Here is a 115,343-nt window from a genome sequence, read left to right as displayed (position 1 = left end):
CCTTTTACAATGAATGAACTGTTTAGATTTCGTCTTACGATTCTTACTTGATAGTCGTCAAGTTCTGATTCGTTAATATACCAAGATTCTTTTGCCATATTTTTTCAATTAATTTCTGTTTTTGTCTTTGTGGAGTGTCCTTTTACAATGACCGCCAACGTTTTGCAGCTTGGCGAAGTGGCGGAATTAGAAGTACTTACTTTCAATTTAGCACTAATGTTCATTTGAAAATCGAATGTTCAATTTAGCACTGAACCCGCCATTTTGCCAAACTGCTGTTAGCACCAGTTTTTCTATTGTTTGTTAGAATTCATTATAAGTTTACACAATTCAGCATATTCTTGTCCTCCGTAATTTTCTGGACTGTTTCGTGTTACAAAGTGATACTTACCATCTATCAACACTTCCAATATCCACTCTTCTCCATCAAGTATCATATTTGGGTCGTGTGTTTCGATACTCCAAAAATTTACACTATTAATTTTCTCCAATATCTTCTCCCAAGTTTCTGATTTTATTATTTTCTGTTCGTGTTTAATTCTACGTCCAGCGTCATAACCACCAAGTCCTTTTGTTTTACTGTATGTCAAAGTGATTTGTCCATTACTATTTTCTATTCTATATGAAAAAGGATTTGACCAAGTCCCTATATGTGTAAACCTGATTATTTTTTTGTCGTCATTCTGTAATTTGTAAAGTACTGGTTCTTTCATACTCTTTAAATGTTTGGAATACCATTGGTTTACAAATTCATTTAAAGTGTCATTTGGTTCAGGAAAATTACACGGAAATTGCTTTTTCTCTATACAGTCATTTTGTCGTTTTGTAAATTCTGCACTTAATAATGGAAAATAATATTCATCTGTTGAGTTCGGCTTATATCGTAAATCAGCATTGAACACAGCACAACTTGTCATTGTTAAAATTAGTCCTATGTTGATTATTAGTTGACGTTTCATAAAATTGGTGCTAACATTGGTATTTACGGAAGTCTCTTTACTTTCAGGCAAACTTTCGTAAATATCGGCTATGTCTGGGAGTGCCTTAGCTCTAGATTGATACAGAGCCTTCATAACCTGACTACGGGTTGCCGTACCAAACATAGCATTTCTGACTAAATGTCCAAATCATCTAACGGACTTTTTATCTGATCGAACCCTTTGGTAGTCAGGTGGGTATAAATCTCGGTAGTCTTGCTGCTTTCGTGTCCTAGCAGGAGTTGGATGTATCGCAGGTCGGTTCCGTTTTCGAGTAGATGTGTGGCAAATGAGTGGCGCAGCGTATGCACGGTTACGTGCTTTTTGATGCATGCCTGCTCACAGGCCCGTTTTAGCACTAGTTGAATGCTTTTAGTGGAATAAGTGGGGCTGTCCTGACCCTCAAACAGGTAATTTACGGGTTTGTATTGACGATAATACTCACGGAGTAGTATCAGCATTTTTTGAGAGAGAAGCGTATATCGGTCTTTTTTGCCTTTTGATTGCTCAATCCGTATCTGCATCCGACTTGAGTCTATGTCCTTGATTTGTAGATTTATGGCTTCGCTAATACGCAAGCCAGACGAGTAAATGAGCATCAATACGGCACTTAAGGTTTTTGACCTGAGCAAAGATGCGGGTAATTTCGTCGCTACTAAGCACTGTGGGTAGCTGACGCTCTTTGGGAGGACGTTGTAGGGTGTAGAGCTTTCGTTTGCCACCCAGTACTTTCTCATAATAAAACTTAATGGCATTGATGGCCTGGTTTTGGTGCGAGGCCGATACCTTACGGTCAATGACCAGATACTGACAAAAAGCGATAATCTTACGGTCGTCTATCTGGTCAATATCGTCGGTGGGGTAGTAGTTGATGAACTCCTCAAACAAGCTGACATAGTTTTTTAGCGTCTGCTGACTATATCTTAATTCCTTCATTTTCAGTAGATAGCTTTCTGGGCATGGCCTATAGTTGGCTATTGACGAAGCCGACGGGCGGGGTACTCGGTCAACGATGTCGGTGTTTTCCTGATAGCGAACAGACAGATTATGCTGGGCGGCTGCTTCCCGGATTTGACTAACAATCCTGTCGGAATAGGGCAAGGTCCACCATTTGTTTTTAGCATCCCACTTGCAGAATGGTAAGGATTTGATAACCTTAACAAGAGCGGAGTGGTAGCCAAAAATAAGACGCAATCGGGTAGCATTATGGCGATAAATTAGTACTTCGCCAGCAGATACGCCAGCGAGTTGTGGAGACTGATTAGGTTGTATTACTGATTGATGTTCAATGATTTGTGAAATTCGACTACCGAAATAGGTCTGAATTTGCAGAAAGTTGTCTTTGTAGTCGGGCACCGTCCAGAAGCGGCCTTGTTTATCCCAGCGAACAAACTGAAAACCGAGTATAAACCGAACGTCAATGTCGTTTTTAGGCATTCTGATGAGGATTTTGTTGCCTAATTTCTCAATAATTACTCCCATTGTGCTGGGCAACAATGTAGGCTCAGGTTTTATGCCCGTCGGTTTGGTTTCAGGAGCAGGCGTTGATAAATTCTCAGTGTGTTCGGTCAACGGTTGTTCCTGCTCTACGATAGTAATATCGGGAAATAGGGCCTTTAACTGATTGAATGCCTGCTGATTGTAAGGGATGTGCCAGGCCCTGTGGGTGCGACTCCACCTGGCATCGGGTATTTGCCGAAGTATAGCCGCCATTTCCCGATTGTAAGGAAAATCAACCTTGATTCGGTCTTTATTATGATGATTGATTTTCAGGATATTAGGCATAGTTAGTTTCGTAAATACAACTTGATTTGAGGAATAAACGAAACAAATTAAGGGAGTTCACTGGCCCCTGGATCGGCTTTTCGATCCAGCATAATGAGTTGTTCGGCTACTATTTCGGTTACATATCGGCGGTTGCCGTCTTTGTCGTCATAGTACCGTGTCTTCAATTTACCGTCAATATACACAAGGCTGCCTTTCTGTAGGTATTTGTGGGCGAGGTCGGCCAGGCTGCGCCATAGCACTACCGTGTGCCATTCGGTGTTGTATTGGGATTAACCGTTTCGGTCTTTATAGGCCTCGGTAGTAGCCAACGTTAATTTGGCAACCGCTATGGAGCCATCGAGTTGTTGGTAGTCGGGGTCGGCACCGAGGTTGCCAATGAGAGTTACTTTGTTTAATCCGCGCATCTGACTAATTGGTTACAGGTGGGAAATACAATTCCTAAAGCACAACAAGTTGGTTGGCTAACGAAAGGATGGAAATTCAGTCGGGTTTTTCGGGAACAAGCCCGATATTTGTGCCTCCAAAACTATACTGATGGCGGACAAGCCCACCGTTAGCGGCTTACCATCCGGCATCCACTGTCTAAATGTCTCAGAAAAAAGTAGTTCTTGCCTTCAGCGGAGGCCTTGATACCTCCTTTTGCGTAAAATATTTGTCCGAAGATCGGGGCATGGAAGTGCATTCGGTGCTGGTCGATACGGGCGGTTTCTCCGATGCCGAACTGAAGGCCATTGAAGAGCGGGCATACTCATTGGGTGTTAAATCGCACGCAACCATTTCTAAAACCGACGATTACTACCAGCAATGCCTGAAATTTCTGGTGTTCGGCAATGTGCTGAAAAACAATACCTATCCGCTTAGCGTGAGCGCCGAACGGATTTTTCAGGCCATTGCCGCTGCCGAATATGCCCGGCAAATTGGCGCTTCGGCCATTGCTCACGGATCGACTGGGGCCGGAAACGACCAGGTGCGTTTCGATATGGCGTTCCGCATTATCATTCCCGATGCTGAAATCATTACGCCCATCCGTGATCTACGGCTTTCGCGCGAAGCCGAAATCGAATACCTGAAAGCGAAAGGGGTGGTGCAGGAGTGGCACAAAGCCGCCTATTCGATCAACAAGGGACTGTGGGGAACCTCGGTTGGCGGAAAAGAAACGCTGACTTCCGATCAGTTTCTGCCTGAGTCGGCCTGGCCAACGCAGGTAACGAAAACCGAACCCGAAACACTCACGCTGACCTTTCAGCATGGCGAAATTAAAGGCATTTCGGGTGCGTCGGTAGGGGAGCTAACCTACGACAATCCGGTCGATGCCATTCGCAAACTGACCGAAATTGCCGGTCCGTTTGGCATCGGGCGCGATATTCACGTGGGCGATACCATCATCGGTATCAAAGGCCGGGTTGGTTTCGAAGCACCGGCTCCGCTGATTCTGATCAAAGCGCACCACACCCTCGAAAAGCACGTGCTGGGCAAGTGGCAGATGTACTGGAAAGAGCAACTGGCCAACTGGTACGGTACGATGCTGCACGAAGGTCAGTTTATGGACCCTGTGATGCGGAACATCGAAACGTTCCTGAGCGATACGCAGGCCCACGTTACGGGTAAGGTACACGTGCATCTGGCGCCGTATCGTTTCCAGGTGCTGGGTATCGAATCGGATTACGACCTGATGTCGTCGATATTCGGCAGCTATGGCGAAATGAACAATGCCTGGACCGGCGACGATGTGCGGGGCTTCTCGAAAGTCGCTTCCAATCAGGTTATGATTTACGAGCGTATCCGTGAACATAATTCTTGATGCCAGCCCGTTGGGCATCGGTTTTTATCACCGCCAGGCCCGAACCGGAATCAGCCGCGTGGTAGAACAACTGCTTGTTGGTCTGCAACGCGCTGAGGACGTTCGGCTATGGCTGGCGGCTCCTACGCATCTGGCCGAAACGATACGCTTTGCCGAAACGGAATTTGGTAACACGGCACCTGTGTTCATCAATTCGGCTGGCGAACTGGCGCTGGCGCGGCTGGAGAATGGCTTATTGAGTCCTTTTCCGCCGGGAAGTACCGTTTCCAAGGCCATTCGGGAAGTGGCTTACCGGACTCGACGGGCATTGAACCGGGAGATGGCTCATTTTGAAACGAGTAAATTGCCCGATAACGCCATTTATCATTCCCCCTTTTTTCCCATACCCGCTGCTATTCAGCAAAATCGGCACGTACGGACTGTGCAGACCATTCATGATCTGATTCCGATCCGACACCCTGAGTGGTTTAACGACGGTGAGCAGACCGTAAAACAGGTGCTGGCTACTCTCTCGCCCGATTCGTGGGTTACTACCGTATCGCAGGCTACGAAAGACGATTTTTGTAATTACCTAAGTTCCCATCTAGACCGGATCAATCCAGACCGGGTTGTTCCAATACGGCTGGCGGCTTCGCCAGCACTGTTTCATCGAAACGTTGACAAGGGTCGGCAGCGGGCCGCTCGTGAGCGATTTGGCATTGGCGACAACCCGTATTTGCTGAGTCTGGCCACGCTGGAACCGCGCAAAAATATCGCCCATCTGATTCGGACATTCGGTCAACTGGTCGACAGTAACGAGCTACCTGCCGATATGCAACTGGTGCTGGTGGGAACAAAAGGCTGGAAATTCGACGAACTGCTGGCCGAAGCCAGCCGTAGCCCGGCTTTGAAATCGCGACTGGTTTTTACGGGCTTTGTGCCCGACGAAGAACTGGCGCCGATCTATACGGGGGCAACGGCGTTCGTGTATCCGTCGTTGGACGAAGGGTTTGGGCTACCACCGCTCGAAGCCATGCAGTGCGGTTTGCCCGTAATTACGTCGAACATTCCGTCTATTTCGGAGATCGTCGGGCAGGCCGCCATTCGGGTTTCGCCTACCGATATGGATGATCTTTGTCAGGCAATGATAACGATTGCCAACTCGCCCTCACTACGGACCGAACTGTCGGAAAAGGGACTAAAACAGGCTTCTTTGTTTTCGTGGGACAAATTCACCGCCGAACACGTTGCTCTGTATAAACGCATGATTGAGTAAGCTTGAAACAACAATCGGTCGACAGATTGGCCGGTTCAGAAAAGTATGAAAATAAACGTTGGTATCATTGGCGGAGCAGGCTACACGGGTGGCGAATTGCTTCGTATTCTGATCAATCACCCATTTGTCGACATCGCATTCGTGCATAGCAAAAGCCAGGCGGGCAAACCGGTCTGGAGCACGCATACCGACCTGCTGGGCGATACCGATCTGATTTATTCGGGCGACGAAATCGCGACGCTGTTGACTAAGGAAGGGCTCGATGCCATTTTCCTGTGCTCTGGGCATGGAGCATCGGCGGCATTTATGGCCGAGAACGACGTATCGGACGATATTACGGTCATTGACCTCAGTACTGATTTCCGCGACGAACACGACGATTTCATCTATGGTCTGCCTGAACTTCAGCGCGACCGCATTCGGGAGGCTACACGGGTGGCTAATCCGGGTTGTTTCGCGACGAGTATTCAACTGGCCCTGTTGCCGCTGGCTAAGGCCGGTTTGCTGAACGAGGCCATTCAGATCAGCGCCGTTACGGGCAGTACGGGGGCAGGGCAGGCGCTGGTACCGACCACCGGCTTTACGTGGCGCAACAACAATATCTCGATCTATAAAGCCTTTACGCATCAGCATCTGGCCGAAATTCGGCAGAGTCTGACCGCGCTCGACCCCGATTTTAATCACGCGATTAACTTCATTCCTTACCGTGGCGACTTCACACGGGGAATTATGGCGAATGTGTACACTCCATTTTTGGGAACTCGGGAAGAGGCAAAGGAACTGTACAAAAACTTTTATGCCGATCATCTGTTTACGCACGTCAGCGAGTCGCCGGTGGATGTGAAGCAGGTGGTGAACACTAATAAATGCTTCCTCCATCTCGAACTGCACGAAGGGCAGCTACTGATCACGAGCGTTATCGACAACCTGACCAAAGGGGCGTCGGGGCAGGCGGTGCAGAATATGAATCTGGTATTTGGCCTCCCCGAAGATGCCGGACTGCGGCTGAAACCCGTAGCGTTTTAAGCACTTGTCTTGTTAAGATTATAGCTGGTAAAAATTGTTAATGGGTTGCGCCGATGAGCCAGGAGGCCACTTAACGGCATCGTGTAACCCATTGATCAGGATTTGCCAGGATTGAGGCTAAACGCTCCCCTTACTTTTTCGGTAGCTATTTAAGTACCATAAATTATTCTCCAAAAATAAATTTTTGGCTACATTTGCTGATATGACACCGGATAAACGTCTTGATCAGATAGAGCCTGTATTGGCTGATGTAGCTCAGAAAACGGATCGACTTATTGAGTCGAATGGTCAGATTTTGGCAATTGATATTCGAGCCGATTCAAATGCCGAACTAGCAGCCAGAGGGGTTGCTGATTTAACGGTTCAGGTTCGGCAGAACTTCGTTGAGATTGATAAGCGTTTTGCCCGCGTCGATGAAAATTTCGTTGAGGTTCGGCAAAGTTTGACTGCTACGCAAGACCATATTGCGTCACTCGACACCAAAATTGATTCAAATGTCGATGCGCTACGACAGGAAATGAATCAGCGATTTGATCAGTTGGTAGCCTTGATTCAGGAGCGTTTGAAATAAGTGTACTACTAACATTGATTGCACTCTTCTCAATACTCATACCACTCGCCCCACCATTTCTGCAAATTGCGTCGAATCTCAGCTTCGCGGGTATTATGGCCCGGTTCATACAATTTACGTCCTTTCAGATCGTCGGGCAAGAAATTCTGCTGCACGAAATTGCCTTCATACGAATGCGCATACTGGTACTCTTTCCCATAACCAATCTGTTTCATGAGTTTGGTTGGGGCATTCCGCAGGTGTAGCGGTACCGGCAAATGGGCTGTTTGTTCGGCCAGCGCTATGGCATCGTCGATGGCTACGTAACTGGCGTTGCTTTTGGGTGAGGTGGCCAGATAAACAGCCACCTGCGACAGAATAATCCGCCCTTCGGGCATACCAATTGCCTTAATGGCCTGTACCGCTTCCGATGCCATAATCATAGCCGTTGGATTGGCATTACCAATATCTTCCGACGCCAAAATGAGCATTCGTCGGGCAATGAAAACCGGATCTTCACCCGCAACAATCATACGGGCCATCCAATACAGGGCTGCATTGGGGTCGGAGCCGCGCAGCGACTTGATAAAGGCAGAAATAATGTCATAATGCTGCTCACCCGATTTGTCATAACGAGCAATATTCTGTTGAGCAACCGTTGTTACACCTTCATCGGTGATTATGAGTGGCTCAGCCGAAACATGCGCTGATGCGACCAGCTCAAGTAAATTCAGAAGCTTTCGCCCATCACCGCCCGACAGCCGAAGTAAGGCGTCATACGATTCGACGCTTATTTGTTTCGACTGTAAAAAGGCATCCTGAGCGATAGCCCTGTCAACTACCTGAATCAACTCATCGCGACTGAGTGCTTCCAGTATGTAAACCTGGCAACGGGATAGCAGGGCGCTGTTGACTTCGAATGAGGGATTTTCGGTGGTGGCTCCTATGAGTGTAATCTGTCCCTTTTCAACAGCCCCCAGCAAAGCGTCCTGCTGGCTTTTGTTGAATCGATGAATTTCGTCGATAAATACAACGGGTGGAAACATCCCGGATGGGCGGCTGAGTACATCGCGAATTTCCTTAACTCCTGAATTGATGGCACTCAGTGCAATAAATGGTCTTTTAACCGCTTCGGCTAGCAACAAAGCCATCGTTGTTTTCCCGACTCCCGGCGGTCCCCACAGAATCATAGAGGGTAGTCGCCCGGCATCAACCGCCCGGCGCAGCGCACCGTTGGGTCCCATTAGTTTCTGCTGACCAATAATATCGTTGAGTGTACGCGGTCGAACCCGCTCGGGTAGGGGCGTTGAGTCTGTATTCATTCAGCGAATTTACGCATAAAAAACGGTAGCCACTTGCGCAGCTACCGTCTTCAGAAAAGGTTTAGGAATAATCAGGGTTAAGTATTGATAGGGTTAAAGGGATACATTTTCGGGGGTGATGTACCGCTTAAGGTTGCTCATTGCGCCGAAAATAAGGTTATATACCGATTGTATGTTTATCTGCATGAGGGTCGAAATCTCTTCGTTACTCATATTCTGGAAGTAGCGGAGATGAACAGCTTCGCGCTGACGGCGAGGGAGTTTTTCGAGAGCCTGATGCAGACAATCATTCATATAGGAGTCTTCTTCATAAGAAATGAGTAAGTTTTCGTGAGAAGGATCCGCTCCCGGAAGTGTATCGCCAACCCGCCGGCCGTTCGATACATCGTCCTGGCTAATCAACTTCTGTTCGGCGGTCAGATGGCGGACCAGTTTTCGTTTGATAGACGCCATCAGGTAAAAGCGTACAGAAGTTGTCGGACCAATGGTTGTACGGTGTTTCCAGAGCTCCACGAACAGGTCATGAATGCAATCTTTGATCAAAGCTCGATCTGTGGCGAAATGGGCACAGTAATGGTAGAGCGTTTGTACATAATTTTGGTACAACTGGGCGAAAGCATTTTCATCGCCGTTGCGAAACTGGTTCCAGAGAGTTTCGTCGTCAGGTCCGTTTTGCGTGCGGGAACGAGGCATGAGCAGGTAGGTATAGGTTGAGGAACTCGAAAGAAGTGTGTAAACATATTAATAATAAATTGAATTTAAAATGGTATGGCAAATAAAATTTTTTTGTGCCCTTATTTCACAATTTGAAGAGGGCTAAAAGTAAACGCATTCCCATTAAACAATCCCTTATCGCTCAACTTTAAGGCCGGGATAACCAACAACGCCATAAAGGATAGGGTCATGAAAGGTGCAGACAACGTACTGCCTAATTCCTGTTTGGCAAATAGATCGAGAGTTGCATATTGAGCCGCAACATCGTAACCATCGGTATCGGTCATAAGACCTGCAACCGGCAGGGGGAGTAACTGAGTTTCGGGAGTAGTGGTCAGGTGCAAAAACGCCCGCCGACTCATTATTTCGGTATCGTGTTCATGGGGGGGTGTACCTGCCACCGCCGATAACCCTCCTTTCGCTTCAATAACCAGATTGATTGCCTGACAAATACTTTCATCGTTGCAGCCAACTGCCGTAATGTTGTGCGAATCGTGCCCGACCGATGAGGCTATGGCTCCGTGTTTAAGCCCAACGTTTTTGATAAATGCCACCGCCGGTGGAACATTCTGATAACGATTGACAACCACAAGCTTTAGAATATCCTGCTCCAGATCGGGAATGATCTGACCATTGATGATCTTTGGGGTTAGCTGTAATTCGTTGGTAATCAATTGGCCGTCCAGCGCTTCAATAACCCTGATTTGATCTGAACCAGCCTCTGCCACCACCGCAAATTCATCTGCTGTCTTTGGCTCACAGTTAAATTGATTAACGTGTTGACTGCGCAAATCCGGAATGTTGGATTGACCATCTTCGGCTACAATCTGACCATCAATCACTGTTTGCCGGATCTGGAAGTTTTGTAGATTATCAACGATAATATAATCGGCCGTATCACCTTCGCGGAGTAGACCAACCGGTAGTCGATAGTGCAAAACCGGATTCAGGCACGCGGCCCGCAACACGTTCCAGAGTGAGTGTCCTTTAGCTAATGCCCGCAGCACAAGCTGATTAATGTGGCCTATGGCCAGTGTGTCGGGGTGTTTGTCGTCGGAACAGAACATGATTTGCTCTGGAAATTCGGCCAGGAGCGGAATCAGGGCCTCGAAATTACGGGCAGCACTTCCTTCCCGAATCAGAATGTTCATGCCCCGTCTGGCTTTGTCGAGACCTTCTTCGTAGGTAAAACATTCGTGATCGGTAGTGATACCCGCATCGATATAGCGCTGAGCATCAGCGCCAGTCAGGCCGGGAGCATGCCCATCGATGGGTTTATTAAATGCATTGGCGAGGGCAATTTTGGCCATCACTTCCGGATCTTCGTGGAGAACACCCGGAAAATTCATCATCTCGGCCAGATAGCCAATCTCTTTCAAACCCAGCAGGTAACGTACGTCGCGTACGCCGATGGTTGCTCCAGCGGTTTCGAAGGTGGTAGCTGGAACGCACGAAGGAGCACCAAACATAAATTTGAAAGGCACACGTTCGGCCTCTCGAAGCATGTATTCGACACCAGCCACGCCCAGCACATTACCGATCTCATGCGGATCGGAAACCGTAGCCACGGTGCCATGAACAACCGCCAGCCGGGCAAATTGGGGCGGGGTTAGTAATGAGCTTTCGACGTGAACGTGTGCATCAACAAAACCGGGTAGAATATACGGTTCGTCTGGTCGTTCGGGACCCAGTCGTTCAACACGAGCAATACGGCCGTTCTCGACGGTCAGGGTGCCGTAGTAAACGGTTTGATCGAATAGGTTCAGAATGTTGGCCGTCGGCATAAGTCAAATTCGGATAAAGAGTTTTCGGCGGTACATCCACCAAAGAATCAGGTAAAACACGGCAAGGGTAGCAGCCCCAATTAGCAGTTGTTCATAAGCTGGTCCAAAAATCAGGAAAGGACCATGACCGAGATGGGTATAAAAAGAATTAATAATGAAACGGTCAATTAAATGAACCAGGCAATAGATAGCAATAGAGTTCATACCCACCACCACGAACGGAAAAGCCCAGCCCCGTCGGCCAGCTACGTCGATTACGTAATAAAACAAGGTCAATAGCCAGAAACACCAGCCACCGCTGAACAAAACCCAGGCTGGTGTCCAGATTCGTTTCACAATGGGGCAAATACCGGCTACGTGCAGCAGCACTCCACCAGCAATACCAATGGCTCCGGCAATCAGAAAATGCCGGATGATGTCGCCTTGCGATAACCCCGACCGTAGCCACCGTCCGGCCTGTAGCCCTAACAGCATTGTGCCAAGTGTGGGAATAAAACTCAGCGTAGCATAGCCCCCACCGTTGAACAGAAATGGGCTTTTTCGCGGGAACAAATTAAGAAACCATTTGTCAAAAGCCCAGGCCAGATTGCTGTTCTTATTAAAATGCGCCATCAGTCCCGTGTAATGTTCAGTCCAGTCGGGCGAAACGCCTACCTGATCGTAATCGAAGGCGGAACCGGGCGTCGGATAAAGAATAAACGCCAGCCAGTAACCAAATAGAATCAGGCCAAAGGCAATCCAGGTTGTTCGGGACGAGGTTCGGCCAAGTAGAAACAAAAACGGATAGCCGAGGCCAATTTGGGTTAGCGTATCTTCAAAGGTGAAGTAGGTTTGTTCGGCGTGGGTAGAGCGCAGAAAAATGCCCAGCAGAATAAGAATCAATGATCGCCGTAGCGCGTGGCCGAACTGCACAGTGAAGGATTGCCCCAACCTGGCGCGACTTGCGATGGAATAAGGCAGGGCGACGCCAACCAGAAACGAAAATGACGGCTGAATAAGGTCGTGTAAGGAACAGCCAGCCCATTCGACATGGCTTTGATGATGAGCCAGAAAAGCCCAGAACGAACTATTGGGGAAGGCCTCGTGTAGCCGATGAAAACTCAGTAGTTCGGCTGCCATTAACGTCATAACGAAGCCACGATAGGCATCCATGGACATCAGGCGACCTGCCGGAAAGGCGGTTTGACTTGCTGTAGAAGGAAGGGACATTGGAAAGGAATAAATCAGAGGCCAAAACTTGGGATTGATGCGCACATTCGCAATAGAAGAGTACAAAGTTTTTTAGGAAAGGGTGGTATATTTCGGAGTCTTGCGTCTCTTACAGTTAAAAAATAACTTTTCTGATGTCTGCCCGTGTGCTTAAAGTTCACCCTGCCGATAATGTTATTGTTGCGCTTCGCAATCTGTCGGCTGGTGAACAAATTGAGTTTGAGAATACCGTCTATGAGCTTCCTTATGCCGTTGGAGCCAAACACAAATTTGTAACGGAAGACCGGCAGATCGGCGATCCGATAATTATGTATGGTGTTTTGGTCGGAAAGGCAACCCAACCTATCCGTCGGGGTGAGCCCATCACTACCTTTAATCTGAAACATGATGCCGATCGTTATGGGCTCGATAAAAAACAACCGTATTCGTGGCAACCACCCAATGTTTCGATGTGGCAGGGACGTACGTTTATGGGTTATCACCGGGCCGATGGCAGTGTAGGTACACGAAATTACTGGCTGGTGGTGCCGCTGGTGTTTTGCGAGAACCGGAATGTGCTGATTCTGAAAGACGCTTTCGAACGGGAACTGGGCTATGCGCAGCCCGAAACCTATCGCGAGCAGGTACACGAGCTGTTGAGCCTGTATCGGGCTGGCGACTTGAGCACCATCAAAAAGATGGAACCGTTTGTCGACGAATCGCAGAACAAAACGCTGAACCATACGCGCCAGCAGTCCAGTCGGCCTTTCAGAAACATTGATGGCATCAAGTTCCTGACCCATGAAATGGGGTGTGGCGGTACTCGGCAGGATTCTGCTTACCTGTGCTCGCTGCTGGCGGGGTTTATTAACAACCCTAATGTGGCCGGTGCTACGGTGCTGAGCCTGGGCTGTCAGCATTTGCAGGTCGATATGATTTCGGCAGAAATAAAACGTCAGAATCCAAAGTTCGACAAGCCATTGTTGTTATTCGAACAGCAGGCTGGAACCGAGTATGCACTGATGTCGCAGGCCGTAAAGGAAACCTTTTTGGGCCTTGTCGAAGTCAATAAACTAGAGCGGCAGCCCGCTCCCCTGAGCGCTCTGACGGTTGGCCTTAAATGTGGTGGCTCCGATGGCTTTTCGGGCATTTCGGCGAATCCGGCTATTGGGCACCTGTCGGATATTATCGTTGAATTGGGCGGTAAAACCGTACTGGCCGAATTTCCGGAACTGAACGGGGTAGAGCAGGAACTGATCAACCGCACCCTCGAAGAGGCAAAAGCGCAGAAGTTTATCGATCTGATGGGCACCTATTCGGCACAGGCCGAAGCCGTTGGGTCGGGTTTCGATATGAACCCGTCGCCCGGAAATATCAAAGACGGCTTAATTACCGATGCCATTAAATCGGCTGGAGCGGCTAAAAAAGGCGGAACAGCACCCGTTGCCGATGTGCTGGATTATGCCGAACCCGTAACCACGCCCGGCCTGAACCTGCTCTGTACTCCCGGCAATGATGTTGAAGCTACTACAGGTATGGCTGGTTCGGGAACGAACGTTATTTTGTTTACTACAGGGCTTGGCACACCAACCGGTAATCCGGTTAGCCCAGTCGTTAAAATCTCGACCAATACGGCCCTCAAAAACCGGATGCCTGATGTGATCGATTTCGACAGTGGCCCGATTGTCGATGGACAGCAAACGATCGAACAAAATGCCAATGCACTACTGGAGTATATTATCCACCTGGCTTCTGGCGACGAAATTACCCAGGCCGAACGGCTCGGACAAGACGATTTTATCCCCTGGAAACGGGGTGTTTCTTTATAAGTTGTGAATGGTTGAGTGAATAACGCTATCGCTCAATCACTCATTCGCTCAATCACAAATTGAAAATGTTCTCACTCGACAATAAAACAGCCCTTGTAACGGGCGGAGCCAGTGGCATTGGGCTGGCCATTACTCAAACGTTTGCCGATGCAGGGGCAACCGTTCACATTCTGGAAATTAATCAGGAACTGGCACAACAGGTTGTTAGCGATATTACGGAGTCGGGAGGTAAGGTACAAGCCCATACCGTCGATGTATCGGATCAGGCTCAGGTAGTGGCGTTGATTAATCAGATTGCAGAACAGGGACCGATTCATATTCTGGTGAATAATGCGGGAGTGGCTCATGTTGGGCAGGCCGACACAACGTCGGAAGCTGATTTTGATCGAATTTTTCGTATAAATGTAAAGGGTGTCTATAACTGCCTCTACGCTACCATTCCGCACTTTAAGGCCAATGGGGGTGGGGTTATACTCAATATGGCATCGGTGGCCGCATCGGTAGGGATTCCCGATCGTTTTGCCTATTCAATGAGCAAAGGTGCCGTACTGACCATGACGTTATCGGTTGCAAAAGATTATCTGAAAGATAACATCCGTTGCAACTGCATTTCGCCGGGGCGGGTGCATACGCCTTTTGTAGATGGTTTTCTGGCTAAAAATTATCCGGGTCGGGAGGCCGAAATGTTTGAAAAACTGTCGAAAACGCAACCAATTGGCCGCATGGCGCAGCCTAAAGAAGTTGGTGCGCTGGCACTATATCTTTGCTCCGACGAAGGCAGTTTTATTACCGGTACCGACTACCCAATCGACGGTGGTTTTATTCGGTTGAATACCTGATATTGCTGCTGTTGTGTTTCTAAACGTAGTCCTGATGCTTATAGGCATCAGGACTATTTTTTTTGGGGCCTGTTACCGTTCGTTGCCTGCCTAATAAATGAATGGAATAAACTTGCTGGTTTGCCGGGCATACTGGTCAAACTGGTTTCCGTATTTCTGCCGAAGATAGCTATCGAGTTTTGGGATATTGTAGAACACAAAAAAGCAGAACAGAAAAAGAGGAATTGACATCGAATACCAGTTTCGGGTGATAATGGCATAAGCACTTACCCAAACCAGATCGCCAAAATAATTGATGTGCATGGCATAGCGAAAAAGACCCTGCGTATAAAGCTGGCCTTTATTGACCGGGTTCTTTTTCCATTTGTCTCGTAATAATTCTCCCAGCGTATTTATGGCACTCCCAAGCAGAAACAGAGCTATTGCTCCATAGTCTAACCAATCAACAGGACGATCGGTAGGTAAAACAAATAACGAATAGCCGACGAAATAGAGCGCGAAGGCAAAGGGTACGCTCAGGCTTTCTTCCCAGGGGATTTTTCGTTTCAGGAAAACAAACATTGTGAAGGCGATCCTGAGAAATACGATCAGGTTAAACGCAAAAAGAATTGTTCGCCTGTCAATCGCAACGCGCGCGTTTTGAATACCCCATGTCTGTTGGACATACTCTCCTCCCTGCTGGAATAAGAGCCAGTAAGAAGTGTATATGGCTACCAGTTCCAGAATATGGATAACTAGTTTCTGAGGAATGCTTTTGCTTTTTTGGCTATATAAATCCATATGCTTTCGGGATCTAAAATATCGATCAATACTATACCTTCAAAAAACAAACAACAAGTGCAGACTGAAGCATAACCGATCGGTATAACGCCCAACTGGTAGATTAACTGTTTTTGCAGACAAGTTTCTTTTCCTGAAAAAACATACTTGACGAACAAAGTGGGTTTGCGGCAGAATGGTTAAACTTGCGGCCTAGTCTGCTTTTCCTGTCAACGTATCTTTTTTTTACATGAAACTATTTCGCTTCGGCCAGCCCGATCATGAGCATCCTGGCGTGGTGTTACCCTCGGGGCAGCACATCGATGTAACACATTTTGGTGAAGATTTTGACGAATCGTTTTTTGCCAGCAATGGCCCCGAACGCCTGAAACACTGGCTCGATTCGCACGCTCAGACTTGCCCCGAAGTTTCGGCCGATGAGCGTTTCGGCCCATGCGTGAAACGTCCTTCCAAAATTTTGTGTGTAGGATTGAATTACGCAAAACACGCAGCCGAAACCAATGCTCCTGTGCCGGCAGAACCTATCCTTTTCTACAAAGCTACCACCGCCCTTTGCGGTCCTAACGATAATGTGGTGATTCCGAAGCGGTCTGAAAAAACCGACTGGGAGGTCGAACTGGCCATTGTTATCGGTAAAAAAGCCAGCTATGTCGAGCTAGACAACGCTATGGAATATGTGGCGGGCTATGCCCTGCACAACGATTATAGCGAACGCGCCTGGCAACTCGAACGGGGTGGACAGTGGGTGAAAGGGAAAAGTGCCGATACGTTTGCCCCACTGGGTCCGTATCTGGTAACGAAAGACGAAATAGCTGATCCCAATGCCCTGCATCTCTGGCTCGATCTGAATGGCGAACGTTTGCAGGATTCCAATACCGACGATATGATTTTCAATGTGCCAACGCTTGTGAGCTACATCAGCCAGTTTATGACCCTGCTGCCCGGCGATGTGATCTCGACCGGAACACCCGCTGGTGTTGGCATGGGCCTGAAACCACAGCGTTACCTCAAACCCGGCGATGTTGTTGAACTGGGTATCGAGGGACTGGGTGTGCAAAAACAGACAGCGGTTAGTTATCAGTGAAGAGTGTAACGTGTAGAGTATAGAATACAACAGATTTTTTCACTCTTCACTTTTTAGCTATGATTATTGACGCTCACCAGCATTTCTGGCATTTTGACCCCGTTCGTGATAGCTGGATTACGGATGATATGGCCGTAATTCAGCGCGATTTTTTGCCGGCCGATCTGGAGCCGGTGCTAACCGAAAACGGAGTCGACGGCTGCGTGGCCGTTCAGGCATCGCAGTCGGAAGACGAAACCATGTTTTTGGTTAGCATGGCTCAGAACTACGACTTCGTTAAAGGCGTCGTTGGCTGGGTTGACCTGCAATCGCCAACGCTCTATAACCGACTCGAAATATTTTCTGCATTTGAAGAAATTAAAGGCTTGCGGCATGTGGCACAGGCCGAACCCGACGATTTTCTGATGCGGCCGTCGGTCATTAAAGGTATCCGGCAACTGGCGGCTTTTGACCTGACCTACGATATTCTGATCTATCCGACGCAGCTGAAAGCCGCTTTGCATCTGGTACGCGAAGTGCCGGAAGTTAACTTCGTAATCGACCATCTGGCCAAGCCCTATATCAAAAGGCAGGAAATCAGCCGCTGGTCGAACTTTATGACCGAAATCGCCAAACAGCCGAATGTGTCGTGTAAGGTGTCGGGCATGGTTACCGAAGCCAACTGGCATAACTGGGGCAAAAAAGATTTCTTTCCGTATCTGGATGTCGTATTCGAACAGTTTGGACCTGATCGGCTCCTGTTTGGTTCCGACTGGCCGGTTTGTCTGGTTGCGGCCAATTATACGCAGGTCAAAAACCTGATTGACGAATACGTAGCTCCCTGGGGCGACGAAGTTCGATCAAAAGTTATGGGCGCTAATGCCGTTGAGTTTTATAATCTAACCTAACGTTGGATAGCTAACATCCAGTTTCAACGAAATGAATTTAAACCTACACGATAAAATTATCCTTGTTACGGGCGGGGCAAAGGGCATTGGCGAAGGGATCTCAACGGTATTGGCAGCCGAAGGCGCTATTCCAGTCATCATTGGGCGTAATGAAGCCGACAACCTGAAAACTGTTGACGCCATTCGGGCCAATGGTGGACAGGCCCATCAGTTTGCGGCCGAGCTAACTCAACCGGAAGCGTGCCAGCGCGCTGTTGAACAAACGCTGGCTCAGTTCGGACGCATCGACGGACTGGTGAATAATGCGGGTGTGAACGATGGCGTTGGGCTCGAAAAGGGGAGTTATGAGGGGTTTATTGCATCGTTGCATAAAAACCTGGTGCATTACTACCTGATGGCTCATTATGCCTTACCTGCGCTGAAAGAATCGAAAGGGCCAATTGTGAATATTGGCTCGAAAGTAGCCGAGACCGGCCAGGGAAATACATCGGCCTATGCAGCCGCCAATGGCGGACGTAATGCACTTACGCGCGAATGGGCCGTTGAATTGTTGCCATACGGCATTCGGGTCAACTGCGTTATTGTGGCCGAAAGCTGGACACCACTCTATGCTAACTGGATTAAAACGTTGCCGAACCCGGAAGAAAAACTGAAGCAGATTGTTTCGAAAATTCCGTTCGAACACCGAATGACAACTACTGAAGAGCTGGCCAATATGGTTGCGTTTTTGCTGTCGGATAAGTCAAGTCATACCACTGGGCAGTTAATCCACGTCGATGGTGGGTATACGCATCTCGACCGCGCCATTACTGATTGATTACCAATAAGTAAGCAACGTTTATTGGCCACGTCGGCTGTTCGATGTGGCCAATAAAATAATCTCATTCTTATAGACCCTAAACAACATATCAATGCCTCTCGGACCCGCTCCCGATAACGTAAAACTAAAATCTGATCAGGCAACCGGTAGCTACGGAGTTGCATTTGCGCTTGTTACGAGCCTGTTTTTCCTGTGGGGGTTAGCCAATAGTCTCAACGGATCGCTCATTAAACAGTTTCAGATAGCGCTGGATCTGAACCGATTTCAGGCTGGTATCGTCGATTTTGCTTTTTATCTGGGCTATTTTTTCATGGCCTTGCCTGCTGGCTATGTGATGCGTCGGTTCGGTTACAAACGGGGTATTCTGTTTGGCTTGTTGCTCTATGGGGGCGGTGCTTTTCTGTTTTATCCGGCTGCCGAAGTGCGGGTCTATGGCTTTTTCCTACTGGCTCTGTTTACAATGGCCTGCGGTATTGCTTTTCTGGAAACGGCCGCCAATCTCTACGTAACCGTATTGGGCGATCCGTCCAAATCGGAGTGGCGATTGAATTTTTCGCAGTCCTTCAACGGCATCAGCATCATTCTGGGACCGATCATTGGCGCATTGTTCATCTTCTCTAAAACCGAATACACACCCGAAATGCTACAGGCAATGGCTCCTGCCCAGGCCGAAGCCATCCGGGTTGAAGAAGCCCTCTCCGTACAGGGCCCCTATCTGGTTATTGGGTCGATTATTGCTTTCGTGACCATTCTGTTTGCCATCACGAAAATGCCCGAAGTTGGAGCCGAAGAGGAGCAGGCTGCGGGTAAAACGTCGATCTGGGGGGTGATGCGCCATCGGCATTTGGCATTGGGCGTTATTGCCCAGTTTGCGAATGTGGGTGCTCAGGCGACACTCTGGGGCTATTTTGTGGATCTGAAACTCGATTTCTCCCGCGATGGGCACTGGGCGTTGGCCCAGGCCTATATGAACGCCATCAATTCGCTGACTGGCTCACCTACCGATTTGTCGGCTACGCAGATTGCCGGTTTTCATGCCTCGTTCGCGCTGGTGTTGTTCATGCTCGGCCGGTTTGTGGGTACCTCGCTCATGACGCGGATTCGCCCGAATGTCGTACTGGCGATCTACGCGGGTGGTGCCGTTCTGATGGTAATAATTGCGATGTTGGCCGGTGGTCTGACCGCCGTAATTGCCCTGAGCTTTACGTACTTCTTTCAGTCGATTCAATTCCCGACGATTTTTGCGCTGGCGACCAAAGGGCTGGGCGCTGAGTCGAAAATTGGGTCGTCGCTGGTGATAATGAGTATTGTGGGCGGTGCGCTGATGCCGCTGGTGGCTGGTGCATTGTTTGCCAATGGTGCTGTTTATGCGCTTCTGGTTCCGCTGGTTTGTTTTGCCTACATCGTGTTTTATGCCATGCAGGGGTATCGGATCAATTCCAGTGATTTACATAACCCTAACATCGCTCCCGAAGTGGCACCCTGATTATGCGATACTGTTTTGCTCTCGACCTTAAAGACGATCCGAAGCTGATTGCCGAGTACGAGCAATACCATAAAAAGCTCCGGCCCGAAATTGAAGCCAGCATCCGTGAGTCGGGCATTACCGAAATGGAGATTTACCGGATCGGTAAGCGTCTGTTCATGATCATGGAAACCGACGAAACATTTTCGTTCGAGGCAAAGGCTGCTGCCGATGCGGCAAATCCGAAGGTGCAGGAGTGGGAAGCGCTGATGTGGACGTATCAGCAGGCGCTGCCCATGGCCAAACCCGGCGAAAAATGGGTGCTTATGGATCAGATTTTTAAGATGTAGCCATACTTGACTACGTATAGATTGCCGGTCTTACACAAGACCGGCAATTTTTTTTCTTAATTTTTGTAAAGTAAACTTTACAATATGGAAACTTTACTTTACGTTTGATCTGTAAAAAACAAACAGAGATCATGAAAACAAAATGGTTATTTCCGCATCGCTTCCGGCTGATTGGCTGGCTGATTTTTGTGCCCTCGGTAGTATTGGGGCTGGCAAATCTCTATGCAGATTTTAAGATTAGCTGGTTAGATATCAGTTGGTTAAGTAAGCCTATGACGATAACGTCAGGTAACTCAATAATGCACTTGCTGGAAAATCAGGATATGACGGATGAAGTAGCCGCCATTGGAGTCATTCTGGGACTTCTGTTCATTGCGTTCTCGCGGGAGAAAGTAGAAGATGAGATGATAAGCCAGCTACGGCTCGAAGCCCTGCAATGGAGCGTATATGCTAACTATCTGATTTTAGTGATTGCCATTCTTACTGTTTATGATGGCGCTTTTTTTAGCGTGATGATCTATAACATGTTCACTGTATTATTGGTCTTCATCATACGCTTCCGCTGGCTTATTTTTGGAACATCCATCCATCATGCACGTTATGAAAAACCGACTGAAAGTTGAACGAGCCGAACAAAACCTATCGCAAAACGACCTGGCCGAACGGATTGGGGTCAGTCGCCAAACGATCAACTCCATTGAAACGGGCCGTTATGTTCCATCGACGATTCTGGCTCTCAAGCTGGCGCAGGTGTTTGACAAACCCGTAGAGCACATCTTTACGCTCGACGAAACTGATTAATCCTCCATTGTTGAGGAGGTATGAAGCTATTGCTTTTCTGAAGAGTCTGTAGTGAGAAAACGGCGCATTATCTTTGCAGCAGTTTACACCCTCTTAACTCCATCAGCTCCATGAAAAACTGGCTATATGGCTTGCTTGCGCTTGCTCTTATTCAATCGGCCATTGCTCAGACAGCCCCCGCGCCCAGCTACGTTCGCGATAATTACCAGAAGTTCGAGTATAAAATTCCGATGCGCGACGGCACCAAACTACACACGGCCGTTTATGTTCCCAAAGATGCCTCGCCGGCGAAAAAATACCCATTTCTGATGCAGCGTACCTGCTACAGCGTGGCTCCCTATGGCCCTGATGCCTATCCGGGGCAGATAGGCCCGTCGGGAACGTTGATGCGCGATAAATTTATTTTCGTCTATCAGGATGTGCGCGGGCGCTGGATGTCGGAAGGCACCTGGACCAATATGACGCCAACCGTAACCGATCAGCAAGAAAAAGCCGCAGCACGGGCCGATGCCAAAAAGAAAGGCAAAGCCCCCGCCCGACAGTCGGCGCTGGCGGTCGATGAGAGTTCCGATACGTACGACACCATTGAATGGCTGCTCAAAAACGTTCCGAACAACAATGGTCGCGTTGGCCAGTGGGGAATCAGTTATCCCGGTTTTTATACCATTGCCGGAGCTGTTGCGGCTCACCCTGCCCTGAAAGCGTCGTCGCCACAGGCACCCGTGTCGGATTTCTTCTTCGACGATTTTCACCACAACGGAGCCTTTATTCAGGCGTATATTTTCACGTTTCCCGTTTTTGGGGTTCAGCACCCGCACCCAACTACCGAAGCCTGGTATAACGACCAGTTTATTCATACCGGCACCAAAGATGGTTTCCAGTGGCAGTATGATCTGGGACCGCTGAAAAATGCCGACAAATATTACAGCAATAACTTCTACTGGCAGGAAACGGTCGATCATCCGAACTATGACGAATTCTGGCAGAAACGCAGCATTATTCCGCATCTCAAAAACATCAACCATGCGCTTATGACCGTAGGGGGCTGGTTCGATGCCGAAGATCTGTACGGACCGCTGAACATCTATAAAACAGTCGAAAAAAATAATCCAGGCACCTACAATACAATCGTTATGGGCCCGTTTGGGCATGGTCGGTGGTCGCGTGAAACGGGTCATACATTGCATAGCAATATTTATTTTGGCGATAGCATTGCTACATTTTACCAGCGGAATATCGAAGCAAAATTCTTCGATCATTTTCTGAAAGGCCCCGGCGATGGCAAAACAGGTTTGCCCGAAGCTTATCTGTTCAATACCGGACGCAACGAATGGCGCACGTTCGATAAATGGCCTGCCGCCAATGCGCAGACCGTGCCGTTTTATCTGGCCAGCAATGGGCAGTTGAAAACCGATAACTCAGGTGCAGGGAAGGGCTTTTCGGAGTTTATCAGTGATCCCATGAAACCGGTTCCGTATACCGAAGACATTACGACGACGCAGGGTTTTACGCCGTTCAACTACATGTCGGAAGATCAGCGGTTTGCTGGCCGACGGCCCGATGTGCTGACATTTCAGACCGATGTGCTGACCGAAGACCTGACGCTGGGGGGCGAAATAACGGCTAAACTGAAAGTAAGTACAACAGGTACCGATGCCGACTGGGTTGTGAAGCTAATCGATGTGTATCCGCCCGACGAACCGAATCATCCGTATATGCCCAATAAAAATATTACACTGGGCAACTACCAGCAAATGGTTCGATCGGAGGCTATGCGCGGACGATTCCGTAATTCGTTTGAGAAGCCCGAACCGTTTAAGCCAGGTGAAATAACCGACGTTACGTTCCGGCTACAGGATGTGTTGCATACCTTCAAAAAAGGGCACCGGGTTATGATTCAGGTACAGAGCACCTGGTTCCCACTGATTGACCGGAATCCGCAAAAATACGTCGATAATATTTTTAAGGCCAATGCCGACGATTTTCAGAAAGCCACCCACCGCGTATACGACAACTCGGTGATTGAAGTACAGGTATTGAAATAAGAAACGTCATTGGTTGCTGGTCGTAGACGCGGACCTCAGTCATCCGCGATACAATCGCGGACGAGCATAAGAGTACAACTAATTGTCCACAGAGGCACGAGGGCACAAAGAATCGTCAATAGCAATTCTTTGTGCCCTCTGTGCCTCTGTGGACAATACATTTAAAAACCATCAGCCAATGTGACTAATGACAAATGACCGCCTATTCGACCTTCAGCACTTTGCGCATAACGCGGTCGCTGTCCTGTTTTACTTCCAGAATATAGGTGCCAACGGGTAGGTGAGTCAGGTCCATTTTGGTCGAGAATTGCCCTCCTGTTTTCGATACACTCAGTTGACGGTGTAGCCGCCCCGAACCCGCATCGAACAGGTTTACGTTGAGCGGACTGCTGCTGGACCGTTCGAGCTGAATTGTAACAAAATCGGCCGTTGGATTCGGATAAATCTGAATGACTTCATCCAGAGATTTCGCTTCAGTAACAGATGTAGCAACACGGGCATTGGGTGCGGTTGTGCCTGCTACCACGAACATTGGCGTTTCGGTAACCGTAAGCTGAAGTTGTCCCTGATTGGTACTGACTACTTCCAGCGTCATGTCGTTGCTACCTACCGTTGGCCGATAAATCTGTGCCTGGGTAGCCGTTCCCAGATCAAGCGTGTAGGTTGCCGTTCGACCCACTTCATCCGGTACAACCAGCACATACGCCGATTTGCCGTCTAGTTCGTACCGGTCTACAATTGGGTCGCTGTTGATTGTTTGTTTATACGAGTAGTTGCCAAAGAGCTTATTGGTCTGATACAGATAATCGGCCGCTGGACGACGGGTCAGGTTATCGCCATTGGCCAAACCCGAAGTGCCAAACATCCCCCCCGACGAATTGTCGTCGTAGAGTTGATAGAAGAACAGTTTTTCGATACCCTGGCGGGCATAGAAAAGGGCCGTCCGCAAAATCCAGTCGCCCTGGGTTTCGAGTGCCGATTTAGTACCGATGGGAATGGCGCGCAGGGGGCTTTGCTGGTTTACATCATAACCGGCTTCAGTAATCCAGACCGGCATATCATAAGACTGAAGGTGAGCTGTTTTCCGGAAATCGGCGGCAATCTGATTAACGGTGGTCACTTCGGGAGCGGCTCCCCGCGTTGAACCACCACTTTGCGACGATGAGGTATTATCGGTATACATATGGTAGTTGATCACATCCCAGCACAGGTCAACGCTACCGTCGGCTTTGTAGCCCCGGTACTGTTTGCACCAGTCGATCATCCCTTTTATATAATCGGACCCCATCGAGGCTGAAGCCAGACCTCCAATTACTACTTTCACGGTAGGGTCGGCATTTTTTACACCAACTCCGGCCCCCATTGTGTTTTTATGGCCATCATAAAATGCCGATAGGTTAGCGGCATATTCGCGGGCAGTCTGATAGGCTTTGCGGCCTTTCCACCATTTGTCGCGCTCGTTGTCGCACTCGATGTATTTGATGAGTCCCAGCCCAATTTTAATTGAATTAGGCGTATCGCCAGTCCAGCGAGGGGTTGTGTTAACACTAAGAAGAGCCGGATCGATATTGGTATTGCTACCATAGCGGGCAATGTACTGGAAAGCGGCTTTCGCCTGTTCGATATACGACGTTGGATCAGCAAAATCTTTACCATAGCGAACGGGTACGTTTTCGGCATCGCGCTGGTCGGTAGGGTAGGTGTTTACCATCCAGTCGGGCAGGGTTTTCAGGCAGGCCAATACCTCGATGCCTTCGGCTTGGCAGCGTTCGTAGATGGCGTCGTAGTTCCAGCCACCGCTCAGGGTCGGATTGTAGGAGTAATCGCCTTCGTTGGCTTCCAGCTTGTTCCAGTCCATGTAGTGCCGAACACCCGAGAAGCTTTTCACGATGTTCATCTTCGCTTCGTTGATCTGCCAGGGCGAGTTGCCATCTTCGAAGTTCCATTCGTAGGCATTCACACCCAGCATGTCTTTCAGCCTGACCGATTTGGCCGGTGCCGGAGTCTGCGCTATGGTCGATGGTGTGTAGGAGCCATACAACTCCATTTCGGTTGGGAAAGCGCCACCCGTATTAATCACCAGATAGCGGGCATTGCTGATCGGCTGATCGAGTTTGAACTGTAAATTACCCGTTGTCGACCGGTTGGGGTAGGGACCAACCCAGGCCGCATATTGTTCGCCCGTGAATGTGGCTATCGGAATCCGCTGCCACTGATCGGTAATGATCGAGAGCGTCATCGGATTGTCGGTGAAAATGCCCGTAAAATCGTAGAACCGAATGCTTTCAATGCTCATCGACTCGCCGGTCAGTAGCGGATAGTAGGCGTCGTAATTGGGTAGCACTTTACCCCATCCTGTTTCAACATTCACGTCCGTAACGCCATCAAACAGCCCCTGAAGCCCATTGCTCGCATTCGTAAGCTGATACCAGCGGCCAGCCTCAATCGGAATTTTTTTATCGGGCGAGATGATGGATGACGGATTCACGACCTGCTGACGAGACACATCGTCGGCTGCCAGAAATGATGTCGAAGCCGCCTGCGAAGCCGTGATAGTGGCTGTGCCCGAGCTAACAACCGTTGCTTTCCAGATTCCGGATGCGTTGGATACCGAAACGACCGATGGATTCGACGATGCAAACGTAATCGGTGTTTCGGCATTGGTACTGGTCGCTACCAGGTTGTATTCACCATCGTCGGTTGTTTTGTCGGGCAGGGCGTCGAACGTAATAACGGCCGGACTCAGCACAACACCGCCCTGCGAAACGTTGAACCAGTTGAAATTCCAGGCTCCCCGAACGGCATAAAAACGCAATACCTGGCTACCAGCAGGCAGGGTAGCTGTTGTGGAAACAGTAGTCCAGTTTTGCCAGCCGTAAGTGCGGGGGACATCCACACTGCCCAATACAGAACCCGACTCTGAGCGAATTTCGATCAGGCCATTGCCATAGCTATTGGCCACCCGAAACTGAAACGTATACACCCCGGCCGATGGAGCACTAACATTGAAATCCATCCAGTCATTATCATCGATGTAGCCAATATCCTGGCCACCGCCATCGTCGGAAGTGGTTTCGGGCCGGACATCGGTGCTGACATCGAAGGTCTCGGCTTCAATTTTTCCTAAAATAGAACGGCTTTCGGCTGCTTCGAACCAGTTTAAGTTCCAGGCCCCCGTTACAACGTAGATACGAAGCGTTTGTGTACCGGCTGTCAGATGGGCCGTAGCGCCAATTGTTTGCCAGCTCTGAATGCCACCTGTGCGGGGCACATTGACTGTGGTGATAACACTACCATCTGCGTTTCGGAGCTGAAACTGGGCACCATCGCTCCAGCCATTGGCAACTCTGAATCGAAGGGTATACACCCCGTTGGCCGGAACCGTTACCGAATAATCCATCCAGTCGCCGTCGTCGATATTACCAACATTTTGGCCACCCCCATCGTCAGCCGTCGTTTCGGTCTGAATACCCTGCATAGCAGTATAATTTTCAGCTTCGACGCGGCCAGGCAGCGAAATTGTTGTGGTTTGAAGCAGCGATGTGAATAGGCTATAGTCGGATGGGTTTAGATTTTTTCCAGAAGTGAACAACGCCCCCCCGACTACTATAGCACCGATATAAAAATACAGTAAACGTTTTTTCATTTTTAGGACTTTACAAAGGATAAATTTGAATGTTACTTATATGTCACTAAAATTAAATAATTTTTTTTGAATATGCTTTTTAGTTGAAAAAATTTAATCTAAAATAACTATTTCATTTTATTGATAATGTATATAAAATAAAATTTAATATATGTATATATATTAGTGGCTTATATAGTGTATTAAAAAGCGAGAAATACATAATTTATATGATTGTCAGTTTGTTATAAATAGAATTTTTCTTAGATTGGCTAACGGAGCCGCCGGTTAATAAATGCTCGCTCGCTGGCTCTATACCACAGAGTGCAGGAAGGTTAAGTCAGTTTTACTTACTTGTTTGCACGAACGTTTGCTGGTTGGCCAGTTTTAAGTAGGCATAATGGACCGATCCGTTGCTTTGCAGCAGCAATCGGCTTTACCGTTAACTTGAGAATCGTATTTAATCAACAGTATGAAGAGGTTGGCTTTAAGTGTCCTGATCGGTCTGATGGGATTGGGTATAGTATCGGTTTGTGCCGCGCAGCCTGTGCCGGTTAATGCCGGTCGGCAGGCAAAACCCTGGACATACTGGTGGTGGATGGGCAATGCTGTAAACGAAAAAGATATTACTAATCTGCTGGAGCAGTTTTCGATGGCAGGCCTGGGTGGCGTACACATTATTCCGATTTATGGGGCAAAAGGAGCCGAGCAACAATTTATTCCGTTCCTGAGTGAGCGATGGCTGGCCGTATTTTCGCATACGGTCCGGGAAGGAAAACGACTAGGCCTGGGAGTCGATCTGACAACCGGCACGGGCTGGCCTTTTGGTGGGCCCGGCGTAACGCCCGAAATGGCTGCCAAACGCTGGAAAGTTGAAAACAGCAAGCTAGTTGCTGAACTAACAAAGCAGCAAGTGAAACGACCTGCACCCGGAGGACAAGGTCTGGTGATTGACTATTTTAGTAAAAATGCCATTGAACAATACCTCAAACGGTTCGATTCGACGCTTGTCCGTTTGTCCGATACGCAGCCTCGTGCAGTGTATAACGATTCCTATGAGGTTTTTGGGGCCAACTGGTCGACCGATTTTCTGACCGAATTCAAAAAGCGCCGGGGCTATGATCTGAATGGCCAGCTACATGCATTTCTGGACACAACGCAGTCGCCTGTGAGTATTCTGGTTCATCAGGATTATCACCAAACCTTAGCCGAACTGCTTCAGGATGGGTTTACGCAGTCGTGGGCGGGTTGGGCCCGTACGCATAGGTATCTGACGCGTAATCAGGCGCATGGTTCGCCGGGAAACCTGATTGATTTATATGCCGAGGTCGATATTCCCGAAACCGAATCCTTTGGGTCGAGCCGGTTTCCGATACCGGGTTTGCGCGTCGATCCAGATTATGAGATCGATCGATTTGGAACGCCCCATCCGCTGGCCATGAAATTTGCGTCGTCGGCGGCTAACCTGGCTGGCAAGCCGTTGGTTAGTTCAGAAACCGGAACCTGGCTGGCCAATCATTTTCAGGTCTCGCTGTCGCAGATAAAACCGCAGGTCGATGAGCTGTTTACGGCCGGAGTCAATCATATTTTTTACCACGGTATTCCGTATTCGCCACCGGCCGAACCCTGGCCGGGCTGGTTGTTTTATGCGTCGACCAACTATGGCCCTACGTCGCATTTCTGGCCGCATCTGCCATTGCTAAACCAGTATATTCAGCGTTGTCAGATCCGATTGCAGGCCAGCAAACCCGACAACAATGTTTTGCTCTATTTTCCCATTCACGATTTATGGGCCACCCCCGCAAAGTCGGCAGGAGGGATTCATCAGCTAGAAGTTCACCATGTCGAACGGTGGCTGTTGCCGCAACCAGTCGGGCAACTCGGTGAAGCGTTATTGCACCGGGGCTACTCGTTCGATTATGTTTCCGACGCATTGCTGAAAAGCCTGACCGTAACGAAACGGGGAATTCAAACTACGAGCGGGGCAACCTATCAGGTGCTGCTGATTCCGAAAACTACGTATATGCCCGAATCGTCGCTCCAGCAACTGGAGCGGCTGGCCCGGTTGGGTGCCCGAATTGTTTTTGATGGCGCACTTCCGCAACAGGCACCGGGATTTCACCAGCACGATACCCGCTCAAATGAGGTTATCCAACGGGGGAAACGGCTTCGTCAACAAAAAAACGTAACGGTTGCTCAGGATTTGTTTGGGTCGTTGAGTCAGTTAGGAACCCGCGTTGAGCCCTGGGCGGCAGAAGGACTATCGTTCATTCGGAAACGGAATGGCGATACAACTCAGTATTTTGTCGCTAACCTCAATAATCGCTTTCGCCAGAACTGGATCAGTCTGTCGGTATCGGGGCGGGTCAGCCGTTACGATCCGCTGACGAATCAGACGATTCAGGTGCCGGTTCGAACCGGAAAAACCGGGGGCAATGAAGTCTTGCTGACACTGCAACCAGGCCAGGCCTGTTTCCTTACTGTGCTACCGGGACAACCTGAGTTGATGGAGCAGCAGGTTGCCGACACAAGCAAGTCGGCGATGGTTGTTTTTGAGAAACCCTGGCAGGTGCAATTTTTGAGTGGGCGCCCGACTATTGCGTTATCGGCAGCCATGCCCAGGCTTGTGTCGTGGACATCCCTGTCCGACTCGGCAGGTTATTTCTGGGGAAAGGCTCGGTATACAACGACATTCGATGGGCCGTCTTCAGTAGCAAAGGTGCAGGACTATGTGCTGGATTTGGGCGATGTGCGCGAAGTTGCCGATGTACGCTTAAATGGTGAACCCCTTGGAACAGCCTGGTGCATTCCGTTTCAACTGACCATACCAGCGAAGCGGTTAAAACCAACGGGAAATTTATTGGAAATTGATGTATCTAATCTGTCGGCGAATTATATGCGGTTATTTGACCGTCAACATCCGGGCTGGAAAAAGTTTTACGATATCAACATGGTTGATATTCGCTACCAGCCATTTGATGCCAGTCGTTGGCAGGCACGAGAATCGGGTTTGTTAGGGCCGGTGGTGATCAGGCCTGCCAGTTTTTAGCGTCGACGTTGTTTAAAGCGATTCGCGTCGGATCATATAAAATGGATTTTTGACTTTAATTTGCTGACGATCCAGCAGGAGCGAAGCCGCCGTAATACCCATTGCTTCAAAATCGGTCGTAACGACCGTGATGTTCAGTAATTCCTTGAGAGTCGTTTCATTGAAGGAGATAATGCCAATTTCCCGGCCCAGTGTATAGGTCGACTGCCTGACTTTCTTGATCAGTTCCGACAGGTCGGTTTCTTCCACAACCAGATAGGCCGTAGCTGCTTCGAGCAGTTCGTTGGTAGCATGTTCTTTGATGGCGAACTCTTTATTGAAATTAATGCAAAAGGATCGGAAACCGTGTGCAATTTCGATCGGATAGTTACCGTCGCTGGGCAGAATGAGCACCATTCGGCGGTATTTGTTTAATAAATCCCGTGCGTTTTCCAGTGCTTCGCAAATGTCTTTGTCGAAGCTTTGGTGAACACATAAACGAGGAGTTGGCAGGCCCAGCACATCCTTATCCAGCAGCACAAGTTCGCTGGCCGGAATACGTTCGAGAACCTGCCGGTAGTCGGCTTTGTCGAGATCCTGCGTGAAATGCGGCATCACAACGTAGTAGTTGTATTTGCCCAGGGTTTTTTCGACAATCTCCTGAAAATGATAGGCGCTGTAGTGATGAATCTGCAAATCGACGGTTGCCTTATCGCCCAGCGCTTTCAGAAACGCATAGTAAACAATCTTTTTGTAGGAACTAAGCTTATTGAAAATCAGCAGAATTTTGAGTTTCGACGCCGTCTGCGTCTGTACATAATACCCTTTCCCCTGTACGGATGTGATATAGCCTTTCTCGCGCAGTTCCCGGTAGGCTTTTTCGACCGTATCGCGAGCCAGATAGTATTCAGTACTCAACTCACTGATAGACGGCAATTGCTCCTTGTTTTTCAGAACGCCCCGCTCAATATCGGTTATAACCGACTGCACAATCTGCTTATACTTGGGTGTTTTGTCTTTCGGATCGAACTGAAGCCGGTAAAGAGGAGTTGACGAGCTAGTGTAAACATCAGGAAATCCATAGCTATGACGCCGATGGTAGGTGTCAGAAGGATAGTTCGCCAGCATAACCGTTGATGTTTTGGGTAAATGGTTTGAGTTTAGGTGCTGCTAATAAACGCATTAAATTCTAGATAATACTGAATATAAAGCCGGAATTGTCCTATTTTTTTATGCAAACGTTACCGGCATCGTTTGCAGACCTACTGTCCTGATCGCTAATTTGCCTGCCGCAACCAATTTAGGACAGAATCCGGGGCGCATAGTATTGATTTTTGGGCCATTCGTTTTCGTTGAAAGGCATCCCAATAAAGTATTTTATTTGTTTCAGATTAAAATTGAACGATAAGGGCTTTATTGCTAACGAAGTATATATTTTGGGCTCTGGCCAATGTCGTTAAGCAATTGCCCAAATCTAGTATCTGGTACATTCTGACAGGTACTCGATTATGGTTGAAGGTTACCTTTTCATGATTTAGGCATTAGTGAAAACTACAAACCAGCAACGCATTTACTCACTGGCTATGTCGAAACACCGACGCTATCGTTCGGCCGAGAAAACATTTGGAACCTCGCCCGGTACGCTTACCTACGTAGGGGAGGAAATAGAACACGCTACCCAGATAAAATTCATCGAGTATAACGAGCGGGAATATCACGTGAACGATAAAGCCCGGTTGAGTACTTGCCAGTTGCCTGCTTCGGGTACTCCCTTTGTCAATTGGGTCGATGTCGATGGAATTCATGAGCCGAAAGTGGTATCGGCCATTGGGCAGCAATATCATCTGCATCCGTTGCTGCTCGAAGATGTCATGAACACCGAGCAGAAACCCAAGATTGAGTTATATGACGACACTATCGTGTATGTAACGCTCAAAATGCTGCATCATAGCCGCCAGCGGCAGGAAATTGATGTGGAGCACGTAAGTCTGGTGCTGGGGCAGCATTTTCTGATTTCGTTTCAGGAAGAGCGAACCAAAGACATTTTTGAGCCGGTTATTGAGCGCATCAAAGCATCGGCCGGAAAAACCCGGCGCAACGGAGCCGACTATCTGCTCTATGCGCTGATGGATGTGATTGTTGACCATTATTTTTTGATTACGGAACGAATTGGCGAAAAAATGGACGAGCTCGAAGAGCACATCGTTAATGAGCGGGCCAACCAGCAAACACTGGCATCACTGTATACTTTGAAGCGCGAACTAGCCTTTATCCGCCGAACGGTTTATCCACTTCGCGATGTGATTGGGGTGCTGCTTCGCGAAGAATCGGTTATTATTCAGCATAGTACATTGCCCTATCTGCGCGACCTGGCCGATCACGTGAACCAGATTGTGGAAACGCTCGATTCCTACCGCGAACTTATTTCGGGACTGATGGATGTGTATTATTCCATCGTCAGCAATCGCATGAACTCGGTCATGAAAACCCTCACCATTGTTTCGGCCATTTTTATCCCGCTAACGTTTATTGCCGGAATTTATGGAATGAACTTCGATAACATGCCTGAACTTCACACGAAAACCGGGTACTTTTGGGTCATGTTTACGATGCTTCTCATTGCCATTGGCGAGGTAATTTATTTTAAGCGTCGGGGCTGGATGTAGCGCTGGTTTGGCTGAGGCCAGAATGAGCAAAAAGCGATAACGTGTTCGGTGAGTGCTAGGGCCAGTTGGGCTGGTTTTTGAATCAATTATGACAACGGAGCAACTTCAATTAACTAATTTTCAGTGGATTACCGATTCGAGGCTGGTGGGCGACAACGCCACTGGTGCCCAAACGGGTAATTCGGTGTTTTTTGCGATTCAGGGCGAACATCACGATGGCCATGAATTTATTGGCGAGTTATATCGCAAAGGCATCCGGTATTTTGTGGTAGAACGGTCGGCACTAACGCCCGACCGTCGGGCCGAATTTCTGGATTATCCCGATGCGCATTTTGTGGAGGTCGAAAGCAGTTTACAAACCATACAACTGTTGGCGGCCGATCATCGCAGGCAGTTTCGCATACCTGTTGTTGGCATTACGGGCAGCAATGGTAAAACCATTGTGAAAGAATGGCTGGCGCAATTACTGACCGACGATTTTGTGATTGCCAAAAGCCCCAAAAGTTATAACTCCCAGTTAGGAGTACCGTTGTCGGTTCATGAACTTAATGAGAGCCATACACTGGGAATCTTCGAGGCAGGCATCTCCCGTTTGCATGAGATGCAGGCATTGGAAACCATCGTTCGCCCTACCATTGGTATTTTTACCACCATCGGTACGGCTCATGATGAGGGCTTTCGGACCCGAAAACAAAAGATTGCCGAAAAATTACGGCTTTTTATTCATGCCGACACACTCGTGTACTGCAGCGACCACACCGAAATTGATGAAGAAGTTAACCTGTTGCTCAAAGCGGTCAATACCGATATGCGGTTTGTGAACTGGTCGCTAACCGGGCGCAAAGCAGTTTATCAGGCCGAACTACAGCAGGATCAGCTTACGTTGACAGGACCAGCCGGTACGCTCACAGTGCAGTTGCCATTCGCCGATCCGGCTTCGGTCGAAGATCTTATTCATTGTATTGTTACCATGCTGACGCTTCGGGCTTATGACGCCGAAACGCTACAGACACGCTTGAACCGGTTGCGACCTGTTTCGATGCGGCTGGAACTGAAGGAAGGTATCAACAACTCGGTGCTGATTGATGATTCGTATAACAACGATGTAGCGGGTTTACAACTGGCACTCAGTTTTTTAAGCCAGCAAAGCACCCGCGATCATCGAATGGTCATTCTGTCGGATGTGTTGCAGTCGGGTCAGCCGGAAGGTGAACTCTATGAGCAGGTTGCCGGTATGATGCGCGCCAATAGTATCGACCAGTTTATTGGGATTGGCCCTGTCATCAGCCGGAATAGGCATTTTTTTGCCGATACTAGTTTGTTTTTCGAGACTACAGATGAGTTTTTAACGACATTCTCAGCCAGTCGTGTGCATAGTAGCGATATACTGGTAAAAGGTGCCCGTCCTTTTTCGTTTGAGCGAATCGTAAACCGGCTGCAACGAAAAGTGCATGGTACTGTTCTTGAAATCAATCTTGATGCGCTGACGCATAATTTGAACTATTACCGGGAAAAAGTTGGGTCTGAAATCAAACTGATGGTCATGGTGAAAGCCTTTGCCTACGGTAGTGGGAGTGCCGAGGTAGCTCAGTTGCTGCAATTTCACCGGGTCGATTATCTGGCTGTGGCCTATGCCGATGAGGGCGTTTCGCTTCGGCAGCAGGGTATCGATTTGCCCATTATGGTCATGAACCCGTCTCCCGAAACGTTTCCTACTCTGCTCGACTATCAGCTTGAGCCCGAAATCTATAGTATGAGGCTTCTGCGCGAGTGGGGGCACTTTGTGGCGGGGATTAATGCGGGGATGGCGGGGAACGGGGATGGCCGGGTTTTGTCCATTGCTCTCCCTGCCATCCCCGCTACGAAGTGCCACCTCAAAATCGATACGGGTATGCATCGGCTGGGTTTTCTGGAACATGAGATTCCTGCTGTTGTAGACTATCTGAGAAGCCAGCCTGAGCTTCAGGTAGCAACGGTATTTACCCATTTGGTGGGAGCCGATGAAGCTCAGTTCAATGCGTTTTCGAAACAGCAATATGAAACCTTTCTGCGGGCAACGGCAACACTGGAGGCTGGCCTGGGCTACCAGCCTTTGCGCCATGTGCTGAACTCGGCGGGTATTGTTCGCTTTCCTGAATTTCGACTCGATATGGTGCGTTTAGGGATTGGTCTTTATGGAGTTGAGTCGAGCCAGATTGATAAAAATGCCGTTCGGCCCGTGGGTACGCTCCATACGGTTATCAGCCAGATCAAAACCGTTCCGGCAGGAGAATCAATTGGGTACAGCCGTCGGGGGGTGCTCAACCATGAAGCCCGCATAGCAACATTGGCCATTGGTTATGCCGATGGATACGACCGTCGGCTCGGAAATGGGGTTGGCCATGTATGGGTAAACGGAACCCGTTGCCCAACAGTGGGGAATATTTGCATGGATATGACCATGATCGATGTGACACAGGCAACGGCCGCCGAAGGGGATGATGTCATTATTTTCGGTAATGACATCCCAATTACTGAACTGGCGCAGCAGATCGGTAGTATTCCGTATGAGATTTTGACCGGGGTTAGCGAGCGCGTAAAGCGGGTGTTTTTTAAGGAAGGGAACTAATAGCCAAGCTAAGAGCTGGTTGCGTTAGCAATTTTGATGGCGGGTGCAATAGGGCAGATTTGATTCATTTTATCCGTGAAAATCTGTCCAATCCGTACTATCCGTGTTCCAAAAAATGCTTCCCGGGCCTACTGCTGCTCCGTTTGTAACACGGGCGATCGCCGAACTTTTCCAGCGCGAATAGCATATATGATCAGAATCAGCACACCTACACCGGCATAAATTGCCAGCACTGAAAGCGGTTTTGTGCCAACAATTAAATCAGTGCTGGCATCATTGCCAAGAAACAGTGACAAACCCGATAAGCCTAATCCGCCCCCAAAAAAATAAGCGGTTGTGGCTACACCCGATGCCAGCCCGTGATACGCTTCGTCGATCTGTTGCATGGAGAGCACCGTCAGACCCGAGTAGGCTAAAGCAATGCCTATTCCGTTAGCGCAGGCCATCGATAGCAGCAAGGGGAGCTGATTGCCGGGGACTGACTGGATATGATAAAGCAGAAGCAGTGCACTGATCGTTAGCGAGGCCATACCCATCAGGGCTATCTGCACAATAGTAAAACGTTTCAACAGAATTGGTAAGAGTACTTTGCCCGTAATGGCCGATAAAATGCTAAACGGGAACAATAGTATACCGGCCTGCATGGCACTTTTGTGTTGATCACTTTGGAGTAGCAATGAAATCAGGAACAGATAGCCGGTGAAGGACGCCCCCAGACAAACAAAGACACCAACAGAAGGCAACGACGGTTTCAGGATGGTAAAATTGACAAGAGGCTCAGCCTGTCGGGCATTTCGTTTTACGAACAATACGATTCCGCCTGCTATCAAAAGAGCCAACAGGGTTAATTCTATGAATTTTGTGTGCCATTGCCCTAACTCATGAACCAGATAGGAGAGTGCCGTGATGGTTATTGAAAGAAGCAGCCCCAGGCTAATGTCGGGTATCGATTCGTGCTGTGGTTCATCAGCCGGAATGTAGCGGTATCCAAGCAACAGCGTTAGTAAAATAACGGGGACATTCATGAAAAATACCCACTGCCAGCCATATTCACTGGCAACCAGCCCGCCTACCGATAGCCCGCTTCCGGAGCCAATGGCCGCAAAAGCACTGACAATGCCAATGGCTCGGCTACGGCTGGCCGTGTCGGTGAAGGTATTCGTGACAATCGAAATGGCCGAAGGCATCAATAAAGCCGCTGCCACTCCCTGTAGACTCCGAAAGCCTACCAGCCAGCCAAACGAACCGGCCAGGCCAGCGCCGAACGATGTCAGCAGAAACAGAGAAGAGGCTATTAAGAAAGTGCGTTTACGACCAAACGTATCGGCGAGCCGTCCACCCAAAATCAGAAGGCCACCATATAAGAGCACATACAGCGTCTGAAGCCATTGAACCTGATTGGTTGTCAACTCAAACGTATGCTGAATCATGGGCATCGTTAGGTTAACAATGGCAATGTCGAGGGCTTCAAAAAACACGCTAATAGAGGCAATTATCAGAATAAGTCGTTTGCGAAACACGTGCGATGATTGATGTTTGTCACTACAAAGGACTTATTTATAGGATAAAGATGAAAGTAATACGGATTTTTTGGAACAAAAATTAGTAAAATGTGCCTTCTAGAAGAACAGATAACCAGTAAGCCCTAGTTGCCTATGCTCCCCAAAGAACAATTGTCTGGCCAATCTATTGAACTTGATGAGAAAGATTATGCTATTCTGCGCGAACTACAAAAAAATGCCAAACTCACGGTTCGCGAAATTGCGCAACGGGTTCATTTGAGTCCTACACCAACGCATGAGCGAATCAAACGGCTGGAGCAATCGGGTGTTATTAAACAGTATGCCACTTTACTCGACAATCGGAAACTGAACCGTAGTCTGATGGTACTCTGTCTGGTATCGCTAAAAGAGCATGACAAACAAACGGCACATGAGTTTATTAGCGGTATAGTGAGGTTTAAGGAGGTCGTTGAGTGTTTCAACATTGCGGGCGAGTATGATTTCATGCTCAAAATCGTGACCGAAAATATGGAAACCTACCACGATTTTTTCATCAACTACCTGGGCGACGTAAAGGGGATAGGCAAAGCCCAGAGTGTGTTTGTGATGGATGTAATTAAGGACACACACGAGCTGCTTTACTGACTTGCTGGCATACTCGAAAATACTATGATGAAAAGCCCCAACGATACGGTGTAAAACCGACAGGCTGGGGCTTTCCGGGTCAATGGCCTGGTTATGCAAAACGAACGCCGAACCGCTCGGTCATTCGGGCTACTAACCGATCTAGTACGTCGGTGGGTGGTGGGCCCTGCGGTGCCTGAATCGTTATGGGTTCCTGATCGATCGATACGCTGAATTCCCGGAAGAAATTAACGAAGTCGCCCGGTGTAATCAGCGTAAGCATCCGCGCCTGTTCGGACTGAATACGGAACTGGTGTGCAACGGTGCGGGGCGCAAATACGGCCTGTCCAACTTTGCCTAAAACGATGGCATTGCCAATTTCGAATTCGACCGACCCTTCCAGTAGGTAAAACGTTTCGTCTTCGTGCCCATGTACATGACGAGGAGGTTCACTGCCTTTTGGCAGAGTGAAGTCGACCAGTGCAAAATTGCCATCGGTTTGTTCTGGCGAAACCAATACCCGAAAAAAGCCTCCCTGATAGGCCCGTAGTTCCTGTGCTGCGATTACTGTTGATTGTTCAGCTAGCATTTGTTTTGGTATAAAAAGGTTGTTTGAATAACAGCGCCGTTGCCTGACTGCAACGCGCTTATCGGGAGTAAAAGTGGAGGATGGGCTGTTGGTAAAAAATGGCAATTCGGATCGACAGTTGGTTCCGATAGCTGAATTGCCATTTTTATCGGCTGAGTTGTGTCCTTATTCGTGGCCCCACCAAAGCTGTTGCCGTTTGGTGAGATGCCGATATTTCGGCAGGCGACTGGGCCTGATAAAGAGATTTTTAAATAAACGTTTCATCGATTTGTTGTTTAAAGATTCCAGATAGAAAAACCAGACCCGGCCTATCGAAACTGGATCTGGTTTGACGCTACAAAGGAACCTGGATAAACGCCCGAAACCGATGCAAATCGGGCAGAGCAACGTAAGAAGCGGGTGAAATGATAATTAGTGTACTTAAACAGGAATCAGGAGGCCTGTAAAACCGGACGAGGATCGAACACGACCTTGAACCAGGCAATTTTACCCTGCTCAACATGATACCAACCGCAGGTGAGCACAGCTACGTTACCCATCGTTATGTCGTACCATAGGCAAACGTCCTGACCGTCGACAAACGTTTTGTGGACTTTATACTTCAGCTTCATTCGCTTCATATCCAGAAAGTAGGCTTCGGCCCCCGAGCGACTACCCAGAACGCCCTCAAAGCTAAGATCATCGCTTACGTACTGGCGGGCTGCATCAAAATTTTCGTCATTTAGAGCGCCCACAAACGCTAAAACAACTGCCTGAGCATCTGATATACTAGTCATAATTGGCCTCTGTTGATTTGACTACAAAGATCGAGACCAATGGTGACAGCCCTATGTCAGTAAGGGTTTATAAAAACAGCAGTGCCACGGTTATTTCAAAACCGTGGCACTGCTGATAGGGTTCTACTTTCTGAAGACGCTTACTGCTTTTTTGCTTTTACGGCTTCAACGTTTTTCTTCTGATTTTCCAGTTCGGTAAGGGCGTTTTCCTGATCTACTTTATTGGCCTCGATATCTTTCTGGATTTGTTCCAGTTCTTTGGCATTATCGTCGATTCGTTTCAGGAGCCGCTCTTTTTCTTTAGCGTTCTGCTCAATGGCGCGCTGAAGCTGCTCACCTTTTTTTACCATTTTCTGATGAGACTTCTGTGCATCGTCAAAAGTGCCCTCAGCTAGTCGAACTTCCTGATTATATAAACTCTTGCTGGCAAAATCTTTCAGCAGACTTTCGGCTGCCGAATAGCCGGTTCCGCCTGTTGTTACAAAATTGCCGCTTCCCAGATCGAATGAAGCAAAAATGGTAGCCGATGTTTTGCTCGATTTAACCGTGCTGATGAGGTTGATCGGCTCCGACGAAATAGCAGGAATGTCGGCGTTGGTTACGCGGTAGGTGCCACGCGATGCATTCAAACGACCGTATGTTTTGAGTTGATCTTCCCAGTCTTTCTCAATTTGTTTGCCGTCGCCCTGTATGGTCAGATATAAGCCCGAAAGCTTGGCTTTATCGATAGTACTTTCGCCAGCATATACGGTTTGTGCCTGAGCGGTATTGACCATAAAAATCGAGAAGATTACCAGCGCGAAACGTATTACAGTTTTCATAAAATTGTACGGTTTGACAGGCAGTGATGCCCAAAGTAAAAGGAATGTTAGTGAATGGTTTTTTGGGTAATAATTAATCGTTTGTCGCCGTTTTGCAGCGTCGTTGCCAGAATATAAACATCGCCCCCTTCCTGTAGCGCTAGTTTCTTCCTCAAATCGGCTACCGATTGCGGAAAGTTCCTCACCGTAAGGTTCGCTTTTCTGGCCGGAAGCAGCAATTGGAGGCTTTTTCGGTCGGGCTTGCAAATGTGTTCTACGGTAAAAGTTCGCCCCGGAAAACCCGTAACCAGCCTATTGCTTGTATACAGGTGGCTGTTGGGGGCCAGTTTCGACAAACCAAAACGAGTGGCTATGAGCCGGAATGCTCCGGCTTTCAGGACGGCCGCATTGGGCTCATATAGATAGCGCTGCGGATCGCTGAGCGAAACGGTGGCCATACGCTCTTCGCGTCGGAGAAATTGAAAAAACTCAGGTTCAGTAGCCGTCAGATTGACCGCTTTAATCAACACCTCATCCGCTTGTAATGCCTGTTTCTCCATCGCTAGCAGCACTTCTTTTACTTCGCCCTGTACCGCAACGATGTGAACAGTTTGCACCGTTGTTAACTGTCGGACGGTAGAATCTATATCAAGTAACGGAGAAGCTTTTACTAAAATTCGTTGAGCTTTCTGTTGTAAAACCGAAAGAGTGCCCGCCTGCGTCACATCGGGTTCACACTCTTCCAGCCGGACAACCTTCCCCCCCTGTTCATTACGGCGATGCGGGTCCAGATATACCCAATCGGCCGTGTTGGGGTAATTGGCCAGTATGTCGAGCCCATTGCCGGTATACACAGCTACGTTTGTAGCACCAAGCAGGGGGAGGTTGTGTGTAGCCAACTCTGCTAGTTCGGGTTGTTGCTCTGTGTAAATGACATGATCGACCCGTTGCGAAAAGGCCCAGGTATCTACTCCCATACCACCCGTAAGATCGAAGAGTAGCTTTCCTGCTACCAGCGAGGCCTTATACCGGGCTGTTTGTTCCGACGAGGCCTGTTCGACCGATAAACTTGTTGGAAACAGAAGGGTATCGTTTGCATACCAGGTGGGTAGCTTATCCCGCACTTTCTGACGAGCGGCAATCTGGGCAACCAGCTTTCGAACGTCCAGGTTTTTAGGATGGGCTCGGAGAAGCAACTGCCGAACATCATCAGCAAGATGATTCTGTATAAACTGAATTTCGGTAGACGAAAGAGAATCCAATGAGTTAAGTCTTAATCGTTTTTTAATTTATTTTTAATTAGTTTTTAATTTTACGCAATGTCGTGCTAATTTGTGGCATTCAGTTTTTGCAAAACCTACAGAAAAGCTTTTGTTCATGCAACGGGTTAGTCTATTTCGTACGCTCTCACAATATAACCTGAACCTGTTTCGTCAGGATTTGCCGGCGGGTTTATCGGTGTTTCTGGTAGCGCTTCCGCTTTGCCTGGGCATTGCGCTGGCATCGGGAGCCCCGCTTTTTTCGGGCCTGGTGGCTGGCGTCATTGGTGGTATTGTTATTGGTATGCTGTCTGGGTCAGAAGTGAGTGTTAGCGGTCCGGCAGCAGGTTTGGCCGTAATAGTGGCCGATGCTATTGCAAAAATAGGTTCCTACGAAGCATTTATCGTGGCCGTAATGCTGGCCGGTGCCATACAGTTAATACTGGGCCTGTTAAAAGCTGGTCGGTTCAGCAGCTTTTTCCCCGATAGTGTTATTAAAGGGATGCTGGTTGCTATCGGTATTGTTATTATACTGAAGCAGATTCCGCACGCACTAGGTCGCGATAACGACTACGAAGGCGAATTTGAGTTCGAACAACTGGCCGATGGTGAAAATACCCTTTCTGAAATTTATCGCGCCATCGAAACCGCCAGCCCCGGTGCTGTTGTGATAAGCCTGGTGTCTCTGGTTTTTCTCATTGGCTGGGATCGGCTGGTGAGCCATAGCACTAAGGCATTTTTTAAAAGTTTTCCGGCGGCTCTGGTCGTTGTATTTATTGGCATTGCCTTGAATGAGTTTTTTCGAGTATCCATGCCTGACTGGTATTTAGGAAATACGGCCCACCAGCACATGGTACAGATTCCGACAATTGCTCCCGGAAAAAGCCTGTTTTCGATTTTCGATTTTCCGGATTTCAATGCCCTCTCAAACCCACAGGTGTATGGCATTGCGCTCACAATTGCACTGGTTGCCAGCCTCGAAACGCTGCTGAACCTGGAAGCGTCCGACCGGCTCGATTCGGCCCGACGCGTATCATCTACCAATCAGGAACTGATTGCGCAGGGGGTGGGCAATATGCTGTCGGGAATGATTGGTGGATTGCCTGTTACATCGGTCGTTGTTCGCACATCGGCTAATGTGTATGGAGGAGCCAAAACGCGAATGTCGGCCGTATTTCATGGGTTGCTGCTGGCAGGGGCTGTATTTCTGGGTGGCCCTTTGCTGAATCTTATCCCGTTGTCGTGTCTGGCAGCGGTGCTGATTATGGTAGGCTACAAGTTGTCGAAGCCAGCCATCTTTATAAAAATTTACCACGATGGCTGGAATCAGTTTGTGCCATTTATTGTGACGGTTTTGGGGATTGTTTTTACCGATTTGCTGGTTGGTATTGCGCTGGGTACGGTGGTGGGTATTCTGTTTGTGTTGTACACGAATTTTCAATCGACATTTAGAGTAGCCCGCAATGGGCACAAAGTACTGATTGAATTTGAGAAGGACCTTTATTTTCTGAGTAAGCCACAACTTAAGGAAGCTCTTGGGGCGCTTCAGCCGGGCGACGAAGTAGTTATTGATGGAACAAAAGCCCCTTTTATCGATCATGATATTTTTAATATGCTACACGACTATCGCGAAACCGCTGCGGTGCAGGGCATCGGCTACGAACTGCGCAATGTGGTGCTGAACCGGCGTCGACGCGGACAGAAGCACAGTCATATCCGACGAGTTAACGTGGCGGGTTAGACGAAACCCAGACATACCATCCAGCTAGTTTCTGGTTGTGAAAAGCCCCTATGGCACCGGCTGAACCCGGCTCCGTAGGGGCTTTTGGCGTATAACACGTCGGCCTGAATGATCAGATAATGGGAGGAATACACTCGGTTGGCCAGTATAAAATAAGCGATAAATCAAGTTCAATCGCTCGATTTATAGTTAGCCCTAACTATTTATTCTAATGCCGGAGCCTACTAGTTTTAATAGCTGAATGTAAGTGCTATTGGGCTGATAACCAGATCGGCAGATGTATTTTTTTGCTGTAGTGTTCAACAGCCGCTGACATCTGTGCCATCGGTCGGATTAACTCATTGAAAACGCAATTGCTCTGCTCTGCGCAGTCGTTATAATCTTCTTCTTTAGTGTACTATGAAAACGCAACTTCTTACCTACACATTAAGTCAGAAACTAGGCGAAGGTGGTATGGCAACCGTATGGTATGCCGAAAATCTACTCGGAAAACGGTTTGCGATTAAAGTGCTAAAACCGGGCATGGAAGTCAAAGAGAAACTGGCCGAACGATTCCGGCTCGAAGCCAGAACCATGGTCGGACTAGACCATCCGCATATTCGTCAGGTAATCGATTACCACGAAGACGACGACACGATGGCTATTATCATGGAATATCTGGAAGGTGAAGACCTCGGCCGCTATCTGATCGAACATGGTCCCCTGTCAGAAGCGCAGGCAACCCGATGGTTTGCCGATATACTCGATGCGATGACGTATGTACATCAGAAGAACCTTATCCATCGCGACATAAAACCATCCAACCTGTTTCTGACTCGTAGCGGACAGATTAAAGTGATGGATTTCGGGATTGCCAAGATTATGGATAACAACCTGGAACTGACCGAAACCAATACCAATATCGGGTCTCCGCAATACATGAGTCCGGAACAGATCACAAGCCCTAAAAACGTTGATTATCGGACCGACATTTACTCCCTTGGTGTTACGCTATATGCCCTTCTGACCGGCAAAAGACCCTACGACGATTCGTTTGGTTCGTCGTATAAAGTTCAAACCGAAATTGTGCAAAAAGCGCTGCCATTGATTCCGGGTGTATCGGATCGGGTCAATGCGGCTATTCAGAAGGCAACCCGAAAAGACCCTGCCGAGCGGTTCCAGAGCTGCGAAGCCTTTAAAGAAGCTCTTACCGGAGTAATACCTCTTGTTGTTGAAATTGACGACGAAAAAACCCAGATCAAAAATAATACGGACCTCGAAAAGAATGGCCACAACAGAAATAACCAGGGTACTAATGGCCATAAGGAGTCGGCCATAGATGATACAAAAGAAAGCGATACACGTGGAAAAAGAGCAAACAAACAGACCGATAAAAAGCAGGTACAGAAGAGTCCACTTCGAAATGTGCTGCTGGCAGTTGGCCTATTGGTGCTCTTGGCGGCTATGCTGGGTGGAGGCTGGTTCTTCTATGTAAAAAGCCAGATACAGAAAGGGGTTGAACTGGCCGATAAAGGCGACTATACGGCGGCCTTTAGTATCCTGTATGAATACCGGGATTCGCCACTGATGACGCCCGAAGCTATTAATCACCTTGGCTATATGTACGGCACTGGCACGGGGACGCAGAAAGATTATACGGAAGCGCTCCGTTGGTATTGGAAAGCTGCCGATCGGGGCTATCTGCTTAGCTTAAACAATATTGGCGCCCTCTATCATTATGGACTGGGTGTTGAGCAGGATTATCAGAAAGCCAGAGCGTGTTACGAAAAAGCTGCTGCGGGTGGCATTGCAAAAGCCAAATACAACCTTGGCGAACTGTATGCCAACGGCAATGGCGTGAACAAGAACATTTATGAAGCCGTCCGCTGGTATCGGGAAGCGGCCGAAGATGGTGATGCCAATGCCCAGTTCCGATTAGGGCAGGCGTATCACTACGGAACAGGAGTTACCCTGGATTATTCGCAGGCCGAATACTGGTACCGGAAAGCCGCTGGTCAACGCCACTCCGATGCCCAGAATTCGCTGGGGGCGCTCTATTATGGGGGGTATATTGGTGGAAACGGCGTCGATTATGCAACGGCCCGATACTGGTATGAACAAGCTGCCGAGCAAAACAATGTGTATTCGCTCTACAACCTCGGCTATTTATATGACTATGGTCAGGGAGTAATCAAAGATTGGTCGAAGGCCGTATCTTATTACAAACGAGCTGCCCGGCTCGGCTACACCAACGCGCAAAATCGGCTGAATCAATATTCTATTCGGTGGTAGTTTCTGGATCTGTCTTCGACCGAAGGCGGGTCTTGTGTGCACATCAGAATGCCCTTAATGGGTTCTTTACTCTTAACCTTATCAAGCGATATGACTCCTGATGTTTCGGAACGGGCTGCTTTGCGGGTTATCCGTATCGGAAAAAACAAGGATAACGACCTCATTCTCGAAAAACCGGGAATTAGCCGTTATCATGCCAGACTAACCCTTTTCACCGACTTTCTGGGCTTGCTCGAAGATCTTAATTCGACATATGGTACTGAAGTAGACGGTCGGCGGATTATGCAGAAAATGATTACACCCAGCAGCTCAGTGGTGCTGGGTACACTTGTTCCGCTAGATGTGAAAGGCATTTTCGAAAAGGTTAAGCTTCCGCCTTCACCTGCTACTGGGCCGGGGCAATCGGCTAACCGGCAGGCGGGTAGTTTGGGTAATGCCGGGGGCAAATTGCCTGGATTCGCGCAGGAGTTTAAACGGCTGAGCTGGCACTATGAACAATATACGGCCGCCAAACAGGAAATTCTGACGGGCGACCCCAAGAAAAAAGCCTGGATTCGGGTAGCCGTATCGTGGGTGCCGGGCGGCTTTGCGCTGGCCTCGCTGGTTGATGCCTATCTGTTCAATACGGCCGAACGGGTTCAGGTGCTGGACGAAGCGTTTCGGCGCGATTATATCTGTCCCAATCCAAACTGTCAGCAGTTTCTGGGGTATGTCCCGTTTGCCGACCTGATACATCAGAAACAATGCCGCTATTGCAAATGCCAGTGGGTTGAAAACTGATGGCCGATTTGCTGTCTCTGCCAATAGCCAATCTGATTGCAGGCAATCGTGACCTGTCGCAATCCGGGAGCCCTGAAAAAAAGAAAAAATATTTTTTCACCAGGCACTGACATTCAACTACTGGCCCGGATAAAGAAATAGAAACCGATTCAAGCTAGTGTTTAACATACTAAACAATACGACAATGAACCCGACTTCCGAATCGTTTGACCAACCTACTCAAGTGGGAAAAACAGGCGGTAAAGCACTGACTGCTCAACAAAAAAAACGCATTTATGCTGGCTTGGGCGGAGTTGCTGCCTTAGCCGGAGGCAGTGCCCTGACCTGGGGAATGCAGCAGGACGGCAAAGCCAACGAAAACCATCCTAAAACAGAAACAAAACCCGCTTCTGAGTCACACAAACCGGTATCTGAAACGCCCGCCGATAGTACCCACGTGACCACAAACGCACATCCTAATGTAGCGCAGAACAATAACTCAACAACAACTGCTGAACCTACTCCGTCAACATCAACTACGCACGAACCCATGATTGCCACACACGTTACCGACCAGATGTCGTTTGAAGACGCGTTTAAAACCGCTCGCCAGGAAGTTGGCCCCGGTGGGTATTTCGAATGGAATGGCCATTTCTACAACACCTATTACAAAGAAGAGTGGGATGCTATGACAACCCAGCAGCGGGAAGAGTATGCTGCCACTGTTTACGGCAACGAGGTGCCCGACCATAGCTCATTGCACTCTATCAATACCAGCTCCACAACCAGCGCGCCCGACATCAAGGTGGGCGAATACAATGGCCATGTTATCGGAATGGGCGACATCGACCATGATGGCGATTCGGAGGTGATTGTTATTGATGGTACGGTTGCCGCTGTCGATAAAGATAACGATGGGATCATGGAAACCCGTGTCGAACTCGATCCGAACACCCATCAGATTGTATCACAAGCTCCACTGGCGACACCTTTCGAAGCGCCTAATATGAATGCATTGGGAACATCGCCCTCAACGCCCTCAACGTTTACGGCGAATTCAGACCAGCAGGCAGACGTGCATACGGTTGAGTATCAGGGGCACGTGGTTACGCTGGCCGATGGCGATCACGACGGCGATGCCGAAGTGCTTATTATTGATGGCACGGTTGGGGTAGTCGATACCGATAACGATGGAATCATGGAGACTCAGTTTGAGATCGATCCGAATACGCATCAGGTGATAGGCCAGAGCCCCATGAAAGAAGCGTATAGCGCACCGGCCATGACGGCTTTTGACGGTAAGCCGAATACGCCTGTTGCTACCGACACAACGAATGACGTAGACGTAGTAAGAACAACGGTCGATGGTCATGCGGTTACGATGGGTGACTCTAACCACGATGGCTACGCCGATGTGGTAATTCTTGATACGGGAGTTGGTGCTATGGATGTAGATGGCGATCATCAGTTCGAAACAGCCGTTAAAGTTGACATGAACACGGGCGAAGTGTTAGCTACGGCTCCACTCGACCATACCTACGAGGCTCCGGTTATGGATGGGACAACTTCGTCGGAAAGCCATACGGATCTGGCGCACGACTACGACAACAACGCCGATGTCAGCGACTGGGTTGCCTGAGTGAGGTCAGCTCTAAGGAATACTCTATAGGTAGTTGATTCTTTCTCTTTTAGTTATATCGTCATGAACGTTCAGGAACTCACCCTCACTTGCGGAAATCCAACCTGCCGGGCCCGGCTTACCGTTCGGGTAAAAGTGCCTACTCAGGCCAGGGAGGTAAAATGCCCCAAATGTGGTTACCTCAACCCCCTGCCACTTCAGTTGTTAACGCCCGAATTGCCCGTCAATAATGAAGACGAAACCTTGATTCGGGATAACGATGAGGAGAAAACGTGGGTGCAGAACCAGGCAGGTGCTAAACCCGCCCTGCCTGAGATTCTGGGTTGGCTGATCGTTCATGACGAAAAAACAGCCTCGCAGACATTTAATCTCAAAAAAGGGCTAAACACCCTTGGGCGACTTTCTCAAAAAGCTCCGTCTGATCTAATGATTCAAACTGACGATCGGTATATGAGCCGACCCCATTGTACCATCGAAGTAAAAATCAACAAACTGGGGCAGGTTGATTATGTTCTTCAGGATGGCGCGCTCCAGCCCGATGGTAGCCGAAAAAATAGCCGAAACGGAACGTATCTGAACGGCCAGGAACCTGCGCTTCATCCGTCAGAACAGATCTATCTGAACGATGGCGACACCATTCAGATCGGCGAGACCAAAATGGTTCTAAAAACTTTTCAGATGTCGGAATCGCTGCAAAAGGCTTACCGTCAGGTAGAAGGCAGCGACTTTACCCGTACTATTCTATCGTTTACCTAAAATCGGCACACGTCAATGAAACTGTCAATTCACCAACCGTTAGGGTATTCTTATCAGGGGGGACGCAGCAACAACGAAGATACTGTATTTCCGGTTGCCGATAGCGCAACGCAGCAACAGCGGTGGTTTATGGTATGCGATGGAGTGGGCGGAGCCGCCCGTGGCGAAATAGCCAGCCATATTGCAGTTGAAGGGTTTAACAACTATTTCGTTCAGAATCCTGAACCGGTGGCAACCCCCAACTATATTCAGACGGCTCTGGATTGGGTGCAGGCACAGTTCGACGATTACCTGGCCCGGCATCCAGAAGCAATCGGTATGGCCACTACGCTTACATTGCTCTTTTTGCATGAAGCAGGGGCAACCGTAGCTCATATTGGCGACAGCCGCGTTTATCATGTGCGCCATGGGCGCATAATCTGGCGTACAGAAGATCATTCGCTGGTCAACCAGTTGGTGAGAACGGGAATTATAACGCCCGAAGAGGCCCGCGACCATCCGCAGCGTAATGTAATCGAGCGTGCTATTCAAGGGAACAGTAAAGCCATAAAAGCCGATGTTCAGCTCATCAATGACGTTCGGCCGGGCGACTATTTTTTCCTCTGTACGGATGGCGTGCTGGAACGGGTAAGCGACGAGTTGCTGGAGAATGTGTTGGGTGGCCAGTCAACCAACGAACAGAAAAAACAACTCCTGATCGATTGCTGCGCCGGAAAGACCAACGATAATTTTTCGGCCTATCTGGTTCAGATCGACACGGTAAGTGGCGATGTACCCGAAGCGTATCGCGTGCCAGTACCCATTTACGACCGGCCCAAAATATCGACCGACGAAACGGTAGCGGTAGTCGCTGTCGATTCGAAACATACTAAATCCATTCCGGAGAATGAGTCTGGGGCAGCAGCCAAAGTTGAGCCGGTGTTCAGGCCACAGCAGCAGGGAGAGCAAAAAGACAGGAAGCGATCAATTGATGTTAATTCACTATCTATATTATTGATCATTGCATTTCTGGCTTCGCTATTGACGATGGGAGGGCTATCGGCCTACAAATGGTGGATAAAGCCGCCGAAAAAAACGCAGACCGGAAAGGTTCAGCAGGGGGCCGACAATCAGACACTACATAATGGCCTGCCTTCTACCAATAAACCAAAGCCTAAACGGAAACCGGCTGCCGAACTTCCGAAAGATCCCAATCTGGCCGCGACCGAAGGTATTTATCAGGCAATTGAGCAAGGTAACGATCAGGTCGAGCTGACCGAGCATCTCTATAAAAAACGAACTGACGAAGGATGGGTGCTGGTCGATGAAAAAGGCCATCGGCAGGGAGCCAGCCTATATGACGAAATCCGTGAACCCAGCGATAAGCTAATTGCCGTGAAACAGAAAGGCAAATGGGGCTACATCAACCTGAAAGGAAAAACGGCAATAACCTGTCAATACGACAATGCGGCTGATTTTGAGGATGGTAAAGCACTCGTTATGCTGAAAGAAGAAGAGTATTATATCGACAGAAAAGGAAATAAACTGGGCGCCAATGCGTCGGCAATACGTAAGAACACGCCCGATAAACGGAATTATTCAGCCTAAGTTCCTCTACGACTATGAAATGGTTTTTTGTAAGTGCGCTGATGCTGGGGGCAACTACCAGCCTATTGGCCCAGCAAACCTATGCGGTTGTGGTTGGCGTGTCGGATTACATCGGTGTTCAGAACGATCTGCACTTTGCCGATGCCGATGCCCGATTGGTTAGCGAGTTTCTTCGCAGTTCGCACGGAGGTAGTGTACCCGCTAATCACATCATCACCCTGACTAATGGGCAGGCTACCCATGCCAATGTGCTTCGGGCACTTCGGGTTTTTGAACTGGCAGGCCCTAACGATCGAATTATTTTCCATTTTTCCGGACACGGCATGGACGGTACGTTTTTTACGGCCGAAGGGCAGGAATTATTACACGAGGAACTGAAAGCTGCTTTCCGGAGATCGGCTGCCAAAACCAAAATTGTGTGGGCCGATGCCTGCCATTCCGGTAGCATTCGGCAGTCGTCGGTAAGGCAGCCGATTAGCCGTCAGGCCTACAATCAATTTAATGATCCGTCGCTAACGATTATCGTTATGGCATCGTCGCGGCCCTATCAAAACTCGGGCGAATATGGCTACCTGCGGCAGGGGGCTTTCACTTACTTTCTGGTAAAAGGCGCCCAGGGTGATGCCGACCTGAATCGGGATGGCGTAGTGACCATTGGCGAGCATTATCGCTACGTAAATATGTGGGTACGGAAAGTGACCCACAATGCACAGATTCCAATCATAACCGGTAAGTTTTCCAACTCATTGCCAATCACGGTTTTGTACTGATTATGTGTGTGTCTGGGCTTCGGTCTGGAGCCGTTCCACGGCCCAAATGAGTGCAACAGAGAACCGTGGAATGGCTCCAGACCAAAGTCCTGCGTATAGTGAATGTACTTTTATTTACCTGAACAGTATGGTTCTTCCCGCCAATCCGTGTAGTGCTTTCTCGACCGATGAATTGCTTTATGCAGGTTTAAAAAACAACGACGACCGTGCCTACGCCTGCCTGTATGCCCAAACGTTTCGCTCCTTTGCGCACTATGTACAAACCAATCAGGGTTCAGCCGAGCAGGCACAGGATGCATTTCAGCAGGGAATTGCTGAGTTCTACGTAGCCGTCAGATCTGGTCGCTATCAATTATCGCAGACAGCCCGCCTGAAAAGCGTGCTGTTTGAGTTTTGTAAGCGTAAATGGATCAACGAAGTGCAAAGTGCCCGGTATCGGAAAACCCAAACCGTAGAGGTTTTTGTTGATCAGAAAGACGACGATTTATCCGACGACCTGATTGCTTTTTCCGAGAATGTTAGCCGGGTAACTTATCTGCTCAACCGAATGGGCGAAAACTGTCGGCGCGTAATCGATCTGTTTTATCTTCAGGGAAAACCGCTGGCCGAAATCGCTCAGATAATGAACTATACCCCTCAGACAGCCCGCACAAAACGGTACGAATGTACCGAACAGTTAAAACGAATGTTCTGGGGAACCGTTAAAACCAGTAGCTGACATAGTCAAAGAACTTAACCCTACCCGGTAGGTTTAAAAAGTACAGCTACATAAACATTGTTGTGTTATGGCATTAAGCGAAGCAGAATTCGACCGAATTGACGCCTTTCTGGACGGGAGTCTTCCGACCGACGAGCGTCGGCAGATGGAAGAAGATATGGCCCAAAACAGCGAGTTACAGCGAGCTGTTGACGAACATCGGGTCATCTGGGAAGGTTTGCAGGTGCCAGTAGCCGTCGAGTATTTCCAGGCAATGCATACGCAGCTTGACGAACAGGGTTGGTTGCAGTACGACGATATCTGGGTGGAGGTGGAGCCATCGGATGATGATCATGGATCGCCGTTGCCGGAACATCATCATGTAGGCCATACCGACGAACCCGAAGTGTTTGTTGCCGATGAGTCAACTAATAAGCAGGATACAACGGAACATACCCTCGACGTATCGGTTACCGATGTGTCGGACGGCGAGCACATCCCGCAGCATACCGACATGTCCCACAACTGGGATGCTCCTGTTGATCCTGAACTTCCCCATACGCCTACGGGTGATTCGGACGATTTTCTGTAGAAGCTCATCTGGGAAAGACGCTTGCTTTTGTTCATTTTCTGAGAGATGTATAGCGCCGGAGCTTTCTTACAAAAACGTCGGCCCCCCCCCCGAAAAACTGACCGATCGGTGCATGGTCGGTTTTGGCATTTTTATAAGAAAAGCCCATAATAATAAGTCTCTGGTAATGGCCATGTATAGGGCTAACTACCAGAGACTTATTATTATGGGCGAGACTGGCAAGGCCTTGTTAAAGAGCAGGTTAGCTAACTAAATAGCTTCTGAAATTTAGTGCCAGGTTGTTCGTAAGTCGCCAGTCTTTTCACGCAATGTTCTCGCTTTTCAGGCTGGCTTTGCCCGAAACGTGGCATCGCCCCAGGCTAGTTTGGGATAAAAAATAAATGGCAACACGAGCAGCCCAAGGGCGAAGCCTTCGCTTTTGCCGAATCGCTTACCGAGGAGGTTAAGAATCCAAACGCCAAACACAATATTGACGTACGGGGTCAATAGCAGAAACAACCACCACCAGGGTTTTTCGACAATTCGGAGCAGTGTAAGCGTATTATAGATAGGTACAATGGCTGCCCAGCCCGGCTCTCCTGCTTTTTGAAAGGTTTTCCAGAGCGCCGTAATGATAACGCCCACCACTAACAAACATCCGGTACCAATCAGCATCATGCTCAGTTGAGCCATCATACGAGAGGTGCTATCGTAGTAATATTGTAGTAAAATAATGGTTTTCATAGTAATTTTTAGCTAAAGTAAGAGCGTATATCCATGTTTGAAGGGGGCATTTCGTTGTATCCATAGTAATCGGAGCTACTGTAGCCTGGAGCAAAGAAACCGTTCGACACCAGACTCAGTAGAAATAGCCCTACGATGATCAGGATCAGGCCAACCGTAACGATAATGTAAACCTGCCGAAGTATGGTTACCGCTTGAATGGATTTTTCGAGCGTGTTGGGGGCGATGGGATCAGGATTGAGTTTAGGAAAAGGTTCGGGATCAGGTGCTGAGGCCAATAGGGGGGAAAGACGATAGTCATCGCCATGAAGTTCGACACGGGAAGCCTGCCCCTGTTTTCGAACCAATGCCTGGTAGCCCTGAACGTCGGTAATGGAATCGTATTCGACCGGAAGCACCAGATTTCCGGAAGCACTGAGTAAACCCCATGAGCGACCCCGCCTGACAGCTGCATATCCTTCGCTATAGGCACGCTGCTCGTCGTACGATGATGATTTAGCCGGTGGTAACGAATCATCAATAAGCTCGGCCGACGAATAGGTTGTCGGCGAAAATATACGGAGTAGCTCATCGGCACTACGAATCCGCTGGTCGACATCGCGGATCAGGCATTGCCGGATCATGGTTTGATAGGGTTCCTGAATCTGGCTAAACTGCGATGGAATTTCAACATTGTTGATGCGCTGAATAATTTGCGAACGTTCGGTTTCTGAACCTGCGCCACTATCGCCAATAAACGGCTTCTGGCCAATCATGAGCTCATACAGAATAACCCCAAAGGCCCAGAGGTCGACGTTGAAGCGCATCCGATTGTTGGCCAGTTGTTCGGGCGCCATATAATAGACCGAACCGCCAACGGTCGAATTCAAAAAAGCGGTCGATGTGGCAGTCAGTTCGTTGCCCCGAACAACTTTGCTGAGGCCGAAATCCGTTATCAGTGGTACGTAGGTACCGTAGGGTGTCCGGGTAATCAGGATGTTCTGGGGTTTCAGATCACGATGAGCCATCTGATGGCGATGCAGATGAGCCAAGCCATTCAGGATTCCGTCAATCAGGGCATCTTTTTCGCCCTGATTCAGGTTTTTTTTTCGAAGCAGTTCGGCCAGATTGCCTTCCCGGTAATAGTTGAGAACGGCAATGTCGATAACCCCATAAACAGTCGTAAATCGTTCACAGAACTCATAACGGGCAATGTTGGCGTGTCGGGGCAACTGATTGGCCAGCTCAACCTCCCGCTGGAGCGACAAATCGCGCTGCTCGGCTCTGACGGGCGATACCTTTATGGCCACCCACTGATTTTCAATTGTATCCCATCCTTTGAAAACAGCCCCGAAGCCGCCTTCGCCAAGGCGGCCGAATTCTTCTTCGTGTTCTGGGGCGCTGAGTTTACCGGGGTCGTAATGATACCGTTTGCGAAATTCTTCGTAAGTCATCGGTGAAGAGGATTTATAATCAGCTTCGGGCTCGTTATACTAAAATTCTACCCGCTTATTACTTTATCCGAATGACCCGCAAAGCGTCAATGGCTAATCGAAAAAAAATAAGAGGATAGGTACGGAAAATGGCCTGCTAAACAACTGACGTCCAATTGCCGACAGTACATAAATCTACGTTAAAAATAAATTGTATCCTCTGATAATGAGCCGACTAGTATGCAAAATGATTCATTGTTTTTTCTCGTTGCGCCTGTGCCATTGAGCGCTGATAAAAACAAAGCCAACGCCCTTTTCAGGATATGATTTTGGTTCGAGATCATATCCTGAAAAGGGCGTTGGCCGTAATTGAACTGGAAGGCTTAGTGTCCGCCGTTGATCGAGGCCGTTGCTACTGTATTGGCCGGGCGCAACCGCGCAACGCGAATGCCCGACAGCCGTTTGTGCGAGAAAACATAATCGCTCAGTGGGTAAGCGGTAATAACCACCTCGCCCTGTTCCGACGACGCATGGAGCAGATGAATGCGCCCATTCGGTTGCCGAACGGCAAAGCCAACGTGTTTCATATCGAGGCCAGGCCGGGCTGCGGTCAGCATTACAATGTCGCCTTCGCGCAACTGCGATTCCGCCTGACGGATATTCTTTTTAGGAATAAAATGAAACGGTTGCTGGCTCAGTTCTGATTCGGCCAGAGCTACCTGTTTATAAATGGCGGGATCGGTCAGGCGGGGATATTTGTAGGTTGCCGTTGTCATGTACGAAACGGGTTTAGCAACCACAATGCTTCCCGGCATATCGCGCGTAACATCCAGAATTAATCCTTTACGCTCATTATCGCGCAGCCAATCCGAAAAATAATGCAATCGGCTTGCGTAGCCATCAATACGCCCGTCGCGGTAGCGAAGTTTGGTCAGAAATTTCCGAAAAGTCTGATCCAGTGCTGTCGAATTGTTTTTGTCGGGCAGTTCGTGCCAGGACAGGGCAAGTGCCAGAACGGTTTCAACATAGGTTGTGCAGTCAAACTCCCGAACATTGACCACCAGTTGCTCGGTTTGGTTTTCGTCGAGCGTGTGAGCTACATAAGGTCGTCCTATAAGTTGTTTCCCGATGTTGACGACTGTTTCGGCAGGTGTTCTGCCACCGGCAATAGTTACTGCTTTCAGGTCATCGGGAGCACTCTCCTGAGCCAGCAGCGCTGCTGGTGTTAGAAGCAGAAAAAAGGCAGTAAACAGGTTTATCATCTAAGGGCCAATCGTTTAGGTTACTACAGTAGAGACGGTGAGCAGGCTGGAAAGTAGCGCTGCCTAGGGTTTAATTTCTAAAACTAACACACTCTGGGGAGAAAGTAACACAGGAACACCGGCTTTCCCAACGGTTTCTATAGTGGTGGTGGTCAGAAACAGATCCGTAAAATGCAATGTCCGATTTGGGTCCAGTCCCATTAGGCTGAATACGGCCGCCGGAATGTTTATGGTTGTTTCGTAGGTATTGTGGTTCGAAAAATTGCAGACGATCAGTAGTTTTTGTCGGTCGGTATAGCGTAGGTAGCTATAGAGCTGATGGGCGTCGTAGCCCGCACTTTGCCCGTTATCGTTGACATACTGAAGGTCATAAAAATAGCCGTTCTGGATAGCGTCGGAGCCATTAACCAGGTAATTCAGTTGCTGGTAAAATGCCCGGAGCCGCTGCTGGTTGTCGGACAGCCCCAGGCCGTCGTAGCGACCATGATTAATCCAGCCCTGCCATTCGGGCAAACCCCAGTAGTCGAATATTGTTGTTCGTCCATCGTCGCCACTGAACCCTTCGCTACCCTCGGCCCGTACGCCAATTTCCTGACCAAAATACAACAGATAAGGCCCCGTGTGCATTGTTGCCGATAGCGTCATTGCCGGTATGGCCGCCCAGGGATCATTGGCAAAAAAACGCGATGCTATCCGCTGTTCGTCGTGCGTTTCGAGGAACCGCAGCATATGCTGGGCATAATCGCCGGATTGTTGTTGCCACACGCGGGTAAGGTCATAGCAGGACCCGTGGCCTTCCATCAGTGCCCGCAGCGAATCATATAAGCCTACCTTATCGTAGAGGTAATCGAAACCACCCTCAAAAATGAAGGGACGGTATAGGCCCGGATCGTAGATTTCGGCAATAAAAATCAGTCCGGGATATTGCTGCCGAACTCTGGCAATGGCCCAGTGCCAGAATTCTACCGGAACCAGATGGGCCATGTCGCACCGGAAACCGTCGATCCCTTTGCCACACCAGAACAGCAATATATCGAGCATCTGATGCCAGGTTGCCGGAATGGGGTTGAAATTCAGACTGCCGTCGAAAACGTTGAAACCGTAATTGAGCTTTACGGTTTCATACCAGTCGTTGATGTCGGGTGCTGCCGTGAGGGAGCCACTCCCCGTTATTTTAGCCGGAAACTCATGTAATCGAACCGACGATGACTCCTCCCCATTTTCGGGTGCTACAAACGTTTCGCCTGGCAGGTAATAAAAATTGTTGTTGATCGAGAACCGAACCGACGTATCGTCGTTTTGCCCCAGGTCAATTACCGAATCAGGCTTTACATCAGAACGATACTGGCGGGCAACATGATTCGGCACAAAATCGATGATCACTTTCAGGCCATGTACGTGCGTACGTTCGACCAGTGCTTCGAACTCAGCCATTCGGTCGGGGACATTTACCGCCAGATCAGGGTCGACATCGTAGTAGTCTTTAACGGCATAAGGCGATCCAGCACGCCCTTTCACTACGGCCGGATCGTCGGGCTGAATCCCGTAGGCAGAGTAATCGGTCTGGGTAGCATGTTCCAGAATGCCTGTGTACCAGATGTGCGATGCGCCCAGTCGCTTAATAGACCGCAGGGCCTCGTCGTTGATGTCGTTGAATTTCCCGACACCGTTTTCGTCGCGGCTGCCGTACGAACGATTCGTGGTGTTTTGATTGCCAAACAGGCGCGTAAAAATCTGGTAAATAATCAGTTTGTCCATTACTGGAACAACAGACGTTGTATTCATAGCGCCAGATAAGTGTGCGAACGGAACGGGTTGTATTTCTATATGCAAAATTATGGCCTTTTTCGGCGAAAAACTTGGGTTATTTTTGCGTTCTTGTTGCATTATTCCCCGATTATTCGGACTGAAAGCGATTAGCTACAACTGCCCACTCTATGAAAAAATCGATTTTAAGCCTGATTATTATGCTCCAGTTGGTAGGCTCTGGAGTTCTTGCACAGCAGGCGGCAATTCAACGGATCAACCCAACCAACTGGTGGGTGGGTATGAAAAATCCGAACCTGCAGTTGCTCGTTTACGGGCCAGATGCCGGTTCGTTGACGTATACGATCAACTATCCGGGTGTGCGTCTCCTGAAAACCCATACCGCCGAAAACCCCAATTATGCGTTTCTGGATCTGACCATTTCTCCTGCCACTAAACCCGGAACGATTAAGATTGTGGGCAAACGGGGTAGCCAGATGCTCACCCAGCCTTTTGTTCTGAAAGCCCGCGACAAATCGCCCAAAGGGCAAGGCGTTACGGCGGCCGATTTTATTTACCTGGCCATGCCCGACCGGTTTGCCAATGGCGACGAAAGCAACGATAAGTTTGCTGATATGGCCGACTCCAATGCCGACCGGGCGAACCCCTTCTATCGGCACGGTGGCGACCTGGCAGGCGCTGCCCAACATCTCGATTATCTGAAAGATCTCGGCGTAACGGCCATCTGGTTTACACCCGTTCTGGAAAACAATCAGCCACTCACCAACGAAGGCGGGGCCATGCGGTCGGCCTATCATGGATATGGCTTTACCGATCATTATGCCATCGATAAACGTCTGGGAGGCAATGAAGCCTACAAAGCCTTTGTGAAAAAAGCCCACGACGCTGGTTTTCGGGTTGTACAGGACGCGGTGTATAACCACGTTGGGGTTAATCACTGGATTCTGAAAGATTTGCCCATGAAAAACTGGTTGCATCAGTGGCCAACCTATACTAACACATCCTACAAATACCAGTCGGTGACCGACCCGCACGGGGCTGAACGCGATCGGCACGTGATGCTCGACGGCTGGTTCGTTCCCTTTTTGCCCGATTTGAATCAGAGCAATCCGTTTGTTGCTAATTTTCTGATTCAACACGCGCTCTGGTCAGTGGAAAATTTTGGCGTGGATGCCTGGCGGGTCGACACGTATATGTACAATGATCAGCCGTTTATGAATCGTTGCAATCAGGCATTGCTCGACGAGTATCCGAAGATTCACATCTTTGGCGAATCGTGGGTAAATAATGTTGTCGATCAGGCCTATTATACGCGCAATAAGATCGACTTCCCGTTTAAGTCGAATCAGCCGGGCGGCCTCGACTTTGTGCTCTATAGCTCAATGCTGGATGCGCTGAAACAAAAATTTAGCTGGGACGATGGCGTAAACCGGTTTTATCAGGCACTGGCTCAGGATGCTGTTTATCAGGACCCTACCCGGCTGGTTACCTTCCTGGATAACCATGATACCGACCGTTTTCTGTCGGTTATTGGCGACGATCTGGATAAATATAAAATCGGGATTACCTGGCTGCTTACTACCCGCGGCATTCCGTCGCTGTATTACGGAACCGAAATTCTGATGAAAAATTTTAAAGACCCGTCGGATGCCGAAGTGCGTCGCGATTTTCCGGGCGGATTTCCGGGCGATAAGGAAAATAAATTTGAAACCGCCGGCCGCACCGACCGCGAAAATGAGGCTTTTCAGTTTGTTCGGAAACTGGCTACGTACCGACGCAATACACCGGCTTTGCATTCGGGAAAGCTGATGCAGTTTTTGCCGCAGGATGGAACGTATGTTTATTTTCGCTACGACGGAGCTAAAACAGTGATGGTAGCCACAAATACCAATGATAAAGAACTACGGCTGGACACAAGCCGCTTTGCCGAACGAATGAACGGGTATTCGTCGGCTCGTAATGTACTGACCGACCAGTCTATTGGCGATCTGAAACAGATTAATCTGCCCGCCAAATCAGCGCTGGTGTTGGAGTTGATCAACTAACTGATTGTCTCTGATTCCATGAACATAGTGAAACTGTTTATAGGTATTCTGTAAACAGTTTCGTATTTTTATATATCTCTTCCTCGCATTTTTTCACTCAAAACCCTTATGAATCGGTTGAAGACTGCTGACCAGTCATTGCCAAAAACGCAGCCTGAAACTGAGCGCCAGTATTTACCCGAAGAGGTTCAGTTAGCCTTGTCGGCTTTTGATGCTGCCCTGAATAGCATTGTTTCTATGACTGCCATTCGGGATGCCAATGGGAAGGTTGTTGATTTCAGGCTTCAAACGGCCAACCGGGCTGTTGAGCAAAGTTTGTTTCGAAAGCCAGAAGACATTATCGGAACACGATTGCTCGAAACGTTTCCCGGTAATGTAGAATCGGGCTTGTTTGCTGTGTATGTACGGGTGCTGGAGACTGGCCAGAGTGAGCGGTTAATTCAATACTATAGCGACAAAAATGGCCTGGAAGCCTGGTTTGAGGTGTCGGCCGCACAGTTGAGCCCCGATGGGGTAGTGGTCACCTTCATGAATATAACGGCTCCTAGGCGAGCCGAACATCAGTTAGCCCATCAGGCCGAGTTGCTGCATGCTATCCTGGATAATGCGCAGGCGGCTCTTTCGCTTCATACATCCATACGCGACGAACACGGGCACATTTGCGATTTCAGAACGGTGTTGGCCAATCCGCAATGCATAGCAATGTGGGGCGATTTGGCCGAATCGATCCTGGCGAAACCGTTTTCGGAAGTAGCAACGCCAACGCAGAAAATTGACGATTTCCCGAAGTATGTACGGGTTGTAGAAACGGGCGAACCCGACACGACCGAATTTCCTATTGATGACCAATGGTGGATTCGGATCACGACTAAAGCGGGCGATGGGGTCGTGATTGCCAATCTGAACGTTACCGAAAACCGTCGGTACCAACAGCAGCTCGAAGCGGCCAACCGGGAGCTGAAACGCTCGAACGAAAACCTTCAGTCGTTTGCCTACATTGCCAGTCATGATTTGCAGGAACCGCTGCGGAAGATTCAGTCGTTTGGCGATATGCTGAACGATCGATATTCGGCTAAACTTGGGCCGGAAGGTGGCGAACTGATTAGCCGAATGCAGGCAGCCGCCAGCCGAATGTCGCTACTGATTCGGGACCTGCTCGACTATTCCCGAATTTCATCGCAGCGAAATGCGTTTCGTTCGTTTGCTCTGGCAAAACTTCTCGATGATATAATTGAAGACCTTTGGCATCCGATTCAGGAATCGAAAGCCCGAATTGAACTGGCCGAGCTCCCCGAATTGATCGGCGATCGGCTTCAGTTGCGCCAGTTGTTTCAGAATCTATTGTCGAATGCACTGAAATTTTACCGAACCGATGCGTCTGGGTTGCCGATACCACCCCTTATACGAGTGTCGTCGCGGTTGATGACTCCCGAGGAGCTACCCAAAGAGCTTGCAAAAGATTTGCGGCTCGATCGGGCTTACTGGACCATCGATGTTACTGATAATGGTATTGGTTTTGAACAGCACTATGCCGAACAGATTTTTCAGGTTTTTCAGCGGTTACACACCCGGCAGCAGTTTTCGGGGACCGGAATTGGTCTGGCTGTTGTCAAAAAAGTTGTTGAGCAACACGATGGTGCTATCCGCGCCCAGAGCCGTCCGGGAGAGGGAACAACATTTACGGTTTATCTGCCCGCTTAATTCGATTGTCCACAGAGGGCACAAAGAATCAACCCGAACGATCAATTCTCTGTGCCTTTGTAGACAATTAAATCTAGTGGCTCAGGCCGTTGTTTCGGCCGCCTGATAGGTTTGATACCAGTTTACGTGCCGGGTCAGATACATCGTCACGCTCAGAATCAGCAACAGGCCAAAACTGCCCAGCAACAGGGAGTAATCTTCCAGTTGGAGGAGCGAATAAAAGAAGCCATATAACAAGGCCAGAATGGCACTGAAAAGAATGGTTAAGCGTGTATTCTGAAACACATAGCGTACATAGAACGTAATCAGCGCCAGCACAAGACAACCACCAATGAGGTAGGCCCAGTCGAACGAGGTGTATTCGGAAATGGACAGCAGCAGCAGATAAAACAGACAGATTGCAAACCCAACCAGCAGGTACTGAACGGGGTGAATGCGTCGGCGATCAAGAATTTCGATGAAGAAAAACGACACAAATGTCAGAATGACGAATAAGATCCCATACTTGGCCGAACGCATCGTTTTCTGGTATTCATCGATCGGGATGAGCAGTTTTACGCCAAAGGCCGACGCGTCGCTGAACGACTGCGAATCGGGTTTCTTTAAAAAATCGCCCATACCCTGCTGGGGAAAATTGCGATTGAACTCCAGCACTTTCCACGAAGCCTGAAAGCCATCTGCCTTAACAACTCGCTTGTCGGGCAGATAGGCACCCGTAAAACTTGGAGTAGCCCAGGGCGATTTGAGGCTAATCCGGGTTTCTTTACCGAAGGGCAAAAAGCTAAGCTGAGTACTTCCGTTCAGGTTCAGCTTGGTTTCAAATATATAGTTATCGGCGTCCAACTTGATGGGAGCGGTGACCCCTGCCATCAGAATATCGCTGCTGGGAATGCCCGGTTCGGCCGATAGAACCTGATTGTTCACTTTCATTTTAATGCCATCCCGAATCCCCTTCATATCACTTACGCCCAGCGAGAGGAATGCCTTATCCCAGTGGGCCAGCCCGGCATCTTCGGCTATTCCCAGCGAAGCCAGTGATGGTTTTCGGAAGCTACCCCGTATGGTAAGCTGCGAGTTATAAAGCATGACAACAAAAATGCCCCGGCTCCGCTTTTCTGGCTTGATTTCGCCGTCTACCTGCAGATCGTCTGGAAAAAAGTGCAGATACGTGCTTATCCGCTCAATCTGACCGTTGGCTGCAGTTATTACGCGTTCGTAGGGAACCGACAGAATGGGCCCACCAATTACCTGCTCAGCTCCCCATTTATTGCTTACTTCGGCTACGGCAGCGTTTCGTGTCATTTCGCGTTCGCTAATTAACGATTGTAGCATCCCGTTAGGAATCAGGAGCACCAGAACAAGAAAGCCAATAACGGCCAGTTTAAGCATAGTTGATGTACGAATCCAGCGATTAACACGGTCCAGCACTGAGCCTGGAACTTGGGAGTCAGTTGTCTCTTTCATGATTTTACTTTTAAAAGTACTTTGTGATGCAAAGTAAAATCAATTGATTTGAATTTTACAACTTCCCGAAATAAATATTGATCTTCTACCTTTGTAGCCTATTCTGTGATTCGCTTCTAATGAGTTCTATCAAAGCATTTCTGTTTGATCTCGACGGTGTCATTGTCGATACCGCTATTTACCATTATCAGGCCTGGAAACGGCTTGCCAACGAACTCGGCTTCGATATTTCGGAAGAGTTTAACGAACGGCTGAAAGGCGTTAGCCGTACCGAATCGCTGGATATCATTCTGGCGCACGGTGGACTGACGCTGCCGGATGAGAAAAAAGCCGAATTGGCCGCTCAAAAAAATCAGTGGTATCTCGAACTTGTCAGTCGAATGACTTCTGAGGATATTCTGCCGGGCGTGGCTACTTTCTTCGCACAGGTGCGTAAAGCTAATTTATTAACGGCTCTCGGGTCGGTCAGTAAGAATGCCCCCTTGATTCTGGAGCGCATTGGCATGACCGATGCGTTCGATGCCATTATCGATGGTACAAAAATTACCAAAGGCAAGCCCGACCCCGAAGTGTTTACGAAAGGGGCAGCCGAACTAGGCGTCAGTCCATCAGAATGTGTGGTGTTTGAAGATGCCGTTGCGGGAGTTGAAGCCGGAAAGCGGGGCAAAATGTTTGTGGTCGGTATAGGGTCTCCTGATGTGCTTACCCAGGCCGATATGGTAGCCCCATCGCTTGAGTTCCTAACCGTGGAGCAGGTGCTGGAACGTTTGTAGTTTATGGTTTATGGTTTATGGTTGCGCTGCCAGAGCAGGTTGTATGCTGATAGGCGAAGCAACCATAAACCATAAACGGTTAAAACGCCAGCCAGCCGGAGAGTTTGATGGCGAATGGTGTAACGGGAATACCTGTTCGGGAAATATTGTCGCGATAGGTCAGGCGGTGAATAGCGTCGACGCGTAATACTTTAAAGATATTGTCGATACCATAGCCAACCTCAATGTAAGGTGTTCGGGTGAGCGAGCTAAATCCTTCAACAGTACGGCCCTGCTCATCGGTAGCCGGAATCATGTTCAGGTTAGCGGAGGAAACACTACCGGCCAGAATTTTTGCCGTAATGAGTTCACGCCATTTCAGCCGACGCAGGAGCGGGACCCGATTGAAAAATAAGCCGCCAAAATTATGCTCAAATTGTGCCGAAGCCCAGCGGTCGGTCACAAACTCGAAATAATTCATCAGGTTGTAGGCATTACCGACGTAGAACGACGATTCGTTACCCAGTGGGGTGTAGAGCAACGGATAGGGTACGGTCGATGGAATCATACCTGCGCCCAGCGTGTAGTAGGTTCGACCCAGAATGCCCATTCGGAACGAGTGTTTCATCGTGAGAGCAATTCGGTGGTAGGTAAAATCACCCCCCAATACATCGCGGAGGCCCAGTGTGTAGCGTAATGTGAAAATTGGTTTACGGACGGCTCCGGTACTTAGCCTCACGTTATCGTTCTGCAGAATCAGTTCATCGGGTGCAAAACGGGTTTCTGAAATCAGTTCTGTAACCTGATAGCTGTCGCGAATGGTCTGGTCGTTATCGTGGGCCTGTGGCTGGAAGGCAAACGGAAACAACGGTTCGAACGTACGGTTTCGCATGGCCAGCGTTTGAGTGAAGCCCCGGCCCATTTCGCGTCGGAAATAAACCAGGTTTTCTTCCTGAAAATAGGGTCGTCGGATGGTGCCGAAACGGGAGTAAGCCGCAAACAGCGAGTTGTTACCAATATTATCCGACGAAATACCCACCCGTTCGAGGTCATAGCTTCGCCGGGCACCGATCACCGTCCAGGGTTTACGGCGAATGATATATTCGATGTTTGCGCTATACTTAAACGTCTGGTCGAGCGTCCCGTAGGCGAGGTAGCCACTAATCAGCCATTTCCGGCTGAAGCCAGTGTTGGTACGCATACCCAGCCGGAAACGGTTGCCTTCAACCGTGTTGTTGGCATATGAATACAAAATGGGGCCAAGGTCAATGTGGAGTTTATCGATCGGTTTGTAGCCCAGTACGCCAAGTTTTATAATCTCACCCGCTACTTTAACGAACGGAACATTCCGTACTGAGTCAACTACGCGCATCGCCCGCCATTCGTTGGGTGATAGGGAATCCGGGCGAACATTTTTCCAGAAAGTTGGGTCCGCTTCGCGGTAGTCGTCGGCCAGCTCGATCGATGGATCGTAGAAACTAACCTCTTTGGGATCATTAGCAATAATATTGCGAGCCGTAGCAAAAAAACGGATCAGAGCACCGGGCGCTTTGGGGGTTGGCTGATCTGTATCGATCGTAACGACCGTTTGGGTTGGAAACCGGGTTCCGGTAATTGTTTTTTCCCAGTTTTGCTCAATGTGGAGTTCATCGACAAAATTGATATTGGCCCGTTTATCAACCCGCGCATCAATCTGCGCCAGCGCCATGTTCAGTGTATCGATCCAGACCGTACCGGCAAAAGCCAGATCGGTAGCGCGTTTGGGCGTGAACTCGATTTCGTAACAAACAGCATCACTTACTTCGACCGTGTCTTTGAGCCGGAATGTATAAACGGTTTCCCATTGTGTACCGATTGGCGACGGAATATCTTTTCGGAGTACGTATAACGAATTCCGATAGAAATTATACTGCTGAAACGATGCTCCGGTCAACTGGGCAATCAGTCCACCATCGGTAATGCCGACCCCCGTTGCCCGTGATTTCTGAACTATTTCTTTTACTTTTTCGGGCCGGGTACGTGCGTAAAAATTAGAGAATGTTTCCGAAATAAAAACCGGCACGGCAGGCAGACCCTTATCGTCGGTTATGGCCGGGAGCTTGCCGAGCAGTCGGTTGAGTGGGCCGGGCTTTCGGTTTTTCTTCGTTTTCTGCCCAAAGTTGTTGATATACCCTTCAATTTTGGTATAGCTATCGTACTGATATGCCGACAGTTGCGCAGGGTTAAACTGGTCGCGCCGACGAACCGTTTCGCGAATGACACGGTAGGCGGGGTCGCCCCCTTTGGCGTATACTTTTACTTCCTGGAGTTTGGTAGCTGTTGATAAAAGCTGGGCATCAATGGTTTGGGTAGCCACCTGTGCCAGCGCAAAAGAGCGTGTCTGATAGCCCAGGCTCAGCACCTGAATTGAATCGGTAAGTTGTTTGGCACGGATGAGGTAGCGGCCATCAGCATCTGATGTGGCACCATTCGATAGGCCTTTTAAGGCAATACTGGCGAACGGAATGCCTTCGCCGGTAGCGGCATCGGTCACCCGTCCACTAATGGTGTAAGCAGTTTGGGCTGCCGTCAGCAACGGCCATCCAGCAGCAAGAAGGCAGAAGACAACGAAAGTCCGTAGTGGTGCAGTCATTTAGTGGTTTTGTAGATATCTACCATTTTCTCCTAACTGTCAGGTAGTCAACAAAGTTTACTAATACTTGAAAAATTATATAAAATCGTTGAATTGGCCGATAACTTTATTGGCACTAACCAGAATAGCAGTTATGACGGAGTGAGAATCCGTTTGTCATAGTCAATACGTCTATTTATTTGATAGTGTTGCAGTAGCCTTCTGGATGTTTCGAGGGGTTGATAGTGTTGAATAGCAGCCTAAAAAAAAATACCCGCTGGAATAGGATTATTCCGGCGGGTAGCCACATTAGAAGAGTACAAGTATCCATAAAATAAGCGGTCGACCCAGTTCTGAAGCAACTGGGTCGACCGCTGGTCTTCAACGGAAGGATTTACTGGTTATCGGGATTGTTAACGCCGAAATAAACCATTTCAACCACTTCGCCCGGCGGAATCACCGGGCCTTCCAGATTGTGGGTAATTTCGAATTGCTGGATTACGCCCTGCCAGTATTGATTACCGCTAAAGGAGAGTTTATAGGTGTGCATCTGCCCATCATTTATGACCGTAAAGGGTAGCGATTGCTGAATTTGATTTCGAACTCCACGCGGGAAACGAATGGCATTTTGATTGGGATAATTGGCATCAACGCCGTCGGCGGCCTGACCATCAATCAACCAGGTTACTCTCAACTGGGTTTCGGGGCCAGAGTAGCGCATACGAATATAAATCGTATTAAAATCCGACGATTTCCAACTGCCCCAGGGCGAAATCAGTTTCGTGCCCCGTGCGCTGAGTGGCTGCCCCGGATCGGCTTTACCATCGTAGGTTACCGTCCAGTTATCGACCTGGAAAGGCTCTTTCTGATCATGTCCACCATCCTGAATGAACCAGCCATTGCGGCCATGGCTTTTGGTAAACGCAAAGTCTGGTTTGTCGGTCCGAGCCTGACTATACGCATATTGGCGAATTTCACTCTCGTTGCCCACCACATAAGTATACTCTTTAAGCCAGGTATTATCGGAGTCAATATGAATCATTGGGTGATGGCCGGTATAGGTTATTGTGCGACCGTCTTCCGAATTGCTTCCTGAGATGATATCCGATACGTTATAGCCAACATGGTGGAAATTGGGGCCGGTTATTCCGATCAGGCGGGTTTCGCCATTTGTGTTCGAGCCGATTTCGGTGGCCATCCAGGGTTCGGTAACCTGAAAAGGGGTGAGCTGATGCAAAATGTACGTCCCATCGTTTAACCGACGCTCAATACCATCACTTTTGGTAGTCGATGCCATTGTAAATGGCGACGATCCATTATAGAAGTGAACAATCCGTGCACCGTTGATCATCATGAACGGCCATTCCTGCGAGTAGGCTCTATAGAATGTTTTGTCGCCCCGCTGGTGCGTTAACCGAACTTTTACAATTACTTTATTTCCACTCAGTTTAACCCACTGTTCATAGTAGAATTCCAGTAATCTGTTGTCGATATGCGCCCAGCTATTGCATTGATATTTGGTGTAGATATAGCCATTTACGGACCCGTGGAAGAGCAGTTTCGCCGGATTTCCGCCTGAGTCGCCCGCCTGAAGCGGGTTATAGCCTGTACGCCAGTAAGGAGCATCGTCCGAAAAGCTATCCGGTCCCGTATAGGAACTCATTCCCGATTCCCGGCCTAAATCGAAAAAGTTAATTAAGTTTTGCCTGGTTACTTTATCGTAGATTTGAACAGAACCGCCATAGTTTTTTCTGACTTCTATTCGTAACACATCCGATTCCTGAACATCCGTTTGCCCAACGGGTTTACCCGACACGACTGTTGAGTTATAACTGTTCCAATCCGATTGGCTGGCTGGAACAGGATAGGTGAATGGATCGTCGGATGGAGGTGTTTCTGGCCGTTGACCAAACCGTTGGAAATTGAGTTCAACACATCCGGGACAAGGTGAGTTTTGAGCCCAGGCTGCTGATAAATAAGCATTCACTAAGACACAATGACAAACAAAAACAAGAATATTAGTGAACAATTTATTTTTTCCGTAAACACTTTTTTTATTCATAAACACGGGCGTTATCCTCCTGGTTGTGGTCAAAAAGCGTGCCAATATTCAGAATAAAGCATAACCGTTTACTTGTGCATTTTTTAGGAAAACTATTAGTGATAGTAATCTAAAATAATAAAAAAGTAAACTAGTTGATCCATGTAGCTATCGCAGCCAGATGATTAGTTTTGATATAGCTGGTTTTTTGCCGCGTTCGGTGCCGAATTGGCCGACAGGCGATAAATTCGTTGGCTAATTGCGAATGATGGGTTAACGGTTACTGGAAATTGGTAGTCTGTTAAAATACGAAACGATTTTATTCGGGCTGTTTTTGGTTGTTTTCCTGCTGATTGCCAGTATAGGCTTAACTCCTTCGGAGTGCGGCAATGCAGAGGAAAAAGTAAGCCATCTTTTACTAGTGGCAGAGCTGTACGGTAATAGGCTCGTTCTCCAGTTTGATAGGTTAGTTCAAGGGTAAGTCGGGGTGGTTGAAATAACATTCGTGATAAAATTCCACCTATCCGATAAGTCCCCTTAATTTGCCATAACTGCATAGTCGTAGAATCACTCGGAACATCTATTTGCTCGTTGAACCGACCCGACATTTGCGTGTTGCTAAGGAGCGTAAGCGTCAATGGAACGGCCCGCCGTTGGAGCAGCAGCCAGTCTTTGGTAGTAGCACTAAGCTGATAGGTTTGTAATAGTGCTAATTTGGTACGGGTTTCATCGGCAAATGGATCTCGATTATCCGTTGCATCCATCGTTAATAATACATAGTCAGGTGCTCGCGAAGACAAAAAATATGTTGCATTCAGCGAGTCCAGATAGGTATCGGTAACCTGATAGGTTTGGATGACGGGTCTGGGTGTATAATGAAGTTGATTAGCATAAAGCAGCGAAATGTCATAAGGTATAATATCCACCCGTTTATTACGAAGCTGCGTAAGCCAAGTATGCGGCCAGGGGGTAGTAATATCAGAAAGAGAGGGATACTGGGGGTGCATTATATCTTTCCCATAAGCAATCCACTGCGGAAGCCATTGATAAAGAACGCCGGCCTCCCAATGATAAGGTGCTACCAGAGGGGTAGTAAGGGCGATCAAGACAATTGGAACGATAGCGATTCGACGAAATAAGTGAGTATGACAAAATAGTGTTATCAGACCAAAGGGTAGTAGAGCATATTTAAAGAATAGACTTATGTGACCAGCATCGGCCCGTACAAAACCCTCCTTAAACAGGACAAATAACTGTAAGGTAACCAGGAAAACTAATAGCCCATCCTGTTTCCAGGTTTCGAGCAGTTTTCTCTGTTGCCAGATACGCCAGATAGCATAAATAAACAGGGCTACCGTTAACGCCAAAATCAGTATAGTTAGTTTTAAGGCTCTTTTTTCCTGCAATACATACATCACATCGTTATAGGAGTCAATCAAATGCCATTGGGCTACTAAAAACGGATAGAGGTCTACGGGTAAACAATACGTACTGAGCCCGAGCACAACAAGCATTCCACAAACAGTTACCAAACCTGCAAGTCTGTCTGTTGCCCAAAGCGAGATGCCATATAGGGTAACGCTTAACAAACTAATCAACCCCACATTCGCTTTTAGATAAAACGTTAGGACGGCCAGTCCTATGGCAACTGCCAATGCCCAGCGACTATTGGTACGCAGATGGTAAGCGAGGTAAAAGAGAACAAAAAAGTAGAACCAAAATGGCGTTTCAGTACTAGCGCATTGTTTATGAATAACGATCAGGACAAGCAGCACCAGACTTCGCCAAAGACCTGGCTGCGTACCAACAGCCAGCCACATAACTACAATTATATTTGCCAGCCAAAGTGCATCAAATAAAACAATAGCCCACTCAGGAGCAAAAATAGGTAATCGGGTAACTAACCAGCTAAGTGGGCCGTAAGTAAAAACAAACTCCGTACCATGGATTAATCCTGACTGATGAACAAGTTGAATGGCTATAGCCCAGGAGCCATCTAAACCGGCTAAAGGTGTGTTATAAACGGTCCACCGATCAAAGATCAGTAAGGTGAAAAAAAATGAAATCCAGAAACGCAGTGCGAAATGCTTTTGACGAGTAAATGGCATGGGTAGGAAATACACTACAAGTGAATTTTTTTAGTATAATATAATTCTATTATTGTAGAGACAAATATATTTCTAATATTCTTTTACGTATAAAAAATGACTGATTATCTGATAGAAAAGTTAGATTGATTGTTAATAAGTAAATAGAGTCACAATAGGTATATCCTGTTGGCAGGATGATATGCTAGCCATAAACAAGTCTTGACGATACATTTAAGTCGGCTAAGTCGGTAATGGGAACACCTGCATCAATAAAGTTGGGAATCGGTTGCTATTCCCTTAACGTTGGCATTTGCTCTTGGGCTGATCAATTGTATTTTACCCGGATATTACCATCTGGCAATAAATGTGCTGGTTTGGTAAAAATCCGCTGAAGCTATCACTAAGCTAAGAAATAGCCCATTTTATCAGTTAGTTGTGAAGTTGTATAAAAGGGATGAGTTTGATGGCTTGCCAAAGAGGTAAACTAAAGCACATCGGTATTGAACTAGTACAAGTAATTATTGATAGTGGTTTATACTTGAAATTGCCAACACCTGCTCACTAGTTACCTGATGCCATTGATTACCATCAGACCAGACTAAGGCTGGCTTATAGGTAGCTGGCGGTAATTGATCTTCGTAGATCCAAACCAGATTGTTGGCCCAATCCGTTTTTCCAGTTATTAACGACTGAGCGAGCTTATTGACAGTGCGGTTAATAGGCCAGATAAACGTGTGCTCATTCGACGTTAATTGCAGATAGTACTGGTGTGCATCAAAAAGAGCCAATGCTGGCAGGGTCGAATCAATCGTTAGAGAGTGAATCTGGCGGTCGCCGAGGGTAAATGTGCTGTCTTTTGCGATAAAACCAGATGCCGAAACTACCTGGGAGGATATAGTATGAATGGGTGATTCTGGTAGCCGGTAAACACCTTTCTGAATGGCAGTCTGTAGTACTTCACTGTAAAAGTGGTCATGCTCGCGCGTATTGGGGGGTAATGAAACAAGCATACCCGTTTCGCGCCAGTCGTGCGTATCGCTTAACAGCGATTGCCGTACAGCCATAACCTCGCCGAGGTTCAGTCGGTATGAAAAAACATTGAACAGTACCGCTAAACCAAGAAAAATCCGGCTAACACGTGTGCGGTACGATGTCGACAGCGAGAGCAACAGAAGCAGATAAATAACAGCAAAGGCTATGTTCGTAAACCAAACATAACGCGGTAGCAGCAAGCCCTGATACCAGCCTGTACTGCGGGCAACAGCCACACCCAGCAGCGTAATGAGGGCATATAAACAGCAGGCTGTTAGCACTAAAAATGGGCTTCCTGCCATTGATTCGGGCCGGTTCTGATCAAGCCAGTGCCGAAAACGAACAGGAAACCGACTCAGAATGCGGGTCAACTGGGTATACTGTAAAACGCCTAACCCAAGAATAACCGCCGTACATAAGCTAATGCCAATACCAATCAGGCTTAAGATAATGGTAGATTGTGTGAACAACAATCCCATTGAACCAACCATCAGAAAGAATCCGGCTAAAATACGAACCGGGTGCATGAGGTTACTGCCTACTTCGGGCGAATGGCTGGCGTGATGGATATACACATAAATTCCCAGGCTCACGACCGCGAATAGCCCCCACATAATCAGACGCCTGCGGTTGTTGAGAGCAAGTAGCAACAGAAACCCTACAGCCAGTATGGCCAGACCATTTCCATTCGAAAAAATGCCCAGAAAGGCAAGCGGAAAGCTCGCAAAAAAGGCTTTGGTCGAAGAACGACTCAGTAGGTCGAATGACCAGAACGCGAAAAAGAGGGCAGGCATGTGCTGCAAGGCACAAATGGCCCACGTCAGCGTATTTTCGTACGACTGGGGCTGGAACAGAATGAAAACTACCGGCAAAAACTGAATCGGTTGCAGCCCTCCCCGTCGGGCTTGCCGAAAGAGTAGCCAGGCAGTTCCGAGAAATGTCAGATTCCCTACAAAAAAAAGGGTTCGGAAATGTAAGGTGCCTTCAAGCCAATAGTCGACAAATACGGCTAATCGGGCAAAGAAAATGATGTGTTCGCCATGCGGAAAAAACAAACGGCGGAGGTATTCCGACAGCGGAAATCCTCCCTGTTTCCAACTGAGACAGTCTAGCAGAAACGTGTAATCGTCGATATAAGGAATGTTGACGGTGAAGCGGTAAACTATCCAGACGTGAATAAGAACAGGAATGGACAGTATCGCATACCAGCTAAGGTGAATGGGGGGAGTTTTATCTTTTAGATTAGCTTGAGAAGGTGCAGAAACCATACGTTGAGAAATTGTACAGAAGGCTTAATAGTTCATTTGTTGGTCAAAACAAGTGAGTTATAGCCTATAAAAGAGTGTTTGAGGGTTGGTTTGGTATAACAAACTTAGTTGATTTTACTCTTTTGTATGCTGTTTCGATCCGTTGTTGTTCTGAAGCAACCGTGAAGACTCCCAAATTGCAGCTCAGATCATCCAATCACGGGTTTTGAGTGAATGGGGTTAATTTCCCGGATTTCGAAAACCGAAATAATTCATAACCAGTTTTTCGCCGGGTGTAACGTAGGTAGCTGCAAAAGGATGGCCAATTTCAAAGTGTTGAACAATACCACTCCATTTTGGCTGATTGGCGAAACTGATTTTGTAGGTATGAAATTGTCCATCGTTAATGACGGTTAGCGGAATGGTTTGCTCGTCTCGATTACGAATGCCATTCGGGAAACGAACTTTGCTCTGGTTGGGGGCTTTTGTGTCGGTGCCGTCGGGAGCCTGCCCGTTTAAGAGCCAGGTGAGTCGTAGCGGAACCTGAGCGCCTGCGCCAGGCACACCCGTGTAGGCCATACGAATGTAGATCGTATTGAAATCGCTGGTTTTCCAGCTCCCAAAGGGCGACATTAGTTTGGCATTATACGCATTCTGATTCGTTCCGGTTAGGGTTGCCTGCCAGTTGTCGGACGTAAACGGCTCTTTCTGATCGTAGCCACCATCGAAAATAACCCATCCACTCCGACCGTTGAAGGCATTAAAAAAGAAATCGGGTTTGGTTGATCGCTCCTGAGCATATACATAATCCCTGATTTCCTGCTCTGTGCCCACAATGTAGGTGTATTCCTTATACCAGACGTTGTCGCTGTCCAGATGCACCAATGGTGAATTTGTTATATAAGTGAGTGTATTGCCGCCTTCCCAGCTTTCATTGGCAGCTATATTATCGACGTTGTAGTTGCCCAGAAAATAGCCAGGACTATAGAGGCCAACGAAGCGGTTTGTACCGATCTCTATGGCTTGCCAGGGTTCGGTCAGGCCGAAGGCTTGCCCCCGGTAAACGGTATTGCGGGTACTGTCGCTTTCAATAGCGTTGGTAACCGTTGTTTTATCATAGGTGAACGGATTGGCGCCGTTGTAGAAACGGATGGTTCGGGCCCCGTTGATCATCATGAAGGGCCATTCCTGCGAACGGGGTTCATAAAATGTTTTGTCGGGGCGCTGGTGCGTCAAACGAACCTTGACATGCACTTTGTTGTCGTCGAGACGGACCCATTGCTCATAAAAAAAAGGTAGTTTACGCGCATCCTTGTGCGCCCACGAAAGGCACTGGGCTTTGGTATACATCCACCCATTGATGTTTCCATGAAACAGAATAGGCGATGGGTGGCCACCGTAGTCACCGGCCTGCAAGGGGTTATAGCCAATTCCCTTCCAGTCGGGCGAGTCGTCAGAAAAGCTAACAGGGCCACCGTAGGAGCTCATACCCGATTCGCGACCAAGGTCTTTGAAGTTGATAAGCTGCTGTTTGGTTACTTTATCGTAGATCTGCAGCGAAGCGCCATAATCTTTACGGATTTCGATCTGGAGCGAACTGGATTCCTGCACCGAGGTGGGGCCAATTACTTTATCATAGAGGTAGGTGCCATTGTAGCCCTCCCAATTTGTTTGTTTGTCGGGTACTTCATAAACAAAAGGGGCCGTAATAGGTGGAAGACTGGGCACCAGCCTGCCCGAAGATGGAGTTGAGGGTTCGGTGCTGGGTAGGGTTATATCACAGCCAATTAAATAGCTGGTTAGTAAACAGGGAGCTAAAAAACGCGATAGAAGAAAGGTATAGCCTGGCATACAATAAGCATACGGCATCGGTAGAGGTTGCCGTTTAAATAAGCGATTGAGTCGTGTGCTTCGGTTTTAAGATAGCGGAAATTTATACTGAATCAGTGATAGTAAGGGTACTGTTGCCCATTAAATTAGCCTACGTTATGTCGGTCATTGCTCGTCGGCGATTGTATCGCGGATGTGGGAGGCCCGCGTCTGCGATGCACAATACTGGAAATTGCGATATAATCGCCGACGAGCCCCCAACTTACAGAGCTAGATGAATAATAGACATGGGTTTGCTCGGCCCCGACTGATGCTCTTGTAACGGAAGTTGATACCAGGCAACATTTCGCCACTCGCCCAGCTTATAGCCAACGTTCGGATAAACGCCTATCAGTTCAAAACCCATTGCTTTATGAAAGATCTCGCTGGGCTGATTCGGTATTGTAATGCCCGCATAGGCATTAAAATAGCCCTGACGGCGCAGTACATCGAACAAGGTGTTATAAAGCTGTCGGGCAATGCCGCGACGGTGCCCATCGGGATGGATATAAACCGACGTTTCGACCGACCATTGGTAGGCAATTCGGTCGCGGTGGCGCGATGCATAGGCATAACCCCGAATTTGCCTGTCTTCTTCGGCAACCAGAAACGGGAACTGTTGCTGGATGTGCTGGATACGTTCCGTAAATTCGCTCAGGGGCGGTACGATGTATTCGAACGTAATGGCTGTGTTTTGCACAAAAGGCGCATAAATGTCCAGAATAGCTGGCGAGTCGGCGAGTTTAGCAAAGCGGATATGCATGGTAACTGCAAGATAATCAAACCTCTGCAAGTAGCCATTGGGCAATTAAAAAATATACACCAATGCCAATCAGATCGTTGGCCGTTGTGATGAAAGGACCTGATGCCACCGCTGGATTGATGCCTATTCGGTTGAGAAGCAGGGGCGTTATTGTTCCCATAAAGGAAGCCAGCAGCACTACCGCCAACAGAGAGGTTGCTACAACAAAAAACAAACGCGGTTCGCCGATAATGAACGTATACGCTCCGGCAATGAGCCCCACCACCAGCCCGTTGATAATGGCCACAAGTAGGGTGCGGAGTAGTCGTTTGGCCAGCGTCATGCTCAGGCCGGTGGTATCGGTCAGACTTTGGAGTATGAGCGACGAGGTCTGAATCCCAACGTTGCCGCCGGTCGATCCAATGATCGGAATAAACGCAGCCAGGGCCGCTACTTTGCCTAACTGGCTCTGAAACCCGTTGATGACCGTTGCCGCCAGCAAACTGCCAATAGCGCCGGCAACCAGCCAGGGTAACTGCACTTTAGAGCGCTGCCAGATATTGTCATCTTCTTCAACCTCACCCGACAACCCCGAAATAACCTGAATGTCTTCTTCGGCCTGTTCGGTAATAACGTCGACCACATCATCGATGGTGATCCGGCCCAGCAAGCGCTGTTGAATATTTACCACCGGAATAGCATCCAGGTCATATTTACGCATCACCTCCGCCACTTCGGTTGCGGGTCGATAGGTCTCTACGAAAACGACATCGTGTTCATAAATATCCGCAATTTTGGCGTTTTTGCGGGCCAGCACAATTTTTTTGAGCGATACCAGCCCCAGCAGTTTTCCTACATCGTCGACCACATAAACCGCGTATACGTTTTCGACATCTTCGGCCTGCTGCCTGATTTCTTCAATACAGGCATTGACCGTCAGGTTCACGTTGATTTTGATCAGTTCTTTCTGCATCAACCCACCCGCTACGCTGTCGTCGTAGTGCAACAGGTCGAGAATGAACCGGGCCTGTTCGCGGTCTTCGAGCAAACCAATCACTTCTTCGCGTACCTGAATGGGTTGCTCGTTCAGCAAGTCAACGGCGTCGTCGGAGTCCATCTGGTTAATGAACGGAGCCAGTTCTTCCGACGTAAATGTCTTGATGAAACTCGTTCGGTCGTTTGGGTCCAGATTGGCCAGAATCTCGGCTCCCACCGATTTGTTGAGCAAACTAAGTACATAATGAGCCTGTTCGGGTCCTAACTCATACAGAATTCCCGAAATATCGGCAGGGTAAAGCTCCTCCATTTCGGTGCGTAAGGCCGTATCGTCGCCCGTCTGGATGAGTTGCTGAATATGATCGAGATATTCCTGGGTGAGTTCAAAGGTCATGGAATGACTGAAACATGAAGCGTGGAACGTAGTTTCTGGAGCGAGCGACGTTCGTTTCCAGGCGTACTGCGATTACAAACGAACGTCTTCATTGGTATTCTTCAATCTTCACTCTTCATTAATTGAGTCAGTTCAATAAACTCGGCTACACTTAATTGCTCAGCTCGTTTGTCCATAAAACGACTGGCAAGAGCGGCTTCTGACGGGTTTAAGGGTTTGAGTGCATTCCGGAGGGTTTTTCGACGTTGATTGAAACCATGTTTTACGACTTGCGTAAACTTCCGTTCATCGCAGCCGAGATCGGTCTTATCGTTTCGACGAAGCGAAATAACGCCCGAATACACTTTGGGAGGAGGATTGAAAACCTCGGGGGCAACGGTAAATTCATACCGAATGTCGTACCAGGCCTGTAGTAGCACACTCAGAATGCCATAGTCTTTATTGCCCGGCCCCGAAGCTACACGCTGCGCCACTTCCCGCTGAAACATACCCACCACTTCGGGAACACGCTCGCGCATGTCCAGCACCTTAAACAGGATCTGGGTAGAAATATTGTAGGGAAAATTACCGATAATGGCAAAAGGCTCCGTAGTGTCGGGTACTTTGGTTGGCAGTAGATCGGGGCGGATAGTCAGAAAATCGGACGCAAGAATATGCCCATCCAGCTTTGGGAAATGCTGCTTTAAGTAATCGACCGATTCGCGATCTATCTCAATCACATACGTTTCGAACCGATTGTCGGCCAGCAAAAACTGAGTCAATACACCCATTCCCGGACCAATCTCAAGGATTTTTCGGTAATTACCGTGTCCGGTCAGGAGTTCGGCAATGCGTTGGGCAATGCTGAGGTCTTTGAGGAAATGCTGACCGAGTTCTTTTTTAGGCTTTATGTACACGATGCTGAAGGATCAGGCCGCAGGCATTGGCCCATGTGGACAGACGGGTTGCTGATGCGGTGGTTTTCGGTCGCAAAGGTACGTGGCAATGGCCGAATAATCGGTGGATCGGTTTTATATACCACCAAATTTGTCTACAAATTAGTCAATCGGATAGGCCGTCTACTTCAGTTCGGCATTCCCGAATAATACAGAAAACGCTTTGCACCAGATCAGCACAAAGCGCCGGGTGTTCGGGTTGGCATCATTGGGAAGTTCGAGCGTGAAGTTGCCAGTATTGTTCAGGCGGGTTAGTTCAATGAAATTACGAACGCCCGTGTTTTCGGCCAGATAAACCCGCAGGTCGGGACCACTGTCGGTTTTGAAATTTTCGAAAACCAATAGTTGCTTTTCTGCTTTTTCGTAAAGTTTAACGGTGCCGCTGGTCGTATGGACATTGCTCACAAACGTACCCTGCGACACAAGTTTATAACCGGTTGTATCAGTACCATTCGAAGACTGATCGGGCGTAGTAGTCATATCGGAGCTGCCCGACGAAACAGCAGGGCTTACGTCCTGATCGTTTCCCGGCTGGCACCCCGCCAGGGCCACCAGTATACACCAGAAGATGAGTTGAATTACCGTTTTCATAGGAATGGTTTTAATGAGTGGGCACCCAAAAGCAGGGTGGGTGCCCAACCGGCTTAACCAGGAATAGGTAACAGAATTGCGTTTACCATTTAATGAATAACCCTGCATTGTATGATCTCGAAAAGGCTACATTTTCGCCTGCCAGTGCGCCAATCACGCTGGCATTAATGCCCAGCCGGTCCGGAACAAGATCATACGAGGCTTTTACCCCTGCGCCCAGATACAACTGATCATTCAGATAGGCGGCCGTGTACTGATAGGCTTCGGTGTTGCTAAACTTGCCGTTGCGGGCTGGTAGCCGAAAATCGAGCGTACCGGCTACCCATAGTCGGGGATGTAGCCGATAGCCAAATTCGCCGTTAAGCTTCAGAAAATTGCTGTATTCCTGGGTCATGACTCCATACCCTGCTTCGGCGAAATAATACGTTTTGGCACTACCGGAGCCCAGAGACAGATAAGGCATTACGGTCCAGCCTTCATAACCCGTTCGCAAACCCAGTTGATCGTTATTCGTAAAGGTATTTGCCAGGGCGTCGACACCGATACTGAGTTTTGTGTTGCCATCCAGCAGTGCCCGTTTAAGCCCCAGCCCTACATTCCCTAAGCCAGTGAGTGTTCCGGCCGGAATCGAATTGGCCGACAGATTGGTGCTGACACCGGTTTGCAGGGACTTGTAGGGGAGCAACGCCCGAACCTCCCACCGTCGGGCAAACCCGTATTCGGCGTAGAGTTGGACTGTTATGTCGCTAATGTTGCGATAAACCGCCTGTTCATTACCCGTTGACGAAAACACTGAATTATAAAACAATCCCGAAAAACCGACCTGAACAAACCCTTTTTTGTAGGCACGTACCCAGGGGCCACCGGCCTGCGCCAGTGTAGGAAGTATCAGCAATGAAAAAACTAGTAGTCGACGCATAGCAATAATGTGGTAAGAATTCACTTTTTGAGTTTAACCTCGGGCCAGTTCTGGTCGGCCTTCTGGATATAGCCTGTCTGGTCTTTAGCCCATTCGGTACGCACTTTCTGATTATAGTTCAGATAGAGCTTGCCATCGGTAATGGTCCAGGCATCGGGTTCGGTAGAGGCTTTATAGCCGCGCGACATCCCGAAGGCACAATAGCCCCCATATTGCGGAAGGTATTTGGCAGGGTCGGCCTTGAACATATCCAGGTGTTCGCGGCTGGCAAATACCCAGTTTACATCCTGATACATATAGGTCAGCGACGAGTCGCCCATAACGGGTTTTCCATCCGTAAAGTAGGCCACCGGATCGTAGCCCCGAATGGCTTTGCCATCGGTTGAAAAAATGGCCGGTTTTTGAGCGAAAGAAGCGGTGCTGATGAATAAAAAAATAACAATAAGACGAGGAAGAATCGTTTTCATTGGAGTTGTTTTGATTGGTTTAAAGTGTGTTGATGTTGTTTAGTTGCTTGATGAATGCGTTAAAGAGTCTATAAAAACTGACTAATCTGCCACAGAGCCATACCAATAAATGCGGCCCCTGTCAGCCGGTTCAGGCGGGAATGGTTGAGGTAATGCAGCAGGCCGGTTCGGTACCTGTCGGCCAGCCAGACAATGCCCGACAGGAGTACAAATGCGCCAGTGGCCGTTCCGAACGAAAATACCCACTGGCTAAGTGGCCCAATGGGGGTGAACAGCAGGGTTCCGTGCAGGTATAGCCATACGGCCGACCAGAATGGAAGAAGCTGCGGGTTTGCAGACGATAGGACGATCCCTTTCCAGAAAGGGAAAGCAGACGGCTGTTGGGCGATAGGAACCGCCCGTTTTTTCTGTCGAAAGGCAATCAGGCCCGCTATCAGTAAAACCGGAATGGGTAGAATTTTTAAGAGGGAAAACCAGACCGTGTTCGGGTTAACCAAAGCCAGGCTGCGAATGGCAATTGTACTATAGGCAATTTCGGGAAGGCTACCACCCAACGCCAGCCAGAAACCAGCCCGGCGGCTTTGGCCAATGGTGGCCTGCATAACCGCAATATTTACGGCACCAGGGTGCAGAGAGCCAATAAAACTAATCAGACTGACCAGCAAAAACAGCGTAATCATGGCAAAACCTGTTATGGATTCGGTTAAGCAAAACTACCGGATTGCCAGCCGCTGAAATGTCGGCTATCTTACACTACCGATTGATTTGTTTGGGTGAGATTCGGAAAATCGGTCAGCGGAAACACAATTTCCTGACGGCTATAGGTAAGTTTGCCTTCTGCTTCGAGGGCGTTGAGGGTTTGCGTTACGGTCTGGCGCGAGGTACACACCAACTGAGCAATATCCTGATGGGTCAGGTAGTTGGCCACAATAAGTTCTTTGCCTTGTGGTTTACCTTCTTTCTCGGCCCATTCGTGCAGAAATTCGACGATCCGCTGCCGAACATCCTTGAAAACCAGATTGGCGTATCGATTCTGTAATCGCTTGAACTTGAAGCCGATAAATTTGGAGAATTTAAGCGAAACGGTTGGGTCTCTGGCCAGCACATTCTCGAAATCCTCCAGTGTAAAACTACAGATAAGTACCTCCGACGAAATAGCCTGTGCATACTCGGAGGTTCCATTGCTGCCCGACAAAGAGAGTTCGCCAAAAATGTCGCCTTTCTGAATAATGTCTTTGATCACTTCACGACCTTCGGGATCTGATTCTACAATTTTGATCATTCCCTTTTTGAGTAGGTAAATGCGCTGAACCGGATCGCTGGCGAAGTAAATAATCTCGTTTTTACTGGCTTTTTTGTAGCGGGTAATGATGCATAAATCCTTTATCTGCGCATTGTTCAGCGTAGAAAATAATTTGTGATCGCGTAAATACCAGTATTGAATATCAGGAGCCATGAATGCTGCTGGTTTAGGTAATCAAGTTTACAACTATTTGCGTTGACACGCAATATTTGCTTAGACGACAATAAATATACTTAGTCATACGGCTGAATATTATTTTATTGAGTAAAAATACTTATTATGTGGCTTCTTGCTCCGAGTTGGAATTTACGGACCCATCAGGTAAGTAATCTCTTTATCACTATTCATGTGTAGCGGATGGTTCACTACTCCCGAATCGACGGTATAAACAACGCAAAACGGTTCGGGCCGAGGCTACCGAAGTCCCCGCTTTTCGACGTTGCTCACTGATTCGATAAAGCAATTTTACATGATAGGCAATGTCGGCATAAGCACGCCAGAGCGAATAATCCGGATCGTAGATGTGGCCAGGTTCTGAGGTTACGCCATTTACTTCCAGCACCCGAATGTTTCGGCCAGCGAGCAAATCGCCTACGCTGGGAACCCGAATATCGAATCGCCCATAATCGAAACCAGCCATGGGGGCAGCAATCTGGTCGAAAATATGAGTAAGCTGACTCGATCGTAAATGATTGGCGTTCAGGAATTTTGTGCCACGGCAATGGTTGCCGATGGGTTGAATCAGAACGGTTTCTCCGCTGGCCGGAACCTGGTTGCCAAGTTGAGCAATAATAGGTTCCAGTTCGTTCCAGGTCATGCGTGCCCGTTCATTCTGTTCAAGCAATTTACGGATCGTTGCATAGCCATTGCCCGTTACGGTCAGAAATTCTTTTTGAACAACCGACGTAACACCCGAAGCATTACCGTTGGGCATACGGTAATAAAAAACGCCAAATTCAAGCGGCCCTGCTACCCATTCCTGTACCAGAAACGGTTCGTCGGGATGCAGCAATAACCATTGTGACAATTCTGTTTTGCTGGTTATTACGCGGACACCCTCACCGCGTTCGCCTACATCAGGTTTACAGACTACCGGAAACGATAGGCCTTGTTGAGTCATCTGGCTGAGTACCTGTTCAGTTGAAGCATTGGCCCCAATCAATAGCGTTTGGGGGCGAAACGCTGCCGGAACTGTTGCCAGAATGGCACTTTTTGATTCGCCAAACAAACCACCAAGCCGAATACTTGGATTAACAGCGGTGAAGAAGGTAAGCGAGCGCGACCGGATAGCCATGTACACATAATAGATGACCATCGGGGCAAAGAAAATATAGAATGGCCAGTATTCATACTGGAGGAGCCGAACCAGCCAGAGCGGCCGTGGTTTTGGCTGGGCTATGGAGATTGGAGCCGGTATTGTAACTGATGGGGCAGCGTTCATGACAGAATGCGAAAGGTGGTGTTTGTGTGGGTCAGCATGTCGTGGTAATAAACCCGGTGAGCCTGGTCGTTGCGCTCTACAGAGGTAATGCTGACGGTTTGAATTCCGTTAGGCCGTCGCATGAGCAGATCATTTTCCGGATCGCCATCGCCCGTTTGCCGGTGAAATTGAACGATTGCTTCCTGGCTGAACTGTTGCTGACGGTTAACCCATTCGCTAAACCAGCCTTCGCGTTTTTGCCGGATTGTTTTAGGATACAGTGTTGCTGAACTCCACAGATAAGGTTGGGTAGCGTCGAGGAGGGTTCGGTGTAGCTGAGAGCCATCCCATCGCAGTTCAATCAGCGTAAGTAGGGGGTCGTATTCTACGACAACGAGTGTAAATGGCTCCAGCTTATCGAACGGGTAATGCAGCGAAAAGTCGATTTCGTTATCGTAGCTGAAAAAATCCGGAATCACCTGTCCGCGGCTATGCCGATAGGGCGGGCAATGATGATGGGCTTCGAAGGCACCATTGAGCAGGCAGAGCGTATAGCGGTGTTCATCGGTTGCAATCCAGGTACCGCCAGCCTGCCCATCTTTTGGAAAAAAAACAGTACACCCGCTCAGCCAATAGCGACGTGGGAACATAGCCCGTCGTCGACCAGCCTGCTCGTCACGATTTGAGGTCAGAATAAATCCTCCCGCTTTCAGGTCTTCTCCTGATTCTGGGTTAATGGAGGTTGGCAGAAACGAGACAGTACACATCAGGCCGTTTGTTGATGAAGAATCGTTGAATAGGCTACACCAAAATGCGTCGGTAACTGAATTGCTGGGCAATGGAGTTTTACACCAATTCGTAACATGGCCATGTGATGAATGGCATGTTCGATGTTATAGACGAGTTCCCGGCCAACGTTGGTGGGAACCAGCAGCGAAGAAACAGGTGTGTAGGTTTGCCGAAGTTGCAGGGGATGGGCAGGGTCTAACTGCATAAGCACCAGCTTTAACTGTTGCAGCACACTGCGTCCATAAGCAGGATTCGACTCAATCTGTCGGTCGCGCTTTCGGGCATCGTAATCAATTTCTCCCTGGGCAATGCCCGCCGTAAGGCACTGGAAAAACTCCAGAATGTGCCGCATATGCTGCCCCATGGAACTGCCCGAAAATACATCCAGAGGCTGGACGTACTCATCTTCCGTCAACTGCATGAGCAGGCTGTCGAGATCGTTCAGTACTTCTTCCAGAATATCGGTCAGGTAAGTCATATGTGTGCGGGTTTTGACGGAAGTAACCGGGAAATTTGTTGACGGTGCAGCATTAACAGCATAGCAGAGGCAATGGCTACCGTAAGTGCATAGATGAACAACTGTCCGCCATCGTTCTGCGATTCGATGCCCAGGACCAGCAAATGTGCGCCAATAGCCCCAACCATCAGGCCAAAGGCCAGCCCTGCGCCCAGTATGGTTGTGAGCGAGCTGTGGCGTCCAAACCAAAGAAGCAGTACCGACGCCACCAGTTCGAGGCAGCCAGTCCCGATTCGTCCCCAGGGTTCAACCCCCAATTCCGAAAAAATATGGACCGATTCGGGGGCGGCCGTAAATTTGAAGAATAAAGTTTGCGCCAGAATTACGGCTGCCAGGAGTCGACAGATCCAACTGATAATTGCATTGGTTTTCATTGGTGTCGGTGGGTAAATGGTTAATGATAAAATTTCATCCAGCTGGCGTCGGCTTTGCGCATCAGGGTTTTCTCATCCTTATTCCACTTGGGCAGCGTGTTATTGAAAAATTTGTTGTAGAACAAATAGAGATGGCCATCGGTGATCTTATAGGTTTCAGGATCGACCTCTACTTTCTCGCCCGTTGCCCCCATTGCATAGGCGCACCAACCCCCGTAGGCAGGCTCATAGGCCATCGGATTTTTTTTGAAACGGTCGGCGTTAGTTGCGTTGGCGAAGCGGTAGGTGACTCCTTTATAGGTAATGGCAAGATTGGAGCGGCCTTTCTGGGGTTTACCATCGAAATAACTAACTGGATCGTACCCCTCAATAGCCAGACTTTTCTCAAGATTATACTGAGCCAGCCGCTGCGCATCCGGCGATTGGGCCAGCGAAGGAAGTAGGCCGATGAAAAGCAGTACGAAAAAAGCGAATAGCGATTTCATTGTGTGATCTTTTTGACAAAGGTTGCTGATCTGGCGTCGGCCGAATGTCAGCAACTTGACAAAATCACACAGATTTTCTGGCGCGGCCTTTCTGAGGGCGCTTGGGTTGGGGTACTAGCCAGGTATGAATAAAGAACACGGATTGAACAGGTCGTCACAGATAAAATTGGGAGATTATAGTTTTTTATCTACGAAAATCCGTGCCATCCGTGTTCCCATCTTTTATAAAAACAGCCTGTGATCCAGGAAATGCCGAAGGCACAACAGGATTATAGAGATCTAGAAATCAATCTCGGTAAGCTCAAAATTCTGCTTGAGTGGAATGATGCCCCCTTCTTCATAGCCAGGGTTGTAGATGATGGTTTCGGGCTGAATGCCTTTCTGCACATTGCCAATGTCGCGTTTCCCGTTACCGTTGGCGTCAATAATCAACCTAACCCGATAACGCCCTGGTTTTAATCGGGCAAAGCTGTAGTTGGGTGTCCCAACTGAGGTTCGGATTACGTTGTATTTTTCGTCGAGCAGTTCTACAATGAAGTTCGTATCTGGGCGATTTACATGACCCGCAATCAGGCCGTAACTATCTTCTTCGGCAATCTGATAGCGGGCATTATAGCGAGCAAGCGTGTCGCCCTGCACACTAATGAATGAGCCTTTCAGTAACCTGAAAAGCAGGGTATCTTTGAGGTTCGTCTTTCGTTTTATTTCCAGTTGGCTGAAATTATTACTCCATGTCAACTCGTTGGGTGCGAATTTGAGCGGCTTTGTACTATCGGCCCCAATCACAATGAGGGTGGTGTCGTAGTTGAGAATAGGTTTCGAAAAACGGAGCGTAAAGTCGAGGTTGTTATCAATTGGATCGCTCGTTGGTGGATTGACCTGAAGCGTTAGTGTTTTACGGTCGCGGGTTCTGGTTTTAAGGGGGGAAAAATAGACCCGCTCCCGAAGCTCCGTGACGTTACCGACTGAATCTTTAGCCATTATCACGATGTTGATTGTATCGTTGGCTGCCTTGTCGGCTGGTTTAAACAGTCGGATCATTTTCGGGCTTTCCAGAAACGAAACCAGTGTATCGCCCGATGGCACAAACGTAGTTGAAGTTACCGACGTGGATACGGCCGACGTGGATACAGGTGTTTTCGAGGTGCTTGAATCGGTAGGGGCAGAAATCATTTTACCGAACAGCATCGTATAACTGGCAATACCACTGCTCAGCTCAAGCCCCAATGTTTCGTCGGTACGTTCGCGACGGCTAATGCGGGGTTTGCCATAGCCTCGGAAAGCTACCATATTTACATCGGTATAGTTGCGGTTTAGGTTAAGCACACTATCCCGAAAGGCGACTCGTTCGCCGGGTGTATTATTAACCAGATTCAGATCTTTATCGTCGAATCCATACACTTTATACTGACCTTCCTTTACGTTTTCGATGCGGTAATTTCCACTACTGTCCGTTCGGGCATAATAGGCAGGGCGTTTCCGGTTAATAGGCAACGTATCGGTAGGGGCAAACAACCCTACCGCAAAATTCAGAATAGGCTGGCGACTTTCGTCATCGACAACCGTCCCGCTCAGAAACAGGGAATCGATAACCGGTCCAGTACTAAAAACAAGTTTGGCATCTTTGGCAATATTTCGTTCGGTAATATCCTTTATGCCATCAGAAAAGTTAATGGTATACGTTGTATTGGGCTGGAGTGGTTTGTTAAAGGTTAGCCGTACGCCCTTTGGCAGCGATCTTACCACAAAAGTGTTACTGTCGCGGGGTGTAATTGTAACCTTCTGCTGGAGGTTCTCGGTATTGACATACTCATCGAATTCCAGTTCAATCGTTTTGCCGGAATAGTTCAACTGACGGGCTTCGGGCATACTACTGACGAGTTTCGGGGCCAGCGTATCTTTTTTGCCCCCCGGTGGCTGAGCAACCTGAGCACAGTTCTGGAGAAGAAACGGAAGCGATAATAAAAAAAGTAATACAAAATGGCGAAGCGTCATAATAGTAGCCTGCTATACGGCATTCCGGCGGCCACGTCCGGGTTGGTAATCATTTTGGGGTCATACGCGGACGTGGCCGTCCGGCCTACAAAGGTAAACGTCCGTTCATCGTTAAACTGTACCGACTGACATAAAATGCCTGTCTGGTTCGTTACCTAATATAGAATTTTAAGAAAAATTAAAAGTCTCTGCCCGAACGGAGGGTAGAGAATGGGGCAGTTTGGTACTTTTGCCCTGCATACATATCCGTAATGACGAAAACTTTATACATGGTCCGCGCGCACTCTTGCTGGTACAACATCCTCTTAAGCGTGAGTCTGATTGGCGTTTTGCAGAGCTGTAATCTGGCGCCAAAAGAACAGGAAACGCCCACCGTTAAGGCCGATACCATTAATCAGATTAACTTCTTTCTGGAAACATCGGCCAGTATGGGCGGTTATCTGAATGGTAGTACGGAATTCAAAAACATTGTCTCTGAATTTGCCAACAAGCTCAGTCAGATTGAGCCCGTTCGGAAAGAAATGGCCATTTATACCATTAGCAAAGACGCTCAGCTTTATCCCGGCGATGTCGACAAATTTGTGACAAGCCTCGCAACGGTGCCACTGGCCAATGCCCGGAGTTCGGAACTGCACACCATTTTCAAACAGGTAGGCGAAAAAGCCCGTAATGGCAACGTGGCCTTACTGGTGTCAGACTGTATTCTGTCGTTTCCCGACGAAGACATCAAAAAGAACCCGCAGATCAATGCAACGGATGCTTCCAGCGTCCTGAAAAACGAAATTAACCGGCAGTTTGCCCGCCTGAGCAAAGACACCATCAACGCCACGGTCTATGCCTACTCGTCGGCCTTCAATGGCACTTATTACGACTACCAGAATAAAAAACAGAAGCTAAACGGCGAACAACGCCCGTTTTATATCTGGGTGATCGGCAAACAGCGGGTGCTGAATCTGTTTAATCAGAAACTACAGGCAACACTTACGACCAAACCCCAAAAGCAACTCGATTTTGGCGGTGGTGGTACGATAACGGATTATGACCTGTTTTTTACACTGAACCGTAAAGGCGACGACTGGAATGCCGATGGGAAGCGAATCACGAATCTGAAGGGTGTGCGTGCCGATCGGCCCGCTGAGTTTGCCATTGGCGTGAACCTGAGCGGCCTGCCTTCATATGCGCAGACGGAAGCTTATCTGACTAAAAACCTGATCGTTTCGGCTGGGAATGCTGGCGTTAAACTGGTGAGCATTGAATCGAAAGACGACGTCAAAGGCACCGAAAAACTAAAAACCAACGAATCGCGCATGCTGAGCGAATCGACACACATACTAACCTTTAAAGTCACGCAGCTTTTTGATCATGACACTCCCGTGACCATTAAACTCCCCGTTCGTTACGATACCTGGTACCTGAATCAGTCGACGATGGACGACCGGACGGCGGCTGGTCGGGAGGGCAAGACCTTTGCGCTCGAACACCTCATGAATGGCGTTCGGGATGCGTATGAAACAGGCTCTGGTACCGATAAATCATTTCTCCAACTTACCATCACCCTCGAACAATAGACGGCACCCATGTTCACTGCTCTGTATGAATTGCTGATTGGCAAAAATCCCGATCCCACCTATCGTAACACCGTATTTACTCCCGTTGGGTTACTAACGGTGGTGTTGATGCTCGGGCTTGCTGCTACGTTTTATCTGTTGCTTGGCCGCTGGAAGGCCGTTTTTCACCGAACCAGTCACTGGATTATAACACTGGTGATTGCCTTGATTATTGCCTTCGCGCTGGCCGTGAGCTACGCGAAAGATGCCACGGGCGAACCCGAGGCCGACAGTTATATGCTCGGTTTTGGTGGCGTCAATCTGATTCTGGCCGGGTTGCTGTTCTTTGGGTTTTCGCTGCTGTTTAAGCGAGGGTCCAAATTTGCCCGGTACACGCCGTTTTAAATTCAGTTTAAAATAGGGGGACGGTTTATGGTCTATGGTTTATGGTTTATGGTTGCGCTGCTTTTTGGCATACATCTTTCTGAGGCAGCGCAACCATAAACCATAAACCATAGACCATAAACTGGAATCCGTAAACGTTCCAAAATGAAGCTTTTTGTTTTTGCTATCGGTGGTACGGGAGCGCGTGTGTTACGCTCGTTGACAATGCTACTGGCCGCCGGGGCTAAAGTGCCCGACAACCTGACACTTATTCCGATTCTGCTGGACATGGATATGCAGAATGGCGACACGGCGCGTGCACTGAATACAGTAGAACTGTATCGGACCATTCGGAATGGGGCTTACCCAAACGGAGCGGCACCATCGGGTCAGTCCGATGCCCCCAAAGCCTTTTTCTCTACATTAATTCAGTCGCTGGGAACGCTCCAGAGTGAAACAACTCAGGAACGGATCGGTGATTCATTTCTGCCCCAACTGACCGAACATCAGGGGACGTTTGAAGAGTTTCTGAACGTAAGTACGATGGACGACATCGACCGGGAACTGCTCAAAGTGCTTTATGATAATTCGGCTAAACCAACCAGTGCAGAATTGAAGCTCGATCTGTCGGTTGGGTTCAAGGGGAATCCTAATATCGGGAGCGTTGTTTTCAACGCGCTGGAAGACTCGGCGCTGTACAAATATTTTGTTGGGGCGTTTAACAACGAAACCGACCGGATTTTTATCATCAGTTCGATCTTTGGCGGTACGGGCTCGTCAGGTTTTCCACAACTGGTAAAACTGTTGCAGGAGCCGAGCCAGAAAATGCCCATCCGCAATGCGCGTAAAGGTGCCGTTACGGTAATGCCCTATTTTGCCCTGGAAGAAAACGGCCAGAGTGCCATTGACCAGAATCGCTTCAATTCGAAAACGAAAGCGGCTCTGTCATACTACCAGAATCAGATTCACCTCGATTCGCTCTACTACATTGGCGATAAGCCCGGCGCTAAACTCTATGCAAACGTAGAAGGCGGAGCCAAACAGGCCAACAATGCGCACATTGTAGAACTGTTGGCGGCCGAAACCGTTCTGGATTTTGCCAGTCGGAGTGCAGGCGAATTTGCCGGAAACCGGACGTACTACGAATATGGTCTCCGTCGGGATGATCGTCAGCTCGATTTCGCGCATTTTGCCGATTCCACTTATCGGAACGTCATGTTGCCACTGGTTCGGTTTGCCTACGCCAGTAAATTCTACACTGAGTATGTTCCGGCCAACCTGCGCGAATCGTTTGCCAGGAGTCTGGGCTTGCAGCAGCAGTTAGGCAGTAGTACCTATTTTGTGGCATTGACTAAATTTATGGGCGATGCTTTCCGGAAATGGATGACCGAAATGGCCGATAACGACCGGAAATTCGATCCGTTCAACTTCCAGACCGATTTTAACGGGATGGTGCGGGCCAAACAGATTGAACCCAAAACATTCATGGGCTTTGGCGATAAGGGTATCAGCGAGAGCTTTCTGCTCAACGAAGCGGGCGATGCTGAACCCAAACTGCTGGCTCAGTATCCACAAGCCGAAACGCGGCTGATGCACCTGCTTATGGCTGTAGCCGACAAATGTGTTCAGAAACTCGGTGATCTTAACCGGCAATTAGTATAACAGCCCCCTACTCCCAAAGGGGGAAGCGCTGCCGCTTAGTTGCTTTCGCATCATCCCTGCGCTTTGAAAACAGGCAGCATTGGACTGCGAGGCAGCGCTTCTCCCTTGGGGGTAGGGGCTCCAAAACTGAAAACTTCAGTATGCCCCATATCCTTCGTATAGACAATGACCCCAATGTGGTCGAACAAAATCACCTTGGCTGGACGGGCGGAACCGTTGGGCTGGTAGGTAACCGGATTGAACATATTCCTGATACGATGCTCAATCAGGCAGGACTGGCTGCTAAAGCCGGTACGTCGATTCCGTCGCCGTTTGCGCGGCTGTATCTGTTCGATGCGGCTTTCAGGTTGGTAATGAACGACCTGCGCCCAGCTCAGCCGACCATGTACCATGTGCTGGTTTCGCACTGCCTCGACCTGCTGGAACTGTTGTTTCAGGCAGGTTCCAGTCCCGACCTGACCTATCGTGTCTGGAACCGGGCCGACCGCCTGAATGCACTAAACCAGAAAACACCGTTGCCGAATGCGCCCAGCCGTCGGCATCCCCACCGTGTTTTGGCAAAGGCACTTGAACTGGATATGCGCCACGACCTGGCCAATCTGCAAACCTTTACCCTGATTTATTATAAAGGTGCTTTGCTGGGAGGAACGTCGCCCCTGACGCTGGTGTTTACATCGCCCAACTGGGAACAGGAACGACAGAACAAGTTTCTTGATCCACCGAAGAGCAGCACCGGGCGAATCTTTTTTCAGCAGGACTATGTGCCGCTCGAAAGTCGCGACCGGGCGTTTGTGACCTACCTGAGCCGGTTGTTCGATCAGTATAAGAGCCTATTGCCCGAAAACAGCGGCCTGACTAAGTTTCTGGACAAACTGTTCCGCGATAATCCGTATCCGCTACCCGTCGATACCTCGAAAACTCTCAACGATTTCGACCCGATTCGCACAAATATCGAAGGGTTTAGCACCCTACAGGTCGTAACGGGATTGCCACTCTACAGTGTCCGTGCCGACGATGTGTTGCGGGAAGTGGAAAGCAATAGCGATTTTGTGATGCTGCCGACAGTTAGCTATTACAAAGAAGAAACCAACAAGAACGGCGTAAAAACCGATGTGAAGCCACCCCTGGCGTTGGCGTCGCGGATGGACGTTCGCGGTCGTTATGTGAAAAATACCGAATGGGATTCACGGACCGTCATACCCTCGTCGTTGCTAAACGACCTAGGAGCGGGCGGCTTGCTGGCTGACCGACGGCTGCCGGGTGTCGATAATGTGCAATACCCATTTGTATCGACCGATGATTTTCTGGAAGACTTCCTCATTCGGATGCCGTTCAAAATCAATAATGAACGCTTTTTTACGGGAACCCAGAATCGCGCCGACTGCGATTTTCTGCTGCCGATCCGCAAAGAATACTTTAATTTCTTTACGCTCGATGACCTGCGCAACTACCTGACGCTCGACATCAGCGATCAGCGCGTAACGGCCATTCTGAAAGTGCCAGTGCGCGGTCAGAACGTGCGGTTTGTGGAATTTCGCAAAACCTACGAACTAAATCAGCCCGAGAAAGTGCTCGATTTGCCGGTGGGAATGGGCTTCTTTCCATTTTATCGACTGACTATTCCTGATCAGCAAATGCTGAATCGGTATACGATGTTGCTGGCCGACGGAACGGTATCGCAGGGCACACAGGCTAATTTTTATCGTTTCCCCGATATTGTTAGCCAGCACGCACTGACGAGCGGTAAACCACAACCGCGCAGCCCGAAAGTAGGCGAGCGTCCGGCCTCGTATTATTACAAAGTGAATGAAGCATTCGACCTGGTCGAAATTCAACTGGCCCACAATGACATACCGTATCGGGGCATAGTGGTTCCTGAGTTCATTACGATTACGAACCGGGGGTACGAAGAATTTACGTTTGCCGTCGACTTCGGCACATCGAATACACACGTTGCCTATCTGGTAAAAGACCAGGGTGGTGCCAAACCCGACCCCGAACCACTAACCGTTACCGACGATGATTTGCAGATGGTGCTCCTCAACAAACCCTATTCCGGGCCGGGTATCAGCCGCGACTACGATCGGTATAGTGTGAAGAGTAGTTTTGGGGCATTTGAGCAGTTAGAACCCCTGATTCGTCGGGAGTTTGTGCCACCGCTCATTGGCCGCAATCCGCGTTTGGGAACACCGTTTGCTTTCCCCTTGCGCACTACCGTCTACGAGCGCGAAGGACTGACGCAGGGGGGCGATTATCTGTTCTCGAAACTGAACCTGGGCTTCAATATCGATCTCGAACAGGTTACCGTTGGCGACAATAACCGCTATGTGTCGACCCTGAAATGGCTGTTCGAAAACAAACCCAACGATACGCTGAACGACCTGCGGGTGCGGGCGTTTTTCGAAACCCTGTTGCTGCTGATTCGGCATAAGGTAGTTCAGAATAAAGGCGATGTAGCCCTAACCCGAATCGTTTGGCTAGCGCCGTCGAGCATGACCCGTCGGACGCGGAACCGACTGGCGGCCGAGTGGAACAAGGCCATGCAGGAAGTTTTCGGAACAACGGCCTATTTTCAGGACGAACCCATTCTGGAATCGCTGGCTCCGTATTTTTACCTGCAACGCCAGGGCGTGTTGCCAACGGCCAATGCTGTCAACATCGACGTTGGGGGCGGCACCTCCGACCTGATGTTTTTTGCGCAGGGGCAGCGGCATTATTTCAACACGTCGTTCCGATTTGCGGCTAACGACATCTGGGGTGGCGGACTGGACGAAACCGGAGCCCCATCAGGACGGATGGATAACGGCTTTTTGTCGAACTTCCTGACGTACCGGAGCAATAACCCGTCGAGCCAGAAAACCGGTGCCGATCAAACGCTGGATGCGTTTTTGGACCCAAAGCGCCGAATGTCGCCCGAAGATGTGGTGAGTCTATTGTTCAAATACGACGATCATTTCCAGTTTACGAAGGCTATTCAGAACCAGCAACCGGCGCTGCTGATTGTCTTGTATCTACACTATGCGGCTCTTATCTATCATTTGGTTCAGTTGATCGAATCGCAGGAAAAGCAGGGCGAGGGCGTACAGCTTGAGTTACCCCGTTTCCTTACCTTTACGGGCCGGGGTAGCCAATACCTGAATCTGCTTGGCACACGGGGCGACCTGGTCGATTATACCAAACGATTGCTGATGGCCTATACGACGAAGTCCGTTCCGCCAAACTTCCAGATTCTGCTGACCGACAATCCAAAAGAGACTACGGCCAACGGTGCTGTTCTGTACCAGACAGCCACCGACCGGGATCAGTATCGCGGCAATCAGACAACGGCCTACTGGGGCAACGAGCCGGATCACCCGGTAACGTTTACGTACAATGAAACCACGGTCGATACGGTTGGGCATGAGCGCGATTTTCATGATTCGGTATTGCGAAATGTTCGCGACTTTCTGGAGAAAACGCTCAAGAATAGCTCTATTGCCGCATTTTTGGGCGATTTCGGAATTCGCCGGACACAGGATTACTACGATTTTCTGGTTGGCTCGGATGTGACGCGCAGCAGCATACTGCACGATAGCTACATGCTGGCCAAACTGCACGTCGAACGCGACCAGGATGCCCGACTGTCGGAAACGTTCTTCTTCCTGCCGCTCAAGAATGCGTTGTACGAACTTTCTAAATACATTGCCAAAAATCAGTCGTAACCGAATGATAATGCAACGATTCAGAATGAGCTGTCTGTTCGTAGTTGCACTGACAGCCAGCCTGGTTGCTCAGGCGCAGGACACAACGGCAACGACTGCTGATGCGGCCACTAAACCGCCTGCTTATACGTATCTGGCGCTGGCTCTGTCGATACTGGCGCTGATTGGACTGGTTTTGCTCTGGTGGCAGAACCGGCTGGGTTGGGAAAAACTTAACGCAGAACGCCGTTCGGTTTCAGGCAGCGCTGATGGCATTCGGGAGTTGAGCGGACGAGTGCTTTCGCTGGAGCGCGATAACAAGGCGTTGCTAACCAAGCTAAAAGCGCTGGAGAGTCAGATTGCTCAGCTTCGTGAGGCCCAGTCTCTGCGTGTCACAGCCGAGAGTGTTATTCCGGCTATGCCAGCACCTGCTGCCGAAGCTAAACCCGTTAGCCGCCAAGCGGAGGCTAAAGCAACAACGCCGAGGCCGGTATCGTCACAGACGCAGCGGCCAGCGCCTGTGCCTGTTGCTGGGCCACCGGCCAAACTCTATGCCCGGACAGTTGACGTGCCAGGCGGATTTAGCGTTAGTAGTTTGGTCGAAACTCCCAATCGACCGATGGTATTTGTGATTACGCCGACTGCACCCGGACAGGCAACGTTTCGGGTTACCGACGATTTTGAGGCACAACGGCTGGCGCTGAGCGATCCTTATTCTTATCTTAGCGATGCCTGCAATTATAACTCCAGACCCGAAGCAAACAGCCGAATCCACATGATTTCGGACGGAAAGTTGCAATTACAGGGCGAAAAATGGCATATAACTGAAAAAGCAGAAATTAGTTTCTATGCCTGATGGTTGTAAGGGGCGGGTACTTCGCATGAAGTACCCGCTGCCAACTAATTCACAATGACGCTTGCTGAATTAAAAGAACGGATTAAAGAAGAGGTCGTATTGCACGAGGGCGACCTGAAAGAGTGGCAATGGCGCAGAAATGGTCTGCTAACCGAAGCCGAGCAGGATGGTATTGCCTCTGCCGAATTTATGCGGCTGGTTAATGATGTGAGTTATCAACTAGGAGGGCTGTTTCCTCGTATCAATACGCTGAAGACAACTGCCGAAGCCTACGCCCGAGCGGATAAAAAACAACTCTTACCCTTTCATATAGATGAAATCGTTGCGGAAGCCGAACGCCTGACGTTATCCCGTGCATTTGTAACACAACGGTGGATTCCGGCCATTCTGGCAACGATTCCTGATCCGCCAAAATCAGAAATGCCTGCTGCTCCGGTTGCTGTTTTGGTGGCCCCGCCCGTTGTTGAAAACCCGTTAAGCCGGGATGAAGTCCGACAGAAAATTGCCAGCCGACTGGACAGCTATAAGTCGCAGCGTATTATTCCATCGTGGTTGCTCAAGGACTTACTGGTCGCCATAAAAGCCGATGAACTGGTCGTAACGGAGGAGATTTTTTCCTACCTGGTCAACAATTTGTTTAAAGCCGTAAGAGAGCCGGAGGGAAATACACTCCGCGAACGGTTGGTATCGTCCGATTGGCAGAATGTGCTCTACAAGTCAACGCTGGAGCAGGCTCCGATTACGACACCAGAACCCTACTATCCAGAACCATCGCTTAGTCCGGAAACCCCGCCCTTTGTCCGCACATTTACGGCTCAGCCTGCCCGCATCCACAAAGGGGAGACGGTAACGCTATCGTGGGAGGTCGACAATCTGCTGGCTGTTACCATCGATGACCTTGGAGCAGGATTATCGCCCGTGAATCGGGGCTGGGTAAAGCCAAACAAAACTACCGACTATACGCTTTTCGATGCCAATAATAATCCGCTCAGTACGGTTCGGGTGGAGGTTGTTCCGCGCGATCGCAGTGGTGTATATGGCGTTCTGTTTGCCCTGGCGTTGCTGGCGATTATTTATTGGTTTATCAAAAGCAGTAATGCCCGCGACAGAGCCCCCGACTCGAAACCCAAAACCGAACAGACTACCTATTCGTCGGATAAACGTTCTTCCCCAAAAAAAGAGCCTATTGCTTCGAAACAGCCAGAACCCGATATAGCCACGAGCGAAGCCACCGACACCCCCGACCGGCGTGCTAACGAACAGGAACTGGCTATGACCGAACCCACCAAAAAGCAGGAAACGTTAGGCAATAGACCTGTTGAAACAACACTCCCAGCCGAGCCGGAAACAAAGTCCACAACCCCAGTAGATGCCCGGAAGGGCAAGTATGAGGAAGCTTTTGGCGATAAATCCTACGACAAAGTAGAACTGGGAACCGATGAGCAGGGCTGGCGACGCGCCCGCAAAAATGGCCGGTGGGGCTATATAAATGAAGACGATGAATGGATGATTCCGCCAGCGTATGAGGCTGTAACTCCCTTTCGGGGCAATACCGCTTCTGTCTTTCTGAATGGCCGTCTCCTGACAATCGATCGCGCCGGACAACTGGTGAGCAAGTAGGAGCGAGGTTGCTCTGCCTGCCACATGCTCCTGCACAGCAACCGAAAACGATAAGTTATTTTCCTGTCTGCACGGTTAGATTCTGGAATTTCACGGTTTTCGATCCCGTAATAAAGCCAATTTTGTTACCTCTGAACTTTCGGAAAACGTGCGGACTGTCAACAACTTCTTCGCCGTTGATGTAGAAATGAAGCTGATTCAATTCCTTTTTGATCATCAATGTGTTACGCTCTTTGTTGACCGAAACACGGGGAGGAACTGGCTTTCCTGGCATGTAATTCGCAAACGTACCGCCATCGATCAGCGATTTAACAGAGACCAGATTTGTGCCAATCAACTGAAACTGACAATAGTTATTTACATCCTGCACCCCAATCAGCAAGCCACCGTTTGGCTGAACACCGGGCGGAACGGTCATATCGGCAGTTATCGTAAACGATTCGGCTTTATTAAGATCGATGGATGAGGGAAGCGGTATATAGGTTCGGGCGGGGTGCGAAGCCGTAGCCGCAATTTTGCGGATGTAGTAGCTACCCTGCATAACCTCTAGTTCGTAGCCGTTTTTTTTTCCAACCAGCCACCGGTGCTGGTTGGTGGTAAACGATTCGCTGAATGAATGAGTACTCGAAGCCGTATTTTCTTTCACTGCAGATGTCGAAATGGCTGCCGGGCTACTGGCTGGCACATCACTGGCCACGGTGGTTGCCGCAGTTGAATAATCAGATGCCATAGCCTGCGACGGAAGATCTGATGCCCCCAGGGTTACGCTAAGCTTCTGAAACGTTGTCCAGTAGGCCGACGTAATCACCCCTACATCATTACCCGGAAATACCCGAAACGGATAGGGGCTGCTGCGAATTTCCCGTTCATTGATGTAAAAATGCAGGGAATTACCCTGGCGCCGGATTGTTAGCCGGTTGCGATTTCGTTCAACAGCTACGCCAGGTTTAAAAAACTCGCCAGGCATATATGTGCTCGTTGCTTCGCCATCGGCTACCCGAATAATAGACGCTTCTCCTTTTCCATTAATTGTAAACGCACTAAAATTGAGGGAATCTTTTACCCCAAAAAGTATTCCGCCGGTTGGTACCTTGCCCGAGTCGGCTAATACGTCCAGCTTTATGGTAAACTGGAGAGACCGATTCAGGTTAATATTCGTGGGAAGCGATACATGGGCAAATGCAACCTGCTGTGTTTTAGGATTTCGTTTGCGAATACTATAGCGACCCATGCCAATCTGGTAGTGGAAGTCGCCATGATTTCCTGCTTTCCACCCGTTGCGATTGGTAACAAAGTCGCCCGTAAAGGCCGGGCGGAAATCGGGACTTGTTGTAGTGGCCGACGCATCGGATGCCGATAGACGTCCTGCGGGCGATTCTACCGGGCTGGAAGGAGCCGGGTCGGGTTCGGTCGCCGGTGTTGATACCACATTGCCTGAGGTCGCCGGAACATCCGATTTGGTCAGATCAGGTTGCGGGGTAGGGCTTGGGTTGGTCGCAGGCGGCTGAGTTGGGGTAACGGGCTGGCTGGAAACTGTGGGTGTGGGCGATTGACGCTGCCCTGGTTTAAGCGTAACTTTCTGCCACTCACTGGTTGCCGAATAGATAAACGGTTTTGACGAACGCCGGTTCGATTGAGCAAAACTGACTTGTGTCAATAGCAGAAGTACGACTAGGGTTATAATTTGTCGCATACCAATTTCTGTTAGAATGTATATCGAATAACAGCAGTAGGCTGGCCAGCCTGAAGGCCTGGGTGCACCGTAAACGACTGAATTCGGTGGGCTTCTTTTCGAAGCTGGTTGTTTCGTAATCCTTTTAAAAATGTCAGTACCACATCAGCGGCTGCTACAACCATTGCTCCACGGGTTGCCAGAAAATAGCGATGGTGATGATCGTTGGCACTCGTGTAGTAAGATTCGGCTTCTGTCGCATTTTTCTGTTGCTCATAGACAGCAAAATCGTCCTGAGCTTTTTTTTGCTCCATAAGGCCGTAAGCTACTAAGCCATAGCAACCTACGGCTAGCAGGGGGCGCAGACCTATTTTGGGCTTAGGCCATTGAACAAAAATATTGCCGACTCCCGGCGCTACAGCCGACAGCAGGGCCCAGGCTGGTCCGGCATAGCGATCTCTGATAGCAGCCCCTGGCTGGCTGGAGAGTGGCTCCGAAACCGAGGGTTGCGTTTCGGGCCGACTGGCAGGCTCTGTGGCCGGACGTTCTGGTTGGATTGGTTCCGTTTTGGTGACCGGTTCTGTAGGGGCCGGTTTGCTGGGTATCGATACCGGCTGAGAATCGGCTGGCGCACTGGCTACCGGTGCCGCCGATATAGCTCCGGTTTTAACCCGGATAATAACCTGAATTTCTTCATTCAGCGGGTAGCCGTTGGCAAGAGCATTCCAGATGATCCGTCGGTCGGAACCTGCAACGATCCGCGTTCCAATGTCGCCCCGGACAAACTCGGGCAGAACACGAAGCGGGCCACGAAGCCGACTGCGCACATCGAAATAGATGGAGTCGCCTGGGCGGGCCTGAATGAGATCGTAGCGGATTTCCAGTTGTGCCGAATCGAGGGCATACATACGGATATTACGAACGCGATCCTGCCCGAAACCGGATAAACGGAACAAAACAGCAACGAGAAAGACGAGGAACAGACGCATGATGAATCAGTTACTGACAGTTATTTGGCGGGTGGTGGTAAACGTATCGTCGCAGGTATTGGCAATAGCGAGCGTAACGGTATAAGTACCGGCTTTTTCATAATTGTAGGTTACGCGCGTGCCAACCCGGCTTTTTCCTTTGCCGTCACCGGCATCCCAGCCAACAGCGCCGATGTCGCCCTGTGGATTTTCCAGAAAAAAGGTGACATCTAATTGGTCGGATGTGAAGCCGATACTTGCCGATGGTTTGGCACATACCGGAAAGTTTTTGCGTTGTAAATCAAAGGGTTCACAACCTGTTAAGGCAATCAGAAGTACTCCGAAAATAGACCGTTTTAGCATAGACTTCAAAGGAATCCGGGCAAATTACGCAATATTATGGGAATGGATTATCGTTCAGCTAATAAATTGCGCCAACAGATACATAAGCCAACTTTGTCGGAAATCAATAAATTATTTAAATTTAAAGAGTAGGAAAGTACATAACTCATTATGTTCGCAAACCTGACCCAACGTATGCATAAGCGCTACCGTTTAGCAGACGATCCTGCCTGGCAAAAGTAATGCACAACACCAACAACATCCGATTCCTATCACCGATCATAGCGATCCACTCACCGACTTTATAGTATGCACTGGTCTGCAAAAACGAAAGATGAATTAGTAGCCGAACTGGAACGGCTTCAACAGGAACGCGATGGCGCAACACTGACCGATCCGGGTGCCAATGCCGATGTTCGGCAAACGCTCGATCAATTGAATATGATTGGCGTAACCGTTGAACGCGATGGCACACTGAGCTACGTTAACCCCTATACCTATAGGGTCACGGCCTGGCAACCGTCTGACATTGTGGGAGGGAACTTCTTCGACATTTTTATTCCGGCCGCCGATCGGGCGCGGCTTGAAATGGAGTTTGACGAAGCAATTCAGAAACGAACTACTCCCGAACAAAAAGAAATTAGTCTGCTGGCCCGCAGCGGAGCTGTTCGGAATGTTCGGCTCAATTCATTTATCCTCAATCCGCCCGAAGAGGGTACTGATCGTGGCGAGGTGTCGTCGTTTACGCTAATTGGCGAAGACGTTACCAACAAACGGCGCGTAGCATCGGCCCTATCGAATACTAACGCGCAACTTCAGGATCTGGTCGATAACACCTCCGATCTGATTCAACTACTAACCCTCGACGGTAAGTTTATTTTCGTGAATCGGGCCTGGCGCGAAATACTCGGGTATGGTTCCGATGAGATTGCAGCCCTGAACCTGCGGGACATTCTTCATCCTGACTATGCCGACAGCACGCTGGCAATGCTACAACGCATTCAGGAGGGCGATCGACTCCCCTATGTCGAAACCGTTTTTCGGAGTAAAGCGGGCAAAACCATTTTTCTGTCGGGAAGCGTAAACTGCCGTTTCGACAACGGTCGGCCAACGGCTTTTCGCTGTATTCTGCACGACACAACCGGGCGAATCCGTGCCGAAAAATCGCAGAAACTTTATTATAGCATTGCCAACTGGACCATCAACACACCCAATCTGGATGAGTTTTATCAGAAAATTCATGAGGAGTTGGGCAATATTATCGATGCCCGTAATTTCTTCATTGCGCTCTACGATTCCAGCAAAACGTATCTGTCGTTTCCCTACTATGTCGATGAATATTTTGGGGGCAATATGCGGTTTACCAAACGTAAGTTGGGAAATGGGCTAACTGAATATACCATTCGGGCCAATAAGCCGCTGTTTTTATATGAGAAAGACATCCGGCATCTGGCCGATGAGCATAAAATAGATCTGTATGGTCAGTTGCAGCCGCAGGTTATGCTGACTGCCCCGCTTCGGATTGGCGACGAGATTACGGGAATTATTGGCGTAAAATCATACGACGATCCGCAAACATACAGACCGCGCGATCTGGAACTGCTCGAATTTATTTCGGGACAGGTAGCACTGGCCATTGCACGGAAGCAATCGGAGGCTGCTCTCGATAAACAGAATGCCCGGCTTAATGCAATTTTCGATAGCAGTACCTATCTGATCTGGTCGGTCAACAAAGCATTACAGCTTACGTCGTTCAATAAAAATTATACGCGCCTGATCGAGTATCAGTTAGACATGAGTCCGACCCTGCAGGCCAGTGCGCCAAAGCTTGGCTGGCGGATGATTGGCGAAGAAAACCGGAAACTGCTGGAAGAAAAATACCGCCAGGCTTTCCGGGGCTTTCCGCAAAACTTTGAAATGCATTTCGAAACGGCACGGGGCGAAACCTATCTCGAATTTCACCTTAACCCGATTTTGCTGGCTGGTGGGGTCATCGAAGAAGTGTCTGGAATTGCCCGCGACATCACCAATCGGAAACGTGCCGAACTGGCTACCCAGCAGAGCGAAGAGAAATTCCGGGGAATATTCGAAAACCTACAGGACATCTACGTGCGTGTAGATCGGAAAGGCCGAATCACCATGGTGAGTCCGTCGGTGTATAAACGCATGGGCTACACACCCGACGAAGTGCTGGGCCAGGATGCCATGCAGTTTATTATCGACAAGAGTGTAATTCACCGGGCTATGTTTAAGCTGGGCCGGACGCATAGCCTGCGCAACTTTGAGGTGAGTATGCGCCGGAAAGACGGCACCGAGCGGCAGTTTATGTTCAACATGCTGTTATTGAAAGACGAGCAGGGCGACTACTCGGTGGTAGCTGTGCTGGCCCGCGATATTACCGAACTGAAACGGCAGGCCGCTGAGTTGGTAAAAGCCCGCGACGAGGCCGAACGGTCGCTGAAAGTGAAAGAGCGTTTTCTGGCCAATATGAGCCACGAGATCCGAACACCCATGAACGGGGTAATCGGTATGATCGATCTGCTGAACGACACCAGCCTGGACGAAGAACAGCGCAGCTACGTCAAAACAATTAAGCGCTCGTCGGAAACGCTGCTCAATATTTTGAACGATATTCTTGATCTTTCGAAAATTGAGGCTGGCAAAATGGCGCTCCACGAGTCGCCAGTGGCATTTAAGGAGATATTTGAGAAGCTTATCGCCTTGTTTGGGCAGCAGGCCAACTCCAAGAATAACCAGCTTACCTACCACATCGGTCCCGATTTGCCCACGTTTGTGATTGCCGACCAGACGCGTCTGCTCCAGATTCTGTCGAACCTTACCTCGAATGCGATCAAATTTACCGAGAACGGTACCGTTCATGTCGAAGCTTCGCTACTCAGCAAACGGGGTAAATTTAACCGAATGCGCATTGAAGTACGTGATTCGGGCATTGGTATTTCGCCGGAAAATATTAATCTGCTCTTTAACTCATTCAGCCAGGTCGATACATCGTCGCGGAAGTCGTTTGGTGGAACCGGGCTAGGGCTGGCTATTTCGAAAGAACTGGCGCACCTGATGAAGGGCGAAGTGGGAGTAGAATCGGTTGTTGGATCGGGTAGTACCTTCTGGTTTACGATCGAGCTGAAAGAAACAGCCATTAGTCCCACTACCCAAACGACCGAAGTAGCCGAAATTGTTCTGGCGAATTTCTTCAGCGATTATCACCCTACGGTATTACTTGTCGACGATAATGCCGTAAACCGTAAGGTAGCCAGCGAAATTCTGCGTAAGGCAGGTTGTGTTGTAACCACTGCCGATAGTGGACCGGCTGCCATTGGTGAAGTGGAAAAAGCCAGTGAGCAAAAAGCGAAAGGCGAATTCACCGGCTTTGATGTCATTTTTATGGACATTCAGATGCCCGACATGGATGGCGTGGAAACGACCCGCCATCTGCGCGAAAAATTTGGTAACACGCTCCCAACAGTTGTTGCCATGACAGCCTACTCCATGCGCGAAGATCGGGAACGATTTATCAGTCAGGGGCTGGACGATTATATTGCCAAACCCATTCGGGCACAAAGCCTGATTGCCAAAGTAAAAGAAATTGCGGATGCCAATCGGGCAAAAAAGCAGGATACAGTGCCCAAATTACCGGCGCCAGTGGTTATTATGACCGAGCCGTCTCTGCCCATAATTGACGACGAAATTGTAGTGCAACTTCGCGACATTGGCGGTCAGGAACTGGTCGATAGTATTATGGAGGAGTTCGTTGTCGAAGCAACCGATCTGGTCAAAGGAGCGGTCGATGCGTATGCGCTGGGCGATATTCCGACGGTGAAAAGCAATCTGCACACCTTGAAAGGCAGTGCCGGAACCATTGGTATAGCGCGTGTGGCCGATATTTCACGAACTGCCGAGGGTAAACTCAAAGTAAATGATACCAGTGGTTTGGCCGATGCGTTGCAGGCTCTGGAGCAGGAGTTTAACGTGTTTTTAGCTGAATTGAGGAAGTAAGCTTTCAGGTTTATGATTGCTCCGTCTGTTGGCACCTTACAACTGCGGAGCAATCATAACCCGAATACTTATTCCCGGATGGGGAAGTGCTGGAGCTGTTTTGCCAGATCCTGAATAGCTCGTTGTAATTCAATTTTATCGGGCGAAACTCCCAAATAAAAGGGAGTGCGATCGCGCTTCCAGTTTGGTAAGGCATCGGAGCTTAGTTTAATGCGTAATCGGTAGTCGTTATGACCTCGGGATGCATTGCTAAAACCTAATGCCGGATCAACGAATGTTAATTTCGGACACAGTTCATGATCATCGATTATGGATTTCATCCATTTATGCAGTAGTTCAACTTCCCAGGTCGACAGAATTGACGCCGTTCGAACATAATCATGATTATCGTAACGTGTTTTTACACTAACGATCAGCCAATTGCGATCCATAAAATAAGGTGAGTCGCTACATTCATAATCCAGAATGTTTAACTCGAAGGTGCCATCGGGTCCAGTCAGTTTCATAATTCAAAGCAGAATAAAAAGTGAATAAAACGATGGATCGACTGGGTGCGGATAGGGAGACAATAGACCGTTAGCTAGTGTTTAGCTGCCAACAGAACGAAGAGCACAACCGAACGAAGCAAGTGGATTGGGATAATAAACTTACGAATAAAGTTGGATTGTTGTGTTATGTTTCTGTATTTTTTTTAGCGAAAATGAGCCTTTGGACTGCTAAACAGGTGATACTGTTTAACAAAATCCGACTAGTTATAGCTTTTAAGGCGAAAAGGCATTTTTTTCGTTTGCAGATAATATGCTAATTTCACCACCATAAACGTAATACGACTCCAAGCCCTATGTCAGCTTCCAAACGCGTCCTGATTGCAGAAGATAGCTCCGTTATCCAGAATCTGGCCCGTAAAATCCTTGAGTTTCAACACTACGACATTACCGCTGTTAAGAACGGTGAACAGGTATTGCAAATACTGGAGAAAGAAGATTTCAGTATCCTCTTGCTCGATATTAACATGCCCGTTATGGACGGTATGGAATGTGTTCGTCGTGTTCGGGCGCTTTCCGATCAAACCAAAGCGAACGTACCTATTGTGGCCATCACGGGTAACGCTAAAAACTATACGGAAGAAGAATTCAAAACTGCCGGTTTCAACGATGTGCTGGTGAAACCACTAAACTTCGATCGGCTGGTAGAAGTGGTTAATCAGCTTACAGATAAATAATTAGTGAATGAGCGAATTAGTGAATGAGCGAATAGGCTAAAAAAACATTCACTAATTCGCTCATTCGCTCATTCACTAATTATGCTCATCACACTACTTGGTACCGGAACCTCGTCTGGGGTACCCCTGATTGGGTGTGAATGTGACGTATGCCGGTCAGTGGATTTTCGCGACAAACGACTACGTTCGTCTGTTCATGTGGCGCTAGATGGCCTTAGTTTAGTGATCGATACCGGTCCTGACTTTCGTCAGCAGATGCTCCGTCTCGACCTCAAACAGTTAGACGCGGTTGTGTTTACGCACGAACATAAAGACCATACGGCTGGTCTGGACGAAGTGCGGGCATATAACTTCCGGTCGGGGCAGGATATGCCCATATATGGCCGACCTTCGGTGCTCAGTCAGTTAGAACAGGAGTTTGCCTATATTTTTGCCGAGCACAAGTACCCCGGCACTCCACGCATCAAGCCGATTCCAATTCAGAACGATTCCTTCAGCATTCGGGGCGTTTCAATCCTGCCTATTCAGGTAATGCACCACAAACTGCCCGTTTTTGGCTATCGAATTGGCGATTTTACCTACCTGACCGACCTTAATTTTATTGCAGACGACGAACTCGAAAAGGTATATGGCACCAAAGTGCTTGTGCTCGACGCCCTGCAGCGATTACCTCATCTTTCTCATTTTACATTGGATCAGGCTCTTGAGCTGGCCAATCGAATCGGTGCTACACGAACGTATTTTACGCATATCAGCCATAAACTGGGTTTGCATCGGGAAGTAGAGAAAGAACTGCCACCGCACATCCGGCTGGGCTTCGATGGCCTGCAAATCAGATTGTAGAGTTGTCAATAGCCATTGGTCATTAGAGATTAGATGTACTGAGTGATAAGGTTCTACCCCACCCCTAACTCCTGCCCTGTTTTCAGGGGAGGGGAATACTGCCAAACAAGCCCTTCCGAAGCGTCGGCCCGGCCTGTTTTCAGAGGAAGGGTTGGGATGGGGTAAAAAGGGTGGCTTGTAGAACAACCTTATCGCTCAATACAATTAGTCATTAGTAACTTGTTTTCCAATGACTAATGTCCAATTAGACCAGAAACGTTATTATGCCTACCTTAATCAAGCCGCCGGGTTCGTTTACGGATGAGTTGCTGCAACCCTACCGGCAGCAGGGCGATGTGCCTGCCGATGCGGTTATTATGGCTATCGTTGAAGCCAAAGGACACGAAGGGCTGCGGCCGTTAATGAACTGGCTAGCTGATCCAGAAGCGGTATCGTTCGATTCGCAGGGGCCACAGGTATTGCGCGATTTTTTTGAGACCTATACAGATCTACCAACCTGGGCTGATACCAGACAGATGGCCAAAGGGATGACTTTCTTTCAAAAACACGCACAGCAGATTGCGCTGGTTCTGGGCTGTTTTTCGTTACCTTATTGCTACCTCGGAGCCAATGGCGCTCAGGTACTCTGGCTGACCGAACGAATAAAAAATGATACGGCGCGACGGCTTCACGAAACAGGCGAATGGATTTTTTCGGTCAACGACCCGCGTGAATGGAATACGAAAACGGCTATTTTTCGAACCCTGAAAGTTCGCTTGATTCATGCTGCCGTTCGGTGGTTTTCGCTACATTCCGGGCGGTGGCAGATGGTGTGGGGCTATCCGGTTAATCAGGAAGATATGGCCGGAACCAATCTCGCCTTTTCATACATCGTGCTTCGTGGTTTGCGCAAGCTTGGTATTGTTGCGTCCGAAGCCGAAGAAGAAGCGTATCTGCATCACATCAACGTAATTGGTTTTTTGAATGGCGTATCCGACGAACTTATTCCCCAAAATCTGCGTCAGGCTTATTTGCTGGATCGCGCCATTGCCCGGCGTCAGTTTGCTGTTTCCGAAGCGGGGCAGGGGCTAACCCGCGCCTTACTGGATGCCATCGCGAAACAGGGGAGCCTGGCACTAGCCAGTCAGTCAGGCAGTCAGCGACCCGAAGCCGTTCGGAACCTCATAGCGGGCGAAATGCGTTTCTTTCTGGGCGACCACTATGCTGATTGGCTCGGCATACCTGACGCACCCGTCGAGAAGCGATTGGCCGGACTGGTGGGGCGCCTGCCAATTTTTCCGAACAAAAAATCATAAACTAAGTACCTCGTTTTGTTTCAGTTAGAACCTATTGCCGCACTGGCTACTGCGCCGGGTATTGGTGCCATTGCCGTTATTCGCGTATCGGGCGAAGGCGCTATTGCGATTACCAGCCGAATTTTTCGGGGTAAAGAGCTGACCCGGCAGGAGTCGCATACGGCTCATTTCGGAACCATTCGTCATGCCAATGGCAGTATCATCGATGAAGTGCTGGTTACTGTTTTTCGGGCTCCAAAATCGTTTACCAAAGAAGACGTAGTCGAAATTTCGTGTCATGGCTCCGAGTTTATTATTCAGCAGATTTTGCGTCGGCTCACACAGGAAGGCGTGCGGCTGGCCCGACCGGGTGAATTTACGCAGCGCGCTTTTCTGAACGGGCAGTTCGATCTGGTTCAGGCCGAAGCCGTTGCCGACCTGATCGCTTCTGACTCTGAAGCCAGCCATCGCGCTGCACTGACGCAACTGCGGGGCGGTTTTTCTCGGCAGCTAAAAGAGCTTCGCCAGCAACTGATCGATTTTGTGGCATTGGTTGAACTGGAACTGGATTTTGGCGAGGAAGATGTCGAATTTGCCCACCGCGATCGACTGCGTCAGTTAATGATTGACATCCGGCGGGTACTGCATCCACTGATTGACTCTTTCTCGACTGGAAATGCGATTAAAAATGGCGTGCCAACCGTGATTGTTGGGAAACCCAACGCTGGTAAATCGACCTTGCTCAATGCATTGTTGAACGAAGAAAAAGCCATTGTTTCAGATATTCCCGGTACTACCCGCGATGTTATAGAAGACGAACTGTTCATCAACGGCATTCGCTTCCGGCTGATCGATACGGCTGGGTTACGGCAGGCTACCGACCAGATCGAAGCGATTGGAATTGAGCGTACTCAACAGAAAATGCGTGATGCGGCTCTGGTTGTTTATCTGTTCGATGGTAGCAGCACAACGGCTGACGAATTGACCCAAACGCAAACGGAGCTACAGCAGGCTGGCAAGCCTTATCTGTTGGTTGGTAATAAAGCCGATCTGATGACAGATGCGCAGCGAGCATCTATAGACCATAGTTTTAATGAAGAAAACATCGTCTGGATTGCGGCCAGAGACCAGCGCATCGACGAATTGAAAGCGGCCCTGTCTGCCCGCGCCCGCACCGATGCCGCTATGCAAACAGGCAGTGCTGTGGTAACCAATGCCCGGCACTATGAGCATTTGACAGCTACAGACGAGGCCCTTGTTCGTGCCATACATGGCCTCGACAGCCAGGTGACGCCCGACTGGTTAGCAATGGATTTACGAGTTGCCCTACAACATCTGGGTGAACTAACGGGTGAAATCACTACGGACGATTTGCTGGATTCAATTTTTAGTAAGTTCTGTATCGGAAAGTAAGCTATTGCCTGTATCACGTTATGGGTATTGAGCTATCGCCCTTTTCAGAAACTCGATCAGTTGCTGAACCAATGTGGCGGGGCTGATAACCTTCACCGAATGGCCCAGCCGAGCCAGTTCGTAAACGAGTTCTTTATTGACGATGATGGATAGCTTCACCCGAAATTCATCGTCGGTATCAGCCAGAATGTCTTCTTTCCGAAACGGGTAAAACGGCTGTGCCCGAAAATGAAGCCCCTGCGAACGGGTAAACGACAGAACAACCTCTTCGGGCGGATTATCGTAAGCCGCAACGCCCAGTGCTTTATGGAAATACAGATTGGCATCGAACGGCGGAGCGTCGTATGACTCACCGGTGATCTGTATAGAACCGTCGAGTATACGATCCAGCCCGAACACCCGGACTTCGCCATAGTCGAGTTGCCAGCCGACCACGTACCAGCGGTTTCGGTGCTCTTTGATCACGTACGGAAACAGCCGGTGCGCTTTGGTTACCTCCGTATCGAATCGCTCATGGGCGAACGTGACGACGCGTTGAGCATGAATAGCCTGCAAAAATACCTCTACGTGCTGACTTCCTTTTACAAACGGAACCGATTCGAATAAGATGTACTGGCCGAAATCGTCGGCGGGATTGGTGCGGAACCGAACCGCTTTGTCGATCTTATCGACCGTTCCGCGCAGATCGTCGAACAAATGCAGGTGTTGGTACTGATTGAGCGTGGCTACAGCCGCATGAAGCGCCGTCAGGTCTTTATCCGTGAAGGTGATGGATGCTGCCAGGTTGAACGGGCGGGTATAATAATAACCGTTCGGATTCCGGCTGTAGGCAATCGGGGCATCGTGAACATCTTTCAGGTAAGCAATATCCTGTTTGATGGTCGATTGGGCAACGGCACACAGGCGGGCCAGTTCTTCGGTTGTGGCTGGTTGGCCACCCCAGCGATTCAGACGACTATTGATAGCCTGTAAACGATCCTCACGGTTTTTAACAACGGGCATGGTTGAAGGGTAGAAATTTTTTGCAAAAAAAAAGCTTCCGTACACATAGGGTATACGCAAGCGGGTTGAACTTTGATCTGTAAAGAAAGGTCAACGTATGTAAGTATAAAGTACCTGAGTGGAATTGAAATATGTTGCCCCTGCTCCGCTTAGGAACTATCAGCAGCCTTCTAATCGTACCTGAGTGGAATTGAAATAACGAAACTAATTCGGTGGTATGGTTACCTGACTCACTTCTAATCGTACCTGTGAGGAGTTATGGGAGATGGGGGTGTTAAGTTCAACCAAATTTGGCCTGACTGTCGTAGGCCAGACCAAGACCAACGCTTGAAAGTTTGTTTTCGTCGGCGATGATGGCGTTGGGAAAGAGCCGCCTGAAATCAGTTTGTATCATTGGGACTTCGGTAGTGCCGCCGGTAAGAATAACCAGATCGATGGCTTCAGGGTGAACCCCAGCTTCCTGCAGACACGCTTTCGCCGAAATCAGAATTTTGTCAACTTCCAACTGGATCGCCGTTTCAAATTGTGCCCGACTGATGGCAATCGAAAAGCCATCTTCAATATAATCGGCTGTCGCCTTGTGTTCGGTACTGGCCGTAAGCGCTATTTTGGCTTCTTCCGTCGTAGCCAGAAGTGTGTGTCCGGTTTCTGTTTCAAGTACCGATAGCAACCGTTTATACCGGGGTTTATCGTGCGACTGATGAAGCAGTTGCCGCACCTGCATGATCAGTTTAGGCGTATAAAGAAAATTGACTTTGCTCCATTCGGCCAGATCGTGGTAGGGTTTTAAGGGTACTTCCAGATCCTTAGGGCCGTACGTACTCCGATACCCCAATTCAGGCATGATTGCAGCCAGACTTAATTCTTTGTCAAAATCGTTACCTCCAACCCGAACACCTGTATTGGCCAGAATATCCGACGATCGATCGGCTTTATGAATCGATCGATTCGACAATCGGATCACTGTAAAATCGGATGTGCCGCCCCCCAGATCAGCCACAATAGCGAGCTTTTCGCCACTGAGCCGCGCTTCGTGAGCAAAAGCCGCAGCAATTGGCTCAAATTGAAATTCGATCTGCCTGAAGCCAATTCGTTGCGCAATCGCTTTCAATTCGTCCTGGGCCCGGGCATTGGCAGCCGGATCGTTGTCGACAAAATGAACCGGGCGGCCCATAACAACCTGGTCGATTTCCTGACCGGCAACGGCATCGGCCTTTGCTTTAATGTGTTGCAGGAAAGACGCAATAATCGTTGAAAAATTCATCGACGTACCGTTCACCATCGTTCCCTGCCTCATAAGCGATGTGCCCAGAACCCGCTTCAAACTGCGCATGAAACGGCCTTGCTGACGGTTAAAAAATAAGTCGACGGCCGTGCGCCCGTAGAATGCTTTATTGCTGGCTCGCTGAAAAAAAATGGCACTCGGAATGGTTACGTGCGCTTGTTCGACCGGAACGAGAGCAATTTTACCATTCTGACTAGTGGCAATACTTGAATTGGACGTGCCAAAATCGATTCCGCAGGAGAGGGTTGGCATGGCTATCGAATGAACTGCTAATTGGTGTAGGGCACAATGGATTCGTGCAAAAGGGCGCAAAAGTACGTAAAAAATAGCTTTATCGGTAGGCGTTCCGAAATTTAGTGGGGAATAACTACCGGATAATCGGTGCAAAAGTCGCGCGGTTTATTTAGCCGTCTGCCGGGCTTGTCGTGGTTCGGCAGTTGTCCGCAAGTGAACAACAATTGTCCACTTGCGGACAGGGAAATAGGTTGGCATGGGTATTAAGCGGTTGATTATCAGATAGTTTATTTTGTTGGCACAGCGTTTGGCTTATAGATAGCGAACAGCAAACAACACGAACAACCAAAACAGGAACATAAACACTAAACACAAATACAACCATGTTAACACTACTGAGCAAAGCCGCCATTTCAATTCTGATGAGTGCTTCCACCCTGGCCAATCCTGCCAACCCGACCACCCCAAAAGCCTTACCGTTCGGCGCCAGCGCCTTCGTTACGGTCGACAACCAGATTCGGGTGTCGGTTAGCAAGGAGGCCGATGTTCCGGTCGAAGTTCTGCTCCGGACTGCCGATCATCAGGTCGTATTCCGTCAGAACCTGGGCCGTAAAGACCAGAAAGTAGCCCTGAAACTAAACGTCGATGAGTTGTCGGATGGTAAGTATGAACTGGAGGTTCGTTCGAGCGAAGGCAGCATTCGCAAACAGTTAGAATTATCGACACAACCCGTTCAGCAAACCAGTCGGGTTGTGGCCGTGCAATAAAACAGGCAACAATCTCACCTAAACTACCCTTAGAAAGCCCGGCTTGTGCCGGGCTTTCTGATTTTCGGGACAAATGCACAGATTCGGTGAGGGGGAGCACAAGCCGACAGTAAATTGCTGTCGGCTTGTGCTTATCATCAGATAGAACGCAGCAACGTAAACCTACATCAACGTATGCCACATATTGCACTCCCCGAAGGGTTTCCTGGCATTGCCGGTTTAATGGCCTACCGTCCACTGACAGCTAAACCACTCAACGAACTGGCTCAGGCCTTACTCCAAAGCCCTAATTCATTGAGCCCGGCCGAACGCGAACTGATTGCTACTTATGTATCGTCGCAAAACGATTGTTTCTACTGTCAGACCATTCATGGGGCAGTTGCTGCGCATCATCTGGGCGGCAACCAGCAGTTAGTCGATGCCGTAAAACAGGATTTTTTGGCAACCGATTTAAGCGATAAAATGAAAGCACTGCTCGCCATTGCCGGTAAAGTACAGTTGGGTGGTCGCTACGTAACCGCCGAAGATATTGAGCAGGCCCGGCTAGCCGATGCAACCGATCAGGAAATTCATGATACGGTGCTTATTGCGGCTGCATTCTGCATGTATAACCGGTATGTAGATGGGCTGGCTACCTGGGCACCCCAGCAGATGGCTATTTATCAGGAACGAGCCAAAAATATTGCCGAAAAGGGCTATGGGCAGTTTCCGAATCAGTATAGTGCGAATAAGCCTTCGGATGAACCGAAATAAATGCTGATCTGAACGTAACAACGAGTGGTGTTGATGAAGACCAGAATCCTGTTAGCTCTTTTCTTTACTTGTGCTCTCTGCTCGCTGGCAGGTGCCAGCCCTTTTCCCAAAGGCGCAAAGCGAATATTGTTTCTGGGAAATAGCATTACCTATGCCGGTACCTATGTTACCGATATGGAAGCCTATCTGGTTACGCATTACCCCAAACAACAATACGAATTCATTAATACTGGTTTGCCCAGCGAAACCGTTTCCGGGTTGAGTGAAGTCAATCATGCCGATGGCCGTTTTCCCCGGCCCGATCTCCATGAACGATTGAGCCGAGTGCTGGCCCAAACCAAACCCGATGTTGTTTTTGCCTGCTATGGCATGAACGATGGTATTTATTTGCCGTTAGACAATGCCAGGTTCGGAGCCTATCGGGAGGGTATGAAATGGTTGCATGCCCAATTGGAAAAGGCGGGTGCCAAACGAATTGTCTTCCTGACTCCTCCCACCCACGACGACTCTAAGCAGGGGCTGGAAGGGTATAACCGTACCCTCGACGCTTATGCCCGCTGGTTGCTGGCGCAACGCGATTCGTTACAGTGGGAAGTTGCAGATGTGCATTTCCCGATGAATCAGTTTCTGATCGAAAAACGAAAAACCGAACCGTCGTTTAAACTGGCGAACGATGGCGTGCATCCCGGTGAAGCAGGACACTGGCTCATGGCGCGGGCCGTGCTACAGTATCTCGGCGAAACCGTCGCCGAAGCGCCGGATGTGTTGTCTGCGCTGCGTGTAAGTCCCCGGTCCGAAGAAATCCTGAGTCTGGTGAGTCAACGGCAGGCATTAATGAAAGATGCCTGGCTAACCGCTACCGGGCATAAACGGCCCGAAATGGCAACGGGTTTGCCACTGTCCGAAGCTCGTCAGGTCTACGACCAGATCGAACGCCAGCTTCGGGCCACAGTGCAGGGCAAAGCACCCCAGCGCATTCGTATTGCGTGCGTTGGGAATAGCATTACGTATGGAGCCCGGTTAAGTGCTCCGGCTGTTGAGTCTTATCCGGCACAGTTGCAGAGGTTGCTTGGCTACACCTACGATGTCCGCAATTTTGGCGTAAGTGGCCGAACCCTGATGAGCAATACCGAAAACCCCTATACGGCCACTCCGAGTTATAAACAGGCACTGGCAAGCCAACCCGATATTGTGACCATCAAATTGGGCACAAACGATAGCCGGTTGCCGTATCGGTTAACGATTGCCGACCGGTTTGTAGCCGACTACAAAGCGCTGATTCAGGCGTTTAAACAACTACCTACCCATCCCCGAATAGTACTTCTGTTGCCGGTTGCGTCGTATTTGACCGATACGACCCGGCAAATCGACGCCGTAATTGCAAAACAAATCATTCCCCGTATTCAGCAGGTTGCTTACGAGGAAAAAGTAGAACTGATTGATCTGCATTCGATTACCCTACAGAGCGATTCGCTTTTTCCGGACCAACTGCACCCAAATCGGGCGGGTGCTACGCTGATTGCTCAGCGGCTCTTTGAGGCCATTAGCCGGAAGCCAGTAGCTGAATTTGATATTTTTCGGCAACTGAGCCAGCCCTATCAGGTATCTTCTTTTTATGGCTACGATTGTGCTGATTTTACCTTCAACGGGCGTACTGCTAAAATTGTAAAACCTCGGGTTGTGGCCGAGGGTAAACCCTGGATATGGCGGGCACGTTTTTGGGGACATGAGCCACAAACTGATATTGCACTACTCGATCGGGGTTTCCATGTCGTGTATTGCGACCCCGCCGAATTGTTCGGAAATAGCGAAGCCGTCGATCTCTGGAACAAATTTTATGCGTATCTGCATAGAGCCGGACTGGCCAAAAAGGCTGTTCTGGAAGGCATGAGCCGGGGAGGAGTATATGACTACAACTGGGCTGCCCAGAATCCTGATAAGGTAGCCTGTGTATATGCCGATGCGCCCGTACTGGATTTGCGAAGCTGGCCGGGTGGAAAAGGGAAAAGCAAAGGTAGCCCGGCCGATTGGGAAAAGTTGAGGGAAGATTATGGTTATAAAACTGAAGCTGAAACCGAAACTTTTCGGAATAGCCCCTTAGACAAAGTTACCGATATTGTGAAAGGCCATTACCCAATGCTGCATGTGGTTGGTGATGCCGATGAACTGGTACCGGTTGAGGAAAATACGGCCCCATTTGAAGAAAAAATAAAGAAACTGGGCGGGACTATTACCGTCATTCATAAGCCAGGTGTGCATCATCATCCGCATAGCCTGGCTAATCCGCAGCCAATTGTCAACTTTATTCTGGCTGCGGTTTATGGCAATACCGGCTTGCAAAATTGAAAGAACAGGTAGGTATTTACTGGGTTGTTTCTATCGATAAATGGTAACTTACCCTTAATAACCATCGTATCAGCATGTATGTTATTTAACTTACTTTTTTGTTAGATTAAGTCTTTTATTTTTTGATTTTATTTATTAATTAATTGATTTTTAGAGAGTTGTTGGTATTTAAGGGACGAAGAGTATAGTTTGATTAATCATTTACAGTTGATAATAAGTTTATAGAAAAACTATTAAATTTTATCGGCTAAGCTTTTAATCATAACTTTGAAGCTTACCCTTTCAACGTTAACTATACATCGCTCAAGTATGCTCTCAACGTCTACAACGAGTAGTGTTTCGGAAAAGCTGGTGTTCTTGGTCGATGATGATGAAGACGATTCGTTGTTGTTCGAAATGGCTATTCATCAAACAATACCACATTGCAAGGTTCGTATCTTCGATAACGGGCTGGTGATGCTGGAAGTATTGAATGAACCAGGAACCAAGCCACAGTTGATTTTTCTGGATATGAATATGCCTTACCCCAACGGTCTGGAAATTCTGACGAATTTGAAAATCAATCGGCAGTGGGCCGCTATTCCAGTCATTATCCTGACTGGCAACGACGACCCCGAACGTACGCAGCTTGCCTATCAGCTCGGTGCTCAGTCGGTCATAAAAAAGCCCAGTTCATACGAACATCTTCTGGAAATTGTGTTTGCTATTCGTCAGTACTGGTTTTCAATTGTGAATCTACCACAGGCTTAGGAACGGCTATTTCTTCTACAATGGTCCGCGAATGGAGGTATTCTTTCAGTTCTTCTTCTGATTTAAAGAACTTGGGCTCTTTAATGGGGAGCTGAACAATCAGCGGCATTTTCACCAGATCGGCATAGGTGCCAACGGGTTTCAGTTCATACACGACAGTGGAAATCTCCAAAAGATACGTATCGGTGGGTTCAGTAATCACACTAATTTCTTCGAGTCGGCCATCCAGAAAAATGCGTACGATTTCGGCCTGGAAATAAGGGTGACGAGGGCCTTCTTTGCCAGGCATCCGATCGCCATGGGGTTGATTGACAAACACAACGTCGCCAACCGTAAAGGGTACCGAAACGGTTTTAAAAATGATGTCCATAATTTTGAGTACAGTTTAGCAAATGGGATTTTGGCAGGTATGGTAGCCAGGCCTGAAGCGTTTGTGTAGCGATCGATTTCTGCGGCCGATCGGCTAAATTTAGGAAAAGCAGGGCGTGTATAGTAGGCACGAAAGAGCACGGGAACGAATGTAGCGGTTCGATACTTACCCGGCGAAGATAAGCAATGATAATTCATTTGTTCAGGAAATCTGTTCCGAAATTTTTCCTGTATATACCTGTAGAATTTTGGTAGGCATAGGGAACCCAAAAACGACCCGCTGATCAATCACCAATTCGCTCATTTACGTATGGTCGAACGTACTCCTCTACATCCAGAACGGATTCATCCGGTTATTTCGCTGCACCTGATCTGGCAAATTCCGGCCTGTGGGCTGGCGCTGATCGTACTTATCCTTTTGGCGAATGAATATGCCATTGCCAGAGCAAGTCGGCGTGTTAGCGATATTCCCTATGTTCAGCCCGGTCAGGTCGGATTTATGGCAAAACGGCAGGTGTTGGATGTATTTATACCGAAAAGCGAACCCAGCCGCAAAAAACCTGTAGTGCTGTTTATTCACGGTGGAAACTGGGATAGTGGCAACAAAAATCTCTATAGCTTTGTCGGTCGTCGATTAGCCAGTTTAGGAATAGTGGCGGTGGTTATTAACTACCGGCTTGCTCCTCAGGTCCGGTTGCCCGATATGGCCGCCGATTGTGCCCAGGCTGTGTGGTGGGTAACAACGCACATAGCCAACTATAGCGGTGATCCGGATCAGCTATTCGTTATGGGCCATTCGGCGG

General features: G+C 48.9%; 93 protein-coding genes and 1 pseudogene (2 of these 94 running past the window's edge). 46 read left to right on the top strand and 48 right to left on the bottom strand.

The window, feature by feature from the left end; translation table 11 throughout:
• From WBJ53_RS21250 to ssb, 5 genes and pseudogenes are all read right to left on the bottom strand, one after another.
• Positions 1–98, bottom strand: the 5' end (the start) of a protein-coding gene (locus WBJ53_RS21250; RefSeq protein ID WP_095164336.1) for a 3'-5' exonuclease. It extends 958 nt beyond the left edge of the window; the window shows 98 of its 1,056 coding nt (coding positions 1–98); the start codon lies at positions 96–98; its stop codon lies off the left edge, out of view.
• A 195-nt stretch (positions 99–293) separates the two neighbouring features.
• Positions 294–1,073: a hypothetical protein gene (locus tag WBJ53_RS21245; RefSeq protein ID WP_338869858.1), complete on the bottom strand. Its 780-nt coding sequence runs from the start codon at positions 1,071–1,073 to the stop codon at positions 294–296.
• A 41-nt stretch (positions 1,074–1,114) separates the two neighbouring features.
• Positions 1,115–1,576, bottom strand: coding sequence for a tyrosine-type recombinase/integrase (locus tag WBJ53_RS21240; protein WP_338869856.1), 462 nt, complete (start codon positions 1,574–1,576; stop codon positions 1,115–1,117).
• Positions 1,545–2,762 carry a site-specific integrase gene (locus tag WBJ53_RS21235; RefSeq protein WP_338869854.1) on the bottom strand — a complete coding sequence of 406 codons (1,218 nt, stop codon included), beginning with the start codon at positions 2,760–2,762 and terminating at the stop codon, positions 1,545–1,547. Before WBJ53_RS21235 ends, WBJ53_RS21240 begins: the two co-directional genes overlap by 32 nt.
• Positions 2,763–2,809: 47 nt before the next feature.
• A pseudogene (gene ssb, locus WBJ53_RS21230) lies at positions 2,810–3,169 on the bottom strand (single-stranded DNA-binding protein).
• 182 nt (positions 3,170–3,351) lie between these two features.
• Here ssb and WBJ53_RS21225 point away from each other — a divergent pair.
• From WBJ53_RS21225 to WBJ53_RS21210, 4 genes are all read left to right on the top strand, one after another.
• Positions 3,352–4,566, top strand: coding sequence for an argininosuccinate synthase domain-containing protein (locus WBJ53_RS21225; protein WP_338869852.1), 1,215 nt, complete (start codon positions 3,352–3,354; stop codon positions 4,564–4,566).
• Positions 4,550–5,821: a glycosyltransferase family 1 protein gene (locus WBJ53_RS21220; RefSeq protein WP_338869850.1), complete on the top strand. Its 1,272-nt coding sequence runs from the start codon at positions 4,550–4,552 to the stop codon at positions 5,819–5,821. The genes WBJ53_RS21225 and WBJ53_RS21220 overlap by 17 nt, the downstream gene beginning before the upstream one ends.
• Positions 5,822–5,866: 45 nt before the next feature.
• Complete coding sequence (gene argC, locus WBJ53_RS21215) at positions 5,867–6,847, top strand: N-acetyl-gamma-glutamyl-phosphate reductase (protein ID WP_338869848.1); 981 nt, start codon at positions 5,867–5,869, stop codon at positions 6,845–6,847.
• 202 nt (positions 6,848–7,049) lie between these two features.
• On the top strand, positions 7,050–7,418 hold the full coding sequence (locus WBJ53_RS21210; protein WP_338869846.1) for a hypothetical protein: 369 nt from the start codon (positions 7,050–7,052) through the stop codon (positions 7,416–7,418).
• A 29-nt stretch (positions 7,419–7,447) separates the two neighbouring features.
• On the opposite strand, the gene WBJ53_RS21205 is transcribed toward WBJ53_RS21210, so the two are convergent.
• From WBJ53_RS21205 to WBJ53_RS21190, 4 genes are all read right to left on the bottom strand, one after another.
• Entirely contained in the window at positions 7,448–8,719 is a 1,272-nt protein-coding gene (locus tag WBJ53_RS21205; protein WP_338869844.1) for a replication-associated recombination protein A, read from the bottom strand.
• A gap of 93 nt (positions 8,720–8,812) precedes the next feature.
• On the bottom strand, positions 8,813–9,412 hold the full coding sequence (locus WBJ53_RS21200; RefSeq protein ID WP_338869842.1) for a sigma-70 family RNA polymerase sigma factor: 600 nt from the start codon (positions 9,410–9,412) through the stop codon (positions 8,813–8,815).
• 101 nt (positions 9,413–9,513) lie between these two features.
• Complete coding sequence (gene ade, locus WBJ53_RS21195) at positions 9,514–11,217, bottom strand: adenine deaminase (protein ID WP_338869840.1); 1,704 nt, start codon at positions 11,215–11,217, stop codon at positions 9,514–9,516.
• A 3-nt stretch (positions 11,218–11,220) separates the two neighbouring features.
• Positions 11,221–12,369, bottom strand: a complete 1,149-nt coding sequence (locus tag WBJ53_RS21190; RefSeq protein ID WP_338877215.1) for a hypothetical protein — start codon at positions 12,367–12,369, stop codon at positions 11,221–11,223.
• Between the two features lie 191 nt (positions 12,370–12,560).
• Between WBJ53_RS21190 and WBJ53_RS21185 the strand changes: the two genes are divergently transcribed.
• Both WBJ53_RS21185 and WBJ53_RS21180 read left to right on the top strand, forming a co-directional pair.
• On the top strand, positions 12,561–14,234 hold the full coding sequence (locus WBJ53_RS21185) for an altronate dehydratase family protein (protein WP_338869838.1): 1,674 nt from the start codon (positions 12,561–12,563) through the stop codon (positions 14,232–14,234).
• Positions 14,235–14,299: 65 nt separating this feature from the next.
• On the top strand, positions 14,300–15,073 hold the full coding sequence (locus WBJ53_RS21180) for an SDR family oxidoreductase (RefSeq protein ID WP_338869836.1): 774 nt from the start codon (positions 14,300–14,302) through the stop codon (positions 15,071–15,073).
• Positions 15,074–15,163: 90 nt separating this feature from the next.
• Here the strand turns inward: WBJ53_RS21180 and WBJ53_RS21175 are convergent, their stop codons facing one another.
• Positions 15,164–15,853, bottom strand: a complete 690-nt coding sequence (locus tag WBJ53_RS21175) for a DUF1295 domain-containing protein (RefSeq protein ID WP_338869834.1) — start codon at positions 15,851–15,853, stop codon at positions 15,164–15,166.
• A gap of 229 nt (positions 15,854–16,082) precedes the next feature.
• Here WBJ53_RS21175 and WBJ53_RS21170 point away from each other — a divergent pair, with 229 nt between their 5' ends.
• From WBJ53_RS21170 to WBJ53_RS21135, 8 genes are all read left to right on the top strand, one after another.
• The gene (locus WBJ53_RS21170) at positions 16,083–16,937 is read left to right on the top strand and encodes a fumarylacetoacetate hydrolase family protein (RefSeq protein ID WP_338869832.1); all 855 of its coding nucleotides are present in this window, start codon (positions 16,083–16,085) and stop codon (positions 16,935–16,937) included.
• 59 nt (positions 16,938–16,996) lie between these two features.
• A complete protein-coding gene (locus tag WBJ53_RS21165) occupies positions 16,997–17,824 on the top strand; it encodes an amidohydrolase family protein (RefSeq protein WP_338869830.1) in 828 nt (275 codons plus the stop codon).
• A 31-nt stretch (positions 17,825–17,855) separates the two neighbouring features.
• A complete protein-coding gene (locus WBJ53_RS21160; protein ID WP_338869829.1) occupies positions 17,856–18,641 on the top strand; it encodes an SDR family oxidoreductase in 786 nt (261 codons plus the stop codon).
• Positions 18,642–18,735: 94 nt separating this feature from the next.
• Complete coding sequence (gene fucP, locus WBJ53_RS21155) at positions 18,736–20,130, top strand: L-fucose:H+ symporter permease (protein ID WP_338869827.1); 1,395 nt, start codon at positions 18,736–18,738, stop codon at positions 20,128–20,130.
• 2 nt (positions 20,131–20,132) lie between these two features.
• Positions 20,133–20,459, top strand: a complete 327-nt coding sequence (locus WBJ53_RS21150) for an L-rhamnose mutarotase (RefSeq protein ID WP_338869825.1) — start codon at positions 20,133–20,135, stop codon at positions 20,457–20,459.
• Positions 20,460–20,590: 131 nt separating this feature from the next.
• Positions 20,591–21,082 carry a hypothetical protein gene (locus WBJ53_RS21145; protein ID WP_338869823.1) on the top strand — a complete coding sequence of 164 codons (492 nt, stop codon included), beginning with the start codon at positions 20,591–20,593 and terminating at the stop codon, positions 21,080–21,082.
• A complete protein-coding gene (locus WBJ53_RS21140) occupies positions 21,060–21,260 on the top strand; it encodes a helix-turn-helix transcriptional regulator (RefSeq protein WP_338869822.1) in 201 nt (66 codons plus the stop codon). Before WBJ53_RS21145 ends, WBJ53_RS21140 begins: the two co-directional genes overlap by 23 nt.
• Positions 21,261–21,370: 110 nt before the next feature.
• Positions 21,371–23,305 (top strand): CocE/NonD family hydrolase, encoded by a 1,935-nt coding sequence (locus WBJ53_RS21135; protein WP_338869820.1) that lies wholly within the window; start codon positions 21,371–21,373, stop codon positions 23,303–23,305.
• Positions 23,306–23,507: 202 nt separating this feature from the next.
• Here WBJ53_RS21135 and WBJ53_RS21130 read toward each other — a convergent pair whose 3' ends face one another.
• Positions 23,508–26,951, bottom strand: a complete 3,444-nt coding sequence (locus tag WBJ53_RS21130) for a carbohydrate-binding protein (RefSeq protein ID WP_338869819.1) — start codon at positions 26,949–26,951, stop codon at positions 23,508–23,510.
• 451 nt (positions 26,952–27,402) lie between these two features.
• Between WBJ53_RS21130 and WBJ53_RS21125 the strand changes: the two genes are divergently transcribed.
• Positions 27,403–29,979 (top strand): glycosyl hydrolase, encoded by a 2,577-nt coding sequence (locus WBJ53_RS21125; protein ID WP_338869818.1) that lies wholly within the window; start codon positions 27,403–27,405, stop codon positions 29,977–29,979.
• 12 nt (positions 29,980–29,991) lie between these two features.
• Here WBJ53_RS21125 and WBJ53_RS21120 read toward each other — a convergent pair whose 3' ends face one another.
• A complete protein-coding gene (locus WBJ53_RS21120; RefSeq protein ID WP_338869816.1) occupies positions 29,992–31,086 on the bottom strand; it encodes a GntR family transcriptional regulator in 1,095 nt (364 codons plus the stop codon).
• A gap of 455 nt (positions 31,087–31,541) precedes the next feature.
• Between WBJ53_RS21120 and corA the strand changes: the two genes are divergently transcribed.
• Positions 31,542–32,624: a magnesium/cobalt transporter CorA gene (corA, locus tag WBJ53_RS21115; protein WP_338869814.1), complete on the top strand. Its 1,083-nt coding sequence runs from the start codon at positions 31,542–31,544 to the stop codon at positions 32,622–32,624.
• An 88-nt stretch (positions 32,625–32,712) separates the two neighbouring features.
• The gene (locus WBJ53_RS21110; protein WP_338869812.1) at positions 32,713–35,232 is read left to right on the top strand and encodes a bifunctional UDP-N-acetylmuramoyl-tripeptide:D-alanyl-D-alanine ligase/alanine racemase; all 2,520 of its coding nucleotides are present in this window, start codon (positions 32,713–32,715) and stop codon (positions 35,230–35,232) included.
• 128 nt (positions 35,233–35,360) lie between these two features.
• Here the strand turns inward: WBJ53_RS21110 and WBJ53_RS21105 are convergent, their stop codons facing one another.
• Positions 35,361–36,752, bottom strand: coding sequence for an MFS transporter (locus tag WBJ53_RS21105; RefSeq protein ID WP_338869810.1), 1,392 nt, complete (start codon positions 36,750–36,752; stop codon positions 35,361–35,363).
• Positions 36,753–36,887: 135 nt separating this feature from the next.
• On the opposite strand from WBJ53_RS21105, the gene WBJ53_RS21100 reads away from it, so the two are divergent.
• On the top strand, positions 36,888–37,379 hold the full coding sequence (locus tag WBJ53_RS21100; RefSeq protein WP_338869808.1) for an Lrp/AsnC family transcriptional regulator: 492 nt from the start codon (positions 36,888–36,890) through the stop codon (positions 37,377–37,379).
• Between the two features lie 91 nt (positions 37,380–37,470).
• On the opposite strand, the gene WBJ53_RS21095 is transcribed toward WBJ53_RS21100, so the two are convergent.
• The 4 genes from WBJ53_RS21095 to WBJ53_RS21080 form a co-directional block, all read right to left on the bottom strand.
• Positions 37,471–37,947, bottom strand: coding sequence for a cupin domain-containing protein (locus WBJ53_RS21095; protein WP_338869806.1), 477 nt, complete (start codon positions 37,945–37,947; stop codon positions 37,471–37,473).
• Positions 37,948–38,378: 431 nt separating this feature from the next.
• The gene (locus WBJ53_RS21090; protein WP_338869804.1) at positions 38,379–38,723 is read right to left on the bottom strand and encodes a nuclear transport factor 2 family protein; all 345 of its coding nucleotides are present in this window, start codon (positions 38,721–38,723) and stop codon (positions 38,379–38,381) included.
• 140 nt (positions 38,724–38,863) lie between these two features.
• The gene (locus WBJ53_RS21085) at positions 38,864–39,544 is read right to left on the bottom strand and encodes a hypothetical protein (protein ID WP_338869802.1); all 681 of its coding nucleotides are present in this window, start codon (positions 39,542–39,544) and stop codon (positions 38,864–38,866) included.
• Positions 39,545–39,591: 47 nt separating this feature from the next.
• Positions 39,592–40,785 (bottom strand): SAM-dependent methyltransferase, encoded by a 1,194-nt coding sequence (locus tag WBJ53_RS21080; protein ID WP_338869800.1) that lies wholly within the window; start codon positions 40,783–40,785, stop codon positions 39,592–39,594.
• A 115-nt stretch (positions 40,786–40,900) separates the two neighbouring features.
• Between WBJ53_RS21080 and WBJ53_RS21075 the strand changes: the two genes are divergently transcribed.
• The 9 genes from WBJ53_RS21075 to WBJ53_RS21035 all read left to right on the top strand — a co-directional run bounded on the left by WBJ53_RS21075 (position 40,901) and on the right by WBJ53_RS21035 (position 51,594).
• Complete coding sequence (locus tag WBJ53_RS21075) at positions 40,901–42,523, top strand: SulP family inorganic anion transporter (protein WP_338869798.1); 1,623 nt, start codon at positions 40,901–40,903, stop codon at positions 42,521–42,523.
• Between the two features lie 399 nt (positions 42,524–42,922).
• Complete coding sequence (locus WBJ53_RS21070; RefSeq protein WP_338869796.1) at positions 42,923–44,794, top strand: serine/threonine-protein kinase; 1,872 nt, start codon at positions 42,923–42,925, stop codon at positions 44,792–44,794.
• 90 nt (positions 44,795–44,884) lie between these two features.
• The gene (locus WBJ53_RS21065) at positions 44,885–45,574 is read left to right on the top strand and encodes an FHA domain-containing protein (RefSeq protein ID WP_338869795.1); all 690 of its coding nucleotides are present in this window, start codon (positions 44,885–44,887) and stop codon (positions 45,572–45,574) included.
• A 184-nt stretch (positions 45,575–45,758) separates the two neighbouring features.
• Positions 45,759–47,192: a hypothetical protein gene (locus WBJ53_RS21060; protein ID WP_338869793.1), complete on the top strand. Its 1,434-nt coding sequence runs from the start codon at positions 45,759–45,761 to the stop codon at positions 47,190–47,192.
• A 63-nt stretch (positions 47,193–47,255) separates the two neighbouring features.
• Entirely contained in the window at positions 47,256–47,948 is a 693-nt protein-coding gene (locus WBJ53_RS21055; protein ID WP_338869791.1) for an FHA domain-containing protein, read from the top strand.
• Positions 47,949–47,963: 15 nt separating this feature from the next.
• A complete protein-coding gene (locus tag WBJ53_RS21050; protein WP_338869789.1) occupies positions 47,964–49,535 on the top strand; it encodes a protein phosphatase 2C domain-containing protein in 1,572 nt (523 codons plus the stop codon).
• Between the two features lie 14 nt (positions 49,536–49,549).
• The gene (locus tag WBJ53_RS21045) at positions 49,550–50,305 is read left to right on the top strand and encodes a caspase family protein (protein WP_338869787.1); all 756 of its coding nucleotides are present in this window, start codon (positions 49,550–49,552) and stop codon (positions 50,303–50,305) included.
• A 127-nt stretch (positions 50,306–50,432) separates the two neighbouring features.
• Positions 50,433–51,023: a sigma-70 family RNA polymerase sigma factor gene (locus WBJ53_RS21040; protein ID WP_338869785.1), complete on the top strand. Its 591-nt coding sequence runs from the start codon at positions 50,433–50,435 to the stop codon at positions 51,021–51,023.
• A 67-nt stretch (positions 51,024–51,090) separates the two neighbouring features.
• Complete coding sequence (locus tag WBJ53_RS21035) at positions 51,091–51,594, top strand: hypothetical protein (protein ID WP_338869783.1); 504 nt, start codon at positions 51,091–51,093, stop codon at positions 51,592–51,594.
• 321 nt (positions 51,595–51,915) lie between these two features.
• Here the strand turns inward: WBJ53_RS21035 and WBJ53_RS21030 are convergent, their stop codons facing one another.
• The 4 genes from WBJ53_RS21030 to WBJ53_RS21015 form a co-directional block, all read right to left on the bottom strand.
• Positions 51,916–52,317 (bottom strand): DUF5684 domain-containing protein, encoded by a 402-nt coding sequence (locus WBJ53_RS21030; RefSeq protein WP_338869781.1) that lies wholly within the window; start codon positions 52,315–52,317, stop codon positions 51,916–51,918.
• Positions 52,318–52,325: 8 nt separating this feature from the next.
• On the bottom strand, positions 52,326–53,750 hold the full coding sequence (locus WBJ53_RS21025; protein ID WP_338869779.1) for a protein kinase: 1,425 nt from the start codon (positions 53,748–53,750) through the stop codon (positions 52,326–52,328).
• Between the two features lie 362 nt (positions 53,751–54,112).
• Positions 54,113–54,991 (bottom strand): N-acetylmuramoyl-L-alanine amidase-like domain-containing protein, encoded by an 879-nt coding sequence (locus WBJ53_RS21020; protein WP_338869777.1) that lies wholly within the window; start codon positions 54,989–54,991, stop codon positions 54,113–54,115.
• Between the two features lie 63 nt (positions 54,992–55,054).
• Positions 55,055–56,776, bottom strand: a complete 1,722-nt coding sequence (locus WBJ53_RS21015; RefSeq protein WP_338869775.1) for an alpha-amylase family protein — start codon at positions 56,774–56,776, stop codon at positions 55,055–55,057.
• A gap of 152 nt (positions 56,777–56,928) precedes the next feature.
• On the opposite strand from WBJ53_RS21015, the gene WBJ53_RS21010 reads away from it, so the two are divergent.
• A complete protein-coding gene (locus WBJ53_RS21010; protein ID WP_338869773.1) occupies positions 56,929–58,803 on the top strand; it encodes a glycoside hydrolase family 13 protein in 1,875 nt (624 codons plus the stop codon).
• A 108-nt stretch (positions 58,804–58,911) separates the two neighbouring features.
• Positions 58,912–60,504, top strand: coding sequence for an ATP-binding protein (locus WBJ53_RS21005; RefSeq protein ID WP_338869771.1), 1,593 nt, complete (start codon positions 58,912–58,914; stop codon positions 60,502–60,504).
• Positions 60,505–60,585: 81 nt separating this feature from the next.
• On the opposite strand, the gene creD is transcribed toward WBJ53_RS21005, so the two are convergent.
• Positions 60,586–61,968, bottom strand: coding sequence for a cell envelope integrity protein CreD (gene creD / locus WBJ53_RS21000; RefSeq protein ID WP_338869769.1), 1,383 nt, complete (start codon positions 61,966–61,968; stop codon positions 60,586–60,588).
• Positions 61,969–62,087: 119 nt separating this feature from the next.
• Between creD and pgmB the strand changes: the two genes are divergently transcribed.
• Positions 62,088–62,741, top strand: coding sequence for a beta-phosphoglucomutase (pgmB, locus tag WBJ53_RS20995; RefSeq protein WP_338869768.1), 654 nt, complete (start codon positions 62,088–62,090; stop codon positions 62,739–62,741).
• Positions 62,742–62,820: 79 nt separating this feature from the next.
• Here pgmB and WBJ53_RS20990 read toward each other — a convergent pair whose 3' ends face one another.
• From WBJ53_RS20990 to WBJ53_RS20900, 19 genes are all read right to left on the bottom strand, one after another.
• Positions 62,821–65,352, bottom strand: a complete 2,532-nt coding sequence (locus tag WBJ53_RS20990) for a DUF5686 family protein (RefSeq protein WP_338869766.1) — start codon at positions 65,350–65,352, stop codon at positions 62,821–62,823.
• Between the two features lie 373 nt (positions 65,353–65,725).
• Positions 65,726–67,318: a hypothetical protein gene (locus WBJ53_RS20985; protein WP_338869764.1), complete on the bottom strand. Its 1,593-nt coding sequence runs from the start codon at positions 67,316–67,318 to the stop codon at positions 65,726–65,728.
• Positions 67,319–67,557: 239 nt separating this feature from the next.
• Complete coding sequence (locus WBJ53_RS20980) at positions 67,558–69,480, bottom strand: hypothetical protein (RefSeq protein WP_338869762.1); 1,923 nt, start codon at positions 69,478–69,480, stop codon at positions 67,558–67,560.
• A gap of 500 nt (positions 69,481–69,980) precedes the next feature.
• Positions 69,981–71,762: a hypothetical protein gene (locus WBJ53_RS20975; protein ID WP_338869760.1), complete on the bottom strand. Its 1,782-nt coding sequence runs from the start codon at positions 71,760–71,762 to the stop codon at positions 69,981–69,983.
• A gap of 219 nt (positions 71,763–71,981) precedes the next feature.
• Positions 71,982–73,610, bottom strand: a complete 1,629-nt coding sequence (locus tag WBJ53_RS20970; RefSeq protein WP_338869758.1) for a hypothetical protein — start codon at positions 73,608–73,610, stop codon at positions 71,982–71,984.
• 223 nt (positions 73,611–73,833) lie between these two features.
• The gene (locus WBJ53_RS20965) at positions 73,834–74,373 is read right to left on the bottom strand and encodes an N-acetyltransferase family protein (protein ID WP_338869756.1); all 540 of its coding nucleotides are present in this window, start codon (positions 74,371–74,373) and stop codon (positions 73,834–73,836) included.
• Between the two features lie 16 nt (positions 74,374–74,389).
• Positions 74,390–75,742, bottom strand: coding sequence for a magnesium transporter (mgtE, locus tag WBJ53_RS20960; RefSeq protein ID WP_338869754.1), 1,353 nt, complete (start codon positions 75,740–75,742; stop codon positions 74,390–74,392).
• Positions 75,743–75,843: 101 nt separating this feature from the next.
• On the bottom strand, positions 75,844–76,638 hold the full coding sequence (rsmA, locus tag WBJ53_RS20955) for a 16S rRNA (adenine(1518)-N(6)/adenine(1519)-N(6))-dimethyltransferase RsmA (RefSeq protein ID WP_338869752.1): 795 nt from the start codon (positions 76,636–76,638) through the stop codon (positions 75,844–75,846).
• Between the two features lie 162 nt (positions 76,639–76,800).
• Positions 76,801–77,268: a DM13 domain-containing protein gene (locus tag WBJ53_RS20950; protein WP_338869750.1), complete on the bottom strand. Its 468-nt coding sequence runs from the start codon at positions 77,266–77,268 to the stop codon at positions 76,801–76,803.
• A gap of 82 nt (positions 77,269–77,350) precedes the next feature.
• On the bottom strand, positions 77,351–78,187 hold the full coding sequence (locus tag WBJ53_RS20945; RefSeq protein ID WP_338869748.1) for a hypothetical protein: 837 nt from the start codon (positions 78,185–78,187) through the stop codon (positions 77,351–77,353).
• 20 nt (positions 78,188–78,207) lie between these two features.
• A complete protein-coding gene (locus WBJ53_RS20940; RefSeq protein WP_338869746.1) occupies positions 78,208–78,654 on the bottom strand; it encodes a YHS domain-containing (seleno)protein in 447 nt (148 codons plus the stop codon).
• A 68-nt stretch (positions 78,655–78,722) separates the two neighbouring features.
• A complete protein-coding gene (locus WBJ53_RS20935; protein WP_338869744.1) occupies positions 78,723–79,334 on the bottom strand; it encodes a LysE family transporter in 612 nt (203 codons plus the stop codon).
• Between the two features lie 68 nt (positions 79,335–79,402).
• Positions 79,403–80,110, bottom strand: a complete 708-nt coding sequence (locus WBJ53_RS20930; RefSeq protein WP_338869742.1) for a Crp/Fnr family transcriptional regulator — start codon at positions 80,108–80,110, stop codon at positions 79,403–79,405.
• Positions 80,111–80,297: 187 nt separating this feature from the next.
• Complete coding sequence (locus tag WBJ53_RS20925; RefSeq protein WP_338869740.1) at positions 80,298–81,398, bottom strand: hypothetical protein; 1,101 nt, start codon at positions 81,396–81,398, stop codon at positions 80,298–80,300.
• The gene (locus tag WBJ53_RS20920; protein WP_338869738.1) at positions 81,395–82,144 is read right to left on the bottom strand and encodes an NRDE family protein; all 750 of its coding nucleotides are present in this window, start codon (positions 82,142–82,144) and stop codon (positions 81,395–81,397) included. The genes WBJ53_RS20925 and WBJ53_RS20920 overlap by 4 nt, the downstream gene beginning before the upstream one ends.
• The gene (locus WBJ53_RS20915; protein ID WP_338869736.1) at positions 82,144–82,644 is read right to left on the bottom strand and encodes a DinB family protein; all 501 of its coding nucleotides are present in this window, start codon (positions 82,642–82,644) and stop codon (positions 82,144–82,146) included. The genes WBJ53_RS20920 and WBJ53_RS20915 overlap by 1 nt, the downstream gene beginning before the upstream one ends.
• Positions 82,641–83,057: a DoxX family protein gene (locus WBJ53_RS20910; protein ID WP_338869734.1), complete on the bottom strand. Its 417-nt coding sequence runs from the start codon at positions 83,055–83,057 to the stop codon at positions 82,641–82,643. Before WBJ53_RS20910 ends, WBJ53_RS20915 begins: the two co-directional genes overlap by 4 nt.
• Before the next feature lie 20 nt (positions 83,058–83,077).
• Positions 83,078–83,542: a YHS domain-containing (seleno)protein gene (locus tag WBJ53_RS20905; RefSeq protein WP_338869733.1), complete on the bottom strand. Its 465-nt coding sequence runs from the start codon at positions 83,540–83,542 to the stop codon at positions 83,078–83,080.
• Positions 83,543–83,821: 279 nt separating this feature from the next.
• Entirely contained in the window at positions 83,822–85,537 is a 1,716-nt protein-coding gene (locus WBJ53_RS20900; RefSeq protein ID WP_338869732.1) for an Ig-like domain-containing domain, read from the bottom strand.
• 251 nt (positions 85,538–85,788) lie between these two features.
• Here WBJ53_RS20900 and WBJ53_RS20895 point away from each other — a divergent pair, with 251 nt between their 5' ends.
• From WBJ53_RS20895 to WBJ53_RS20870, 6 genes are all read left to right on the top strand, one after another.
• Positions 85,789–87,105, top strand: a complete 1,317-nt coding sequence (locus WBJ53_RS20895; RefSeq protein WP_338869730.1) for a hypothetical protein — start codon at positions 85,789–85,791, stop codon at positions 87,103–87,105.
• A gap of 9 nt (positions 87,106–87,114) precedes the next feature.
• Positions 87,115–87,489: a hypothetical protein gene (locus WBJ53_RS20890; protein WP_338869728.1), complete on the top strand. Its 375-nt coding sequence runs from the start codon at positions 87,115–87,117 to the stop codon at positions 87,487–87,489.
• Positions 87,490–87,633: 144 nt separating this feature from the next.
• On the top strand, positions 87,634–89,130 hold the full coding sequence (locus tag WBJ53_RS20885) for a hypothetical protein (protein ID WP_338869726.1): 1,497 nt from the start codon (positions 87,634–87,636) through the stop codon (positions 89,128–89,130).
• A gap of 140 nt (positions 89,131–89,270) precedes the next feature.
• Positions 89,271–92,831 carry a hypothetical protein gene (locus WBJ53_RS20880; RefSeq protein WP_338869724.1) on the top strand — a complete coding sequence of 1,187 codons (3,561 nt, stop codon included), beginning with the start codon at positions 89,271–89,273 and terminating at the stop codon, positions 92,829–92,831.
• A 10-nt stretch (positions 92,832–92,841) separates the two neighbouring features.
• A complete protein-coding gene (locus WBJ53_RS20875) occupies positions 92,842–93,666 on the top strand; it encodes a hypothetical protein (RefSeq protein ID WP_338869722.1) in 825 nt (274 codons plus the stop codon).
• Positions 93,667–93,720: 54 nt separating this feature from the next.
• On the top strand, positions 93,721–95,286 hold the full coding sequence (locus WBJ53_RS20870; RefSeq protein WP_338869720.1) for a WG repeat-containing protein: 1,566 nt from the start codon (positions 93,721–93,723) through the stop codon (positions 95,284–95,286).
• 55 nt (positions 95,287–95,341) lie between these two features.
• Here the strand turns inward: WBJ53_RS20870 and WBJ53_RS20865 are convergent, their stop codons facing one another.
• Genes WBJ53_RS20865 through WBJ53_RS20855 form a run of 3 tightly spaced genes read right to left on the bottom strand, consistent with a single transcriptional unit; the run spans position 95,342 to position 98,289 of the window.
• Positions 95,342–96,979, bottom strand: a complete 1,638-nt coding sequence (locus WBJ53_RS20865; protein WP_338869718.1) for a hypothetical protein — start codon at positions 96,977–96,979, stop codon at positions 95,342–95,344.
• An 11-nt stretch (positions 96,980–96,990) separates the two neighbouring features.
• Positions 96,991–97,947, bottom strand: a complete 957-nt coding sequence (locus WBJ53_RS20860) for a hypothetical protein (protein WP_338869716.1) — start codon at positions 97,945–97,947, stop codon at positions 96,991–96,993.
• Between the two features lie 6 nt (positions 97,948–97,953).
• Entirely contained in the window at positions 97,954–98,289 is a 336-nt protein-coding gene (locus tag WBJ53_RS20855) for a PKD domain-containing protein (RefSeq protein WP_338869714.1), read from the bottom strand.
• 288 nt (positions 98,290–98,577) lie between these two features.
• On the opposite strand from WBJ53_RS20855, the gene WBJ53_RS20850 reads away from it, so the two are divergent.
• Entirely contained in the window at positions 98,578–102,282 is a 3,705-nt protein-coding gene (locus WBJ53_RS20850) for a PAS domain S-box protein (RefSeq protein WP_338869712.1), read from the top strand.
• Between the two features lie 68 nt (positions 102,283–102,350).
• On the opposite strand, the gene WBJ53_RS20845 is transcribed toward WBJ53_RS20850, so the two are convergent.
• The gene (locus tag WBJ53_RS20845; RefSeq protein WP_338869710.1) at positions 102,351–102,788 is read right to left on the bottom strand and encodes a hypothetical protein; all 438 of its coding nucleotides are present in this window, start codon (positions 102,786–102,788) and stop codon (positions 102,351–102,353) included.
• A gap of 335 nt (positions 102,789–103,123) precedes the next feature.
• Here WBJ53_RS20845 and WBJ53_RS20840 point away from each other — a divergent pair, with 335 nt between their 5' ends.
• The 4 genes from WBJ53_RS20840 to mnmE all read left to right on the top strand — a co-directional run bounded on the left by WBJ53_RS20840 (position 103,124) and on the right by mnmE (position 107,034).
• Positions 103,124–103,504 (top strand): response regulator, encoded by a 381-nt coding sequence (locus WBJ53_RS20840; protein ID WP_338869708.1) that lies wholly within the window; start codon positions 103,124–103,126, stop codon positions 103,502–103,504.
• Positions 103,505–103,585: 81 nt separating this feature from the next.
• A complete protein-coding gene (locus WBJ53_RS20835; RefSeq protein ID WP_338869706.1) occupies positions 103,586–104,347 on the top strand; it encodes an MBL fold metallo-hydrolase in 762 nt (253 codons plus the stop codon).
• A gap of 263 nt (positions 104,348–104,610) precedes the next feature.
• On the top strand, positions 104,611–105,642 hold the full coding sequence (locus WBJ53_RS20830; protein ID WP_338869704.1) for an oxygenase MpaB family protein: 1,032 nt from the start codon (positions 104,611–104,613) through the stop codon (positions 105,640–105,642).
• Between the two features lie 15 nt (positions 105,643–105,657).
• The gene (gene mnmE / locus WBJ53_RS20825) at positions 105,658–107,034 is read left to right on the top strand and encodes a tRNA uridine-5-carboxymethylaminomethyl(34) synthesis GTPase MnmE (protein WP_338869703.1); all 1,377 of its coding nucleotides are present in this window, start codon (positions 105,658–105,660) and stop codon (positions 107,032–107,034) included.
• Between the two features lie 18 nt (positions 107,035–107,052).
• Here the strand turns inward: mnmE and WBJ53_RS20820 are convergent, their stop codons facing one another.
• Positions 107,053–108,036: a WYL domain-containing protein gene (locus WBJ53_RS20820; RefSeq protein ID WP_338869700.1), complete on the bottom strand. Its 984-nt coding sequence runs from the start codon at positions 108,034–108,036 to the stop codon at positions 107,053–107,055.
• Between the two features lie 280 nt (positions 108,037–108,316).
• Positions 108,317–109,573 (bottom strand): Hsp70 family protein, encoded by a 1,257-nt coding sequence (locus WBJ53_RS20815; RefSeq protein WP_338869698.1) that lies wholly within the window; start codon positions 109,571–109,573, stop codon positions 108,317–108,319.
• Between the two features lie 365 nt (positions 109,574–109,938).
• On the opposite strand from WBJ53_RS20815, the gene WBJ53_RS20810 reads away from it, so the two are divergent.
• The 4 genes from WBJ53_RS20810 to WBJ53_RS20795 all read left to right on the top strand — a co-directional run bounded on the left by WBJ53_RS20810 (position 109,939) and on the right by WBJ53_RS20795 (position 114,171).
• Complete coding sequence (locus WBJ53_RS20810; protein ID WP_338869696.1) at positions 109,939–110,322, top strand: hypothetical protein; 384 nt, start codon at positions 109,939–109,941, stop codon at positions 110,320–110,322.
• 174 nt (positions 110,323–110,496) lie between these two features.
• On the top strand, positions 110,497–111,075 hold the full coding sequence (locus WBJ53_RS20805; RefSeq protein ID WP_338869694.1) for a peroxidase-related enzyme: 579 nt from the start codon (positions 110,497–110,499) through the stop codon (positions 111,073–111,075).
• A 33-nt stretch (positions 111,076–111,108) separates the two neighbouring features.
• On the top strand, positions 111,109–113,421 hold the full coding sequence (locus tag WBJ53_RS20800; RefSeq protein ID WP_338869692.1) for a GDSL-type esterase/lipase family protein: 2,313 nt from the start codon (positions 111,109–111,111) through the stop codon (positions 113,419–113,421).
• Positions 113,422–113,730: 309 nt separating this feature from the next.
• The gene (locus tag WBJ53_RS20795; RefSeq protein ID WP_338869690.1) at positions 113,731–114,171 is read left to right on the top strand and encodes a response regulator; all 441 of its coding nucleotides are present in this window, start codon (positions 113,731–113,733) and stop codon (positions 114,169–114,171) included.
• Here the strand turns inward: WBJ53_RS20795 and WBJ53_RS20790 are convergent.
• Complete coding sequence (locus tag WBJ53_RS20790; RefSeq protein WP_338869688.1) at positions 114,125–114,541, bottom strand: hypothetical protein; 417 nt, start codon at positions 114,539–114,541, stop codon at positions 114,125–114,127. The two genes, WBJ53_RS20795 and WBJ53_RS20790, sit on opposite strands and share 47 nt — an antisense overlap.
• 309 nt (positions 114,542–114,850) lie before the next feature.
• Here WBJ53_RS20790 and WBJ53_RS20785 point away from each other — a divergent pair, with 309 nt between their 5' ends.
• Positions 114,851–115,343, top strand: partial view of an alpha/beta hydrolase gene (locus WBJ53_RS20785; protein WP_338869686.1) — the 5' portion only. 437 nt of this gene lie beyond the right edge of the window; 493 of the gene's 930 nt are visible here — the first part of the coding sequence; its start codon is at positions 114,851–114,853; the stop codon falls past the right edge of the window.

This window comes from Spirosoma sp. SC4-14 (assembly GCF_037201965.1).
Lineage (GTDB): Bacteria > Bacteroidota > Bacteroidia > Cytophagales > Spirosomataceae > Spirosoma.
This window is presented reverse-complemented; position numbering and strand designations above follow the sequence as displayed.

Bases quoted from the DNA above. Each gene is read 5' to 3' on its own strand.
- WBJ53_RS20990 (WP_338869766.1), bottom strand. From the start codon at position 65,352: ATGACTGCACCACTACGGACTTTCGTTGTCTTCTGCCTTCTTGCTGCT.
- WBJ53_RS21235 (WP_338869854.1), bottom strand. From the start codon at position 2,762: ATGCCTAATATCCTGAAAATCAATCATCATAATAAAGACCGAATCAAG.
- WBJ53_RS20915 (WP_338869736.1), bottom strand. From the start codon at position 82,644: ATGACTTACCTGACCGATATTCTGGAAGAAGTACTGAACGATCTCGAC.
- WBJ53_RS20800 (WP_338869692.1), top strand. From the start codon at position 111,109: ATGAAGACCAGAATCCTGTTAGCTCTTTTCTTTACTTGTGCTCTCTGC.
- WBJ53_RS20930 (WP_338869742.1), bottom strand. From the start codon at position 80,110: ATGGCTCCTGATATTCAATACTGGTATTTACGCGATCACAAATTATTT.
- WBJ53_RS20935 (WP_338869744.1), bottom strand. From the start codon at position 79,334: ATGATTACGCTGTTTTTGCTGGTCAGTCTGATTAGTTTTATTGGCTCT.
- WBJ53_RS20900 (WP_338869732.1), bottom strand. From the start codon at position 85,537: ATGACGCTTCGCCATTTTGTATTACTTTTTTTATTATCGCTTCCGTTT.
- WBJ53_RS21190 (WP_338877215.1), bottom strand. From the start codon at position 12,369: ATGGATGCCTATCGTGGCTTCGTTATGACGTTAATGGCAGCCGAACTA.
- WBJ53_RS21170 (WP_338869832.1), top strand. From the start codon at position 16,083: ATGAAACTATTTCGCTTCGGCCAGCCCGATCATGAGCATCCTGGCGTG.
- WBJ53_RS21050 (WP_338869789.1), top strand. From the start codon at position 47,964: ATGAAACTGTCAATTCACCAACCGTTAGGGTATTCTTATCAGGGGGGA.
- WBJ53_RS20920 (WP_338869738.1), bottom strand. From the start codon at position 82,144: ATGTGTACTGTCTCGTTTCTGCCAACCTCCATTAACCCAGAATCAGGA.
- WBJ53_RS21085 (WP_338869802.1), bottom strand. From the start codon at position 39,544: ATGAAAACTGTAATACGTTTCGCGCTGGTAATCTTCTCGATTTTTATG.
- pgmB (WP_338869768.1), top strand. From the start codon at position 62,088: ATGAGTTCTATCAAAGCATTTCTGTTTGATCTCGACGGTGTCATTGTC.
- WBJ53_RS21240 (WP_338869856.1), bottom strand. From the start codon at position 1,576: ATGCTCATTTACTCGTCTGGCTTGCGTATTAGCGAAGCCATAAATCTA.
- WBJ53_RS21070 (WP_338869796.1), top strand. From the start codon at position 42,923: ATGAAAACGCAACTTCTTACCTACACATTAAGTCAGAAACTAGGCGAA.
- WBJ53_RS20820 (WP_338869700.1), bottom strand. From the start codon at position 108,036: ATGCCCGTTGTTAAAAACCGTGAGGATCGTTTACAGGCTATCAATAGT.
- WBJ53_RS20950 (WP_338869750.1), bottom strand. From the start codon at position 77,268: ATGAAAACGGTAATTCAACTCATCTTCTGGTGTATACTGGTGGCCCTG.
- WBJ53_RS21125 (WP_338869818.1), top strand. From the start codon at position 27,403: ATGAAGAGGTTGGCTTTAAGTGTCCTGATCGGTCTGATGGGATTGGGT.
- WBJ53_RS21225 (WP_338869852.1), top strand. From the start codon at position 3,352: ATGTCTCAGAAAAAAGTAGTTCTTGCCTTCAGCGGAGGCCTTGATACC.
- WBJ53_RS20905 (WP_338869733.1), bottom strand. From the start codon at position 83,542: ATGAAATCGCTATTCGCTTTTTTCGTACTGCTTTTCATCGGCCTACTT.
- WBJ53_RS21075 (WP_338869798.1), top strand. From the start codon at position 40,901: ATGCAACGGGTTAGTCTATTTCGTACGCTCTCACAATATAACCTGAAC.
- WBJ53_RS20945 (WP_338869748.1), bottom strand. From the start codon at position 78,187: ATGCGTCGACTACTAGTTTTTTCATTGCTGATACTTCCTACACTGGCG.
- WBJ53_RS20850 (WP_338869712.1), top strand. From the start codon at position 98,578: ATGCACTGGTCTGCAAAAACGAAAGATGAATTAGTAGCCGAACTGGAA.
- WBJ53_RS21005 (WP_338869771.1), top strand. From the start codon at position 58,912: ATGAATCGGTTGAAGACTGCTGACCAGTCATTGCCAAAAACGCAGCCT.
- WBJ53_RS20970 (WP_338869758.1), bottom strand. From the start codon at position 73,610: ATGCCGTATGCTTATTGTATGCCAGGCTATACCTTTCTTCTATCGCGT.
- WBJ53_RS20810 (WP_338869696.1), top strand. From the start codon at position 109,939: ATGTTAACACTACTGAGCAAAGCCGCCATTTCAATTCTGATGAGTGCT.
- WBJ53_RS20880 (WP_338869724.1), top strand. From the start codon at position 89,271: ATGCCCCATATCCTTCGTATAGACAATGACCCCAATGTGGTCGAACAA.
- WBJ53_RS21100 (WP_338869808.1), top strand. From the start codon at position 36,888: ATGCTCCCCAAAGAACAATTGTCTGGCCAATCTATTGAACTTGATGAG.
- WBJ53_RS20840 (WP_338869708.1), top strand. From the start codon at position 103,124: ATGTCAGCTTCCAAACGCGTCCTGATTGCAGAAGATAGCTCCGTTATC.
- WBJ53_RS20830 (WP_338869704.1), top strand. From the start codon at position 104,611: ATGCCTACCTTAATCAAGCCGCCGGGTTCGTTTACGGATGAGTTGCTG.
- WBJ53_RS20845 (WP_338869710.1), bottom strand. From the start codon at position 102,788: ATGAAACTGACTGGACCCGATGGCACCTTCGAGTTAAACATTCTGGAT.
- WBJ53_RS21145 (WP_338869823.1), top strand. From the start codon at position 20,591: ATGAAAACAAAATGGTTATTTCCGCATCGCTTCCGGCTGATTGGCTGG.
- WBJ53_RS21245 (WP_338869858.1), bottom strand. From the start codon at position 1,073: ATGAAGGCTCTGTATCAATCTAGAGCTAAGGCACTCCCAGACATAGCC.
- WBJ53_RS21010 (WP_338869773.1), top strand. From the start codon at position 56,929: ATGAAAAAATCGATTTTAAGCCTGATTATTATGCTCCAGTTGGTAGGC.
- argC (WP_338869848.1), top strand. From the start codon at position 5,867: ATGAAAATAAACGTTGGTATCATTGGCGGAGCAGGCTACACGGGTGGC.
- WBJ53_RS21180 (WP_338869836.1), top strand. From the start codon at position 14,300: ATGTTCTCACTCGACAATAAAACAGCCCTTGTAACGGGCGGAGCCAGT.
- WBJ53_RS21035 (WP_338869783.1), top strand. From the start codon at position 51,091: ATGGCATTAAGCGAAGCAGAATTCGACCGAATTGACGCCTTTCTGGAC.
- mgtE (WP_338869754.1), bottom strand. From the start codon at position 75,742: ATGACCTTTGAACTCACCCAGGAATATCTCGATCATATTCAGCAACTC.
- WBJ53_RS21045 (WP_338869787.1), top strand. From the start codon at position 49,550: ATGAAATGGTTTTTTGTAAGTGCGCTGATGCTGGGGGCAACTACCAGC.
- WBJ53_RS20885 (WP_338869726.1), top strand. From the start codon at position 87,634: ATGAAGCTTTTTGTTTTTGCTATCGGTGGTACGGGAGCGCGTGTGTTA.
- WBJ53_RS21015 (WP_338869775.1), bottom strand. From the start codon at position 56,776: ATGAATACAACGTCTGTTGTTCCAGTAATGGACAAACTGATTATTTAC.
- WBJ53_RS20865 (WP_338869718.1), bottom strand. From the start codon at position 96,979: ATGCGACAAATTATAACCCTAGTCGTACTTCTGCTATTGACACAAGTC.
- WBJ53_RS21130 (WP_338869819.1), bottom strand. From the start codon at position 26,951: ATGAAAAAACGTTTACTGTATTTTTATATCGGTGCTATAGTAGTCGGG.
- WBJ53_RS20910 (WP_338869734.1), bottom strand. From the start codon at position 83,057: ATGAAAACCAATGCAATTATCAGTTGGATCTGTCGACTCCTGGCAGCC.
- WBJ53_RS20965 (WP_338869756.1), bottom strand. From the start codon at position 74,373: ATGCATATCCGCTTTGCTAAACTCGCCGACTCGCCAGCTATTCTGGAC.
- WBJ53_RS21175 (WP_338869834.1), bottom strand. From the start codon at position 15,853: ATGGATTTATATAGCCAAAAAAGCAAAAGCATTCCTCAGAAACTAGTT.
- WBJ53_RS20835 (WP_338869706.1), top strand. From the start codon at position 103,586: ATGCTCATCACACTACTTGGTACCGGAACCTCGTCTGGGGTACCCCTG.
- WBJ53_RS20940 (WP_338869746.1), bottom strand. From the start codon at position 78,654: ATGAAAACGATTCTTCCTCGTCTTATTGTTATTTTTTTATTCATCAGC.
- WBJ53_RS21205 (WP_338869844.1), bottom strand. From the start codon at position 8,719: ATGAATACAGACTCAACGCCCCTACCCGAGCGGGTTCGACCGCGTACA.
- WBJ53_RS21200 (WP_338869842.1), bottom strand. From the start codon at position 9,412: ATGCCTCGTTCCCGCACGCAAAACGGACCTGACGACGAAACTCTCTGG.
- WBJ53_RS20870 (WP_338869720.1), top strand. From the start codon at position 93,721: ATGACGCTTGCTGAATTAAAAGAACGGATTAAAGAAGAGGTCGTATTG.
- WBJ53_RS21185 (WP_338869838.1), top strand. From the start codon at position 12,561: ATGTCTGCCCGTGTGCTTAAAGTTCACCCTGCCGATAATGTTATTGTT.
- WBJ53_RS21165 (WP_338869830.1), top strand. From the start codon at position 16,997: ATGATTATTGACGCTCACCAGCATTTCTGGCATTTTGACCCCGTTCGT.
- WBJ53_RS20805 (WP_338869694.1), top strand. From the start codon at position 110,497: ATGCCACATATTGCACTCCCCGAAGGGTTTCCTGGCATTGCCGGTTTA.
- WBJ53_RS21210 (WP_338869846.1), top strand. From the start codon at position 7,050: ATGACACCGGATAAACGTCTTGATCAGATAGAGCCTGTATTGGCTGAT.
- WBJ53_RS21150 (WP_338869825.1), top strand. From the start codon at position 20,133: ATGCGATACTGTTTTGCTCTCGACCTTAAAGACGATCCGAAGCTGATT.
- WBJ53_RS20790 (WP_338869688.1), bottom strand. From the start codon at position 114,541: ATGGACATCATTTTTAAAACCGTTTCGGTACCCTTTACGGTTGGCGAC.
- WBJ53_RS20875 (WP_338869722.1), top strand. From the start codon at position 92,842: ATGCAACGATTCAGAATGAGCTGTCTGTTCGTAGTTGCACTGACAGCC.
- WBJ53_RS21140 (WP_338869822.1), top strand. From the start codon at position 21,060: ATGAAAAACCGACTGAAAGTTGAACGAGCCGAACAAAACCTATCGCAA.
- WBJ53_RS21160 (WP_338869829.1), top strand. From the start codon at position 17,856: ATGAATTTAAACCTACACGATAAAATTATCCTTGTTACGGGCGGGGCA.
- corA (WP_338869814.1), top strand. From the start codon at position 31,542: ATGTCGAAACACCGACGCTATCGTTCGGCCGAGAAAACATTTGGAACC.
- WBJ53_RS20925 (WP_338869740.1), bottom strand. From the start codon at position 81,398: ATGAACGCTGCCCCATCAGTTACAATACCGGCTCCAATCTCCATAGCC.
- WBJ53_RS21120 (WP_338869816.1), bottom strand. From the start codon at position 31,086: ATGCTGGCGAACTATCCTTCTGACACCTACCATCGGCGTCATAGCTAT.
- ade (WP_338869840.1), bottom strand. From the start codon at position 11,217: ATGCCGACGGCCAACATTCTGAACCTATTCGATCAAACCGTTTACTAC.
- WBJ53_RS21040 (WP_338869785.1), top strand. From the start codon at position 50,433: ATGGTTCTTCCCGCCAATCCGTGTAGTGCTTTCTCGACCGATGAATTG.
- WBJ53_RS20795 (WP_338869690.1), top strand. From the start codon at position 113,731: ATGCTCTCAACGTCTACAACGAGTAGTGTTTCGGAAAAGCTGGTGTTC.
- fucP (WP_338869827.1), top strand. From the start codon at position 18,736: ATGCCTCTCGGACCCGCTCCCGATAACGTAAAACTAAAATCTGATCAG.
- WBJ53_RS20890 (WP_338869728.1), top strand. From the start codon at position 87,115: ATGTTCACTGCTCTGTATGAATTGCTGATTGGCAAAAATCCCGATCCC.
- WBJ53_RS21020 (WP_338869777.1), bottom strand. From the start codon at position 54,991: ATGATAAACCTGTTTACTGCCTTTTTTCTGCTTCTAACACCAGCAGCG.
- WBJ53_RS21110 (WP_338869812.1), top strand. From the start codon at position 32,713: ATGACAACGGAGCAACTTCAATTAACTAATTTTCAGTGGATTACCGAT.
- WBJ53_RS20815 (WP_338869698.1), bottom strand. From the start codon at position 109,573: ATGCCAACCCTCTCCTGCGGAATCGATTTTGGCACGTCCAATTCAAGT.
- WBJ53_RS21095 (WP_338869806.1), bottom strand. From the start codon at position 37,947: ATGCTAGCTGAACAATCAACAGTAATCGCAGCACAGGAACTACGGGCC.
- WBJ53_RS21030 (WP_338869781.1), bottom strand. From the start codon at position 52,317: ATGAAAACCATTATTTTACTACAATATTACTACGATAGCACCTCTCGT.
- WBJ53_RS20860 (WP_338869716.1), bottom strand. From the start codon at position 97,947: ATGCGTCTGTTCCTCGTCTTTCTCGTTGCTGTTTTGTTCCGTTTATCC.
- WBJ53_RS21090 (WP_338869804.1), bottom strand. From the start codon at position 38,723: ATGACTAGTATATCAGATGCTCAGGCAGTTGTTTTAGCGTTTGTGGGC.
- WBJ53_RS21060 (WP_338869793.1), top strand. From the start codon at position 45,759: ATGAACCCGACTTCCGAATCGTTTGACCAACCTACTCAAGTGGGAAAA.
- WBJ53_RS21055 (WP_338869791.1), top strand. From the start codon at position 47,256: ATGAACGTTCAGGAACTCACCCTCACTTGCGGAAATCCAACCTGCCGG.
- WBJ53_RS20855 (WP_338869714.1), bottom strand. From the start codon at position 98,289: ATGCTAAAACGGTCTATTTTCGGAGTACTTCTGATTGCCTTAACAGGT.
- WBJ53_RS20895 (WP_338869730.1), top strand. From the start codon at position 85,789: ATGACGAAAACTTTATACATGGTCCGCGCGCACTCTTGCTGGTACAAC.
- WBJ53_RS21025 (WP_338869779.1), bottom strand. From the start codon at position 53,750: ATGACTTACGAAGAATTTCGCAAACGGTATCATTACGACCCCGGTAAA.
- WBJ53_RS20980 (WP_338869762.1), bottom strand. From the start codon at position 69,480: ATGCCATTTACTCGTCAAAAGCATTTCGCACTGCGTTTCTGGATTTCA.
- creD (WP_338869769.1), bottom strand. From the start codon at position 61,968: ATGAAAGAGACAACTGACTCCCAAGTTCCAGGCTCAGTGCTGGACCGT.
- WBJ53_RS20975 (WP_338869760.1), bottom strand. From the start codon at position 71,762: ATGGTTTCTGCACCTTCTCAAGCTAATCTAAAAGATAAAACTCCCCCC.
- WBJ53_RS21135 (WP_338869820.1), top strand. From the start codon at position 21,371: ATGAAAAACTGGCTATATGGCTTGCTTGCGCTTGCTCTTATTCAATCG.
- WBJ53_RS21065 (WP_338869795.1), top strand. From the start codon at position 44,885: ATGACTCCTGATGTTTCGGAACGGGCTGCTTTGCGGGTTATCCGTATC.